Source organism: Streptomyces longisporoflavus (genome assembly GCF_014649775.1).
Classification (GTDB): domain Bacteria; phylum Actinomycetota; class Actinomycetes; order Streptomycetales; family Streptomycetaceae; genus Streptomyces; species Streptomyces longisporoflavus.
Genome location: NZ_BMTR01000007.1, coordinates 288,358 through 395,054, shown reverse-complemented (window position 1 = coordinate 395,054; position 106,697 = coordinate 288,358). Strand labels below are relative to the sequence as shown.

Sequence of the window (106,697 nt, the reverse complement as noted above, 5' to 3'; positions counted from 1 at the left end):
CTGCTCGCTCTGCATGATGTTGCCGCACGAGACGACCGGATTGAGGCTGCAGCCCGGCGTGAAATCCGGGTCCTCGAGGAGCTTGAACTTGTCCAGCGTGATGACCCACGCCGCGAGCAGACCAGCCGCACCCGTGATCACCAGGAGCAGCGCGAACGCACGGCTCCCGCCGACACCTTGCGGGGCGTCCGTGCCGCCGCCGGACGCCGGGGCCACGCGGCCCGAAGGCGCCTCGGGTTTGCGGGCCTCGGGCAGAAGCGTCTTGGTGTTGGTGTGCATCGCTGCGGTCCTCACCGGGTGTCACGGGCGGCGGGCCCGACACCCTTTTGCAGTAGTCGTGCATCTCTCGGCAGGACAGGGTCTGGGGGGCTGATTAGCGTCGGTCGCGTCCCCGATGGATCGAGGAGATCCCCCATGAAAGTCACACTCAGTCGTGTCGCAGCGGCGGCCATACTCACCCTGGCCGTGTCGGCTCCGCTGGCAACCACCGCTCAGGCGGCGGAAGTAAGCACTCAGCGGGCGGCGGCCTCCGACCCGTGCCGTTACGGCGGCTGCTGGGACGGTCACCACCACGGTCACCACCACGGCCATGGTCACGGCCACGACGACCACCACCTGCTGGACTTGGACGCCACCCTGCTCTGAAGCGGTGCGCCGGACCCACGCTGGATCACTGCGTCACGCGTACTCGGGCCCGCCGGTCCGTCCCGACCGGCGGGCCCCAGTCGTCCGTGGGCCCTGTGGCGACTCCTAGCCGCGCAGGCTCTTCGCGGTGAGCATGCAGTGCGCGGAGTTGGCCATGGTCTCCTCGGATCCCACGAAGGCCGCCAGGGCCTCCTCGGTGAGGGGGACCCCGGGCTTGGCCTCGGGCCAGGGGCGCGTGGTGAACATGAAGTAGGCGTGCCCCCGCTCGGCCACCGCGGCGAGCCACTCCGGCGGCGGGGTGCACTTGGCGTTGAGGTGCGGCATGTTCAGTACGGCCTGGCCTGCCTCGACGAGGAGGGTGACGGGCAGGCCGGGGTTGCGGGAACTCTCGACGACGGGACCGCCGAGGGGAAGTCCGGTGTTCCGCAGCAGGAGCTCGATGGCTTCGGTCGCGGACTCGGGGCCGTCTTCTCCGTCACCCAGCGAATAGGCGAGCAGGAAAGGCATGTCCGCTTCGTCATCGGGGTGTTCACCGCTCCAGGCGACCACGGTGAGGGTGCCCATATCGGCGGCTCGGAAAGTGCGGTTGTCGCTCGATGTCGAGGTCATCCCGAAACCGTATCGATGCGTTACGACGGCATGAGCCGGTCTGTCACTTGACTGGGTGAGTTCCGGCGAGCGATCACACGATCGGGGCACGCGCCGGTCGAATTCCGGGACGCCTCACTCGAACTGCGTTGCCTGCGTGCGGCCTTGAGGACGTGCTCCGAAAACACCCGAGGGCCGATTCCGCAGAACGCGTCTGCGTAATCGGCCCTCGATGCCGTGTGCCGTGTGCACGTGGCAGTACTCCTGCGGGGTAAGAGAAGAAAGTTCTACTGCGAGACGGGAAGTCCGCCGAGCAGCTTGCCGGCGCCGCCGCCCGCGTGCAGGTCCTTCGCGACGTTGGAAACGGCGTTGACGACCGAGTCCTTGTTCTTGGTGTCGAGGGCGTTCGTGGCCAGCGGCGCCGCGTCGAGGTTGGCCGTCTGGCCGGCGATCGTGTCCAGTGCACCGTTCAGGCTGGTGGGCGTGAGGTCGGAGGCAAAGGCGGGTGCGGCGGCACCAGCGATGACCATGGACCCGGCGACGACGGCGGCAGCCTTCAGGGGCTTCATCGTGTTCCTTTCTTCGGCGACGGACGGTCGCCTGGGGGGTTTTCACTTCGCCATGGGTAACGAGCGCTCTGTACGCCGGAAACTCTGTGCGGAGGAAATTCCCGGAACCCACCCGAACGAAGGCGGTGTCTCATTCTCGTATGAGATGGACGCGGCTTCTCGTATGAAACGGCCGGTGCTGCGGATGTGCGAAACCCGCCGGGCCGGTCCCGGTGGACCGGCGCGACGGGTCCCGCCCGTAACTCGGGATCGGGCTCGGGATCGGGCCCGGCTTCGGGTTCGGCTTCGGGTTCAGGTCAGCGCGGGCGTCTGCTGCGCCGGGCTCCCGGCCGCCGGCTGGGCGGCCGGGGCCGCGCCGCCGAGCAGCCCGGTGACGACGCCGAGGAGGCTGCCGAGCACGGGCTTCACCGCGCCGAGCAGCGAGTCCTGCTCGCCGCCTCCTTCGGCTGACTTCAGAAGGTCGTCGACCGAGGTCTGCAGCCCCTCCACGTCGTTGTCCGGGTCCTCGAGCGTCTTGGCCTCGGGGGCCGCCGGGGTCTTCGGGGCGGTCGAGTTCGCGGGCATCTGGGTCGCGGCCTCGGCGATGGCGTCCTTCGCGGGGTCGGCGAGCTTCATGGCGTCTTCGGCGGGCAGCTCCCCCTTCTCGACCTTCAGTACAGCGGAGAGCAGGTCGGTGACGGGGGCGAGCACCCCGGATTCGCCGATGGAGTTGACCTGGGCCAGCAGTTCGTCCGCTCCGGGGTCCGGCGCGCGGGTCGCCTCCCCGGTGTCGCCGCGCGAAGTGTCGCTCTCGGCTGCGACGACGGGACCGGCCGTCCCGATGAGGAGCGAGACACAGAGGACGGATGTCGCGATACGCCGTACGGGCAGGGCGCGCATGAGTGTTCCCTTCGGTAATACGTCGGATCTTGTGTTCACCGTGAAAGCGGGCGACACCGACCGCAACCGAGCGACTGCCATTCGGGCGCACGACGGCGTTCAGGGGTGCGCGCGGGAACGCACGACGGCGTTCAGGGGTACGCGCGGGAACGCACGACGGCCGTCCTCCCCCCGGGGAGAACGGCCGTCGCGGGATGCGTGCTGCCGGAGCGTCAGGCGTTGACGCAGGTGTTGCCGAACGCCGGGTTCAGCAGACCGATGACGTTGACGGTGTTGCCGCAGGCGTTGACCGGGATGTGGATCGGGACCTGGACGGCGTTGCCCGAGATGACGCCGGGGGAGTTGGTGGCGGCCCCCTGGGCACCGGCGTCGGCGGTGGCGATGCCGGCGCTGCCGGCCATGGCGGCCACGGCAACGGTGGAGAGGGCGAGTGCCTTCGCGGTACGCGACATGGAGAGTTGCTCCTTGGTCAGTTGATGCATCTACAGGGCGGTGTGCCCGGCCCATGGATCAACGGAGTTCGCCCACAAGGGTTGTGGGCCCATACGGGTGATCTGCTGGCGCGGGGTTTACCCGATGGCCCCACGGCCGTGCTCCCGGAGGGCGTCGGGCGTTACGCACTTCACGTTTCCGACACACTTGTCAGCCTTCCTGGAAAAATACAGAAAGCGGCTAGTGTTGCTTACCTCTTGAAGACATTTGAAAGAACAAGTGCGAGGAAGTTACGAGCTGAGTGTGACTGTCGCATTTCAATTCTCCCTCCTGGTGCGGAACCTTTCCTGAAAGGGCAACGCCGGCCATGCGTCATTCCCCGGGCCCTGAGCAAGGCGCCGTCCATGCAACTGTCATCAACTGACCGTCCGCCGAGCGTCCTCCACGTCGCCCAGCCCGTCGACGGCGGAGTGGCCCGGGTGGTCACCGACCTGGTGAAGTCCCAGCTGGCCGCCGGGATGCGCGTCGACGTGGCATGTCCGGACCGCGGCAGCCTGCCGGACGCCGTGCGCGGCACGGGCCTCGGCATCCGTCCGTGGGCGGCGACCCGTTCGCCCGGGCCGGGGCTGCCTGACGAGGTGCGGCGCCTGGCCCGTATCGTCGCCGGGCTGCGGCCCGACATCGTGCACGCGCACAGCGCCAAGGCCGGGCTCGCCGCCCGGCTGGCCCTGCGCGGCAGGGTCCCCACGGTGTTCCAGCCGCACGCGTGGTCCTTCGAGGCCGTCGGCGGCGTGACCGCGGGGCTCGCCCTGCGCTGGGAGCGCTTCGGGGCGCGCTGGGCCACCCACGTGGTCTGCGTCAGCGAGGCCGAGCGGCGCACCGGGCAGCGGGCCGGCATCGACGCGCGCTGGTCCGTGATCCCCAACGGGGTGGACGTCGGGCGCTTCCGGCCCGGGGACGTACGGGACGCGCAGGACGCGCAGGACACGCAGGCCATGCGGACCGCGCGGACCGCCCTCGGGCTGCCCGCGCAGGCACCTCTGGTGGTGTGCGTCGGGCGGCTGTGCCGGCAGAAGGGGCAGGACGTCCTGCTGCGGGCCTGGGCCGAGGTCGCCGCGCGGATGCCGCTCGCCCGTCTCGTACTCGTCGGCGACGGGCCCGACGCCGCCGGGCTCCGCGAGCGGGCGCCCGACTCCGTGCTGTTCGCCGGTGACGTCCGGGACGCCACGCCCTGGTACCGGGCCGCCGATCTCGTGGTCCTGCCGTCCCGCTGGGAGGGCATGGCGCTCGTACCCCTGGAGGCGATGGCGTGCGCGCGTCCGGTGGTCGTCACCGATGTGGACGGCGCGCGGGAGAGCCTGCCGCCGGAGCTCGTGCCGCACGGCCTCGTGCCCGCCGAGGACCCGCGCGCACTGGCGCGGGCCGTCACCGGCCTCCTCGGCGATCCGCCGCTGAGCCGGGCCCTCGGCCGAGCGGCGCACCGCCACGTTCTGAACACCCACGATGTGCGGCACACCGCGGACGCAGTCGCGGCCGTGTACCGCGAGCTACTGGGCGTGGGGCCCATCAAGTGCAGGGAGTCCAGCAACCCGTGAGTGCGGAACGAACCGTCGCCACCCCTGCCGCGCAGCCGCGGGCGACCGACCATGCCAGGGCCGCCGCCTCGGTCATCCCTCCACGCAGGGCCGGGCGAGGGCGCAGAACGAGCCTCGGCCGGGGGGCTTCGGTACGCCGCTCACCGGCGGCCCTCCCCCTGTTCGCCGTCGACTGCGGCGCCGCCCTGCTCGGCACCGTGCTGCTCACCGACGCGCAGCGCCACCCCCTCCTGATGGTCCTGCTGCTCGCCGGCGTGAGCGTCCTGAACGTGCGCGCCGGCCTCTACCGCCCGATCGCCGTGCCCTGCGCCCTCGACGAACTCCCCTCGCTCGCCTGGCAGGCCATGCTCGGCTGGTGCGCCGTCGGGCTCCTGGCCGCGAGCCTCTCCGCCCTGACCCCGCTCTCCCTGTCCACCGTATGCGCGGCGGCGGCGCTCCAGAGCGTCCTCTGCTGCACGGGCCGCGGCGCCCTGTACCGGTGGGCGCGCAGGGCGACGCTGCGGCAGCCGCGCCCCGCCCTGGTCGTCGGCCCCGGCGACGTCGCGCGGCGCGTGGCGGAGGCCGTCCTGCGCCATCCGCAGGCCGGGGTGCGGCCCGTCGGCATCGTGGGGGACGCGCCCGCCGAGCGCGCGGAGACGGACGGGGCCGAACTGCCCGTGCTCTCCACCGTCGAGGAACTGCGCCGCGCGGTCATCCAGAACTCCGTGCGCACCGTCCTGGTCGTCGGGCCCACGCCGGAGCCGGAGCAGATCGGGTGGCTGCGGACGCTGAGCGGCTCGGGCCTCGACGTATGGGCGATCGACGCGACGCGACCGCCGGGCTACGACGTGCCGGGGCGCCAGGCCAGGTCCGGGCACCTCGCCGGGTTCCCCTGCCGCCAGCTCGTGCCCGCGCGGCGCAGGCACTTCAGCGTCAGCAAGCGCGCCCTGGACCTCGTGGCCTCGGGGGTCCTGCTGCTGCTCATCAGCCCCGTGCTCCTCGCGTGCGCGGCCGTCCTGCGGGTCACCGAGGGTCCGGGGACGATCTTCCGGCAGGAGCGCATCGGCAGGGACGGCAGGCCGTTCACGCTGCTGAAGTTCCGCACGCACCGTCCCGCGGACCCGCACGAGTCGGCGACCCGGTGGACCGTCGCGGGCGAGCAGCGCATGAGCCGGTTCTGCCAGTTCCTGCGGCGTACGTCGCTCGACGAGCTTCCCCAGCTGTGGAACGTCTTCCGCGGCGACATGAGCCTGGTCGGCCCGCGCCCCGAACGCCCGTACTTCGTGGGCCAGTTCAGCCAGAAGTACGACGGATACGGGGAGCGCCACCGGATGCCGACCGGCATCACCGGGCTCGCCCAGATCCAGGGGCTGCGGGGCGACACGTCGATCGAGGACCGGTGCCGGTTCGACAACGCCTACATCGACAGCTGGTCGATCTGGCAGGACCTCTGCATCCTGCTGCGCACCGCCGCGTCGCTCGTACGTCCGACGGGGAGCTGACGCCGGTGAACGGTGCCCCGACCCCGATCACGCTCGTTCCGCCCGGCTCCCCGGCCGCCGCACTGGCGTCGGCGCTCCGCGGCGCCGGACCCGTACTGCCGCTCATGGCTCTGGTGGCCCTGCTCGCGCTGCCCGCGCCGCCGGGCGAGAACGGTTCCGCGGGCGGCACGGCCGCGGACGCGGTATCCGCCCTGGTGGTGCTCTGGTGCGTGGTCCGCGCCGTGCGCGGGGCACACCGGCCGCTGACGCGGACCGCCGCCGTCGTGCTCGGGCTGCCGGTCATCGGTATCGCGGTCGCGGCGGTCGGCGCGAGCACCGCGTCCGCAGGGGTCACCGGCCTGGTGCGCTATCTGCAGATCTTCGTCCTCGTACCGGCGGCGGTCCTGCTCCTTGTCCGCGACCGCCGCGACTTCCGCCTGGTGGCCTGGTCCCTCGTCGGCCTCGCCCTCTTCCAGGGCGCGCTCGGCGTCCATCAGTACGTCACCGGGACCGGCGCCAGCTACATGGGCTCGGACGTCCGGGCCGTCGGAACCTTCGGCCCCACGGACGTCATGGGGATGGCGACCGTGGTGTCGTACGGAGTGGTGTGCGCGCTCGCGCTGGCGCTCGGCCCGGCTTCCGCGAGGCAGCGTCAGGCGGCTGTGGTGTGCGCGCTGCTTCTGGTCGTCCCGCTCGCGCTCTCCTTCAGCCGGGGCGCGTGGATCGCGACCGTCGTGGCCTGCGGCGCGCAGCTGGGGCTCGCGGGGGTGCGGCGCGCGCTGCGGGCGCTTGCGGCCGTGACCGCCGCCGCCGTGGTCCTCGTGGGCGGCTTCGGGATCGGCACGCAGCTGCTCCAGGACCGGATCAGCAGCATCACGCAGGTGACCGACGCCCCCGACCAGTCGGTCACCGACCGGTACACCATGTGGGCCGCCGCCGTGGACATGTGGAAGGACGAGCCGGTCTCGGGCGTGGGACTCAAGGCCTTCCCCGACCACCGCGACAGCCACGCCTCGCTGGCCCTCTCGTCGGCCAGTGACACCGCGGGCGCGGGCGTGGGGTTCAGCCGCCAGCCGCTGCTCTCCCCGCACAACATGTATCTGCTCGTCCTCGGTGAGCAGGGGCTGCTCGGCCTGTGCACGCTGGTGGGCAGCTGGGCGGCGTTCCTGCTGCTCGGGCTGCGGCGCCTCGCGCGGGTGCGCGGGCGCTCCGGCGCCGACTGCGCGCTCGTCGCGTGCGGGCTGATGCTGTGGCAGCTCGTGGACTTCTCGTACGCCGACATCGGCGGGCCTTCGACGGTACTGACGGCAGTGGCTCTCGGACTCGTGGCCTGGTGGTCGCTGTCGGGCAGGGCTCTTGCCGCGCCGGTACCGGTGCCGACGCCGGTGCCGGGGCCCGGGGAGGTTTCGCGATGACGGCTACTGCTCATGCGGCGGGGGCTGGTGTGGTGGGGCAGGCGGGCGGGCCCGTTGCCGCCGGGGCCGTCAGGAGTTCCGATCCCTCCAACGGGTTTCTCGCCAAGGCCGCTCTCGTCACCGCGCTCCTCACGGTGGCCGGATCGGTGCTCGGGCTCGTGCGTGACCAGGCGCTCGCCCGCTTCTTCGGTGCGGGCTCCGAGACCGATGCCTTCCTCGTCGCGTGGACCGTGCCCGAGCTCGCCACCACGCTGCTCATCGAGGACGGCCTCGCGTTCGCTCTCGTCCCCGCCTTCAGCATGGCCCTCGCCCGCCGCGCGGAGGGCGCGGGCCGCGACCCGGTCCGCGCCCTGGTGGCCGCCTCGCTGCCGCGCCTGATGCTCGGCACCGCGGCCCTCGCGCTGATCCTGATGGCCGGGGCGCCGGTGGTGGTCGACGCCCTCGCGCCGGGCCTGCCCGACCCGCGGCTCGCCGTCGACTGCACGCTGCTGACCGCCACCTGCGTCTTCACGTTCGGCCTCGCGGGGTACTGCAGCGCCGCGCTCCGCGCCCACCGCCGGTTCGTGGCGCCCGCCGCCATCTACGTCTTCTACAACATCGGCATCATCACCGCGGTGTTCGTCCTCGCCCCCCGCTACGGCGTCCGGGCGGCGGCCATGGGCGTCGCCGTCGGCGGCGTACTCATGGTGCTGGTCCAGGCTCCCTCGCTCTGGCGGCAGCTCACCCGGGACACGGCGGCCGACGTGCCGCGAGACGCGGAGAAGGGTGGCTCCGGCCCGGCCCCGGCGCTGATGAGCAGCGCCCTCATCGCCACCGTGCTGCTCTTCGCGCTGTGCCGGCAGTCGCAGGTGCTCATCGAACGCTTCCTGGCGTCCTCGCTGCCCTCCGGCGCCATCTCGCACCTCAACTACGCACAGAAGGTCGCGCAGGTGCCGATGGTCCTCTCCCTGATGCTGTGCACGGTCACGCTCCCCGTCGTCGCGCGGGCCCTGGCCGAAGGGGACGTCAAGCGGGCCAGGTCACGCGTCGAGCGGGACCTCGGCCTGGCCGGCTGCATGGTCCTCCTCGGCACCGCCGTGGTGATCGCCTGCGCGCCCCAGCTCGTCCAACTCCTTTTCCAGCGCGGTGCGTTCACGGCACGGGACACCGAAGCCACCGCGGCCGTGATGCGCGTGTACGCCCTCGGGCTCCTGGGCCACACGCTGGTGGGCGCGCTCGTCCGCTCCTACTTCTCCGCCGGGCGCCCCACCTGGTTCCCGCCGGCCGCGATGGCGGCCGGAATCGCCGCGACCGCCGGGATCGGCAGCTGGACGGTGGACCTGTGGGGCGTGCGCGGCATCGCCCTCGCCAACGCGGCCGGGATCAGCGTCACGGCCTGCGTACTGCTGCGCGGGATGGGCCCGCGCAACGTGCCGATCCGGGTCCGCGAGGTGGTGGGCGAGCTCGCCAAGCCGGTGGCCGCGGCGGCGTGCGCCACCGCGGCGGGCTGGGCCCTCGCGGGCCTCGTCGGCTCGCCGCTCGTCGCCCTCGCCGTCGGTTCTCCGGCCGTCGTGGTCGTCTTCGGCTTCGTGCTCTGGGTCCTGAAGGCGCAGTCCTTCGAGCCCGTCCGCCGCACCGTCATGCCCAAAGTCGGCTCCGCCGTCACTACCGCCGTCTCATCCGCCACACGAAAGCGCACGCATGTCCGTTGACACAGCACTCGGCGAGACCTCCCGTTCACGGCACACGCGGCGCACGCGGCGGCCATGGCTGCCACAGGCGCCGATGTGGGTGGCGATGTACCACTCCGTGGGCGACTGCGCGGACGACCCGTACAAGATCACCGTCACGCCCGAACGCCTCGCGGCCCAGCTGCGCTTCCTGCGCCGGCAAGGTCTGCGAGGCGTCAGCATGTCCCGGCTCCTGGCGGCGCGCGCCCGCGGCGAGGGGCACGGTCTGGTCGGCCTGACCTTCGACGACGGGTACGCCGACTTCGTCGACCACGCCCTGCCGCTCCTGCACCGCTACGACTTCGACGCCACCGTCTTCGTGCTGCCCGGCCGCCTCGCGGGCGACAACGCGTGGGACCCGCTGGGCCCGCGCAAACCGCTGCTCTCCGCGGAGGGCATCCGCCACGCCGCCGCCGAGGGGATGGAGGTCGCCTCGCACGGCCTGACGCACGTCGACCTCACCCGGGCGGACGACCGGCTCCTGTGGCAGGAGACCAGCGGCAGCCGGGTCGCGCTCTCCGACCTCATCGGCCGCGAGGTCGAGGGGTTCTGCTATCCGTACGGCACCGTGGACCAGCGCGTGGTCGACACCGTACGAGCGGCCGGCTACCGCTACGCGTGCGCGATCTCCCCCGGCCCGCTGACCGGCGTCCACGCCCTGCCCCGCGTCCACGTCGGGCAGCGGGACACCGCCCTGCGGCTCCGCCTCAAGCTGCGGCTGAACCGGCTGCGCCGCCGCGCGGTCCGCGAACCGGCGGTGGACGAATGAGAGCCCTGCACATCATCACCGGCCTCGGGGTCGGCGGAGCCGAGCAGCAACTGCGGCTTCTCCTTCGGCACTTGCCCGCCGTCTGCGACGTCGTGACCCTCACCAACCCCGGCCCGGTCGCCGAAGGGCTGACGGCGGACGGAGTGCGCGTCATCCACCTCGGCATGTCCGGCAACCGCGACGCGGGCGCCCTGCCCCGCCTCGCGAAGGTCATCCGAGCCGGGCGGTACGACCTCGTGCACACCCATCTGTTCCGGGCCTGCCTCTACGGGCGCATCGCCGCCCGCATGGCAGGGACGCGCGCCGTCGTGGCCACCGAACACTCCCTCGGCGACACACAGATGGAGGGACGGCCGCTGACCCCGGGCGTCCGCGCGCTGTACCTGACCGGGGAGCGCCTCGGCCGGGCCACGGTCGCGGTGTCCCCGTCCGTCGCCGAGCGGCTCAGCCGGTGGGGAGTGCCCCGGCAGCGTATTCACGTCGTACCGAACGGCATCGACGTGGAGCGCTTCCGCTTCGACCTGCGGGCCCGGATCAGCGCCCGGCGCCGGCTTGGGCTGCCGGACGGGGCATTCGTCGTGGGGGGAGTCGGCAGGCTCGCCCCCGGCAAACGCTTCGACGTCCTGCTGCACGCGCTGGCCGCGCTGCCCGGTGACGTACGCCTGCTGCTGGTCGGCGGCGGGCCCGAGGAGGCCGGGCTGCGCTCGACGGCCGCGCGACTCGGCGTGGCGGACCGGGTGGTCTTCGCCGGGGAGCAGCCGTATCCGGGGGCCGATCCGGGCTCCGATCCGGGGCCCCGTCCGGGGGAGCGGGCCCAGCCCTCCGAGGGCGGGAGCGGCCTTCCGGCGCTCCTCGCCGCCATGGACGTCCTCGCGTCGCCGTCGCCCGAGGAAGCCTTCGGGCTCGCGGTGGTGGAAGGACTCGCCGCCGGTCTGCCGGTCCTCTATGTCCGGTGCCCCGCCGTCGAGGATCTCCCGCCGGACGCGACCGGCGGCGCCGAGCGCGTCACGGGCGACCCGGATTCCTTCGTGCGGGCGCTGCTGCGGGTCCGGGCCGCGGGGGTACGACCGCGGCCCGCCCACGAGGCCGCGCACCGCTACAGCATCACCCGCAGCGCGGCACAGCTGATGCACGTGTACGAGGCGGCAGCCTTCGGCCCGGCCCCGCCTTCGGCCCGACCCCGAGAGTGAGTTCCTGATGACCGAAACCCTCAGCAGGCGGCTGCGCCCGACCGGTCTCCCGGCCCCGGTGCTTGCCCGCGTCAAGCGACTGCCCGTCCGGTGGATCCTGCCGGCGGGCGCCGCAGTCGGCGCCCTGGCCGGCGGTCTGTACGGCGCGGTGCAGACACCCGAGTACACCGCGACCAGTTACGTGATCGCCGTCCCGCAGAAGGACGCCGACCCCACCGCGGCCCTCGGCTTCGCCACGGCGTACGGCCGGGTCGCCACGCAGCTCGCGGTGCTCGGCGACGCCCAGGTCGAGTCGGGCGTCTCGCCGCAGACGCTGCGCGAGAGCGTGCGTGCGGCCACCTCGCCCGACGCCCCGATGATCTCCATCTCGGCGTCCGCGGCCGAGCCGGGCAAGGCGGCCGACATCGCCAACGCGGTGTCACGCTCCCTGACGAGCAACGCCAACCACACGAAGGAGAGCACGCAGGTACGCCTCCTCCAGCTGTCGCGCGCGGTCAAGCCGGCGGAACCCGCGTCGGCGTCGGCAGGCATGACCAGCCTGGTCGGCGCCTGTGCGGGCGGCCTGCTCGGCGGGCTCGCGCTCCTCGTGCGGCCCCGACGCGGCGAGGGCGACGACACCGCGCCGGCCACGGTGCCGGGTCCCGCGCAGTCCGCCGACGTCGACCGGGAGAGGTGACGAGCGTGACCGCCTGCTCCCTGACCACGGAACTCTGCACGGAAGAGGCCGAGTTCGCGGGCCTCGCCGAGGCGTGGGCCCGGCTGCACCGCAGGTGCCGTACGGCGACGCCGTTCCAGAGTCATGCGTGGCTGCACTCGTGGTGGCTCTCCTACGGCACGCGCGGGCGGCTGCGCGTGGTCCTCGTACGCCGGGACGGCGAACTCGTCGCGGCGGCGCCGCTGATGCGGGTCCGCCTCCCGCTCCCCGCGCTCGTGCCGCTCGGGGGCGCGATCTCCGACTTCACCGACGTACTCCTCGACGACGCGTTCGCCGACCAGGCCGCGGACGCGCTGGCCGAGGGCCTGTCGAGGCTGGCCCGCGGCGCGCTGATCGACTTCCGCGAGGTCCGGTCCGGAGCGGCGGTGGAGCGCATCTACGAACGCTGGCGCGGGCCCCGGCTCCGCCTCGCGGACTCGCTCTGTCTGGAGCTGCCCGCGGCGTCCATGGAGGAGCTGCTCGGCCGGCTGCCCGCACCGCGGGCCCAGCGGGCGCGCGCCAAGATCCGCAAGTTGGACGCCCTCGGCGTGCAGCGGCGGGTCGTGGGGCACGACGAGGTGGACGCGTCGGTGCGCACGCTCCTGCACCTGCACCAACTCCAGTGGCAGGGGCGGAAGGTGACGTCCGAGCATCTGCGGCCGCGGTTCTCCGAGCACCTGATCAGATCGGTGGGGCTCATGGTCCGGTCGGGCGACGCGGTGGTCACGGAGTTCCGGCTCGACGACGCCGTGGTGGCCGCCGATCTGACCCTGCTCTCGCCCCACCTCGTCGGCGGCTATCTGTACGGGGCGCATCCGCGGTTGCGCGAGCGGAAGGTGGACGTGGCGACGATGCTCCTGAACTCGTGCGCGGAGCACGCCGAGGGCGACCGGAGCCGGGTCCTCAGCCTGCTGCGCGGCAACGAACCGTACAAACACCACTGGCGCCCCGAACCGGTCACCAACCACCGGCTGCTCCTCGCCCGCAGGCGCACCGCCCCCGTGCTGCGGGCCGCGGCGTGGGACGCGGAAGCCCGCAGCCGGGGCAAGGAGTTCCTGCGCAAGCGCAGGGAGCGCAAGGAGCGCAGGGAGCGCCGGGAGCAAACCTGAGCGGAGCTACTTGTACCGGTGCCAGCCGACACGCATGCACAGCTTGCGGCCCAGCCAGTGCTCGGCCCACTCGCCCAGGTTCAGCGGGGAGCAGCCCGGCGGTGTCGGGGGCGTGGTCGGCTCCGGAGCGGGTTCGGTGCCCGTACGGCCGTAGAGCATTGTCCGGTAGGCCTTGGAGGACTTGGGATTGTCCTCGCACTGCCACACGCCGTGCGGGCAGTAGTCGGTGACGGTGTTGTAGAGCGGTTTGTGCTCGTCCATCCAGGCGAGCATTTTCCGCATGTACTCCTCGTTGTCGCCGTTCCGGAAGAGGCCCCACTCCGGATAGGAGATTTCCTTGCCGTGGGCCTTCGCGAATTCCACATGCTCCTTGAGGCCGTACGGTTCGCCGACCTGCCGGTCGAAATCCGTGCCCTCCGGCTGGTCGTACGAGTCCATGCCGACGATGTCCACGAAATCATCGCCCGGATAACACTGCGTCCAGGGAATGGCGTCCCGGCCTCTGTTCGGCGTGAAGTCGAACTTGAACTTCTGGCCCGGCACCGAACGCATCGTCGTGACGATGCGCTGCCAGTATTTCTTCCAGGCCTCCGGATCGGGGCCGCACCGGTGGGTGTACGTGGTGCCGTTCATTTCCCAGCCGAGTACCAGGACGGTGTCGGGAACGTCGAGTTTCACGAGCCGTTCGGCGAGCGCGCGGTAGTGCTCGTCGAATTCGCCCGCCGCGCCCCGGCCGAGCAGCGCGCGGACCTCGGAGTCGCCGACGTGGTTCTCGTTGCGCTCCATCATGGGGACGTTGAGCACGAAAAGCCGGTCGTCCTGCGCGCGCCGCCACTGGGCCCAGCTCTTGAGGAAGCCCGGCGCCCCCTCGATGTTGCTCCACTGGTCGCCCGGCAGATAGGTGTGGCCCACGCGCAGCTCCGCGCCGCCCAGCCACTCGCTGAGCTCGGCCATGCGCCGCACGCCGTCGGGCCCGTAGGTGAGGTAGGCGCCGAACGCGGGCTTCCCGGCCGCGGGGGGCGCGGGTGTCGCAGGGGCCGCAGGCGTCGGCGGGGCCGTAGGTGTCGGAGGGGTCGGTGGGGCCGTAGGGGTCGCAGAGGCCGTCGGGGCGGCCGGGGCCGTCGTGCCGTCCGGCGGCGCGGGGTCCTGACCGGCCCCCCACGCGTAACCGGGCCCCACGGCGAGCGCCGCCGACACGACGATTCCGGTGGCGGCGGATGCCAGCCGTCTATTGCCGATCCGGTGTCTTGGCAAAGCCATGGCCGCTCCTCGTGCTGATCCTCGTGCTGGTCCTCATGCCGGGCTCCGTCTACTGACACTCAGTCATATATATGCGCAATGCGCCAATGGAGCCGCTAATCCTCCGGGCGTGCCCATCGCCCGCATGGGGGATCGAATTGAGAGAATTCGGCAGTGCTAACTCTCGATACCCGGGTCCCCGCGGTTCTGCTGCGGATCGACCGGAATCCCTTTCATCACGGCACACTCGGAGCCGTTCGGTCACTTGGCCGTGCGGGAGTGGAGGTACATGTAGCGGCAGCCGATTCCGCGAGAAGTCCGGTCCGCAGCTCCCGCTATCTGCACCAGACGCACCCGCCGCCGCCGCCCGGTGCCTCGCTCCGGGAAATCGCCGCCGTATTGCGCCGCATCTCCCACCGTGTCGCCCGGCCGTCCGTACTCATCCCCATGGACGACGCGGGAGCCCTCGCGATCGGGCGCCTGCAGAAAGAACTGGCCGCCACCTATCTCCTGCCGGACCAGGCGAGCGGACTCGCGGAACGGGTGGCCGACAAGGCGACCCTGGCCCGCGTGTGCGCCTCCTCCGGCATTCCGCACCCGCTGACCCTCCTGCCGGAATCCACGGCCCAAGCCGCCGACGCCGTACGCAGGTTGGGGCTCCCCGTGGTCGCGAAGTGGAGCCGCCCGTGGCTGGTGCCCGCTGGGACGGGCCTGCGCAGCACGATCCTGGTGCGCTCGGAGCGGGAGGCCCTGGAGCTCTACGGCCGGAGCGAGGAGGCGGGCAGCCGCCTCCTGCTCCAGGCGTATCTGCCCGGCGGCCCCGGCCGCGACTGGTTCGTCCACGGATACGTCGACCGCAAGGGCGTCGTGCGCAGCGGCGGCTCCGGCCGCAAGCACCGCTCCTGGCCGCGCGGCGCGGGCCTCACCGCGGTGGGCGAGTGGACGCCCGACCCGGGCCTGCGGGCCGGCGTGGACAGACTGGTCGACACGCTGGGCTACCGCGGCATCTTCGACCTCGACTTCCGGGTGGACGCCGCGACCGGCGAGCACTGCCTGCTCGACTTCAACCCCCGCCCCGGCGCCCAGTTCCGCCTCTTCGCCGACGGCGCCGATCTGGACGTGGTGCGCGCCCAGCACCTGGACATGACACACCGGCCGCTGCCCGCAGGGGCCGTCCTGCCGGGCCGCGCGTTCGTCGTGGAGAACTACTCCCCGCTGACGGCGGTGCGCGTCCTGATGGCGGCGGGCCCCGCCCCCGCCGCGCCGCAGCGCCGCGAGCTGGCCTGGCACGCCCGCGACGACATGGCACCCGCGCTCGCCATGTGGGTGCTGTGGTGCCGCCACGTGACGCGGCGGCTCCTCGGCCGGTTTCCCGGCCGGTTCCCGGGCCGGCTCCTCGGCCGGCTGCGACGGAAGGTGCGCCCGACGGCCCCGCCCGCGCCGGCGGCGCCCGTAACGACGACGAGAGAGCGAGCAGTTGCTGATGTATGACCTGTTGGTTGTCGGAGCCGGGCCCTACGGCCTGTCCATCGCCTCGCACGCCGCCGGCGCCGGACTCGACGTACGGGTCTTCGGCAGGCCCATGGAGTCCTGGCGCGACCACATGCCGCAGGGCATGTTCCTGAAGTCGGAGCCCTGGGCGTCGAACCTCTCCGACCCTCGCCGCCGCTACGGCCTGGCCGACTACTGCAAGCGCAACGGCATGGAGGCCAGGCACGGCGAACCGATCTCCGTGGAGACGTTCGCCTCGTACGGCCTGTGGTTCGCGCAGCACGCCGTGCCGGACGTCGACGAACGGATGCTGTCGTCCGTCACCGCCTGCCCCGGCGGGTTCGAGGTGATCACGGAGGACGGCCAGGCCATCCACGGCCGCAAGGTGGCGCTGGCCGTCGGCGTGCTCCCCTTCGTCGAGATCCCCTCGGCGCTGCACGGGCTCGGCAGGGAGCACGTATCGCACAGCAGCCACCACCGGACCCTGGACCGCTTCCGGGACAAGGACGTCACCGTGATCGGCGCGGGCCAGGCGGCCCTGGAGACCGCCGCGCTGCTCGCCGAACAGGGGACGCGGGTGCGGGTGCTCGCCCGGTCGCACCGGCTGAACTGGAACACCGTGCCCCCGGCCCTGGAGCGGCCGTGGCGTGAGTCCCTCCGCGCTCCGCACAGCGGACTCGGCTGCGGCTGGCGCAACTGGTTCTACGCGGAGGTGCCCGGCGGCTTCCGGCGGCTCCCCGAGGCCACCCGGGCCCGCATCTCGGCATCGGCGCTGGGCCCCGCGGGGGCCTGGTGGGTGCGCGAGAGGGTCGAGTCACGCGTGGAGGTGCTGCTCGGCCACGAGGTCGTCACGGCGTCGGCCGCCGAGGGCCGGGTGCGGCTCGCGACCCTCGGCGACGCGAGCGGCGGCCCGGACTTTGAAACCGACCACGTCATCGCGGCCACCGGCTTCCGGGCCACCGGCGCGCGCCTGGGGATGCTGGGCCCGGACCTGCGCGGCGCCCTCGCGGTGAACGCGGCCGACGAGCCCCGCGTCTCGGCGGAGTTCGAGTCCTCGTATCCCGGTCTGTTCCTCGCGGGGCTGGTGACGGCTTCCAGCTTCGGTCCGGCCATGCGCTTCGTGCACGGCGCCTCGTACACGGCGGGCAGGCTGGTGCGCGGGGTCCGGCGGAGCCTGCGGCGCGGGCCCGGGGCCGCCGCTTTCCCGGCGCCGGTTCCCGAGCGGAACCGCCGCGCGCTCATGGGTTCCGTCAAGCGCTGAGCGGGAGTCCGTTTCGTCGGAGACTCGATCAGGTGATGCCTCCGGCGAACGGGTGAATCGGTTCTTCGTATGCGGCGACGAGGTGGTGGACTCTGTGTCATGGGACGGGCCTGGTTGCCCTCCGCCAGCCGTCGGCGTCTTCGCCGTAGGTCGGCAACACCCCCTCCGCGGGCCGGCCCTCCTGCCGCTGGCGGGGAAGAGACCCTCGGGTGTCTCTTCCCCGCCAGCGGCATTTCCGGCGTACTAGAGGCCGGATGAGGCGCGCCCGCGGCGGTAGAGGATCCCACCGCCGACCAGCAGAGCGGCACTCGCCGCGGCCGCGGCGAGAAGGCCCTCGTCGCTTCCGGTCTCGGCGAGCCGGTCCAGGGCGTACGGCGCCGGGGAATCGGCCGACGGCGCCCGCCCGGAGGTCGAGGACGCGACCTGGTGGGGCGACTTGGCGGAGTGCGCGGGCCCGGTGACGGAGCGGTCGGCGGGCGGCTCGGCGGCGGCCCGTGGCGGCGTCTCGTGCTCACGCGGCGGTGCCTCGTGCCCCGACGGCGGCTCCTCGGGCCCGGGGAACGCCGGCGCGGACGTCCCCTCGGCGCAGCCGTTGCCCATGGCCGGGTTGAGCAGGCCGATCACGTCCACGGTGTTGCCGCAGGCGTTGACCGGCACGTCCACGGGTGCCTTCGCGTTGTTGCCCGTACCGACACCGGGCGACCCCACCGTGTCGCCCTCGGCCACCGACTGGGTGCCGGCGTGCGGGTCCGAGTGGGCGCTCGGGTGCGTGCCCGAGTTCGTGTGCCTGTCCGGGGCCGGAGCCGGAGCCGGGGCCGGCGCAGAGGCGTGGCTCGGCCGGTCCTCCGTCCTGCCGGACGTCCGCCCCTGCGTCGGTACCGGTGCCGGTGCACTCGCGTGCTCCCGCACGGAGTCCCCGTGGTTCGCGCAGTTGTTGCCGAACGAGGGGTTGGCCGCGCCGACCACGTCCGCGGTGTTGCCGCAGGCGTTCACCGGGACGCCCACGGGGGCCTGCACGCTGTTGCCCGACAAGACGCCGGGCGAACCCGCCGCCACCGCGTTCCCGTCCGTTGCGAGCGCGTTCGAGCCGGACAGGGAGAGGATGCTGGTCGCGGCGGCCGCAGTCGCGAGCATCCCTTTACCAATTACCTGTCGCAATCTAGTTGTCTTCCTCTGAGCAGTGGAAAGCCGGCCTTGGAGTCGAAGTGACGGTCCAAGGCCGGCCATGAACAGCCTGGTGGCTGAGCGCTATCAGGTGTTGGCGCAGGTGTTGCCGAACGCCGGGTTCAGCAGACCGATGACGTCCACGGTGTTGCCGCACACGTTGAGCGGGATGTGGACCGGGATCTGGGCCTGGTTGCCGGACAGCACGCCGGGGGACCCGACGGCCGCGCCCTCGGCGCCGGCGTCGGCGAACGCGGGGGCCGCCATGCCCATGGTCATCACGACACCAGCGACGATCGTTGCGCTCTTCTTGTGCTTCACAGATGTTCCCTTCTCTGTGGTCATGCCGATCTGGCAGTCGAAACCGAGCGAGAACTTCTGTTGACGTCTCGCACCATGACCTGCAATCTGCAAACGAGTTAAAGATGCGGAAGAAACCACCGGCTTCTCCCGTTCGGGAAATTCACCCGAATTACCGCGTCCGAAAATGGAGCAGCCCGGGCTGCCGGGCCTCGGGGAGAGGCGGGCAGCCCGAGCGATCTCACACCGGCAGATCAGCTGTTGGACTGACCGTTGCCCGACAGGAGCGGGATGTCGTTCAGGATGTGCGACAGCGGCTCGTCGCCCTTGGCCTGCGTCGAGTTCTCGGTGCACTGCTGGTTCTGCGGCGCCGAGAGGATCGGGATGTCCTGGACGGCGATCGGCACGAGGCCGACGAGGGAGCCGATGTTCGCCTTGGCCGGGAGGCCGATGCAGGGCTTGTTCAGCGAGCCCTGGACGAGCGAGAGCTGGGGGCTCATGTCGCCGTGCGTCGCCGAGTTGCCGTACGCCTGCTCGGCGCCGTTGCCGCTCAGGGAGGTGGTGCCGTGGTCGTCACCGATGGCGAGGGCCGACGGGGCCGCGGCAGCGGACATACCGACAACGGAAACGGCAACTGCCGCCGAGGCCATAGCCTTCTTCATCATTTTGCGTGTTCCTTTTCTGGCAGACGCTCGAGTCACTGCCCCCTGACCAACTCGCGGGTGCGATGCGGGGTTTCGGGTCTTCACTCGGTTGGGCGTTCATCGGGCCTTCGTTGGGCCATAAGAGTGAAGCGGAGCAACTATGCGATGGGCGTGGAGTTAATCAGAGCGCTCCGGCGAACGGGGTTTCTCCAGAAGGGAATTAGTTGTGATCAAGAAGGGTATGGCTGCAGCCGCGGTTGCCGTCTCCGTCGTCGGCATGTCGGCCGCCGCAGCTCCGTCGGCGCTCGCCATCGGCGACGACCACGGCACCACGTCGCTCAGCGGTAACGGCGCCAAGCAGGCGTACGGAAACTCCGCCACGTACGGCAACATGAGCCCGCAGATGGCACTGATCCAGGGCTCGCTGAACAAGCCCTGCATCGGCCTCCCGGCCAAGGCGAACATCGGCTCCCTCGTCGGCCTCGTGCCGATCGCCGTCCAGGACATCCCGATCCTCTCGGCGCCGCAGAACCAGCAGTGCGTGGAGAACTCCACGCAGGCCAAGGGCGACGAGCCGCTGTCGCACATCCTCTCCGACATCCCGGTCCTGTCGGGCAACGGCACGAACAACGACTGATCTCCCGTACAGCGCTCAGCGGGCCGCCGTTCACCGGCGGCCCGCTGTCGTGCGCAACCGCGCCCGGCCGTCAGCCCCGTGGCCAGGGGTCGCGCGCCACAAGGGCCTGCCATTCCTGGTCGGGCCGGCCCGGAACTGTCTTTCCCTGCCTTTCCCAGGAATCCTGCAACGACGTGTAGATGGGATCCTCGACGCGGCGTTCCGGAGAAGTTCTGCTCAATGGGATGAGGCCCTGACGCCTCCATTGCTGCTTGAAGTCAGCCATATTCCCTCGCCATCGACGGGCGTGTGTCGAGCGATCTGTTCCAATTGCGAAAACCAGCGAAACCGAACGGCTCGGAGCGAAACCGAACGGCTTAGGTCGAACGAGTTGTTGTTCGTGCGCGCCACGAAGATCCCGCACCCGCGCCCCGTAGAGCGATTTACGGTTTCTCCGTACCGGTTCCCCCGCAGCGGAGATCAGCTTGCTCACTCACCTCTTCTCACCCACCGGGTCGCGGCGGGCGCGCCGGCTGCGTCTCGCCGTTCCGGGGGTTCTTCTCGTCGCGGCCGCCGCTGGAATGGGAAGCGCCACCGCGCTGCCTTCTCCCGTCCAACGCGTCGACGTATTCGGCGACATGAAGAACCGACCGGAAGAGGGAAGAGGTATGAATATCCTGCTGATGGGGACGGACGGCCGCGACACCATCACGCGCCAGGAGAAGCGGAAGTTCCACGCGGGCGGTGTCGCCTGCGACTGCACGGACACGCTCATGCTGGTCCACGTGTCCTGGGCGCGGGACCGCGTCAGCGTCGTCAGCATCCCCCGCGACTCGTACGCCGAGATCCCCGCGCACCGCGACGAAGCCACGGGAGCGATGCGCGCGGCACATCCGGGAAAGATCAACGGCGCCTACGCGCAAGGCGGCCCCACGCTGTCCGTGCGTACGGTCGAGGGGATGACCGGCGTCCGCGTCGACCGGTACCTGCAACTCGACTTCCGGCGTTTCATGGACAGCGTGGAGACGGTCGGAGGCGTGGAGGTCTGTACGCCCCGCCCGCTCAGGGACAAGACGACGAAGCTGGACCTCGCGCCCGGCACCCACCGGCTCGGCGGCGGCCGGGCACTTCAGTACGTCCGCTCCCGCCACGTGGACGACAGCGCCGACTTCGGGCGGATCCAGCGCCAGCAGCGCTTCCTGATCGGGGCGCTGCGCGGCGTACGTGCCCAGAACGTCCTCGCCGATCCGCTCAGGGCGGCCCGGCTGAGCCGGTCGCTGGTCGGCGCGGCGCGGACCGACCGGGGGTTCAGCGCCCGGCAACTCCTGTCGCTCGCCCGCGTGGTGGAGCGTATTCCGCCGTCGTCCATGGAGTTCACCACGGTGCCGGTCAGCGGCTTCAGCACGTCGCTGAACGGCGCTCTCGAATGGGACCGGGCGAAGGCCACCAAGGTATTCAGGGCGCTCGGCGGCGATCGCCCCCTGACCCGCCCCGACTCCACGGCCAGGCTGAGCGATCCGCCGAGGTTCGGCAGCCCGGCAACCGTCCGCGGTCACACCCTGGCGTGCCGTTGACGGCCGTCCGATTACTAGGCCGACCGGGTCATAGGTCGAAACCATCCCCCGATCAGACAGTTGATCATCACGACGGCTCTGCCAACGGAGCCCGCTCTTGAAGGGAATCAAAATGAAGAAGCTCCTGGCATCCGCGGCCATCGCCGCCTCTGTCGCCGGTATCTCCGCCGGCATGGCGCCCCAGGCCCTGGCCATCGGTGACGACCAGGGCACCACGTCCCTGAGTGGCAACGGCGCCGAGACGGCGTTCGGCAACTCCGCGACCAAGGGCAGCCAGAGCCCCCAGCTCACCCTCGTCCAGGGCACGCTGAACAAGCCCTGCATCGGCCTGCCGGTCAAGGCGAACATCGGCGCCCTCGTGGGCCTGGTGCCGATCGCCGTCCAGGACATCCCGATCCTGTCGGCGCCGCAGAACCAGCAGTGCACCGAGAACTCGACGCAGGCCAAGGGCGACGAGCCGCTGTCGCACATCCTCTCCGACATCCCGGCGCTGTCGGGCAACGGCACGAACAACAGCTGAGACCCCGACAGGGGCCGGCCGTCGTCGTGCCGGCCGGCCCCTTCGGCCCTCCCCGGGTCGCCTCCGCAGTGTGGGGGCGACCCGCCGGGGGTAGAGGCCCGGCGTGATTGAACTCGCCGACATGATCGCGCAGTTACGCGGAGAACTCGCCGCCGCCATGGCCGCGGCGCAGGACGCCGAGGACGCTGGTGGCCCCGGGGGCGCAGCACTGCGCTTTGAACTGGGTCCCGTACAGCTTGAGGCCGAGTTCGCCGTGCAGCGGTCCGATTCGGCCGACGGCAAAATCCGCTTCTGGGTCGTCGAGGCAGGTGCCTCCGGCCAGCGGGCGACCAGCACCACCCATCGCGTCACCCTCAGCCTGGAACCCCGCGTACGCGGCTCCGACCGGCGGCCACAGGTCAGCGGCGACCAGGCCGAGAACGAGCGCTGAGCGCCCGGGCGATGTCGGTACCAGGGGGACTTGAGGCGGCGCGGGTCGCCGAAATACTGGTCGAGAGGCCGGGCGGACATCGCGGGCGGCGCGGGTCCGGCTACCGCGTGGGGGACAGGCACGTGCTGACCGCCGCCCATGTGGTCGAGGACCCGGTGGCGTCGGTGCGGGTGCGCTTCGACGCCGATCTGCCGGGGGAGTGGAGCGCCGGCGTACGCGTCGTGCTGTTCGCCGAGGCGGTGGACGTAGCCCTCCTGGAGATCACGGAGCTGCCGGCCGGCGTCGCCCCTGTCGAGAGCCCTCGCTACGCCGCCGTACCCGAAAGCGACGTCGTGCTCCCCGTCAGCGCGATGGGCTTTCCCCGTTTCAAGCTGCGGGACAGCAGCATGCGCCTCCTCGACGACGGGGCTCCGGGCCAGTACCGCGACTCCTGCCATGCCTCGGGGACGGTCTCCGTCCTGTCCAACCGTCGCGAGGGCACACTCGAACTGGCCGTTCTCGCGCCGCGCGCGGACCCCGAACCGGAGCGTTCTCCCTGGGAGGGGATGTCCGGCGCGGTGGTCTGGTCAGGCGGTGCCGTCATCGGTGTGATCAGCGCTCACCACCGCTCGGACGGCCTCGGCCGGCTCGCGGCCGGCAGGGTGGAGCACTGGTACGACGCGCTGACCCCTGCCGAGTTGGAGCGCCTCCACCTGGACGCGGGCCTGCCGCTGCGTGGAGGCCTCGCTTCCGCAGGGGATCCGCAGGGCCCCGAGGCCGCCGTGAGCCTGGTCGATCTCCCCGCTGACCTGCCGTTGCGTGAACTCCTCGGGCTCGTGGACGCGTTGGTGGACGTGCCCGTGCTCGGCGATCCGAACGGCCTGGGCACGGTGCTCTCCAGCATCGACGCGGTGATCGCCGCGAACCGCCCCAGGGACGCCCGGCTGAGGATGGACATCTACGGCATCGTGCGCACCTGTCTGCGTTACCGGGGCACGCTCGATCAGCTCCTGGAGACCGTACGGCTCCTGGAGGGGAAGTCGGCGGAAGTGGACCGCGTCGACCGGGAAGCGGCTCAACTGGCCAAGCGGCACAGCTGACTTGATGTCGGGCACGGCTCGGATGCGGGGTTTCGCAGCGTGCCGTGCTGGGTCATGATGAGGGAGAAAGGGACTGCGCATGCACGGAATCACGGGAGGGGACTTGGCAGCCGTGGAGCGATCGATGCCTGCCGTCGAGTCCGATCTCGTAGATCTCTCGGGGGTTTCTCTTGAAGCGCTGCTTTCCTTGGACGGCAGTGCGATCGAGGGGGCGCTCGGGCCCCTGCTTGATCACATCGATGACGCCCAGGCCATCACGAATACGTACGGAGGGCCGTCCCGCTTTGACTGACGGGACCGCCCCGGCGCCGTGGCAGGCAGCCCATGTCGGTTAGGCCCACGGGCCCGGTGGCACTGCCGCTGCACCGCCTTTCGGTCGCCGGGTTCCATGACCTCGCGCGGGGTGAGGGCGGCCGGGCCGTGGTGGAGGAGCTCCTCGCCGCCGAGCGCAGCCGCCGCATGCTGTTGCTGCGGGCGCTGCACGACGGCCTCGCCGGGAACGGAGCGCTGCCCCCGGCCGGAGCAGCCCTCTCGTACGGCGACGCCTGGTCCCTCCTGAAGCGCGCCCAGCGGACGGACCCGGATGTCTTCGACGACGTACTGATGTCACCGAGCACGGGGATGTGGCTCTCCCTCGCGCTGCGCCGGCTCCGGGGCGCCCCCGCGGAGGACACGCCTCTGTGGGTGGTGACGGGCCACTTGTCCGCGCTCGCCGCGTCGGCGGGGGCGCGGGCCGGTCTCGACTTCTCCATCGCCGTGCCGGTGAGCCGGGGCATCGCGTTCCTGCCGACGCTGGGCTGTGCGGAGCTGGGCTGTGCGGAGACCGGGGCGACGGAGCCGTGGAGCACCGCGCGCGTCGAGGCGCGGGACGGACAGGTGCGGATCAACGGCGAACAGGGCACGGTCCTTGTGGGTTCCGGCGCAGGAGCCCCCGGGGCACGGAACGGCGCGCGCGGATGGCGTGCTGTGCGGCGGGTCGCCCCGGGAAAGCCGGGGCAGCAGCTGCGGATCGCGCTCGATGAGTTGGACCCCTACCGCACGTTCCCGCGCCCGAGCGAACCCCTCCTCCTCACCCCCGCGGACGCGCGGGCATGGCAGACCATGCTCACCGAAGCGTGGGAGATCCTGCTGCGCGACGAACCGCAGAGCGCCGAGGCGATGCGCGCCGGGCTGATGTCGGTGACCCCCACCCCGGCGAGAGAAAGGTTTCGGCCGCACAGCGTGACTGCGGGCGACGCCTTCGGCGGGGTCATGGCCTCGCGGCCGGACGACGCCCCGCAGCTCGCCGCCACCCTGGTGCACGAGTTCCAGCACATCAAACTGGGCGGCCTGATGCGGCTGCGCCCGCTGAACGCGAGCCACTCCGCCCACGGTCCCGAAGAGCTCTTCTACGCTCCGTGGCGCGACGATCCACGCCCGCTCGGCGGCCTGCTGCAAGGGATCTACGCCTTCGCGGGGGTCGCCAGGTTCTGGCGCGCCCACCGGCACTCAGCCGACGCCGCGCACGCTTCCCTGGCGCACTTCGAGTTCGCGCTGTGGCGCACGCAGGTGTGGTCGACGGTGAACTTGGTGCGCACGCACGAGCGGCTGACGCCCCTGGGGCGGCGCCTCCTCGACACCCTGCACGAGAGCTGCGCCGCGTGGCTGGACGAGGCGGTGCCGGAGACGGAGCTGCGCCTCGCCCGGGAAGTGGCGGCCGGGCACCGGGCACGCTGGCGCGCCCACCATCTGCGGCCGCCCGCCGCAGCGGTGGACGACGCCGTACGGGCCTGGCAGCGCGGGGACGAGCGTCCCCCGCCCGCTCTCGCCGGCGAGCCCGTCCTCGTACCGGACTCCGAGGCCCAGTTCCTGGACACCGAGGCCGTCCTCGCCCGCTACGTCCTCACCGGCGCCGGTGAGGACGCGGGGGACGCCCGGGGTGCCGATGACGCCGATGTCCTCCTCGCGCGCGGTGACCGTGCCGGGGCGCGGGACGCCTTCGCCGCGCGGCTTGCCGCCAAGGGGGCGCCGCCCGGTGCCTGGGCCGGGCTGGGGCGTGCCCTCGCCGGTGAGAAGGCACATCAGAGCGCCGCACGGCTGTTGCGGAGCTTCCCGGAGCGGACGTGGGCCGTGCAGAGTGCGCTGGAGAAGGCGACGGGTCAGGGGGCCGATCCGGTGCTGCTCGCGGAGTGGGTGGCACGGGGCGCACGGGGTCCGCGGGAGCACGGCGGCTGACGCAGGCTTGGTCGGCCGGTCGAACTCGGTCGGGCAGGCGAAAGGGGCGGGTGTGTGCCACCCGCCCCTTCGCCCTCGCTCACAGCCTGGTTGCCGGCCTGGTTACAGCGGCACCGGGTCGATGTCGCAGTTGGCCCGCTGGCCCGCCTTGGCCTGGAGTGTGGCCGGGTGCGGGGTGCCGGGCTCCACGAGGAGCCGGGGAGCGTCGAGTACGCGTTCCATGCGGGCCAGGGTGTCGGCGCGCAGGGCGGCGCCCTCGGCCTCCTCGCCCAGCTCGATCAGGTCCATCGCGAGGTTCCCCGCGCACGCCAGCGTGGTGGGGTGGTCGTCGCCGAAGGTGACGCGGCAGTGCTCCAGCGTCCGCCGCCCGAGCTCGCGGGCCGCGTGGTGGTCGCCGAGCGCCGCCAGGTCACTCGCCAGGTTGATGGCGGTGGCCAGGACGATGGGGTGGGCCTCGCCCAGGCGTTCGGTCAGCGAGGCGAGCGCGGCCTCGTCGAGACGCTTCGCCTCACCGGGCTGGCCGAGAAGGCGCAGGGTGACGGCGAGGTCGACGTCCGCCGACAGGACATGCGGATGCTGCGGGGAGAAGATGTTGCGGTACTCCTGGCAGGCCTTGATGCCGCGTTCGCGGGCCGCGTTCAGGTCGCCGTTCTGGCGCAGGGCCACCGACAGGGTCAGGGCGGCGGACAGCGACGAGGGGTGGGTGTCGCCGTACCGGCGGGTGAACTTGGAGTACGCCTCCGTGGCGAGCTCCAGGGACTGCGCGTGGTCGCCGGCCTTGCGGGCGGCCTCGCTGAGCTGGCGCATGGTGTGGATGGTCGAGGGGTTGCCACGGCCGAACACGTCGCGGTAGGCGTCGAGGACGGCCTGCTGGCGGGCCCTTGCACCTACATAGTCACCCCTCTCGCGTACGTCGATGGCGACGTTGTTCTCCGTCATCAGGGTCCGCGAGTGATCCTGGCCAAGGACGCGCAGACGCAGCGCGAGGGTGCTCTCGTCGAGTTCGAGGGCCTGGCGGAAGTCTCCGACCAGACGCAGGCTCGTGCCGAGGTTGTGGGCGGCGTCGAGCGTCGTGGGGTCCTCCTCGCCGAAGGCCCTGCGCGCCCGCTCGTAGACCGTCGCGTCCAGCTGGGCGCCGAGGGCGAACTCGCCCTCGACGCGGCGCACCGCGGCCTCCAGACCGATCGCGGCGAGCGCGTCCTCGCGGACGTCCTCGCGGCCCGGGGGCGCCGTGCGCTCGTAGATCTCCTTGAGCTTGGCCACCAGTTCGACGGCTTCGCCGTGCCGGCCGAGGACCCAGTAGATGTAGCAGAGCCACTGCCCCATGAGCAGCGTCTGCTGGTCCTCCTCGCCGAAGACGCTCTGCCACGTCTCCCAGGCCTGCTCGGAGAAGTCGAGCGACACCTCGTGGTCGCCCCAGTGGTAGAGGTACCGGGCGACGTTCATGACGAGCTGACGCACCCAGGGCTGGTCCGACTTGATGGCGTCGGAGGCGATGACGTGGCCGTAGAGCTCGGCGTAGCGAGGCCAGTTCGCCGCCGTGGTGGGCGCCTTCGGGTCGGCTGCGGCCAGCAGGGTGTGGGCGCCGTGGCGCATGCGGGTCTGTTCCTCGGGGGTCATGCGGTTGTTCAGGACGAGCTGTACGAGGCGGTGCATCTCGATGGAGTTCGTACGGTGGTCGATGCGGGCGAGGGAGTAGCGGTTCACTTCCCTTATGGCGCGCGCGAGCCGCATCGGGTCGTTCAGGGTCGCGTCGAGCTCGGGGAAGATGCTGCTGTTCCCGAGGCCGGAGAAGATGGACCGCGAGATCGGGTCGGGGGCGAAGTACGAGCAGAGCTGAAGCAGGCGCAGGGCCGAGGGGCTGCGGGTCTCCAGGTGGTCCAGGGAGACGTTCCAGGCGGCGGCGACCGGGAGTTGGTAGTCCGGGGGCGGGGACGTCTCCAGGAGCTCGGTGCGCTTGTTCTCGAAGAGGCGCAGATACTCCGAGGCGGGCATGCCCGTCTCCGCACGCCACGCGGCGGCCTGTTCGAGGGCGAGCGGCAGGTCTCCGAGCGCCTCGGCGAGCCGGTCGGCCTCCTCCTCCTGGAGGGGCGGCCCGGAGTGGCGCAGGAGCTGCTTGCTCTCCTCGCGGGTGAAGACGTCCACCTCGAGCGAGCCGCCGACAAGGCCCCACCGCCGGTTGCGGGAGGTGACCAGGATCGTGCCGTTTCCCCCGGTGGGGAAGTAGTGGCGGACCTGCTCGGGGTTGTCGGCGTTGTCGAAGATCAGCAGCCAGCGCGAGAAGGGACGGCCCTCGCGCAGCGCCTCACGCACCGCGGGCCCCGCGATGTTCGCCTCGGTGCTGGTCTCGAGGCCCAGGCGCCCGGCCAGTTCCACCAGGGCCTGACCGATCTGGCCGGGCCGCTCGGAGGGGATCCACCAGACGATGTCGTACTCGCCCTGGTGGCGGTACGCGTACTCGATGGCCAGCTGGGTCTTGCCCACGCCGCCCATGCCGTGGATCGCCTCGGGCAGGACCGTGGTCGTGCCTTCGCGCAGGCGCTCGCCGAGGAGTTCGAGGAGCTCTGTACGGCCGGTGAAATTGGGGTTCCTCGGCGGTAGGTTTCCCCAGACGCGCGGCTGTGATGTGCGGTCCCCCTCCACTGTTTGCTGGGGCGTAGTCGACATCACCGATGCTCCTTCAGGATCGGGCCGGGAGAGGGGGATTTCACCGCTTTTCTCCAGGCTTACTGCGTATCGACGATCGTGCCAGCCAAGTACCCCTGCCAGCAGGGCGGCGCGCTGCATGAAACGTCCGGAGAGTGCCCTCAGCGCGGCGAGCTCCACGCGGAGGAAGCCGATATTGCGACTGTTCACCCGGGGCATGGCCAGGGTGTCCAGGGGTTCCGAGGGGGAGGGCAGCAGCGCGGCGGCCTCGGTGCCGTCGCTTGCCAGCAGCGCGCGTACGTCGTGCAGGATGCGTGCCGTGTCGCTGCGGCGGCCGAGCGCCAGGAGCTCCTCGCGGATGTCGGGGGCGAAGGAGAACGCCACGTCCGCGATGTCCTCTCCCCGCGCGCCGCTGGGCCGGACGAGGCCGCTCATCAGGAGCTCCGACGCGTGCACCGGGCCCGCCCCCGGTGTGGTCGCGAGGACCTTGCGGATCAGCGGGAGGCTCAGGGGGACCGCGGCCAGGCGTGTCGCCAGGGTGAAAGCCGTGGGTGAGGCGCCGGCGCGGAAGTCCGACACGCGCTCCGCGGCGGGCACCGTGCTCAGGGGGTCGGGCACGTCGTCCGTCCAGGGCAGGGCGCGCGCCGCGTCGGGGCGGCGTTTCCACTCCCGCGCCCGGATGGCGGACATCTCCAGCCACCGCGGTTCGGGCCCCGTGACGAGCTGGGTCCAGACCTCGGCCCAGCGGTTGGTCAGCGCCAGGACCGGTACGAGTACGGCGTCCGCCTCCGGCTCGGGTTCCTGCGGGTCGTGGGTCTCCACCGGGGCCTCGCGCAGCTCCCAGTCGAGCTCCTTGTTGGCCGCCCAGGCACGGGCGGCGCGCAGCCTGACCCGGCAGACGTCAAGGCCCGTACGGAACCACAGCTGCTGGGGGAGCACATGCACCACGGCGACCGGGCCGCCCCGCCCCCAGGCGCGCAGCAGCGGCATGACCGCACCGGAGCGCCAGCCGGCGGCCAGGCCGTCGGTCAGCACGAGGATCACGCGCCGCACGTCCCCGGCGCTGCCGAGCGGTTCCTCGGGGCCGAGGCGCGCGGGATCGGTCTCGTCGGTGCCGCGCAGGCGCAGTACGCGTACGCGCGCGAAGTCCCCCTGGCGGTTCAGCTCGTCGACAAGGTCGCCGACCGCCTGGTCCCACACCTTCATCGTCAGGTGGTCGTCGATGACGAGGACCGCTTCGGCGCGGTCCTGTCTGCCCGACGGGCCGGGCCTCGCATGGCCGAGCCGGCCGAGAACGGACGCGGCCTCACGCCGTGCCCGCGTGGCCGGTCCTTGCCGCTGTCCTGAGTCGTCATGCATATGCGCCCTCAAGGCGTCGTGGCGGCCTGGACAGTTGTGCGGAGTCCCGCAGAGCGCGGGCGTGCGTGACATCCACAGGCGCAGCGTGACAGTGCGCCCGCACTGCAAGCAAGGGGGTACGGCGGCATGGGCCTAAGAGCGCGTAAATCGTGCTAGAAGTCGCGCCCCCGGCAGGGAAAGCCGTGGCCGCGGGGGAAACCCGGGTGCCTCCGCCGGGAAGCCGGGTGCCTCCGGAGGGAAGCGCGATGTCCCCGGCGGGGAGCGCGGCGTCCCCGGCGGGACACCTCGCACGCCCGGCGGGTGGCAGCCGCACGGCAGCGGAGGCCGGCTGGTTCATGGCGCGGCACCCCCTGTCGCCGTGTGCGGAAGGTTCACTGCCATGGTCGGGCGGCCGGCGGGCCCGTTCAACTCGTCACCGTCGCACGGTCGGGCCCGGGCGGGCCGGGTCTGCGTTCCGGGTCGTCGACCAGGATCGCCAGATGGCGCCCCACGTGGTTGTCCCAGCCCTCGGGGCCCAGCGCCAGAGCCTCCTTGCGCCAGTTTCCGGCGCGCGAGACGAGACTGGCGAGGCCCCGGTCCTGGACCATCTCGGCGACCGCTTCCTTGAAGGCGGGGTCGCCGCAGTCACCCCGGTGCCAGATCATCGCGGGCACCCCCGCGCGCAGGCCGGCCATGAACTCCTGCTGGCCGGTCGGCGAGTCGGTGCCGGGCGGCTGGCTCAGCACCAGGCAGACCGCGTGGTCGTCCTCCTTCAGCTCGCGCTCCAGGTGGAAATGCGACTGGCCGGGAGGGTTGAAGTACGAGTGGCTGTCGGCGGGCTGCTCCTTGAGCTGCCGCCACTTCTTGTGCCAGGGCCGGTGCCAGGCGGCTTTGCGCAGGCGCTCGAAACTGCGGATCAGCACCGCGTAGTCCATCACCAGGGGGGTCGGCGACGGGGAGGAGGACTCCTTGTGCCACCACTCCACCGGCTCGCCCAGCAATTCCCACGGGAGGATGAATTCCAGTACGACCGGTTGCCGCAGGTCCGCCCAGCGCTCCTCGGTCTGCTCGATGAGTCCCTCGACCTCGGCGGGCAGTTCGTCGCGGTGCAGGTGCACGGTCTCGCCCGGCACGGGATGCCAGCCGTCGGCGTCCGACTGCCGCCAGTGGGAGAGGAAATAGCGGTCGGGCTCCACTCCGTCGGGCTCGAACTGGATCATCAGATAGGCGGGCACCATGGGCGGCGGGGCCTGCTGGGTCAGTCCGCTGCGCTGCCAGTCGATGATCTGTTCCTCGAGGCCCCATGCCCTGGCCTGTTGACGGTTCCAGCGACGCAGGGTCTCCGCTGCCTCCATCAGTCCGTCCTCCACGAGACGTTCGGCGGCCAGGGCCAGGAACGCCATGCTCACGGGGAGTTCCCTCGCGGCGGTGTTGTCGCCGGCCAGTCGTAGGAAGACTGCCCACCCCGTGTCGCACCACGCGGGCAATTCCTGGGTGCGCGACCGGCTCGCGCGCCGGGCGAGTGTGGCGAGCATGGCCGACGAGCGCATGTCCCGCAGGATCGGCTGGAGGGGGTACAGGTCGGCGCCGTCGAAGAACTCCACGGCCTCCCATTCGTCCACGAGCCGCATCAGCGCCAGAACGGCGGACGACTGCTGCTCCAGGTACTTCAGGCAGCGCACCAGGCACGGCAGCCCGTCAGAGACCTCCGTGCAGCGTTCCACCAGGTCGAGGAGCCAGGGCCGCAGCGCGGCGCCGCGCAGCGGCTGCACGGGGCACTCCAGCTCGTCGCTCAGCATGCGCACCCATATGTCGGCGCTGTTCTCCTGTCGTACCGTGCCCGATTCCTGCAAGACGTCGACGATGTCGGCGACCAATTCGTGTCGAACCCTCGCCGGGCTGCGCCCTTCCACCCCCGTGACCTCCCCGATCGCCACCAGCAGTTCAGCAGTCAGCACTCGCGTATCGATGGTGCCGACAAGCGTACGGCCACAGACCCGCCCGAGGCAGGTCTCCGGCCATTCGGGGCGCGGAGCTTGAACTTTGGTGGTGCACCGTCAACTTGCTTGTGTCGAGCGTCAGTTCGTGGCCAGGCCGGACTTCAGGCCCGCCCCGCAGAGCGGCACCACGGCCGTGCGGTCGCCGAGGGCGCCGTCCCGTACCGCCGCCCAGCAGGCGGCGGCGGTCGTCTCGACGTACAACCCGCGGCCCGCGAGGTCCGTCTGGGCGTGCCGGATCTGGTCCTCCGTCACCGTCAGGAAGCCGCCGCCGGAACCGCGGACCGAACGGAGGATCTGCCGGGCGCGAGGCGGGCGCGCGATGGCGATGCCCTCCGCGAGCGTGGCTGACACCGGGGTCGTGCCCGGCGGCTCGTCGGCGCCCGTGCGCCACGCTTCGGCGAGCGGGGCGACCGCCCCGGCCTGCACGGCGTACAGCGCGGGCGCCTTCGCGATCAGGCCCGCCGCGTGCAGCTCCCGCACCGCGAGGGCCGCGCCGAGCAGCAGGGTGCCGTTGCCCACGGGGATGACGAGCGCGTCCGGCAGTCGGCCGCCCAGGTCCTCCCAGAGCTCGTGTACGTACGTCTTGGTGCCCTGGAGGAAGTAGGGATTGTGGACGTGCGAGGCGTAGAAGACGCCGGGTCCGTCGGCCGCCGCCCGGGCCGCCGCCGCCGTCCGTTCGCGGTCCCCGGGCACGACGTCGAGCCGGGCTCCGTGCGCGCCGATCTGCTCCAGCTTCTTCGGTGACGTGCCCTCGGGGACGTACACCGTGCAGGGGAGTCCCGCCCGCGCGCAGTAGGCGGCGACCGCCGTGCCCGCGTTCCCGCTGCTGTCCGCGATCACCCGCTCCGGGGCGAGCCGCAGCGCGAGGGCGGCGAGCATGACGGCGCCGCGGTCCTTGAAGGAGAGCGTCGGCATCAGGAAGTCGAGCTTGGCCGAGATCGCGCCATCCAGCGGCACGAGCGGTGTGCGGCCCTCGCCGAGCGAGAACGCGGGGGCGGGCAGTGGCAGGGACTCCGCGTACCGCCACAGGGAATTGACCCTTCCGCCGAGGGACTTCAGCGGTGCGGGATTGGGGGAGAAGTCCAGGTCGAGCGGGCCGCGGCAGACGGGGCAGCACCAGGCGAGGGTGCCCGCGGGGACCCGGGTACCGTCGCTGGGGCAGAAGCAATCCGGCAAGGCTGTCATGTCCGCAGGCTAGTTGGGGCAGTTGGGGCGGATGTGTCATGACGGGTGCGTGGCGGTCATGTTGCGTCCGGTCCTGACCCTTGTGGGATTCCTATGGATCCGCCAATCTTTCGTCGCGACGGAGGCAAGAAAGGGCATGTTGCTTGACATGCACCTGGTAATTGCCCGGGTTCCGCCGGCGCTGTACGCGGGCACCACCAGCATGTGTGCGGTGGCCGCCGGTACAGCGTGCGAGCACCACCCAGCACCCCACAGCACTCCCAGCACTTCCAGCACCACCCCCCACCAACGCACCATCTATTGAGGAGGACCCCTCAGATGGCAGTGATGCGTCATGCCCGCCGAAGAATGGCCGGGATCAGCGCGACAGTGGTCGCGGCCCTGGCGCTCGGCGCCGTGTCCGCGCTCCCCGCGACCGCGCAGCCGCGACAGGCACAAGGCACGGTGGAGAACGCCGGAGTCCCCGGCGCGATACCGGGCAGCTACATAGTCAGCCTCGACGAGGACGAGGCGAAGGCGGGCTCCAAGGCGGGCAAGGCCCTCGCCGAGGAGTACGGCGCCGAGATCAAGCGCACGTACAAGAAGGCCCTCAACGGCTACGCGGTCGAGCTCTCCGCGGCCGAGGCCAGGAAGTTCGCCGCCGACCCGGCGGTCGAGTCCGTCGTACAGAACCGGACGTTCACGATCGACGCCACCCAGCCGAATCCGCCGTCCTGGGGCCTCGACCGCATCGACCAGAAGACGCTCCCGCTGAACAACTCCTACACCTACCCGGACTCCGCCGGCGAGGGCGTCACGGCCTACGTCATCGACACCGGCGTCCGCATCACCCACAGCGACTTCGGCGGACGCGCCTCCTACGGCTACGACGCCATCGACAACGACAACACCGCGCAGGACGGCCACGGCCACGGCACGCACGTCGCGGGCACCGTCGGCGGAACCCTGCACGGCGTCGCCAAGAAGGCGAAGATCGTCGGCGTGCGCGTCCTGAACAACCAGGGCTCCGGCACCACCGCGCAGGTCGTCGCCGGCATCGACTGGGTCACCCAGAACGCGGTCAAGCCCGCCGTCGCGAACATGTCGCTCGGCGGCGGCGCCGACAGCGCCCTGGACACGGCCGTACGCAACGCCGTCGCCTCCGGCATCACCTTCGCGGTCGCGGCAGGCAACGAATCCGTCAACGCCTCCACGCGCTCTCCCGCGCGCGTGACCGAGGCCATCACGGTCGGTGCCACCACGAGCACCGACGCCAAGGCGAGCTACTCCAACTTCGGCAGCGTCCTCGACCTGTTCGCGCCGGGTTCGTCCATCACCTCGGCCTGGAACAGCGGCGACACCGCGACGAACACCATCTCCGGTACGTCGATGGCGTCCCCGCACACCGCGGGCGCCGCGGCCCTCTACCTCGCCGACAACCGCTCGGCGACCCCGGCGCAGGTGTCCGCGGCCCTGGTCGGCGCGGCCTCCACGGGCGTCGTCACCAGCCCCGGAACGGGCTCGCCCAACCGGCTCCTGAACGTGGGCACCGGCTCGACGAATCCGCCGGGCAGCAAGTTCGAGAACACGACCGACTACGCGATCAGCGACAACGCCACGGTCGACTCGCCGATCACCGTCAGCGGAGTCCCCGGCTCCGCCCCCGCCGCGCTGAGCGTGCCGGTCGCCGTCAAGCACACGTACGTGGGTGACCTCCGGGTGCAGCTGATCGCGCCCGACGGCACCGCGTACACGCTGAAGGGCTATGGCACCGGCGGCAGTTCGGACGACATCAACACCACGTACACGGTGAACGCGTCGTCCGAGACGGCCAACGGAACGTGGAATCTGCGGGTGAGCGACAACGCGGCGCAGGACGTCGGGAAGATCGACTCCTGGGGACTGCAGTTCTGAGTGACCCTTACTGTTCCTCCTCTTCCTCGTCCTCGCGGAAAGGCTCCGGGTCGGTGACCCAGCCCGCCGCGAGGACGAGGCGTGAGGTGCGGTGGACGGCGAGGAATCCGAAGGGGCGGTCGAAGACGGCGCCGATCTCGGTGGTGAGGTAGCGCTCGTGCGGGATGCCCGTGGCGTACGCATCGAATGCCGTGACCGCCGCGGCCCGGAAACCGAGGGGTCCGAAGGTGGCGGTGGCCGCCTGCGCCCCCTTCTTGACCGCCAGGGGGAGCGGGCTGATGCCGGAGAAGTGGCCGTCAGCCCGGTCGGTCGTGGCCGTGGCCAGTCCGAACAGCGGGCGGTGGGCCAGCAGGTCGTGCCGCGCCGACAGCGTGAACGCCACGGTGGTGACGTCCAGTGCCGGAGGCACGGGGCGCGTGCTGCGCACCTTGCGCACGCTCAGTCCGGGGCCGACATCGCCGTACGGCAGTCGAGGGCCCGGGATCACCGCACGCGTACGCGCGAGGATGTCGACGCCCGCGCCGAGGACCTGGCCGGGGCTCATCGACGCCTCACCGAGGAGGAGATGGACGTCGACTCCGGTGTCGCCGATGACCTTCAGCTCCGTGACGGAACCGGCCGGGGTCTCGGCGACGCCGACGCGGTCGAGGAGTGACGTGGTGCGATAGAGGGCCGCGAGCGTGCGGTCCGCCCACGGGCCGCCCTCGGGCGACAAGGCACCCTCGGCGAAGGGCTGGAACCACTCCGTACGCAGGGCAAGCGCGCTCGCCAGGACGAACTCCGTGTCCTTGGCGGGGTGGAGCGGCATGCGGTCGATCTGACCGTCGGTGCGCTTCGACGCCCACGCGTCCAGTGCCGCCGTGTCCACCGCGGGATCTCCGGTGAATACGCCGAGTGCCCCCGGGGGTAGGCCTGTCCGCCACTGCTCCCGCAGCTCCAGCGTGCGCTTGGTCCATATGCCGATGGCCGCGTCCACGCCACGCATCGCGCCGACCGATTCCAGCATGTGCCGCGCCGCGCCCCCCGCGTGGTCCGCGGGGAGGCCGATCGCCTCGGCCAGCTCGGACCGGGCCTTGCCGTGCGCTCCGGCCGCCAGGAAGGCCAGCAGGGGCCACACACCCGCAGCGGAGAAGACGGTGCTGCTGTGCGGGGGCGCCGTGTCGGCCCAGTGCGCGGTCAGTCCGTTGACGGCTCTCACCGTGACGGCGGATATGCCCATGTGTCCCCCCGCTCGTGCGCCGCGCGCGATGCGTACTCCCCCGCATCGACCGACCCGTTCGAATCAGGAGCACCGTACTCGCGGGCATACCCCACCACTCAGCGGGTCACCTTAAGGGCCTTTTGTCCGCTTCTGTGATAGTTCTTCGGCGTGACGACTGTCATGACGCCGACCGTCGCGGCCCAGCGCACACCGGGACCCGTGCCGTCGGACCCTCCCCGAAGGGGCAGCCGCAACGGCGGGAAACGGCCCGGTGTTTCGTGCCTCGCGCACCTCTCCCGCGGGCTTCTCGTGGTCGTCGCTCTCCTGAACGCCTCCCTCGTCGTGCTCGTCGCCTCTCCGCTGCCCCGCATCCCGCTCCTGGTGCTCGTCGCCGCGGCGGTCACCTCCTGGGGGCTCGTGCTCGTGCCGTCCGCGGTCATCGGCCTGGTGGCGGGCGCGCTGGCGGGGCGGCGGCACCCCTGGTGCGGCGGGCTCGCCGTCCTTACGGCGTTCGTCGCACTCGTGTACGGCGTCATGCCGTACGCCGTCGCGTACCGCACCGCCGAGGCCCACGGGCAATCCCTCGCCCCCACCGCCTATTTCGACGGCGTCAACTACGCCAAGGCCCCCGACGGCGAGCGCACGCGCCGCTACGCCCGCATCGGCGAGCGGCGCGGCAAGCTGGACCTCTGGACCCTGCCGAAGCGGGAGGGCGTGCGGCACCCGGCCGTGGTGTGGGTGCACGGCGGCGGCTGGAACAAGGGGCACCGGAGCCAGAGCCCCGCCTGGAACCGCTGGTTCAACGCGCGCGGCTGGTCGGTCTTCGACATCGACTACCGCCTCGCGCCCCGCGTGACCCAGCTCGACCAGATCGGCGACGTGAAGTGCGCCGTGGGCTGGGTGCGGCGGCACGCGCGCGCGTACGGCATCGACCCCGACCGCCTGGTCCTCGCCGGTAGTTCGGCGGGCGGCAATCTCGCGCTCTCCGCCGCCTATACGGAGGGTGATGACCGGGTCCCGGCGTCCTGTGCGGTGCGTGACAGCTCGGTCGCCGGGGTGATCTCCCTCTACGGACCGACCGACATGGGGCGCCTCATCGCGGGGACGGCGCTGCGCGGCGACCCCATGATCCCCCGGCTGATGGGAGGTTCGGCGAAGGCCGTGCCCGCCCGCTACCTGCTCGGATCGCCCGCGAAGCTCGTACGGACCGACGTTCCGCCCACGCTCCTGCTGCACGGCAGCGCGGACCGGGCGGTGCCGGTGGCGCAGGCGCGGGAGCTGGCGCGGCGGCTCGACGCGGCGGGGGCACCCGCGACGTACGTCGAACTGCCCTGGGCCGACCACTGTTTCGACGTGAACTGGGGTGGATGGGGGAGCCAGATCGCGCGAGCGGCCATCTCCCGATTCCTCGACATCCGTGGTACGAGTATCTGATCATCGGCGTTCGGGCCGTGCGGCGAATGTGATCGCCATAGCCGCGGAAAGCTCCTGCGTAAAGCCCTGCGTACCCAGAAATCATCACTTCGGGTGATTCCTTGGCCTTGGGTTGCGGTCAACAACCGACGGTTGCCAGGCTGTTGCTGTCTGTCAACCTGATGGGAGTGGCCAGTGACTTTCGGTGAGCAGCCGGCGTATCTGCGCGTCGCGGGTGATCTCCGCAAGAAGATCGTCGACGGTTCGCTGCCCCCGCACACCCGACTCCCCTCACAGGCCAGGATCCGTGAAGAGTACGGGGTTTCGGACACGGTCGCCCTGGAGGCGCGCAAAGTCCTGATGGCAGAAGGCCTGGTCGAAGGGCGTTCCGGCTCCGGCACCTATGTGCGCGAGCGACCGGTGCCCCGCCGCGTGGCGCGCACGGGCTATCGGGCCTCCGGCGGCTCGACGCCCTTCCGCCAGGAGCAGGCGGAGGACGGCGCGCGCGGCACCTGGGAGTCCCGCAGCGAACAGGCGGAGGCGAACAGCGTGATCGCGGAGCGTCTCGGCATCCGCACCGGCGACCGCGTGATGTGCACGAAGTACGTCTACCGCGACGCGGGCGAGGCGATGATGCTCTCCACGTCCTGGGAGCCCCTCGCCGTCACCGGACGGACCCCGGTGATGCTCCCCGAGGAGGGGCCGCTCGGCGGCTGCGGAGTGGTCGAGCGCATGGCGGCCATCGACGTGGTCGTGGACAACGTCGCGGAGGAGGTCGGCGCGCGCCCGGGGCTCGCGGAGGAGCTCATGTCGCTCGGCGGCGTCCCCGGGCATGTGGTGATCGTCGTACAGCGGACGTACTACGCGTCGGGCAAGCCGGTCGAGACGGCCGACATCGTGGTGCCCGCCGACCGGTACCGCATCGCATACCACCTGCCGGTGAAGTGACCGGATGTCGCTGCGTGCGCCCGGATTCCGGACGGGCCCGTCCGCCCGCCGTGATCGCGAGTTAACGCCGGCCCCGCTTCCGTAACGCCGGAGCAATCACGCCCTGCGGCAACTTGTCATGTCCGGGTCCTAACTTCGTCGCCCGTACCCGCAATCCGGTCGGACGACAGGAACCCACATGACGGATACGGCCACCCGCGACACCAGCGCCGACGCAGGCCCGCCGCCCAAGCGCAGCTACGCGAAGATGGCGGCCGACGAGAGCCGCGAGGACTATTCGCTGCGGTACGCGCCGCACTCCTTCCGGCGCTGGTCGCCGACGATGGTGGCGTCGACCGCGCTCGGCGGCATCGCCTACCTCGCGGACTTCGCGATCGGCGCGTCCATCGTCTTCACCTACGGCTTCACCAGCGGGCTCGCCTCGATCCTGTGCGCCGCGACGATCATCTTCGTCACCGGCATCCCGATCGCGCGGGCCTGCGCCAAGTACGGCCTTGACATGGACCTGGTGACGCGGGGCGCGGGCTTCGGTTACTTCGGCTCGACGCTGACGTCGCTGATCTACGCCTCGTTCACGTTCATCTTCTTCGCGCTCGAAGGGTCGATCATGGCCCAGGCCATGCACCAGGCCGTCGGGCTCCCGGTGGAGATCGGCTACCTCGTCACGACGCTCATCGTGATCCCGATCGTCTTCCGGGGCATGGGCGCCCTGGCCAAGGTGCAGGCCTGGACGCAGCCGATCTGGCTCGTCGGCATGGTGCTGCCCTTCGTGGTGCTCGCCTTCGAGGCGCCGGACGCCTGGGGGGCCTTCACTTCCTTCGGGGGCACCGAGGGCGCCGGGAGCGGCTTCTCCTGGCTCGCCTTCGGGCTCGGCACGGGGGTCGCGCTCTCGCTCATCGCCCAGATCGGCGAGCAGGCGGACTACCTGCGCTTCATGCCGGCCAGGACGGAGCAGAACAAGCGGCGCTGGAACCTGGCCGTGCTCGCGGCGGGACCCGGCTGGGTCATCATCGGCGCGGCCAAGCAACTGGGCGGCGCGCTCCTGGCGTTCGTGGCCCTGGAGGCCGTCGGCAAGACGCACGCCCTGGAGCCGATCGCCCCGCAGATCGAGGCGCTCAAGCCCTGGCTCGGCTCCTTCGCGCTGCCCGCTGCGGCCCTCTTCGTGATCGTCTCCCAAATCAAGATCAACGTCACCAACGCCTACAGCGGCTCGCTGTCCTGGTCGAACTTCTTCTCCCGCGTCACACACAGGCATCCGGGCCGGGTCTGGTACATCTTCCTCAACCTCGCCATCGCGCTGACGCTGATGGAGATGAACATGTTCGCGGCCCTCAACAAGCTGCTCGGCTTCTACTCGAACGTCGGCATCGCGTGGATCGTGGCCGTCGCCGCCGACCTGGTCATCAACAAGAGGATGGGCTGGAGCCCCCCGTACATCGAGTTCAAGAGGGCCTACCTGTACGCGGTGAACCCGGCGGGCTTCGGCTCGATGGTGATCGCGTCCGTGGTGTCGATCCTGGCCTTCTTCGGCCTCTTCGGGCAGTACGCGGAAGCCTTCTCGACGTTCATCGCGGCCGGTCTCGCCGTCGTCCTGGGCCCGCTGATCGCATGGGCGACGAAGGGCAAGTACTACCTGGCGCGCCCGAACCCGGTGAACGGACCTGGCGTCGATGTCCCCGACGTGACGGCCACGCACGCGTGCGGCGTCTGCGAGACGGCGTACGAACTCCCGGACATCGCGGACTGCCCGGTCCAGTCGGGCCCGATCTGCTCCCTGTGCTGCTCGCTGGACGCGGAGTGCGGGGACGTCTGCCGTACGTCGCCGTCGTCCGTGCCGGTGCTCATGCCGGTGCCGACCGTGCCGACCGTGCAACCCGTGGCGAGTGCACGAGCGGACTGACGCGGGCGCGGTGTCAACAGGGGGCGTACTCGTCGGAGTGCGCCCCCTCAACCTTGGCCAATTGCGTACCTCTTTGTGCAAAGCCGTATCCGCTCCGTAAAGGTCGGGCGTAGGCTCGGGCATATGCGGATTGCGGTTTCCTTACCGATCGAGGCGTGGCGCGCGCCGGGAGCGCGAGCGGAGGGGTGCGATGAATGACGGGACGGTCATACTTCCCTGGCTCGTGATACGTCAGGACGACAACGGCAGCCGCTACCGGGTGGGCAGGTACGCCACGAAGGCCGAGGCCGAGAAGATCGCGAACAGCCTCGACGAGAACGGGCACAAGCGCCTCTACTGGGTCGAGAAGCTGAGCGAGAACAGCGGCGCGCGCTGACCGCATAGGCTCCGGCGCATGACGGAACGGATCGTGGTGGGCGCCGCCCTGTACGACGACGGGCGCCTGCTGGCCGCGCGGCGCAGCGCACCCCCCGAGCTCGCGGGCCGCTGGGAACTGCCCGGCGGAAAGGTCGAGCCCGGCGAGCGCCCCGAGGAAGCCCTGGTGCGGGAGCTGCGCGAAGAACTGGGCGTCGACGCCGAGCCGGTCGCGAGAGTGCCGGGACAGTGGCCGCTCAAGCCGGGGTACGTCATGTGGGTGTGGACGGCGAAGCTCCGCTCCGGAGCCCCCGAGCCCCTGGAAGACCACGACGAACTGCGCTGGCTCTCGCCGGACGAAATCTGGTCGGTGGAGTGGCTCGACGCGGACGTCCCCGCGGTGGCCGCCGCGACGGAGTGCCGATAGCCCCGTGTGGGGGAGCGTGCGAGGTCATGTCTCCCGGCGCTTGAGCCTCACCTACGCCGTCCGTGCCACAGTGCGCCCTGGTAAGCGGTAATTCCGCCGGGATATCGGGTATGTGCCCATTAACCCCGTGAAACCGGACAAGGGTCCGCTGCTGCTGGTCTGGATGTGATCGGCGTGATCGACACCGAAGGCGACTGTGCCGAGTGGGATTTTCCCGCTGAGCCGGGCGCCGTGCGCATGGCCCGTGCCGTCGTCCGCAAGCAGCTCGGCGCCTGGGGCCTCGGAGCCCTCGGTGACATCACCGTCCTCCTCGTGAGCGAGCTGGTGACCAACTCCCTGCGGCACGCCTCGGGCCCTATCGGTGTACGACTCGTACGCCCTGCCGAGTCCTTCGGTACCCCCGGCACCCTTCTCGTGGAGGTCTCCGATCCGCTTCCCGAACCGCCCCTGGAGCGCGATGCCGCCCCTGATGACGAGGGGGGCAGGGGCATCCAGCTGGTCGCCCGTGCGTCGCGGCGCTGGGGGACACGACAGGGCAGTGCGGGGAAGACGGGGAAGACGGTGTGGTTCGAGCTGGTGCTGCCGGGTTAGAAGACTGGCAGCGTAGGACGGACACAAGACAGTCACGGGCCAAAAAGGGTTGAGTCCGTGCTGTGATCGTGAACGCCGTGTGGCGTGGCTCCGTAGTGCTGGATACTGCGGGCAGCTGCATCCGGTGACCGGTGCCGGACGTGGTGAGCTGGAGGGGACGGTTCGCGTGAGCGAGATACCAGCGAAGGCGACGGAGCAGGACGGGCCGTCGGGTGACGCTAGGGGCGAAGCTGCGGATGACGTGATGTGGCAGAGCAGTCCACCCGGTTCGATCTATGACTACATCAGAGTGGCCTCGTTCTCGATCGGCCCCGACGGTCTCATCGACCAGTGGAGCCTGCGGGCCGAGCGGCTGTTCGGAGTGCCCGCGCGCGACGCCGTGGGCAGGGACCCGATCGAGGCCTTCGTCCCGCCCGAGCTGCGCAGCAGCGGGCACCGCAAGATGGCGGAGATCCTGGACGGCAGGGAGTGGACCGGGTCCGTCCCGTTCCGGGCGCCGGGGCGGCCCGACGGGGCCGCGGCGGGGCCGGCGCAGGACGAGGGGGACGAGGGGGACGCGGCCCCGGCGGGGTCCTTCAAGGGCTCTGAAGGCATCGCGGAGGTCTATGTGATGCCGACCGAGACGGAGGAAGGCGAACGGTCCGCCGTCTGCATCGTTGTCGACGTGCGGGCGCTCCGGCAGATCGAGACCGACCTCGCAGCGTCGCAGGCTATTTTCGGCCAATCTCCCTTCGGATTCCTGTTGTTCGGGACGGATCTGAAGGTGCAGCGGGCCAACCGCCGCTTCGCCGCCGTCTTCGGGGGCGGCGTCGACGAGCACCGCGGCCGCACCGTCCACGACTACCTGCCGCGGCACGAGGCCGACCGTATGGCGGCCGCCCTCAAGCGCGTCCTGGAGACCGGCGACTCCGTCACGGACATGCAGATCGTGGGCCCCGCCCCCGGCAGCAAGGACCGCCGCCACTGGTCCATCAACCTCTACCGCGTACACAGCGGTTCGGGCCGCCCCATCGGCATCGCGGGCCTCGGCACCGACGTCACCCAGCGGCACGCCGCCGCCCGCGAGGCCGCCCACGCCCGCCGCAACCTCGCCCTGCTCAATGAGGCCGGCGCCCGTATAGGCAACTCCCTCGACCTGGAGACGACCGCGCGCGAGCTGCTCGACGTCGCCGTACCCGGCTTCTGCGATCTCGCCTCCGTCGACCTCTACCAAGGGCTGCTCGACGGCGACGAAACCCCTCCGGGTCTCGCCGACGGAAGCGCCGAACTGCGCCGCGTGGCCTTCGCCAGCGCGGTCGCGGACGCGCCCTTCCCGGACGGCGGCCAGCCCATAGACGTCGGCGCCGTGCACCGCTTCCCCTTCACCTCGCCCTGCGCCGACGCCCTGCGCGCCGCGCGCCCCCGGATCGTCTCCGCCGCCGACGACGGGTCCGCGAGCAGGCTCACCGGCGGGCTCGTCCAGTCGACGCTCGCCGTGCCGATGGTCGCCCACGACACGGTCGTCGGCCTCGCCCAGTTCTCCCGTACGAAGGGGAGCGAGCCCTTCGGAGAGCGTGACCGCGCCCTCGCCGTCGAACTCGCCGCGCGCGCCGCGGTCTGTATCGACAACGCGCGCCTCTACCGCCGCGAACACGAACGCGCGCTGATACTGCAACGCTCCCTGCTGCCGCCCGACGACCCCGAGGCCTCCGGCCTCGACATCGCCTGCCGCTACCTCCCCGGCAACGCGGCCACCGAGGTCGGCGGCGACTGGTTCGACGTCATCGAGCTGCCGGGCCATCGCACCGCCCTCGTCGTCGGCGACGTCATGGGGCGCGGCCTGCGCGCCGCCGTCGCCATGGGCGAACTGCGCACCGCCGTACGCACCTTGGCGCTCCTGGACCTGGAACCCGCCGAGGTCCTCTCCGCGCTCGACGAGATCGCCCGCGGCCTCGGCGACCCCTCGGGCACCCAGCAGGCCACCAGAGCGGCCCGCCAGACGCGGTCCGCGAGCGAGACGGACCTCTCCGAGGTCTACCTCGCCACCTGCGTCTACGCCGTCTACGACGCCGTCACGCGCCGATGCACGTTCGCCAACGCCGGCCACCTGCCGCCCGTACTCGTCGAGCCCGGCGAGAGCCCGCTCATGCTCGACGTACCGCCCGGCATGCCCCTGGGAGTGGGCGGCGAGCCCTTCGAGGAGGTGGAGGTCGAGCTGCCCGACGGCGGCCTGCTCGCGCTCTACACCGACGGGCTCGTCGAATCCCGCGACCATCCGCTCGACGAGGGCCTGAACGCCTTCGTACGAGCCCTCGACGACCCCGCGCCCGCCCTGGAGGACGTCTGCGATCACGTCCTGAACACCCTCGACACCCACCATGGCGAGGACGACATCGCGCTGCTCATGGCGCGCATCCAGGGCCTGCCCGCCGAGGCCGTCGGCGACTGGACGCTGGAGCGCGATCCGAAGTCGGTGGGCCGGGCACGCGAGCTGGCCTGCGAGCAGCTGCGCACCTGGGACCTGGAACCCCTCTGCGACACGACCGAACTGCTGGTCAGCGAGCTGGTCACCAACGCCTTGCGGTACGGCGAGGGCGAGATCCGGCTGCGGCTCCTGCTCGACCGGACCCTGGTGTGCGAGGTGTGGGACGCGGGCCTCGTCCAGCCGCGCCGCCGCCGGGCGCGCGACACGGACGAAGGTGGGCGCGGGCTCCAGCTCGTCGGTCTGCTGAGCGCCGCGTGGGGCTCGCGCAGGACGCCGCGCGGGAAGACGGTGTGGTTCGAGATGCCGCTGCCGGACAGCGGGGTGGAGCCGATGGACGCGGCGGAGGCGCTGCTCAGCCTTTTCTGAGGGGTGCGTCTGAGCGCTGCTCGGGAGGGCTGTTGCTGGGGAGGGTTGCTCCGGAGGGTTGCTCTGGAGGGCTGTACTGACGGATTGCTCGGGAAGGCTGCTCCGGCCGGTCCTGTCGCGTGGCGGGCCGCTACGTGGTGGCCTTCAGGGCGGCGAGGCGGGCGGCGACCTCGGCCTCGTCGCCCATGGCGTCCAACTGCTCGAACTGCGCGTCCAGGGAGGACGCGGCGAGTTCCTGCTTGCCCAGTGCCCTGGCCTCCTCGCGGCGCACCTTGTCCTCGAAACGGTGCAACTCGCTGGTCGGGTCGAGGACATCGATGTTCCGGACGGCGTCCATCATCTGGTTCTGCGCCTGCGCTGTCTTGGCGCGGGCGAGCAGCTGATCCCGCTTCGACGTGAGCTGGGTCAGCTTGATCTTCATCTGGTCGAGCCCCGACTTCAGCTTGTCGACGACCTCCGTCTGCGAGGCGATCGTGGGCTCGGCGTCCTTCGCCTCCCGCTCGGACTGGAGCTGGCGCTGCAGTGCGATCTTGGCGAGGCCGTCGAACCTGTCGGCTTCCGAGGCGCTCCCCGCGGACCGCAGCTCGTCCGCCTTCTTGCTGGCGGCGACCGCCTTGGCGCCCCACCCGGCGGCGGCGTCCTGGTCCTCCTTGTGGTCCAGCTCCAGCATCCGCAGATTGCCGATGGTGGTCGCGACCGCCTCCTGGGCCTCCTGGATGTTGTTCGTGTAGTCGCGGATCAGCTGGTCGAGCATCTTCTGCGGGTCCTCGGCCTGATCGAGGAGGGAGTTGATGTTGGCCTTGGCGAGCTGGGCCACGCGTCCGAGGATCGTCTGCTTAGCCATGCCGGGCTCCTTCTCTGCGGGTTGGTGGGAGTACGGGGACGAGGAGAGGGCGGGACACGTACGGAGGGGCAGTAGGGGCGGGGGCGGGGGCATCGCGGGTGGTTCAGAACCTTCCGCCTCCGCCCATCCGTCCCCGGGTTCCGCCGCCCCCGAAGCTTCCGGGGCCGCCCCCGCCGAATCCACCGCCTCGGCCGCCCGCGCCACGGCCCATGCCTCCGATGAGCTCGCCGAGGATGATGCCGCCCAGTACCGCGCCGCCCATGCCGCCGCCGCGCCCGCCGCCCGCGTAGGGGTTGCCGTAGCCGCGTACGTCACGTTCGGCCAGCTGTTGCGCCTGCCGGGCCAGAAGGTCCGCCTGTTGTGCCTCCGCGAGCGCCGCCGCGGGATCGGTGTCGCCGGCGGCCTCCGCGCCCGAGAGGTGCCGCTGGGCCTCGGCGAGGCGGGTCCTGGCCTCGCTGCCCACCCCGCCCCGGTGCGTGCCGACGAAGTCCGCCGCCGCTCCCACGGCGCTGCGCGCGGTGAGCAGGGCCTGGCCGAGGAGGGAGGCGGCACGCCGGCGGCTCGCCTCGCCCTCGCGGGCCCCCGTCAGAGACTCGTCCAGGACCGTGTCGGCCTCCTCGACCCGGCGCAGGGCGTCGATCGGGTCGTGCGGGCCCGCCGCCATCGTCTTGCGGACCTCGTCGACCACCGCCTGCGCGCGAGCGATACGGCCGTGCAGGTCGGCCGTCGGGGCCCCCGCCGTGGTGCCCTTCAGGAGTCCGCGTGCCTCGGCGAGGTCGGTCTCCGTCTCGGTGAGAGCGGCGGGGAGCTTCTCCGCGGCAAGGGCAAGCTCCCCTGCGAGGCGGTCCACGGAGTCCACGAAGGTGCCCGCCTGGTCCACGGCGCCCTCGGCGGCCCGCAGATGGACGGCTGCCTTGCCGTTGTCGCCCGCGTCGACGGCCTTCCGCGCTTCGGCGAGATGCGCCGTGGCGAAGGCGAGCCGGTCCTTCGCCTGCTGCACATGGCCCACGAGGTGTGCGGACGCGGACGGCGCGTACCGCTCGCGGATCGTGCCGAGGGTGCTCTCCGCGGCGCTCGTACGCCCGGTGACCTGCCGGAATGCCGCTTCGGCATGCTCCAGGGCCTGTGCCGCGTCGCGTTCGAGGGCGCGCAACTGGTCGAAGCCCGCGGCCTCCGCGTCAAGCCGCCTGCCCGCGTCGGTGCACCGCGCGACGATCTCCTCCAGCATGGCGCGCCTGGTCGCGTCGTCCTCCGGAAAGGCGTCGTCGAGCTGCTGGCGCAGCTTGAAGGCCTTGGCCAGCTCGGAGCGTGCGTACGCGAGGGCGTCCGTGAACGGCCGCGCCGCATCGTCGCCGAACTGGGCTGTGGCGAAGCCGAGTTCCTCCGCGCTGGTGCGCACGGCGTCGTCGGTCTCCACGAGGAGCCGCCTGCTCTGCTTGTCGAGCTCGGGCAGCGCCGTCGGCTGCGCGCCCGCGGCCCCCTTGCCCCAGCCCCCGCTTCCGCCGCCTCCGCCGACTCCGCCGCCGGGTGTCGTACGCGTGGTGGTGCGCCTTTTGCGGCGGCTGTACGCGATCGCGGCGAGCGCGCCCGCGCCGCCGACCACCACGATGGGCAGGACCAAGTCGCCGGTGACCGCGTCGTCGTCGCTGCCGCCTCCCGGGTCGGGGTCACCCGGAGTGGGCGTCGGTGTGGGGACGGGGCGGCCGGAGAGGACCGCGCGGTAACCGTTCGCCGCGCCGATGGCCGCTCCCGCCCAGTCGTTCTGCCGCAGGGCGGGCTTGATGGCGGTGGTCGCGACCTCCTGGAGCTGGGTCTCGGTGAGGCGGGAGTCGGCGTCCACGGAGTAGGCGTACTGGCGGTCGTGCGTGGCGACGGCGAGCAGCGCGTCGTCCTGACCGAGTCCGTTGCGCTCGGCGGTGGCGTCCGCCCACTCGCGGGCGGAGCGGCCGGAGAAGTCACGTACGTAGACGACGAAGAGCTGTAGACCGCCGTCCTCGTAGAGCTGGTCGAGCGCGCGCTCCGTGGCGCCCTCGCGGTCGCCGAGTGCTCCCGGTCTGTCGGTGATCTGACCGTCACGGGAGAGCGTGACCGGATCGTCGGCCGGGGCGGCGAGTGCCGCGGGGGCGGACAGGAGCAGCAGGCACCACGTGAGCAGTGCGGTGGCTGCCGCTGTCGCCCGCACGGCCGGGTGCGGGGGCGGCGTCACATTTGGGAGCGTATGACCGGATCGGGGGGTGCGCGACCCGGCGGCTGGGGGTTCCCTGGCCGAAGGGCCTCGGGCGGGGGCCAGACGCCTGCCGGGTGCCGGGTGCAGCCTGCCGGGTGCCGAATCCCGAGTCTTCGGCCCGGGGGATTGCCCCCCGAGCCCCACAACCCCACCAACCTCACCAACCCCTGCCCCGGCAAGCGGCGCGAAGCTACCGCTCCCCCCGCCGCCGGATCTTGTTGCCGAGCCAGACCAGCGGGTCGTACTTCCGGTCGACCGCCCGTTCCTTCAGGGGGATCAGCGCGTTGTCCGTGATCTTGATGCCCTCCGGACACACCTCCGAGCAGCACTTCGTGATGTTGCAGTAGCCGAGCCCGTGTTCGTCCTGGGCGGTCTGCTTGCGGTCGAGGCCGCTCTCAGCCGCCGCGTCCAGCGGGTGCATGTCCAGCTCAGCGACCCGCATCAGGAAGCGCGGCCCCGCGAAGGCAGCCTTGTTCTCCTCGTGGTCGCGCACCACATGGCACGTGTCCTGGCACAGGAAGCACTCGATGCACTTGCGGAACTCCTGGGAGCGGTCCACGTCGGCCTGCTGCATGCGGTACTCGCCGGGCCCGAGGTCCGCAGGCGGTACGAAGGCCGGTACCTCCCTGGCCTTCGTGTAGTTGAAGCCGACGTCCGTCACCAGGTCCCGCACCACGGGGAAGGCGCGCAGCGGTGTCACCGTGATGACGTCCTCGCGGTCGAACACCGACATCCGCGTCATGCACATGAGGCGTGGCCGGCCGTTGATCTCCGCCGAGCACGAACCGCACTTGCCCGCCTTGCAGTTCCAGCGCACCGCCAGGTCGGGGGTCTGCGTGGCCTGCAGGCGGTGGATGATGTCGAGGACGACCTCGCCTTCGTTGACCTCGACCGTGAAGTCCTCCAGGTCGCCGCCCTTGACGTCCCCGCGCCAGACCCGGAACCGCGCGTCGTACGACGTCCCGGAAGCACCCGGTGAACTCGGCGTAGTGGTACTCACTCGTAAAGCTCCTCTTCGGCCAGGTACTTGACCAGCTCTTCCTTCTCGAAGAGAGCAAGCAGGTCGGGACGGATGGGCTCGGTGGTGACCCGCACCAGATCGATCTGGCCGCGCACGGGGTCCGTGGCCGCGAGGCCCCCCGACGGGTCCGTGAGCTGGCAGAGCAGATTCACGCGGCGCCAGTCGCGGTTCATGCCCGGATGGTCCTCGCGGGTGTGCCCGCCCCGGCTCTCCGTGCGCTCCAGGGCGGCCCGCGCCACGCATTCGCTGACCAGGAGCATGTTGCGCAGGTCGAGCGCGAGGTGCCAGCCGGGGTTGAACTGCCGGTGCCCCTCGACACCGGCCCGCCTGGCCCGCACCCGCAGTTCCGCCAGCTTCTCCAGGGCCCGTTCCATCTCGCCCTCGCGGCGGATGATGCCGACCAGGTCGTTCATCGTCTGCTGGAGTTCCTGGTGGAGGGTGTACGGATTCTCCGGCGTCGACCCGTCCTCGGGTCCCTCCGCGCTGAACGGCCGCAGCGCCTCGGCCGCCGCCGTGTCCACCTGGACGTCGTCGATCACCGGCCTGGCGCCCGCCCCGGTGAGCCCTGACGCGTACCGCGCCGCGTGCAGCCCCGCACGCCGGCCGAAGACGAGCAGGTCGGACAGCGAGTTGCCGCCGAGGCGGTTGGAGCCGTGCATGCCGCCCGCGACCTCGCCCGCGGCGTAGAGTCCCGGCACGCGTCGCGCGGCCGCCGTGTCCGACTCGACGGCGATGCCGCCCATCACGTAGTGGCAGGTCGGTCCCACCTCCATCGCCTCGGCCGTGATGTCGACGTCCGCCAGCTCCTTGAACTGGTGGTACATCGACGGGAGGCGGCGCCGGATGACCTCGGCGGGCATGCGCGTCGACACGTCGAGGAAGACTCCGCCGTGCGGCGAGCCGCGGCCCGCCTTCACCTCGGAGTTGATCGCGCGCGCCACTTCGTCGCGCGGCAGGAGTTCCGGAGGGCGCCGGTTGTTGTCCGGGTCCTCGTACCAGCGGTCGCCCTCGTCCTCCGACTGGGCGTACTTCTCCTTGAAGACGTCCGGTACGTAGTCGAACATGAACCGCTTGCCCTCGGAGTTGCGCAGCACCCCGCCGTCGCCCCGCACCGACTCGGTGACCAGGATGCCCTTTACCGACGGCGGCCAGACCATCCCCGTCGGGTGGAACTGCACGAACTCCATGTTCAGGAGCGGCGCTCCGGCGAGCAGCGCGAGCGCGTGCCCGTCACCCGTGTACTCCCACGAGTTGGACGTCACCTTGAAGGACTTGCCGATGCCGCCGGTCGCAAGGACGACGCCCGGGGCTTCGAGCACGAAGAAGCGGCCGGACTCGCGGTCGTAGCAGAACGTGCCGCTCACCCGCTCGCCGTCCTTGAGGACGCGGGTGACCGTGCACTCCTGGAAGACCTTCAGGCGCGCTTCGTAGTCGCCGAACTCGCGCTCGTCCTCCTGCTGGAGGGCGACGATCTTCTGCTGGAGCGTGCGGATCAGTTCGAGTCCGGTCCGGTCGCCGACGTGCGCGAGGCGGGGATATTCGTGCCCCCCGAAGTTGCGCTGCGAGATGCGGCCGTCCGCCGTGCGGTCGAACAGGGCGCCCCAGGTTTCCAGCTCCCAGACGCGATCGGGCGCCTCGCGCGCGTGCAGCTCCGCCATCCGCCACTGGTTGAGGAACTTGCCGCCCCGCAGGGTGTCGCGGAAGTGGACCTGCCAGTTGTCGCCGGAGTTCACGTTGCCCATCGAGGCCGCGATGCCGCCCTCTGCCATCACCGTATGGGCCTTGCCGAACAAGGACTTGCAGATCACGGCGGTACGGGCACCTTGCTCACGCGCCTCGATCGCGGCCCGGAGGCCCGCGCCGCCGGCTCCCACCACGACAACATCCCACTGCTGCCGCTCCACTTGAGACATCAGAACAACCTCGGATCGTCGAAGACGCCGGACGCGATCAGATACACGTAGAAGTCGGCGAGCGCCACGCTCACCAAGGAAGCCCAGGCGAGCAGCATGTGCCGGGCGTTGAGCTTTCCGACCCACTGCCACATGCGGTAGCGCACGGGATGCTTGGAGAAGTGCTTGAGCTTGCCGCCGACGATGTGCCGGCAGGAGTGACAGGAGAGGGTGTACGCCCAGATCAGCACGATGTTGACCAGGAACACGAGGGTGCCGAGGCCCATGTGGCCCCACTCGTAGTGCTCGTCACGGAACGACAGCACGGTGTCGTACGTGAGGATGCCCGCCACCGGAACCGCCGCGTAGAAGAAGTAGCGGTGGATGTTCTGCAGGATCAGCGGGAAACGGGTCTCTCCGGAGTACTTCTTGTGTGGCTCGGCCACCGCGCAGGCGGGCGGCGAGGCCCAGAAGCCGCGGTAGTAGGCCTTGCGGTAGTAGTAGCAGGTGAGGCGGAAGCCGAGCGGGAAGATCAGGATGAGCAGCGCGGGGGAGAGGCCCCACCAGCTGCCGAAGATCTCCCAGTTGGGGCCTGATCGCATCGGCTCGCAGTTCTCGGCGAGGCAGGGCGAGTAGAACGGCGAGACGTAGGGCGCCGCGTAGTAGTCGGCGTTCGCGAAGGCGCGCCACGTCGAGTAGACGATGAAGGCGAAGAGTCCGGCGGCGGTCGCGGCGGGCGCGAGCCACCAGCGGTCGGTCCGCAGATGGGCAGCGCTGATCGCGGCGCGCGTCGCCGCTCTCACGCCGCCGGAATCCTGCCCGCTTTTCAGATGAGGTTCCGTGCCAGTGGCCAACGAGGCTCGACTCCTTTGTCCTGCGGTGGGGGACGGCAGTGCTCAGGGCGGGGGTGCCTCAAGGGGCACGCCGGTCGTGCGCGCCGAGGCCCTCGTCGTCCGAGTCCGTCCACAGTGAGCTGTCGTACGGCGTATCGGGGATGGTGACCAGGTCGGGCCGCTTCGGCGGGGCGGCGGCCGGCGTGGAGACCGCGGCGCGGAGGAGCGCGACGCTCTCGCGCAGGTGGTCGGCGTCCGTACGGACGCGGCGGACGTCGAGCCCCGCCAGACCTCCGTGGGGACCCTCGCCGACCTGCTGTTCCAGCTTGCCGACGGTGCGGACCAGGTCGTCGACGCAGCGCTGAACAGCCGTCAGATCATCCTGCAGAGCCATGACTTGCCCTCACTTCAGGGGTGCGGCGGCAACGTTCATGCGCCTGCGAGTGTCGCGCGTCACATCCCGGCTTGTGAAGAGATCTGCCGGGATTACCGGCTCGCACGCACCGAAACACGCCGGGGTGCACGCCGGGGCCCGGACCGTGCTTCGGGGCGCGCGAGAGGCCGCCGTCACGCTCGGTCACGCCGGGTGCGGCCGGGTTGGGCCGCACGAGTGGCATCCGCCGCGCTCACGCCGTGTCGCTCCCGCGGGCCGCGCCCCGTCCCCTTCAGTGGATCGATAGATGTGATCAGCTCCATATACGCTCCATATACCGCCAAACGTGATCAAACCCGGCCCGGTCCTGGTAGCGGGCGGCCGGGCGAGCCCCGGAGGTTCCCGCCATGACCCCAGACCGCGCCAGACTGAGATCTGCCGTGTTCCTCGCCACGGGCGTGCTGGCTCTGCCCGCCCTCGCCGCCTGCAGCTCACAGGACGAGGCGGGCACCCCGACGGCCGGTCAGGACATCGCCGCGGCGGCCCGCGACCGCGTCGCCGACGGCGGAACCATGAACTGGGCGGTCGACGCGATGCCGCAGACCCTCAACTCCTTCCAGTCGGACGCGGACGCGGGCACGTCACGCATCGCCGGCGCGGTCCTGCCCTCGATGTTCCGGCTCGACGCGACGGGCAGGCCGCAGCGGAACGCCGACTACCTGGAGTCCGCGGAGATCGTCGAGCGCGAGCCCAAGCAGGTCGTGCTCTACAAGCTCAACCAGCAGGCGGTGTGGAGCGACGGCCGGGAGGTCGGCGCCGACGACTTCGCGGCGCAGCAACGCGCCCTGTCCGGCAAGGACAGCGCGTACTGGACGGCACGCAACGCGGGGTACGACCGCATCGAGAAGATCGAGCGCGGCGAGAACAATCTGGAGGTGCGCGTCACCTTCGACAAGCCGTACGCGGACTGGCGTTCGCTCTTCTCGCCGCTGTACCCGAAGGAGGTCATGGGCACCCCCGACTCCTTCAACGACGGCGCGCGGCGCAAGCTCAAGGTGAGCGCGGGGCCCTTCACGGTGCAGGAGTTCGGCAGCAAGGCGGAGCAGGTCACGTTGACCCGCAACCCGCGCTGGTGGGGCAGGCCCGCCAAGCTCGACAAGCTGGTCCTGCGCGAGGTGCCGCGCGGCACGCGGGCCGCGTCGCTCGCGGCGGGGAAGGTCGACCTGGCCGAGATCGACGCCCCGCAGGCGCAGCGCATCTCGAACGCGGCCCGTGACCAGGGCGCTCAGGGCCCGCTCGGTCACGGCCCCGAGGCGCGCCTCACGCCCGCCAAGGCGCTGCGTTCCTGGGCGATCGCCAAGGGCTCCGACGAGGAGGCGGCCGAGGCCGAGCAGCAGGTCCGCGCCAAGAACCACCGGGCGATCAAGAAGTACGCCACCGAGCAGACGGGCCTGAGCGGCTACACCGTCCGCAAGTCCCTCGAACCGGCCTACACCCAGCTCGCCCTCAACGGCACCGAGGGTCCGCTCGCCGACGACCGGGTGCGGCGCGCGGTGGCCCGCGCGCTCGACCGCGAGGAGCTCGCCAAGGCGGTTCTCGCGCCGCTCGGCCTGCCCGCCGAGCCGGTCGGCAGCCACCTGGCCCTCGCCGGGCAGCAGGCGTACGCGGACAACAGCGGGGCCCTGGGCGACCAGGACACCACCGAGGCGCGGGCGCTGCTCGCCGACGCGGGGTGGACGCCGGGGGGTCCGCTGAAGGAGCCGAAGGGGAAGACGGCCGGGGGAGAGGCGGACGCCGGGAAGGCGAAGGACTCCGAGGCCGAGGGCTCCGGGGGTTCCGAAGACTCCGGGGACGACTCGGGCGACGACGGGACGTACATCGTCGGCGAGGACGACCAGAAGCCGGGCGACAGCGGTACCTCGGTGCTCGCGCCGGCCCCGGCCGCCGCGTACCAGCAGGCGGCGCTGACCCGCCAGGCCGCGTCCCTCACGGCGCACCGCGAGGCGGACAAGGAGAAGAAGAAGGGCCCCGGGGAGCGCGCCGAGAAGCGGTCGGAGCGGTCGGAGAAGCGGGCCGAGAAGCGCGCGGAGAAGCGCGCCGAGAAGCGTTCGCAGAAGGACGCCGAGAAGCAGGACGAGGCCAAGGGCGGTGCGCCGGGCGCGTACGCGCCCAAGGGCACGGCGGCGCCCGCCGGGGACACCAGGGCGGTCGGCGGTCCCATGGCCAAGGACGGCAAGCCCCTCACCCTCCGCTTCGTCCTGCCCTCGGGCGAGGGCTCGGAGTCGCTGCGGACCGTGGCCGACCGGATCTCGCGGATGCTCCAGAAGATCGGGATCAGCACGGAGACGTCGAAGGTCGCCGACGACAGTTACTTCAAGGACCACATCGCGTCCGGTCAGTACGACCTCGCCCTCTACTCCTGGCCCGCGACGGCCTTCCCGGCCACGGACGCGCGCCCGATCTTCGCCAAGCCGGTGCCGGCCGCGGACGGCTCGCTGAACGTCGAGCAGAACTACACGCGGGTCGGCACGGACCACATCGATCAGCTGTTCGATCAGGCGATGGGGGAGCTCGACGAGGACGAGAGCCGGGCCCTGGTCAAGAAGGCGGACGCCCGCATCTGGGCCGAGGCGGGTTCCATTCCCCTCTATCAGCGCCCCCAGCTGATGGCGGCCCGCACGAATCTCGCCAACGCGGGCGCGTTCGGATTCCAGGCCCCGAACTACGAGGACATGGGCTTCCTGAAGCCGGGCGCGAAGCCCGCGGCGAAGTAGCCGCGTCGCAGGTCACACGGCACAGGTCACCCGCCACAGCCACCCGCCACAGGTCACACTCAGATCCAGCTCAACTCCCTTGCCCGCCGGCGCCCCCGGCGGGCAAGGTCGTTCCCGCCCCTTGACCCGTGCGTACCTTTCTGTGCCTGCCCGCGCCCGCCCCCATCCCGCCGACCCCGCCCGCAGCCCGCCCACGCCCGCCACCACCCCTCGGGCGAACAGCGAAAACCCAGGTCAGACCGCCCGTGAGGCCCCCGCGGAGGTCACCTCCGCGTAAGGGCCGTAGACTGGGGTGAGGCCGTGGCGTGTTGTCTGCCCGGCAGGGCACGCGTACCGGACCGTACGCGCCGCCGTCCACTCTTCCCGGGAGAAGCGCAGCTCGTATGCCCACGCGCCATGACATTCGTAATGTTGCCATCGTCGCCCACGTCGACCACGGCAAGACCACCCTGGTCGACGCCATGCTCAAGCAGGCCGGCTCCTTCGCCGCGCACGCTGCGGAGTCGCTCGACGACCGCATGATGGACTCGAACGACCTGGAGCGTGAGAAGGGCATCACGATCCTGGCCAAGAACACGGCCGTCAAGTACCACCCCAAGGATGGCGGCGACGTCATCACCATCAACATCATCGACACCCCCGGCCACGCCGACTTCGGTGGCGAGGTCGAGCGCGGCCTGTCGATGGTGGACGCGGTCGTCCTCCTCGTGGACGCCTCCGAAGGCCCGCTGCCGCAGACCCGCTTCGTGCTGCGCAAGGCGCTCGCCGCGAAGATGCCGGTCATCCTGTGCATCAACAAGACGGACCGTCCCGACTCGCGCATCGCCGAGGTCGTCGACGAGACGTACGACCTGTTCCTGGACCTGGACGCGGACGAGGACCAGATCGAGTTCCCGATCGTCTACGCCTGCGCCCGTGACGGCGTCGCCTCGCTGACCAAGCCGGAGGACGGCACCGTCCCGGCCGACAGCGAGAACCTGGAGCCGTTCTTCTCCACGATCCTGGAGACCGTCCCGGCCCCGGAGTACGACGAGGACGCGCCTCTCCAGGCCCACGTCACGAACCTGGACGCCGACAACTTCCTCGGCCGTATCGCGCTGTGCCGCGTCGAGCAGGGCGAGCTGCGCAAGGGCCAGACCGTTACCTGGATCAAGCGTGACGGCTCGCAGTCCAACGTCCGCATCACCGAGCTGATGATGACCGAGGCGCTCACCCGCAAGCCCGCCGAGAAGGCCGGCCCCGGTGACATCTGTGCCATCGCCGGTATCGCGGACATCATGATCGGCGAGACCCTCGCCGACCCCGAGAACCCGATCGCGCTGCCGCTGATCACGGTCGACGAGCCGGCGATCTCCATGACCATCGGCACCAACACCTCGCCGCTCGTCGGCAAGGGCGGCAAGGGCCACAAGGTCACCGCCCGCCAGGTGAAGGACCGTCTGGACAAGGAGCTCATCGGTAACGTCTCGCTCCGTGTCCTGGACACCGAGCGTCCCGACGCCTGGGAGGTCCAGGGCCGTGGTGAGCTCGCGCTCGCCATCCTGGTCGAGCAGATGCGCCGCGAGGGCTTCGAGCTGACCGTCGGCAAGCCCGAGGTCGTCACCAAGCAGATCGACGGCAAGACGTACGAGCCGATCGAGCGCATGACGATCGACTCGCCCGAGGAGCACCTCGGCGCCATCACGCAGCTGATGGCGACCCGCAAGGGCCGCATGGAGACGATGACCAACCACGGCTCCGGCTGGATCCGCATGGAGTGGATCGTTCCGTCGCGTGGCCTCATCGGCTTCCGCACGGAGTTCCTGACCCAGACCCGCGGCACCGGCATCGCGCACTCGATCTTCGAGGGTCACGAGCCGTGGTTCGGCGACCTGCGCACCCGTCACAACGGTTCGCTCGTCGCGGACCGCGCGGGTTCGGTCACGCCGTTCGCCATGGTCAACCTCCAGGAGCGCGGTGTCATCTTCACCGAGGCCGGCACCGAGGTGTACGAGGGCATGATCGTCGGCGAGAACTCGCGCGCCGACGACATGGACGTGAACATCACCAAGGAGAAGAAGCTCACCAACATGCGTGCGGCTTCCGCGGACACGACGGAGAACGTCGTGCCCGCCCGCAAGCTCTCGCTGGAGCAGTCCCTGGAGTTCTGCCGCGACGACGAGTGCATCGAGGTGACCCCGGAGACCGTGCGTATCCGCAAGGTCGTCCTGGACCAGAAGCAGCGCGGCCGCACCGCCTCGCGCGCCAAGCACGGCTAAGGACGGGGCAAAGCCCGGCCAAATCTTCCGGCCGGGCTCATCCGCGGCGCACAGGGCGCCGCAACTGCCGCCGACCCCGGCGGATTCGGCATCCGAGGCCGGTTTCCGACCCTCCCCACGGGAGAGGCGGGAACCGGCCTCTGGCGCGTCTGCGTCGGTTGCCCCCTTGCGCGGCCCTCAGGGGCACTACGCTGGCCCGGGCCCCGGGGGTGAGGGTTTCCCGCCGTCGCGACTCTCCGCGCATCTACGCGCGTCCACGGAGTCGCCTCCAAAAGCGCCGCGAGCCGTCTCCGGCGCGGTCCGCCGCAACCGGTTTTCCCGGGCCATCTGTCCGGAATGCGGACGGCGTTGACCGTTAGATGTGTAACACGTCCGTTTCGCAACCATCTATCTCGGATCGGTTTGTCCGGATTTTGGAAGTTGTACGCACCAGGTGTGATTGAACCGAGACCAAAAGAGTGTGGTCGGGCGGTACCTCATGGCTAATAGTTGACCGCGTATAGCTCGGGTCAATGGGTCACGCGCTGTGGGGAGCGCCGACTCACGAGCACACTGGGGTACTTCGATCAACGCGCCGTCAGGGGTGTCGGCGCGGATTCCTGTACCCCCTCTTGTAGTGAACCAGTGGACTCATGAGGAGGAACCCCATGCGTGGTGCCAAGAGCGCCAAGTGGGTCGCGATAGCGGGTGTCGTGGCGCTGACGGCAACGGCCTGTGGTGGCGGCGACAGCGACAGCGGCAACAGTGGCAAGGTCGACCCCAAGGGGATCGTCAGCTACGCCAACGGCGAGCCGCAGAACGCCCTGCAGCCTTCCAACACCATGGAGGCGTACGGCAGCGTCGTCATCGACTCGCTCTTCACGGGCCTGGTCCACTACGACAAGCAGGGCAACATCACCTACGAGAACGCCGAGTCGGTCACCCCCGACAAGGCGAACAAGGTGTGGACCGTCAAGCTGAAGCCGGGCTGGAAGTTCCACAACGGTGAGGCTGTCACCGCCAAGTCGTACGTCGACGCCTGGAACTGGGCGGCCGACCCGGCCAACGGCCAGCAGAACAGTGGCTGGTACCGCGACATCGTCGGTTACGACAAGGTCCACCCCGAGAAGGGCAAGGCCAAGTCGAAGGCGATGGAGGGCCTGAAGGTCGTCGACGACAACACCTTCACCATCACGCTGAACTCCGGCATCCCGTACTACGCGTACAAGCTCGTCTACGCGCCCTTCTACCCGATGCCCTCGGCAGCGCTGAAGGACCCGAAGAAGTACGGCGAGGCGCCGGTCGGCAACGGCCCCTACAAGTTCAAGAGCTGGGAGCACAAGAAGTCGGTCCAGGTGACCGCGTGGTCCGGTTACAAGGGCGACAACAAGCCGAAGAACGGCGGCATCAACTTCAAGGCGTACACGACGCCGCAGGCCGCCTACAACGACCTGCGCTCGGACAACGTCGACACGATGCCGCTGATCCCGGACAGCGAGCTCGCGAACTTCAAGCAGGACTTCGGCGACCGCGCCATCGAGCAGGACTTCTCGGCGATCAACACGGTCAACCCGGCGTTCTACAGCAAGACGTTCAAGGACATGGACGTCAAGGTCATCCAGGGTCTCTCGATGGCCATCGACCGCGACACCATCGCGAAGACCACCTTCGCCGGTACGCGTGAGTCCGCCACGGGCTGGGTCGCCAAGGGCGTCAAGGGCTACAAGGCCGGCGCCTGCGGTGAGTTCTGCAAGTTCGACCCGAAGAAGGCCAAGCAGTTCGTCAAGGACGGCGGCGGCGTTCCGGGCAACGCGATCACCATCCAGTACAACGCCGACCAGCCGCACAAGGGCTGGGTCACGGCGGTGTGCAACAGCATCACCAAGTCGACCGGCGTGAAGTGCACCGGCGACCCGAAGACCGACTTCCAGGCCGACACCGAGGTGCGGGACAAGAAGCAGGTCAAGGCGATGTACCGGTCGGGCTGGGTGCTCGACTACCCGTTCAACGGCAACTTCCTCGCCGACCTCTACGGGACCGGCGTCGACGGCAACAAGGGCGGCTTCTCGGACAAGAAGTTCGACGCGCTGACCAAGAAGGCCGACGCGGCCAAGACCATCGACGAGTCCGCGAAGCTGTACCAGGAAGCTGAGAAGCAGCTGGTCAACACCTTCCCGGGCATCCCGCTCTGGTACAACAAGACGCTTTCCGCTTCTTCGAAGAACGTGAAGGGCGTCGAGTTCGACCAGGCCGGAGACCCCGTCCTCACCGACATCGAGGTCTTCGAGAAGTAGGCGTCGGAGCCCAGTTCCCGAAGCGACGCCCGGCGATCCCGGGCGTCGCTTCGGGCGGCTCCGGATTGGACGGAGGCACCAATGGGGCGATACGTCGCGCGGCGACTGCTCCAGATGATCCCGGTCTTCATCGGGACAACCCTGTTGATCTTCATCATGGTCAACGTGCTCCCCGGCGACCCGGTAAGGGCGCTGTGGGGCGACAAGCCGCCGGACCCGGCGCAGGTGGCGCAGATTCGCCACGACCGCGGTCTGGATCTGCCGCTCTGGCAGCAGTACCTGCACTACATGGGCGGCCTGCTGCAAGGCGACTTCGGCAAGACGATCGCCGGCAACCGGCCCGTCCTGGACGAGATCACCCAGGCGTTCCCGGTCTCGATGCGCCTTGCCTCCATGGCCTGGACGTTCGAGCTCATCGTCGGCATCACGCTCGGCGTGCTCGCCGGCATCAAGCGCGGGCGCTTCGTGGACAACACGGTCACGCTCTTCACGCTCCTGGTGATCTCCGTTCCGATCTTCGTGGTCGGTCTGTTGTGCCAGCTGTTCTTCGGCAATGAGCTGGGGTGGATCACACCCACGGTCCAGGACTCCGAGAACATGAGCCAGCTGCTCGTCCCCGCCATCGTGCTCGGCATGGTCGGCCTCGCCTACGTGGCGAGACTGACCCGTACGTCGATCGCCGAGAACCGGCAGGCGGACTACATGCGCACCGCGGTGGCCAAGGGCCTGCCGCGCCAGCGCATCATCACCCGGCACCTGCTGCGCAACTCCCTGATCCCCGTGGTCACCTACCTCGGTACGGATGTCGGCACCCTGATGGGTGGCGCGGTCATCACCGAGGGCATCTTCAACGTGACGGGCGTCGGCAACCTCCTCTTCCAGGCTCTCGCCCGCCGTGAGGGCGCGGTCATCGTCGGTGTCGTCACCGTCCTGGTGATCGTCTACCTCATCGCCAGCCTGATCGTCGACCTGCTTTACGCGGTCCTGGACCCGAGGATCCGTTATGCCTGACCTCACCAAGACCACGGCCACGGCCACGGACGAGCAGTCCGTGACGCCGGACGCACCGGTCGACGCGATCGCCTCCGGGCCCGCACCGGGCAAGCCGCGCAGCCTGTGGAACGACGCGTGGCGGGAGCTGCGGAGCAACCCGCTCTTCGTCATATCCGCGTTCCTGATCGTGGTCCTGCTCGTGGTGGCGGCCTTCCCCGGCCTGTTCACCGACGCGAACCCGGACAGCGGCGACCAGGTCAACCACTTCCTGGGCAAGCCCGAGCTCACCCACTTCTTCCAGGCGGACTGGTTCGGGTACGACAGGGTCGGGCGCAGCATCTACTCCCGGGTCGTGCACGGCGCGCGCAACTCGATCCTCGTCGGCGTCGGCGTGACCATCCTGGTCACCCTCTTCGGCGGACTGTGCGGCATGCTCGCGGGCTACTTCGGCGGGTTCTGGGACAGCCTCATCTCCCGGCTCACCGATGTGTTCTTCGGCATCCCGTTCCTGCTCGGCGCCATGGTCGTCCTGAACGCCTTCACCGACCGCACCGTCTGGGTCGTGATGGGCGCGCTCGCCTTCCTGGGCTGGACGCAGATCGCCCGCGTGATGCGCGGCGCGGTGATCACCACCAAGCACGCCGACTACGTGGTGGCGGCGCGCGCGCTCGGTGCCGGGACGAAGCGGATCCTGTTCCGCCACATCCTGCCGAACGCGCTTGCTCCGGTGATCGTCGTGGCGACCATCTCGCTCGGCACGTACATCGTCGCCGAGTCGACGCTGTCGTACCTGGGCCTCGGTCTCGGTGACGGCGCCATCTCCTGGGGCGGCGACATCTCCGACGCGACGCAGGACATCCGGAACAACCCGCACACGCTGTTCTTCCCGGCAGGAATGCTGAGTATCACGGTGCTGGCGTTCATCATGATGGGTGACGCCGTACGCGAAGCCCTCGACCCGAAGCTGCGCTGAGGGAGGCGTAAATGACCAGCATCGACATCAAGGCAGACTCGGTTCCCGCCCCCCGCTCGGGCGAGGAAAGGAGCGGCAGGCTCCTGGACGTCAAGGACCTGCACGTCGAGTTCCACACCCGCGAAGGTGTGGTCAAGGCAGTCAACGGCGTCAACTACAGCGTGGACGCGGGCGAGACGCTCGCCGTCCTCGGTGAGTCGGGCTCCGGCAAGTCCGTGACCGCCCAGGCGATCATGGGCATCCTCGACATGCCGCCCGGCAAGATCCCGCAGGGCGAGATCCTCTTCCGCGGCCAGGACATGCTGAAGATGTCCAACGAGGAGCGCAGGAAGATCCGCGGTCGCAAGATCGCCATGATCTTCCAGGACGCGCTCTCGTCGCTCAACCCCGTGCTCTCGGTCGGCTATCAGCTCGGCGAGATGTTCCGGGTGCACGACGGGCTCAGCCGCAAGCAGGCCAAGGCCAAGGCCGTCGAGCTGATGGAGCGGGTGAAGATCCCGGCCGCCAAGGAGCGGGTGAACGACTACCCGCACCAGTTCTCCGGCGGTATGCGCCAGCGCATCATGATCGCGATGGCGCTCGCCCTGGAGCCGGACCTGATCATCGCCGACGAGCCCACCACGGCTCTCGACGTGACGGTCCAGGCGCAGGTCATGGACCTGCTCGCCGATCTGCAGCGCGAGTACAACATGGGCCTGATCCTGATCACCCACGACCTCGGCGTGGTCGCCGACGTCGCGGACAAGATCGCCGTGATGTACGCGGGCCGGATCGTCGAGACGGCCCCGGTCCACGAGCTCTACAAGCGCCCCGCGCACCCGTACACGCGCGGTCTGCTCGAGTCGATTCCCCGGCTCGACCAGAAGGGCCAGGAGCTCTACGCGATCAAGGGACTGCCGCCCAACCTGCTGCACATCCCGTCCGGCTGTGCCTTCAACCCGCGCTGCCCCAAGGCGCAGGACATCTGCCGTACGGACGTCCCGGCCCTGGTGCCGGTGACGGAGCGGGACGGTGCGGAGCTGCCGGGCCGCGGCAGCGCGTGCCACTTCTGGAAGGAGACGATCCATGGCTGAGCCGCTCAAGAAGACGGACGAGCCGAAGGACGCTATGCCGAACGTCTCCGAGGTGGAAACGGTCGACGCGGCCACCGCCGAGGAGGCCGTCGCGGCCATCGAGGCGCCGGTGGAGCGCGGCGAGCCGATCCTCCAGGTCCGCAATCTGGTGAAGCACTTCCCGCTGACCCAGGGCATCCTGATCAAGAAGCAGATCGGCGCGGTCAAGGCGGTCGACGGCATCTCCTTCGACCTCTACCAGGGCGAGACCCTGGGCATCGTGGGCGAGTCCGGCTGTGGCAAGTCCACGGTCGCCAAGCTCCTGATGACCCTGGAGCGCGCCACGGCCGGCGAGGTCTTCTACAAGGGCCAGGACATCACCAAGCTTTCGGGGCGCGCCCTGAAGGCGGTCCGCCGCAACATCCAGATGGTGTTCCAGGACCCGTACACGTCGCTCAACCCGCGTATGACGGTCGGCGACATCATCGGGGAGCCCTTCGAGATCCACCCCGAGGTGGCTCCCAAGGGCTCGCGCCGCCAGAAGGTCCAGGACCTCCTGGACGTGGTGGGCCTGAACCCGGAGTACATCAACCGCTACCCGCACCAGTTCTCGGGCGGTCAGCGCCAGCGCATCGGCATCGCGCGCGGTCTGGCCCTCAACCCCGAGATCATCATCTGCGACGAGCCGGTCTCGGCGCTCGATGTGTCGGTGCAGGCGCAGGTCATCAACCTGATGGAGAAGCTGCAGGACGAGTTCAACCTGTCCTACCTCTTCATCGCGCACGACCTGTCGATCGTCCGGCACATCTCGGACCGCGTCGGCGTGATGTACCTCGGCAAGATGGCGGAGATCGGCTCGGACGAGCAGATCTACGAGCACCCGACGCACCCGTACACGCAGGCGCTCCTGTCCGCTGTCCCGGTGCCGGACCCGGAGGCCCGTGAGGGCCGTGAGCGGATCATCCTCACCGGTGACGTCCCGTCCCCGGCGAACCCGCCCTCCGGCTGCCGCTTCCGCACCCGCTGCTGGAAGGCGGAGGCGAAGTGCGCGGAGGAGACCCCGCTGCTCGCGATCCCGCAGCGTTTCGCGGGCCAGGACACTCCGGCGGCGCATGAGTCGGCGTGTCACTTCGCGGAGGAGAAGAACGTCGTGCACGCGGCGTAGTCCCTGCCCCGGCTCGGCCGTACGTCATGGGGGCGCCCGGAACCAATCGGTTCCGGGCGCCCCCATTTTCGTGCGTAACGTCCGGGGGCCGCCGAGCGTGTTCAAGTCAGAAGCGGAACCTAGGGACGGACGGGGGACGATGACGAGACGGCCGAAAGACGCTTCGGCAGAGGCGGGTCGCGCCGCGGAGTTCGACGCGTTCTACGCCGCCACCGCCAAGAGGCTGGTCGCCACGGTCTATGCGATGACCGGTGATCTGGCGGAGGCGGAGGACGCGGTGCAGGAGGCGTATGTGCGGGCGTGGCAGCGCTGGGAGCGGCTGACGCGGGAGGGGGACCCGCTGCCGTGGGTCAGGACGGTGGCGTCCCGGCTCGCGATCAGTACGTGGCGCAGGACACGGAACCGGCTGCGGGCGCAACTGCGGCACGGCGTCGCGGCGGACGTGCCGGAGCTCTCCGCCGACCGGGTGGCGCTGGTGGAGGCGCTGCGGGAACTGGCGCCGCAGCAGCGGCAGGTGGTGGTCCTGCATCATCTGCTCGACCTGCCCGTGGAACAGGTGGCCCGGGAGACGGGTGCCTCCAACGGGGCGGTCCGCACCCGGCTGAGCCGGGCCCGCAAGGCGCTGGGGGAGCGCCTGACCGACACGACTGCTTTCACCGCGGAAGGGGCGGCCCGTCATGGCTGAGGTCGAGGAACTGCTGGACGATGTCGCGGTACGGATGCCGGGCGGGGCTGAGCTGCGGGCGCGGGGCGGGAGGCGGACGATGCGCAGGAGGGTGGCTGTGGCCGCGGCGGTCACGACGCTGGCGGCGGGGGCGGTGTGGGCGGTGCTGCCGGGGGGCGAGGGCGGCAGGGAGGTCCGCCCCGCGGTCACGCCGACCGAGAACCCCTTCATGGTGGGCGGCGTGGTGCGCCTGCTGACGCCGGAGCAGATGCCGCAGGCCGCGAAGTGGCACTGGAGGGGGGACGAGGAGGAGAACACGGCGGACATCCCACTGCCGGGGGTGGGCGGCGACAACAGCTGTCCGGGCTCGTACTCGTACGCCGGGCGGAAGGCGCCGGACCAGGTCCAGTACGGCACGGAGTACTACAGCGACAGGGGCGCGGGCGCGACGGCCAGGCAGCGTGTCACCGAGTACGACAGTGCGTCCGTCGCGGCGGACGAGGTGGCGCTCCTGCACGACGCCCTGACGGAGTGCGGACTGCGGGAGCATACGGAAGGGGCCGCCCCCTACTGGTCCGGCACCACCGAATCCTCCTCGCGGCTGCGCGTGAGCGTGGAGCGGTGGCGGGGCTGGGTGTCGGTGGTGGAGACGGAGGTGGAGGGACGTGGCTGACGGGGTCCTGCGCCTGCGCCCGTGGAGCGAACGGGACGCCGTCGCCGTGCTCGACGCGCTCTCCGCGCCGGAGATGTCCCGGCAGTCCGACCGGCCGGTCGACTCCCGTGAGAGCGCCTCCCGGTGGATCGTGCGCCGCGAGGAGGAGTGGCGGGCCGGCACCGCGTACTCCTTCGCGGTGGTCGACGGCGACGACGTTCCGCTGGGCAATGTCGCCGTGGGCGCGGTGAACCACGTCCACGCGACGGGCTGGGTGTCGTACTGGACGGCGCCTTCGGCGCGGGGGAGCGGCGTGGCGACGTACGGGTGCGACGCGCTGGCGCGCTGGGCCTTCGACGAGCTGGGGCTCTTCCGCCTCGAACTTGGCCACCGGGTCAACAACCCGGCGTCCTGCCGGGTGGCCCGAGGAGCCGGCTTCGCGCCCGAGGGACTCCAGCGGCAGAAGCTCGCGTACGACGGGGTCCGCTACGACGTGGAGCTGCACGCGCGACTGGCGTCCGACCCCGTGTGACGCCACGGGGCGCCGGGCAGGGGCGGGCCCCCCGCCCGGTCGTTCAGCGCTCGCCGCGCACCGGCTTCTCGTAGCGCCGGAACGCGGAGGTCTCCACTGTCCAGGGGCCGAACGGCACCTCGTCGCCGAAGATGTACGGCGCCTTGCTCCCGTACCGGCCGGCACACGGCTCGGAGTGCACCTCGATCGTGCCGGTCCGTGGGTCGACGATCATGTAGTGCTCGATCCCCATGGCGGGATACTCGGTCAGCTTCTCGCCGTAGTCGTTGTTCGGGTTGGACGGGGAGACGATCTCGGTGACGGCAAGGACCTGTGTGGCATCGACGGCGATGCCCTCCTCGTCGAGCACGGCCTCGGGGATCACGAGGGCGTCGGGGCGGCGCATGCGGCCGATCGAGGGGTGCTCGATCTCCGGGCCGTTCGCGCAGATGTAGCCGGGGTGGGTGACGAGAAGCTGCTTGTTCAGCTGCCGGCAGATGCGGTGGACCGTGCCCTCGTGGCGCTTCGAGGGGCACATCATGGCGAGTATCGGGCCTGAGGGGCCGATCTCGACATTCCAGGTTCCCTCAAGGCGCTCGGCGTAGGCGCCGAGTTCCTCGGCGATCGCGCGCATCTTCGCGTAGTCCATGCTCCGAGAGTAGCGAGCTGTGGGGAGCCTCCCCGCCCGTCGGCCTTCCCGTGATGCCATCCGGGGGTTTCCCGGTCCTACTAGCCACGGAAAGACCCCATAAAGATGCGCGACACCATGCATTGGGGTGTATTTAGGCCTAAGTCAGACACAGGACGTCGGATGCAGGCCTGAAAGGGAGGCTCTCCATGCGTGGAGCCACGCACGCCAAGTGGGCCGCATGTGCGGTGACCGTCGCGCTCGCGGCGACCGCATGCGGGGGAGGCGGGGACAGTGGCGGTGGCGGGGACGGCTCCGGGATCGTGGGGTCCTCGTGGGGTGATCCGCAGAACCCGCTGGAGCCCGCCAACACCAATGAGGTGCAGGGCGGCAAGGTGCTCGACATGATCTTCCGGGGTCTCATGCGGTACGACCCGAAGACCGGCGAGGCCAAGAACATGATCGCCGAGAAGATCGACACCAAGGACTCGCAGAACTTCACGGTGAAGATCAAGGACGGCTGGAAGTTCAGCAACGGCGAGAAGGTCACCGCCAAGTCCTTCGTCGACGCCTGGAATTACGGCGCGCACCTGAAGAACAACCAGAAGAACGCCTACTTCTTCGGTTACATCGAGGGGTACGAGGACGTCCACCCGGAGAAGGGGGACGCCAAGGCCGACAAGCTCTCCGGCCTGAAGGTCGTCGACGACACCAGCTTCACCGTAAAGCTCACGCAGAAGTTCTCCACCTGGCCCAAAACTCTCGGCTATCCGGCCTTCGCGCCGCTGCCCAAGGCGTTCTACGACGACCACGACGCCTGGCTCGCCAAGCCCGTCGGCAACGGTCCGTACACCGTGGACTCGTACGACAAGGGCTCCAAGATGTCCCTGCGCAAGTGGGACGGCTACAAGGGCGACGACAAGGCGGAGAACGGCGGTGTGGATCTCAAGGTCTACACCGACAACAACACCGCCTATACGGACCTCATGGCGGGCAATCTCGACCTCGTCGACGACGTTCCCGCGTCCCAGCTCAAGAACGCCAAGAGTGACCTGGGTGATCGTTACATCAACACCCCCGCGGGGATCATCCAGACGCTCGCCTTTCCGTTCTACGACAGCAAGTGGTCCAAGGACGGAATGGAGAAGGTCCGGCAAGGACTCTCCATGGCGATCAATCGCGAGCAGATCACCGAGACCATCTTCCAGAAGACCCGCACCCCCGCCACCGACTGGACGTCCCCGGTGCTCGGCGAGGCCGGCGGCTACAAGTCCGGGCTCTGCGGCGACCCCTGCAAGTACGACGCGGCCAAGGCGAAGAAGCTGGTCGCGGACGGCGGCGGCATCCCCGGCGGCACGCTGAAGATCACGTACAACGCGGACACCGGCTCGCACAAGGAATGGGTCGACGCGGTCTGCAACTCCATCAACAAGGCCCTCGGGAACGACAAGTCCTGTGTCGCGAGCCCGATCGGCACCTTCGCCGATTTCCGCAGCAAGGCCTCCCAGCAGAAGCTGGACGGCGCTTGGCGTGCGGGCTGGCAGATGGACTACCCGCTGATCCAGAACTTCCTCCAGCCGCTGTATTACACGGACGCCTCGTCCAATGACGGCAAGTGGTCCGACAAGAAATTCGACGACCTCATCGACAAGGCCAACGCCGAGACCGACACCAAGAAGGCCGTCTCCACCTTCCAGGACGCCGAGAAGGTGCTCGCCGACCAGATGGCGGTCATTCCGCTCTGGTACCAGAACGGCAGCGCCGGCTACTCGGACAAGGTCTCCGACGTGGCGCTGAATCAGTTCAGCGTCCCCGTCTACAACGAGATCAAGGTCAGCTGAGGCCCGGGGAGCGATCGTCCGGCGCGAGCGAATGCGCGCCGGACGATCGCTTCCCCTACTTACGGAGCCCTCATGGGACGTTATGTGATCCGGCGTCTGCTGCAGATGATCCCGGTCTTCTTCGGCGCCACACTGCTGATCTTCCTGATGGTGAACGTGATGGGCGACCCCATCGCGGGCCTCTGCGGAGACCGGAAGTGCGACCCCGCGACGGCCACCCAGCTGAAGAAGGAATTCGGCCTCGATAAGCCGGTCTGGCAGCAGTACGCGACGTACATGGGCAATGTCTTCACCGGCGACTTCGGTACCGCCTTCAACGGCCAGAAGGTCACCGAGCTGATGTCGACGGCATTCCCGCTCACGATCCGCCTGACGCTCGTCGCGATCGTCTTCGAGATCGTCATCGGGATCTCGCTCGGCGTGGTGACGGGACTGCGGCGCGGGCGTCCCGTCGACACCGTCGTGCTGCTTCTGACGCTCGTCGTCATCGCGATCCCGACCTTCGTCACCGGCCTGCTGCTCCAGCTCCTTCTCGGCGTCGAATGGGGCGTGATCAAGCCCTCCGTCTCCTCGGAGGCGCCGGTCAACGAACTCCTCATCCCGGGACTCGTGCTCGCCTCGGTCTCCCTGGCCTACGTCACCCGGCTCACCCGGACCTCCATCGCCGAGAACCGCCGCGCGGACTACGTCCGTACGGCCATCGCGAAGGGGCTCCCGCGGCGCCGCGTCATCACCCGGCACCTGCTGCGCAACTCACTCATCCCGGTGGTCACCTTCATCGGCACGGACATCGGCGCCCTGATGGGCGGCGCGATCGTCACCGAGCGGATCTTCAACATCCACGGCGTCGGCTTCCAGCTCTACCAGGGGATCCTGCGGCAGAGCACCCAGACCGTCGTCGGCTTCGTGACCGTACTCGTCCTGGTCTTCCTGGTGGCCAACCTCATCGTCGACCTCCTGTACGCCGTACTCGACCCGAGGATCCGCTATGCCTGACCCCCGAGAACCGGACGGAACGGCCGGCGCCATCGCCCCCACGGGCGCGGGCGGCGCGATGGACCTCGCGGCGACCGAGGGGTCGACCCTGGACAAGGCCCCCGGCGGCCCCGAAGGCAGCGGCCCCTCGACCCCGGCGCGCAGCCTGTGGTCCGACGCCTGGCGCGAGCTGCGGCGGAACCCGGTCTTCGTCATCTCGGGCCTCATCATTCTCTTTCTCGTCTTCATCTCGCTCTGGCCGTCCGCGATCGCCTCCGGCAATCCGCTCAGCTGCGACCTCGCCAACGCCCAGAAGAGCTCCGCCCCCGGCCACCCCTTCGGCTTCGACGGGCAGGGCTGCGACGTCTACACGAGGACCGTCTACGGGGCCCGCGCCTCGGTCACCGTCGGCGTCTGCGCCACCCTCGGCGTCGCGATCCTGGGCAGCGTGCTCGGCGGACTCGCGGGGTTCTTCGGCGGGTTCTGGGACGCGATCCTCTCCCGGATCACCGACGTCTTCTTCGCCATCCCCGTCGTGCTCGGCGGCCTGGTGCTCCTCTCGGTCGTCACCAGCAACACCGTCTGGCCGGTGATCGGCTTCATGGTGCTCCTGGGCTGGCCGCAGCTCTCGCGCATCGCCCGCGGCTCCGTGATCACCGCCAAACAGAACGACTACGTCCAGGCGGCACGGGCGCTCGGCGCCTCCAACTCGCGGATGCTCCTTCGCCACATCGCGCCGAACGCCGTCGCGCCGGTGATCGTGGTCGCCACCATCGCGCTCGGCACGTACATCGCCCTGGAGGCGACCCTCTCGTACCTCGGCGTCGGTCTGAAGCCGCCGACGGTGAGCTGGGGCATCGACATCTCGGCCGCGTCCCAGTACATCCGCAACGCCCCGCACATGCTGCTCTGGCCCGCCGGAGCGCTTGCGATCACCGTGCTCGCGTTCATCATGCTCGGCGACGCGGTGCGCGACGCCCTCGACCCCAAGCTGAGGTAGGCGCCCATGGCAACCGTGGCATCCGAGGCGTCCGCATCCGGTTCGCCCGGCACATCCAAGCTCCTCGAAGTCCGCGATCTGCACGTGGAGTTCCGGACCAGGGACGGCGTCGCCAAGGCCGTCAACGGCGTCGACTACAGCGTCGCCGAGGGCGAGACACTCGCCGTGCTCGGCGAATCCGGCTCCGGCAAGTCCGTGACCGCGCAGGCCATCATGGGCATCCTCGACATGCCGCCCGGAAAGATCACCGGCGGCGAGATCCTCTTCAAGGGCCGCGACCTCCTGAAGCTCAAGGGGGAGGAGCGGCGCAAGACGCGCGGCGCCGGCATGGCGATGATCTTCCAGGACGCCCTGTCGTCCCTGAACCCGGTGCTCAGCGTCGGCCAGCAGCTCGGCGAGATGTACGTCGTCCACCAGGGGATGTCCCGCAAGGACGCCAAGGCGAAGGCGATCGAGCTGATGGACCGGGTGCGCATCCCGGCCGCCAAGGAACGCGTCGGGCAGTACCCGCACCAGTTCAGCGGCGGCATGCGCCAGCGCATCATGATCGCCATGGCGATGGCCCTGGAACCTTCGCTGATCATCGCCGACGAACCGACCACGGCCCTGGACGTGACCGTCCAGGCCCAGGTCATGGACCTGCTCGCCGAGCTCCGGCGCGAGCTGAACATGGGCCTGATCCTCATCACCCACGACCTGGGCGTCGTCGCGGACGTCGCCGACAACATCGCCGTCATGTACGCGGGCCGCATCGTCGAGAAGGCCCCCGTCCACGAGATCTACCGGGCGCCCGCGCACCCGTACACGCGCGGCCTCCTGGAATCCATCCCCCGCCTCGACCAGAAGGGCCAGGAGCTCTACGCGATCAAGGGTCTGCCGCCCAACCTCATGCACATCCCGCCGGGCTGCGCCTTCAACCCCCGCTGCCCGATGGCCAGGGACGTCTGCAGGACCGATGTGCCGCCGCTCTACGAGGTGGCGTACGAGGGTCTGGCCGCCGAACGCCGGAGCGCCTGCCACTTCTGGAAGGAGACGCTCGATGCCTCATGGTGAGCACATCAGCAAGAAGCAGCTGGAGGCGGAGGGCGAGAGCGCGCGACAGCTGATGGACAAGGCGCGGGCGGAGCACGAGTTCGCCGCGCACGGCTCCGCGGGAGGCCGCGAGCCGATCCTCCAGGTGCGGGGCCTGGTCAAGCACTATCCGCTCACCCAAGGAATCGTCATCCGCAAGCAGGTCGGCGCGGTCAAGGCCGTCGACGGCGTCGACTTCGACCTCGGGCAGGGCGAGACGCTGGGCATCGTGGGGGAGTCCGGCTGCGGCAAATCGACGGTCGCGAAGATGCTGGTGAACCTGGAGCGGCCCACGGCGGGCGAGATCCGCTACAAGGGCGAGGACATCAGCAAGCTGTCCGGGCGCGCGCTGAAGGCCGTGCGCCGCAACATCCAGATGGTCTTCCAGGACCCGTACACGTCGCTGAATCCCCGGATGACGGTCGGCGACATCATCGGGGAGCCGTACGAGATCCATCCGGAGGTCGCGCCGAAGGGGTCGCGGCGGCAGCGGGTGCAGGAGCTGCTCGACGTGGTCGGCCTGAACCCCGAGTACATCAACCGCTACCCGCATCAGTTCTCCGGCGGGCAGCGGCAACGGATCGGGATCGCGCGGGGGCTGGCGCTGCGGCCGGAGATCATCGTGGCGGACGAGCCGGTCTCGGCGCTCGACGTCTCGGTCCAGGCCCAGGTGGTGAACCTCCTGGACCGTCTCCAGAACGAGTTCGATCTGTCGTACGTGTTCATCGCGCACGACCTGTCGATCGTGCGGCACATCTCCGACCGGGTGGGTGTGATGTACCTGGGGCGGATCGTCGAGATCGGCTCCGACGAGGAGATCTACGAGCATCCGACGCATCCCTACACGCAGGCGCTGCTCTCGGCTGTGCCGGTGCCTGATCCGGCGGCGCGGGAGCAGCGGGAGCGGATCATCCTGAGCGGGGATGTTCCCTCGCCGGCGAATCCGCCGTCGGGGTGCCGGTTTCGCACGCGGTGCTGGAAGGCGCGGGAGCGGTGCGCGCTCGAGGTGCCGGCGCTGGCCGTTCCGGCGGAGTTCCGTTACGAGGAGGGACCCGCGGCGCATGACTCCGCCTGTCACTTCGCGGAGGAGAAGCAGGTGGTTCCGTAGGGGCGGGGTTGGGTTCGGGGGGAAGAAACATGAGGGCAACCCCGCCGACCCCGCACTGCCACACGCACACGGCAGGCTTACAGACGTACGGCCGTGCGGGTGCCGTAGACCGGCCGGGGTTTTGCCATGTCCCCCCGGCCGGTCGCCGTGCGCGCGGGGTCTAGGACAGCCCCAGCGACCGCTTCAGGAACTCCACCTGCAACAGCAGCAAGTTCTCCGCCACCTGCTCCTGCGGGGTCATGTGCGTGACCCCGGAGAGCGGCAGAACCTCGTGCGGACGCCCCGCGGCCAGCAGCGCCGACGACAGGCGCAACGCATGCGCCACCACCACGTTGTCGTCCGCGAGGCCGTGCACGATCATCAGCGGGCGATGCGGCACCTCGGGCGAGACGAGGCCCTCCTCGGTGACCAGGGAGCTCAGGGCGTACGGCGCCGGGTCCTCGCCGGGATTTCCCAGGTACCGCTCCGTGTAGTGCGTGTCGTACAGCCGCCAGTCCGTCACCGGCGCCCCCGCCACCCCCGCGTGGAAGACGTCGGGGCGGCGCAGGACGGCGAGCCCGGCGAGGTAACCGCCGTAGGACCAGCCGCGGATGGCGACCCGGTCGAGATCCAGGGGGAAGGAGGCGGCGAGGCCCTGGAGCGCGTCCACCTGGTCGTCCAGGGTGAGCGTGAAGTCCCGCCGGATCTCCTTCTCCCACGCGGGGGAGCGGCCCGGCGTGCCCCGGCCGTCGGCGACGATCACCGCGAAGCCCTGGTCGGCGAACCACTGGGACGTGAGGTACGGATTGTGGGCGGCGACGACCCGCTGGCCGTGCGGGCCGCCGTACGGGTCCATCAGCACCGGCAGCGGGCCCGAGCCCTCCTCGTAGCCGGTGGGGAGCAGCACGGCGCACGGGATCTTGCGTGCGCCCCCCTCGGTGAGGGTCACGCGCGGCGTGAGCCCCGGATGCTGCGCGTGTGAGACGACAGTGGCCACCTGCTTGCCGTCGCGCAGCACCCGGACCCGGGCGCCCGGCTCGTCGAGGGTGGCCGACACGAGGACCGTGAGGCCGCCCGAGCGCACCGCGGAGTGCACCCCGGGCTCGGTGGAGACACGCTCGACGCCCAGTTCGTTGACCCGGTAGACGTGCACCTCGCCGGTCTCGGGGGCCGCGGCGGCCTCGCCCGCGGACGCCGAGATCAGGACATCGTCGTCCGCCACGTCCAGTACGGCGCGGACGTGCAATTGCGGCCCTGTGAGCGGGCGTTCCCCTACCGCGAGCACGCGCGCGCCGCCCTCGTCCACGATCCGCACGAGGCGCCCGCTGGGGGACCAGGAGGGGGCGCCGGGGAAGAGTTCGAGCCACTGCGGATCTTCCTCCGCGTGCACCATGCGGGTCGAACCGTCGTCCGGGTCGACGGCCAGGTAGAGCTGGCTGAGCTGGTCCCTGGACTGGACGAGGAGCAGCGGCGCCCCGGCCGACGACCAGTGCACCCGCGCCAGGTACGGATAGCGGGCGCGGTCCCACATCACCTCGGTGCGCTCGCCGTCGAGGGTGACGACGAAGAGGCGTACGTCCGCGTTGGCCGTGCCGGCCGCCGGGTACGCGACCCGTGTGGGCTCCGTCTCCGGGTGCGCGGGATCGGCGATCCACCAGCGCCGCACCAGGGCGTCGTCGGCACGTGCGACCAGGAGGCGGTCCGATTCGGGCGACCACCAGAAACCGCGCGAACGCGACATCTCCTCGGCCGCGATGAACTCCGCGAGGCCGTACGTCACGGTCTCCTTCTCGGCGGAGTCCGGCTCGGGTGCCGCCAGCGCCCGGTCGCCACCGCCGTCGGTGCCCGTCACCCGCAGGGCGCCCCCGGCGACGTACGCGATGTGGCGGCCGTCGGGCGAGGGGCGCGGGTCGATCACCGGGGCGGGTGCGGGCAGTTCGCGTGCGGTGCCCGCGCGCAGCTCCGCGGCGAAGAGCCGCCCGGAGAGAGTGAACGCGGCGAGTTCCACCGCCGCGTCCGTGGCATACCCCACAATCCCCGCGCCGCCCTCGCGGCTGCGCTCGCGGCGGGCGCGTTCTTCGGCAGAGAGGCGCTCGACGGCGCCCTTCAGGAGCGCTTGAGGATCGGCCGCGACGCGCTCGACGGCACCGTCCTCCAGGTCCAGGACCCAGAGTTGATTCGCCCGGTCCGTCCCGGACGACGAGCGCAGGAAGGTCACGCGTGATCCGTCGGGCGCCACCGTGAACGCACGGGGCGCACCGAGAGTGAAGCGTTGCGTGCGGGCGTGCAGGCGAGGGAAGGAGAGCCGCTGCGCCTGACTCTCGGTGTGCCCGGCGGTAGCGGGCGTCTCGATGGTCATCCTCCGAGCCTATGGGGCATGCGCCCCCTTGTGCTGCCGTGCTCCGACTCATGCGGACCCACGGATAGTTATGATCCGTAGCGCTTAGTGGGTATGTACCTGCTGGGCATCCGCACTGGTGCAGGTCTGCGACTTGGAGGTGAGCCGCCGTGGCACTCTCGATCTCGGTGGTGGTGCTGCTGGCGATCATTGTCTTCTTGCTGGTCAAGAAGTCGGGGTTGAAAGCGGGCCACATGATCGTCTGTGTCCTCCTCGGGTTCTATCTGGCGAGTTCCTCCATCGCCCCGACGATCAACGAGCTGACGACGAACGTGGCGGGGATGATCGGCGACATCAAGTTCTGAGCGGCGTGCGGGGTGCTCGTAGGGTGGTCCCATGACGGAACTGCCCGCCCGGCGTCTGCTGCTCGTGCACGCGCACCCCGACGACGAGTCGATCAACAATGGCGCGACCATGGCCAAGTACGCGGCCGACGGCGCCCATGTCACGTTGGTGACCTGCACGCTCGGCGAGGAGGGCGAGGTCATCCCGCCCGAGCTCGCCCACCTCGCGCCCGACCGCGAGGACGTGCTCGGGCCGCAGCGCATCGGCGAGCTCGCCGCCGCGATGAAGGAGCTGGGGGTCACCGACCACCGCTTCCTCGGCGGCACCGGGCGCTACCGCGACTCCGGGATGATGGGCATCGAGCAGAACCACCGGCCCGGCGCCTTCTGGTCCGCCGATCTCGATGCCGCCGCCGCGCACCTCGTCGAGGTGATCCGCGAGGTGCGTCCGCAGGTCCTCGTGACGTACGACCCGAACGGCGGATACGGCCACCCCGACCACATCCAGGCCCACCGGGTCGCGATGCGCGCCGCCGACCTCGCGGCCGAGAGCGCCTTCCGCACGGATCTCGGCGAACCGCACACCATCGACAAGGTCTACTGGAACCGCGCACCGCGTTCCGTCGTCGAAGAGCGGTTCCGGTGGATGGAGGGCGCCCTGCGGCACACGACGTTCACGACTCCCGGAGTGCCCGGGGACGTGCCCGGTGTGACGGACGACGAACGCGTCACGACCGAGATCGACGGGACAGCCTTCGCGCGGCGGAAGGCGGCGGCGATGCGCGCGCACGCCACGCAGATCGAGGTGCAGGGTCCGCTCTTCGTCCTGTCGAACGGGCTCGCGCAGCCGATCTTCGATGTGGAGTACTACGAGTTGGTGCGAGGGAAAGCCGGTGCGATGGACGGCGAGCGTGAGACGGATCTGTTCGCGGGGCTCGAAGAGGTGACGGGGCTGTGAGTACTCGTTCGCGTGCGACATCGGCTTCCGGCCGTCCCCCCGGCCGGCCCTCCGGCACGTCATCCGCTGCCGCTCCGCCGGGCGGCAGCGCACTCGCCCAGCCGCTCAATTTCGGGCGACTTGCCGCTTATGCGGGGCTTTTCGTCCTCGGCGCGGTCATCGGTACGGCCGGTGCGCTCGTCCAAGGGGGCTGGTTCCCCGGCGGGTTGCTGCTCGCGCTCCTCGGGGCCGCCGGGCTCTTCTACGGCGGAGTCCTCGCCATCGGCACCAGAGCGGGAGCGGTGGCGCCGGCGGCGGGCTGGCTCGTGGCCGTCATGCTGCTTACGGCCAGCCGGCCCGAGGGGGACTTCCTCTTCGGCGCGGGGCTCGGCTCGTACGCCTTCCTGCTCGGCGGGATGGCCGTCGCTGTGATGTGCGCCACCCTCGGCGGGCGGCCGCAACCAGGCGGACCCGCCGCCCGACTTGGCAAGTGACGTACCACTTCAACCCGTGTGCCGCACGGGTTTGAAGGCGGTCACAGGATGAGTGCCGACGGCGGCCAGTATGGTGGTGCGCGCCGCCGAGCCTCCCCCAGCCTCTCCGGCCGGGGGGACCCCCACCGCGCGGGGAGCACAAGCGGCGGAGCCAACCGGGAGAACCTGCCTTGAGTCGTGAAACTGACAGTTCGTCCTCCGGGCCCCAGGGGCGCGGTGGAGCCGCATACCCCTCGGGGACGCCGCCGTACGGCTCCCCGGCGCAGGGTGCCGCCTCGGACGGTGCCTCGGACGGCGCGCAGCGGCAGACCGCCGACGAGCGGCCCGACGAGCCCAAGACCGAGACCACGCTGACCACGCGCGTCCGGATCAACATCCCCGGTTCGCGGCCCATTCCGCCGGTCGTCATGCGTACGCCCGTCGCGGAGAGCGACGTGAACGCGCGCCCGCGGGGCGCGGGCCGCGCCGCGGACGGAACCGGCGCCGGGGACGGCGCGGGGCGTCCGGGGCCGGTGAACGGCGCGGGCGGTACCGCCAACGGCGCGGGTGGCCCCGGTTCCACCGGGATGTCCGCTCCGGGCTCCGCGCCCGGGCCCGCCGGATCTTCCGCCGCCGGGTCGTCGTCCGCGCCCGCGCCTTCCCCCGCTCCGGCCGAGGAGAAGGAGAAGACGAGCGACTGGTTCGCGCCGCGCAAGAGCCCCACGAGCAGCACTGGCCCCACCAGCTCCACGAGCACCAACGGCGGTAACAGCGCGAATGGAGCCGCCGGTTCGGGAACGGGCGGTTCCGGTACGGGCTCCTTCGACGTGTCCGGCGCCGTGGCGTCGGGCCCGCTCGGCAACGGCGCGCCGCAGGGCGGTGATCCGCAGCGCGGAGACCTGCCGTACTTCTCCGGGGGTGCGGGAGGCGCGGGAGGTGCCGGGGGCGACGGCGGCCGGGGTCCCTCGGGCCCGACCAGCGGTCCGGTGACCGGTGACGGCCCGATGGCGCCGAACCCGGCGGCAGGTCCCCGTACGTCCGACCCGTCCGACCCGGCGAACCAGGCCAACCCGGCGGGCCGGGCGAACCCGATGGCTCCGCCGACCCCGGGCGGTCCCGGCCACCCCGGCGCTCCCGGCAACCCCGGCGGCCCCGGCAACCGGCCCAACCCGGCCAACCCCGCCGCCGGTTCGGGCGCGGGAGCGGGCGCGGGCCCCGGTGGGCCCGTTATGAGTGACGACACCGCCATCCTCACGCCGCAGAAGGCGGGCCCGGTGCACGGCGGTCCGGGCTCCATCCCCGGCGGCCCGAGCGCGCCCAAGCCCGGCACGAACGTCTCCGGCGACACCCTGACCAGCGGCATCCCTGTCGTACCGCCCGCGCAGAACTCGCCGTTCACCGCGGGCCCGCAGGCCGAGGGACCGGTTCCGCACACCCCGCCCAAGCTCCCCGAGCCGGTGCAGCCGAACGTGCCCGTCGCCGCGGCGCCGGCCAAGAAGAAGGGGCGCAACAAGCTCGTTCTCGTGGCCGTCGCGGTGGTCGTCGTGGCCTGCGGGGCGTACGGCGCCGGTCTCTTGATGAACCACGCCGACGTGCCGAAGGGCACCACCGTGCTCGGCGTCGACATCGGCGGCGGCACACGCGACGAAGCCGTAAAGAAGCTCGACGCGGCGATCGGCGAAGACGTCGCCAAGCCCCTGAAGCTGTCGGTCGACGGCGAAACGGTCACGCTCAAGCCGGACCAGGCGGGACTGACCCTGGACAGCCAGGCGACCGTCCGCGAGGCGGCGGGCAGCGACTACAACCCCGTGTCGGTGATCGGATCGCTCTTCGGCGGCGCACGCGTCGCCGAGCCGGTCATGCCCGTGGACGAGGAGAAGCTGGCGGCCGCCCTGGAGCGCGCCGCGGGCGGCTCGGGCTCGGCCAGGGAGGGCTCGGTCAAGTTCGTGCCCGGCAAGGCCGTCGCCGTGTACGGCAAGGCGGGCAAGGGAATCGACGTCGGCGCATCGACCAAGGCCGTTTCGGAGGCGTACCGCAAGCAGGTCGAGACCGGCAGCGCGGGCACCGTGAACGTGCCCGTCACGACCCGCAAGCCGACCGTCTCGAACGCCGAGGTCGACAAGTTCATGACGCGCTTCGCCGAGCCCGCCATGTCCGCCAACGTCACCATCAAGGCGGGCAGCGCCTCGATCCCGTTCGGCCCGGCGAAGTCGCTGCCTAAGGTGCTTCAGACGAAGGTGCTCAAGAACGGCACGCTGCAGGTGCACTACAACACCGCGGAGCTCAAGAAGCTCTACGGCAACGTCTTCGACGGCATCCTGATCCAGCGCGGCAACGGCGACAAGACGCCCGTCCAGCCGACGGACGTGGCCGCCGCGATGAACAAGGCACTGATCGGCAAGACCCCGGCCGAGCGGGTCGGCGTGATCGAGACCAACGCCGGCTGATTTCGCCGCGTACGGAAAGACGGAGGCCGGACGGTTCGCGACACGACCGTCCGGCCTCCGCATGACATGACATGACGTGACATGACATCTGTCATCCCGGACCCGGCTGGGCCACCATGCGCGAGCAGGCGCAGCAGGGCCGTACGGTCCTGTTCGCCACGCACTACCTGGAGGCAGAAGCCGGCGGTACGCAACCGCGCCGAGGCGGTCAACGTCGCCCGGCACAAGGGGCGGCTCTGAACTGCCGCACCGCGAGGCTCAGTTCAGCATCGCCCGCGCGCCGTGCGCCTCCTGGCGCAGCAGCACCGCAGCCGCCTCGTCGGTGGCGGCCAGGGTGTCGGCGTACGTCTCGATTTCCAGGGCGCCGGTGAGGAAGTCGCCGCGCTGGACGAGGAGCTGGGCCCGGTCGTAGTGCAGCCGGTCGGAGTGGGCGGGGAGCAGCAGGGAAAGTTCGACCGCCCAGAGCGCGACGTCCGAGCGCTCGGGGCGGGCCGCGGCCCAGGCGCGGATGTTGTTGAGGATGCGCAGCACGATGTCGAGGGGCCCCGCGGGGTTCAGCATCGACGGCGCGAGCGGGGCGCCCGTGGCCCCCGCCACCATCAACTCCGCGTCCGCACGGGAGAGTACGGCCCCGCCCGCGAAGGGATTGGCGAGGACCTGCTCGTCCCGCGTGCCGAAGCCGACCACGAAGTGGCCGGGCAGGGCGACGCCGTGAACGGGCACACCCGCGCGGCGTGCCACTTCGATCCACACCACGGAGAGCAGGATGGGCAGGCCCCTGCGCCTGCGCAGCACCTCGTGCAGCAGCACGGAGCTCAGGTGCTGGTAGTCGCCGGGGCTGCCCTTGAAGCCGTAGCGCGTGCCGAGCAGGTCGGCGAGTGCGAGCGCCCGCGGCCGGGGCCCGGCGGGCCGGTCGGAGAGCAGCTCGGTCAGCTGGTCGGCAAGGCGGTCGAGGATGTGCCGCGCCGCACGCATGCCCACGTCGTCGAGAGCGGGATCCGCCTCCGCGCCGATCAGCAGGCACAGTTGCGCGAGATCGGGCCGCGCGGACCGTACCTGATCGGCGAAGAGGCGTCGCCGCTCGGGGGATTGGGGGTGCATAGGTCCTTCGTGCCCGGCCCGGTCGATCGATAGCGCTCCGATCTCGCTCCCCCGGAGTTCCCTCTGGCCCGGGGGACGCCCGGGGGACGCCCGGGGACTCGCTCAGGGATGCATCCGGGCCCCCTTGAGGACCTTGTCGACCGCGTTGCGCGGCCCGTGGACGAGCAGCCCCACCAGGTCGAGCTGATCCGTCGGCACGGCCCGCACCGCGGCACGGTTGTCCCGGTCGTTGCCGGTGCTGAACAGGTCCGACGTGAAGACCGCCCTCGGCAGCGAACGGGAGAGCGCGCGGCCGTGCGCGGTGGTCAGGGTCTCCTTCGAACCCTCGAAGACCAGGACGGGCTGGCGGATCATGGGCAGATAGGGGGTGCCGTCGGCGTCCTCGTACGGCTCGCCGATCACCTCGGGCGCCGTGGAGCCGAGCCCGCTGACCAGGAACGCCGTCACGTTGAGGCGCTGCCAGGTCTCCAGGTCGTCCCGGAGCAGGACGGCGATCTTGGTGTCGAAGCGGACGGGCGCCTCGCCCGTGATCCCGGCGCTCTGCGTCCCGGCGTTCCCGGCGTTCCCGGCACTCTGCGTCCCGGCGTTCCCGGCTGCGGCGGTGGCTGTCTCAGCGGTGGTTCTCATGCATCGAGACTGCCGAGCCACCTGTCCCCGGGTCTTGTACGTTTCTTGCATGGTGGCCCGGCAGGAGATCTGCGCATGGCGCCCGCCGGTCGCGGGGGTCGTGGAGGTCTTCCACGCCCACTTCACCGAGCACGCGTACCCCATGCACGTCCACGACGCCTGGACCCTCCTGATCGTGGACGACGGCGCCGTCCGCTACGACCTGGACCGCCACGAGCACGGCACTCCGGGCGACACCGTCTCGCTGCTCCCGCCGCAGGTCCCGCACAACGGCTCGCCCGCCACCCCCGGCGGCTTCCGCAAGCGCGTGCTCTACCTGGACATGACGCAGCTCGACGAGAGTTTCATCGGCCCCGCGGTGGACGGCCCCGACCTGGTCGACCCCCTCCTGCGCAACCGCGTGGGCCGGCTGCACGCGGCCCTCGCGCACCGGGGCGACGAGCTGGAGGCCGAGAGCCGCCTCGCGCTGATCGGCGAGCGGCTGCGCGGCCACCTGCGCCCCACTGCGGCCCCCGGGGCTCCCGGGACCCCCGCGGCCACCGGCGGCACGGGCCGCGGTGTCGCCCACGACCTACGCGACCTCCTCGACGAGCGTCTCGCCGACGGCGTGACCCTGGCCGAGGCCGCCCGCCTGGTCCACGCCCACCCCAGCCACCTCGTACGGGCCTTCAGCGGGGCCTTCGGCATCGCCCCGCACCAGTACGTGATGTCCCGCCGCGTCGACCGCGCCCGCCGGCTCCTCCTGGCGGGGCAGCCGCCGGGCGAGGTGGCGACCGCCACGGGGTTCTACGACCAGTCGCACCTCACCCGGCACTTCAAGCGCGTGGTGGGCATCGCGCCGGGACGCTACGCCCGCACATCGAGGGCGGTCAGTTGAGCATCGCCCGCGCGGCCCGCGCCTGGTCCCGCACGCGGTCCGCCGTGGTCGGCTCCACCGTCGTCACCACGTCGGCGTAGGTCTCCAGCTCCGCCGCGCCCGCGAGGAAATCGCCGCGCTGGACGAGGAGCTGGGCCCGCTCGTAACGCAGCCGGGCCGGGTGGGCGGGGAGCAGCAGGGAGAGTTCGACCGCCCAGAGCGCGACGTCCGAGCGCTCGGGGCGGGCCGCGGCCCAGGCGCGGATGTTGTTCAGGATGCGCAGCACGATGTTCAGCGGATCGGTGGGCGTCAGCATCGAGGGAGTCACCGTGCCGCCCGACGCCCCCGCGACGAGCTCCCGGGCGTCCTCGCCCGTGAGGATCCGCCCGCCGGCGAACGGATCGGTGAGCACCTGCTCCTCGCGGGCGCCGAAGCCGACCACGAAGTGGCCGGGCAGCGCGACGCCGTAGACGGGCGCGCCCGCCCTGCGTGCCACCTCGATCCACACCACCGAGAGCAGGATGGGCAGGCCGCGGCGGCGCCGCAGCACCTCGTGCAGGAGGGAGGACTCCAGCCGCTGGTAGTCCGCGGGAGTGCCCAGGAACCCGCACCGCGCGCCCAGGAGTTCGGCGAGCGCCGCCGCCCACTCCCGTGCGCCGCCGGGCCGGTAGGGCAGCTGTCCGGCGAGCCGGTCGAGTTCGATCTGCGCCGCGTCGATCTCGTCGTCGCCGAGCTCCGGATCAGCCTCCGCGCCCAGCAGGAGGCACAGCAGGGACAGGTCGGGCCGCTCGGACCTGGCTTCCTCGGCGAACCGCCGCCGGGACGCGGCCGTCCTTGACTCCTCGTGCATGCGTGCCTCGTGCCTTACTTACCGTGCCGGTCGGTAGAGCTACCGAGCCGACGGGTATCGATAGTGGTGGTACGTGTGGTGCGCGGCGAAGCCAAGACCGCCGTACAGCGCCCGCGCACCCTCGTTGCCGTCCTCGACCTGCAACCAGGCCGCCGAAGCTCCCTCGGTGAGCGCCTGCCGGGCAAGCGCCGCCATCACCGCGGTCGCCAGACCCCGCCTGCGGTGCGCCGGATCCACCTCGACCGCCATGAACCCCGCCCAGCGCCCGTCCACGACGCACCGCCCGATCGCCGCGGGCCCCGCGTCGGTAGAGGCCCCGGGCACGGAAGCGAACCACACCGAGGGGCCGCCCGCCAGCACCTGGAGCACATGAGGTCCCGGTACCCCGGATCGGTTGTACAACCGCAGCCACGCCTCGTCGAAGGAGCGTGCAAGGCGCACCTTTTCCGCGCCCGCTGCGGGCACGTCCCGATCGCCGAGCGGGGCGAGAGCACCGACGTGGATCTCCGAACTCACCTCGCGCCGCCAGCCCCGCTCATCGAGCTCCGCGCAGAGCAGCTCCTGAGTGCCTTCGGCGCCGGTCGCGGCCTGGATGTACGCGGGCAGCTCCCGCTCCCCGTACCAATGGCGTACGTACTTCAGAGCCTCGTCCAGCGGCCTTCCCGGATCGCCCGTCGGCAGCACCGAATTGGCCCGCCGGGTGAAGCCCCCCGAGGCCCGCAACCGCCAATCCCCGAGCGGCTCGCTCTCCACGGGCGGCCAGGCGCGCGCGGTGACCCGCGCAAGCTCCGCGTAGTTCGCCGCCGGGCCGCGCCTGCGGGCCGGAGCCGCGGGGACGACCTTGCCCGCCACCAGGGTGTTCTCCACGATGCGGAAACGCTCGCCGTCACGTCGTGTGATCAGTACCACACCGTCATTCCACGATGTGAGAACACCCACCGTGTCAGTGAACTTGCCATCCGTTCTCGACCCGTCGTCAAGGCGTCGTACAGACACTCGTTTGCCCACGTCAGCAGGGGTAATGCGGACCTCGAGCCGTCCGCCCGCAGTGAATTCCACAGCTCTGTACGCCCCTCCTGTTCGGATCATGCCCGGGAACGGAGATACTAGAGGCGGGCATCGACGACGCCGCGCTCCCGCGCGCCAGGCGAGCGGAGCCTGAAGACGGCCCGCCAACGCCCGTATCGAGGAGGAACGACAGCGTGACATACGTCATCGCGCAGCCTTGTGTCGACGTCAAGGACAAGGCGTGCATCGAGGAGTGCCCGGTCGACTGCATTTACGAGGGCTCCCGGTCCTTGTACATCCACCCGGACGAATGCGTCGACTGCGGAGCCTGCGAACCGGTCTGCCCGGTCGAGGCGATCTTCTACGAAGACGACACTCCGGAAGAGTGGAAGGACTACTACAAGGCGAACGTCGAGTTCTTCGACGAGCTCGGATCGCCCGGTGGTGCCAGCAAGCTCGGCCTGATCGAGCGCGACCACGCCTTCATCGCCGCATTGCCGCCGCAGAACCAGTAACGGCAGCTTGAAGCGCCGCCCCGGTCCCGTACGGCACATGTCGCCGTACGGGACCGAGGCATTTGTCCGCACGCATGCCATCCACGCAGTCCATACACGCAGTCCATACACGCAGTACGTACTCGCAGTACGGGAGTCAGCACGTGTCCGTAGTCTCCGGTCTTTCCGGCCGCCTTCCCGCCTTCCCCTGGGACAAGCTCGAGCCGTTCAAGGCGACGGCGGCCGCCCACCCCGGCGGCATCGTCGACCTGTCGGTGGGCACCCCGGTCGACCCGGTGCCGGAGCTGATCCAGAAAGCGCTGGTCGCGGCGGCGGACTCGCCGGGCTATCCGACGGTCTGGGGCACGCCCGAGCTGCGCGACGCGATCACCGGCTGGTGCGAGCGGCGCCTCGGCGCACGCGGCGTCACGCACCAAAACGTCCTGCCGATCGTGGGCTCCAAGGAACTGGTGGCCTGGCTCCCGACCCAGCTGGGCCTGGGCCCGGGCGACGTCGTCGCCTACCCGCGCCTGGCCTACCCGACGTACGAGGTGGGCGCGCGCCTTGCCCGCGCCGAGTACGTCGCGTACGACGACCCGACCGAGCTCGACCCCGCCGGCCTCAAGCTCCTCTGGCTCAACTCGCCCTCGAACCCCACGGGGCGGGTCCTGGCCAAGGACGAGCTCACGCGTGTGGTCGCCTGGGCGCGCGAGCACGGCGTGCTCCTCGTGAGCGACGAGTGCTACCTCGAACTCGGCTGGGAGGCCGAGCCGGTCTCGGTCCTGCACCCGGACGTGTGCGGCGGTTCGTACGAGGGCATCGTCGCCGTCCACTCGCTCTCCAAGCGGTCGAACCTCGCGGGCTACCGCGCCGCGTTCCTCGCCGGTGACGCGGGCATCCTGGGCGAGCTCCTGCAGATCCGCAAGCACGGCGGCATGATGACGTCCGCTCCGACACAGGCGGCGGTCGTCGCGGCGCTCGGCGACGACGCGCACGTGCGCGAGCAGCGCGAGCGGTACCTGGCCCGGCGCACCGCCCTGCGCGACGCCCTCCTGAGTCATGGCTTCCGCATCGAGCACAGCGAGGCGAGTCTCTACCTCTGGGCGACCCGCGACGAGTCCTGCTGGGACACGGTCGGGCACCTCGCGGACCTCGGCGTCCTCGTGGCCCCCGGCGACTTCTACGGCCCCGCGGGCGACCGCTTCGTCCGCGTCGCGCTGACCGCGACCGACGAGCGCGTGGCCGCGGCGGTCGAACGGCTCGCCTGAGCCGCTGACCGCAGCCCCGGCGCGAGGGCGAGCGTGACGGCGACGGACGCCGTGGCCATCGCGGCCATGGCGACCGGAGCCGACGTCAGCTGGGCCGTGCCGCCCGCGAGCGCCGCGCCCACGCCCTGCATCGTCAGCATCCCGGACGCGTGCAGACCGAGGGCGTGCCCGCTCAGCTCCTCCGGCGTCAGGGCCATCAGCTGCTCCTGGAGCAGCAGGCCCGCCGAGAACCCGACCGACGCGAGCGCGACCGCCACGAGGGCCAGGGGCAGCCCCGGCCGCAGCACGAAGACCAGGTACGGGACGGCGAGCAGCAGCCGCAGGGGCCCGGCGAGCCGCTCCCGCCACCGGCGCGGCAGCAGCCGCCCGGTCAGCACGTCCCCCACGAGCATGCCGAACGCGGCGAAGGCGAAGAGCGGCCCCGCGTGCCCGGGGTCGTAGGGCACGAAGAGTGATTCGCAGCCCACGATCAGGCCGTTGGGCACCCAGAGCGCGACGAACACCGTGCGGCGGTGCTTCGACGACCACAGGAGCCCGTTCGTGCGCCACGTCTCGGCGACCGAGGGGCGGCCCGTGGCGCGCGGCGCCCTGCGGACGAGCCCGCGGCGCGCGACGACCGCCGCCGCGAGATACAGCGCGGCGCCCGCGAGCAGCGTGCCGCGCGGCGAGAGCGTGGCGACCAGGACGCCGCCGAGCCCGAAGCCGCAGATCTGCATCGTCCCCGCGGACATGTTGAGCACGGAGCGGCCGAGCAGATAACCCTCCCTGGAGAGAATCTCGTTGAGCAGCCCGTAGCGCACACCGCCGCCGAGCGCGGCCAGCGTCCCGAGGCCGAAGAGCAGCGCGAAGGCGACCCACAGGGGGAGACCGGGCAGGGCCTGTACGGCGGTCGCGGCGCCGAAGACCAGCGCGAGGCCGGCCGTCGCGGCGCGCGGCGGCAGCCGGTCCGCCGCCGAGAGCAGGGCCGTCGCGCCCACGACCTGCGCCAGCGAAGGCCCGAACATGCCGAGCGCGGAGAGCAGCGGCGAGCCGGTCCTGTCGTAGATCAGTGTGCCGAGGGCCAGGCCGCTCACCGTCTGGCCCGCCACCTGGAAGGACGAGGTCAGGAAGAACGGCGTGAACTCGGGAGTGCCGAAGAGTTCGCGGTAGGTGCGCATGGCCGGAGTCTCGGGGCGCCGCGGACACGGGCGTTAACGTTTCGCACAGCGGCGAAAGTCCGGCCGCGGAACGGGGCGGGGCATGGGCTGGTGGCAGGTCAACGCGGACACCCTCGCGGGCAGCCGCTTCGTCGTCTCGCCGCTGGCCGAGGCGACCGCGAGTCTCTTCTCCCTGGAGCGGCGGACCGCCGGGCACCCGGGGGAGCGGGCCTGGCTCGACGCCCATCTGCCCGCCTACCGCGAGCGGCTGGCCGCCGACCCAGGACTCGCGGAACTGGTGCGGGCCGCGATGGGCGACCGCACCCGCTGGATCGCCGACTTCCTCACGCCGACGCCCACGGGTGAGGACGACGCCCCCTTCGCCGGGGAACTGGCGCGGATCCGCGAGACCCCCGACGCCGTCGCCCGCGCGCATCTGCGGGTGTCCTGCGGCGGCCCGCTCCCGGCCGGGCTGCTGCGTCCCGGCGGCCCCGGCCGCATGGCCGACCTCCTGGAGTGGGTGTGGACGCATACGGTGCTGCCGCGCTGGCCCCGCGTCCGTACGGTCATCGAGGCCGATGTCGTCGCGCGGACCGCCCAGTTGAGCCAGGGCGGCTGGGCCGAGGCGCTGAACGGCATGCGGCCGGGGATGCGCTGGCTGGGGGAGAGCAGGCTCCAGATCAACACCCATGAGTACCCGCCGCGCGAGATCTCCGGGGCCCGCCTGCTGTTCGTGCCGGTGACGCCCCGGCAGGGCTGGGTGTCGTGGAACACGGCGGACCGGTACGCGGTGGTGTACCCGTGCTCGGGGGTGCTCGCGGACGCGGGCCGGGCGGCGGCCGTGCCGGAGCCGCTCGGCAGGCTCCTCGGCCCGGCGCGGGCGGGCGTCCTCATGCTGCTCGCGGCGCCGAAGAGCACCTCGCAGCTGGTGACACTGACGGGGCAGGGACTCGGCTCGGTGGGCCGCCATCTGCGGGTGCTGCTCGACGCGGGACTCGTGCGCCGGCGGCGTACGGGGCGGGCGGTGCTGTACTTCCGTACGGCGGCGGGGGAAGTGCTCGTCGAGGCGCAGGGGGAGGGGTGAGGCGGCGAGGGGGCCGACACGTGGGGAGGGCCCGGAGCCAGTGGCTCCGGGCCCTCCCCACGGGGGTGCGTCGATCAGCCGAGCGGCAGGCTCTTGACCGGCAGCTGGTCGGTCGGCAGACCGCCCTTGGTGACGGCGTCGGTGGGCAGGCCGCCCTCGGTGGCCGTGCCCGCGGTGTCGCCGACCACGTCACCGGCGTTGCCCGCGAGGTCACCCGCGGCCTTCTGCGCCACGGGTGTGGTGGTCTTGGCGCTCGTGCCGACGACCTTGCCCGCGGTCGGAACGCCCTTCTTCACGGCCTTGCTGCCGGTCTCACCCGCGAGACCGGTGGCGTTCCGGGAGGCGCCGTCGACGGTGTTGCCCAGACCGGCGGTGTCCAGGGCGCTCACGCCGCCCAGGTCGGGGGTGGCCGGAAGCTCGGCGGCGTTTGCGGAGCCGGCCGCACCGACCGCGGGAGCCGCCCCCGCTGCGATGAGCAGCGCGGCGCGAGCGATCCGGCGGGTCAGGGGGAGGGACATGATGCTCCTTCAGACGGGAGAGGAAGTTGGGGTGTTCCGGGCCGGATGGGGTCCGGCGCTCGGACGCAGTGACTACCGCTCGAAGCCCTCGAAGGTTGCGGTGGGCGAACGTAAAGAATTGGCAATGCATCGCATAATCTGCTGTGGATAAAAACGGGCAAAAGGCTTGACTTTGGTGACCTTGCTGAATCGTCAATGCCCAGTGTTCGCAAGGGGTTTGGCATGTACGGGGTGGAGTGCGCGAAAGCCCGGGCAGCAGGCCGCCCCTGAGTGATCGTCGTTGCCCGATCGGGTGACGCTCCGTACTAATGCCCAACGACAATTCGGACCTGGTCGGCGCCGGTCGTGGCGTCCTCGCGCCGCCCCTCGGCGCGCGTTCCGTCTGTCTTGTCCGGCTTACCGGGCTTGTGCCACCCCTTGCCGGAGTCCGCGGCGCTCCACTCCCGGCCGTCGTACGAGACACGCTCGACGCCGAGCGAGGCCGCCCGGGCCACCGCCCAGTGCGCGAGCTCCCAACCCCGCTGACCGCCCCCGCCCTCGCCGCCTCCGGACGCGGCGTCCACCGGCACGGTGACCGTGCCGTCGGGGCCGTCGGGGCCGCTCCGCGGAGCCACGTCGCGGCCGAAGTCGCGGACCAGGGCGGCCCGCACCTTCGCCGGGTCGCCGGGCTCGTCGTCCGTGCGGCCCTCGCAGGTGAGGGTGGCGGCGGCGCGGCCGGTCAGCGCGGCGGCGAGCAGCGCGGCGTCCGGCTCGTGCTTCGCGTACGCCTGGGGGAAGCCGCTGCGCTGCACGCGCTGGGCGGCGACGGTCAGGGGGAGCCGTGAATAGCCGGGGATCTCGTCGAGATGGGCGTAGAAACGCGCCGCCGAGTACGCGGGGTCCATGATCTGGCGCGCGTTCCCCCAGCCCTGCGAGGGGCGCTGCTGGAAGAGGCCGAGCGAGTCCCGGTCGCCGTGGCTGATGTTGCGCAGGCCCGACTCCTGGAGGGCCGTCGCCAGGGCGATCGTGATGGCCCGCTCCGGCATGCCGCGGGACGTGCCGACGGCGGCGACCGTCGCCGCGTTCTCCGCCTGGTCGGCGCCCAGGTCGTACGACGCCCCGTCGCCGTTGCCCGAGACGACCTCGCAGCGCGGATCGGCCTTGCCCCCGAAGACGTACTGCACGACCACATAGCCCACGAGCGCGAGCAGGACCGCGACGGCGGCCCCGATGCGAAGGAGGCGGCCGCGCCGGACGAGGGTGGGGGGCTCAGGCACGCGACCAAGGTACTGGAGGCCACCGACAGGGCGGCGCGCCGAGGGGCGTTAGGGTCGCAGCCATGGCTCAGACCTCACACGACGCGTCGCTCGACCTCACGCTCGACGCCGCCGCGCTCACCGCCCAGCTGGTCGATTTCCCCTCGCCGAGCGGCGACGAGAAAGCCCTCGCGGACGCCATCGAGACGGCCCTGCGCCGCCTGCCGCACCTCACGGTCGACCGGTACGGCAACAACGTGGTGGCGCGCACGAACCTGGGCCGGGCCGAGCGCGTGATCCTCGCCGGGCACATCGACACGGTCCCGATCGCGGACAACGTGCCCTCCCGCCTGGACGAGGACGGCGTCCTGTGGGGCTGCGGGACCTGCGACATGAAGTCGGGCGTCGCCGTCCAACTGCGCATCGCGCAGACCGTGACCGAGCCGAACCGCGACCTCACCTTCGTCTTCTACGACAACGAAGAGGTCGCCGCCCACCTGAACGGCCTCGGCCATGTCGCAGAGGCCCACCCCGACTGGCTCGCGGGCGACTTCGCGATCCTCCTGGAGCCGACGGACAACCAGGTCGAAGGCGGCTGCCAGGGCACCCTGCGGGTCCTCCTGAAGACGAAGGGCACGCGCGCGCACTCCGCGCGCGCGTGGATGGGCTCGAACGCCGTCCACAAGGCCGCGCCGATCCTGGCCAAGCTCGCCGCCTACGAGCCGCGCACGCCGGTGGTCGACGGCCTGCGCTTCCACGAGGGCCTCAACGCCGTACGCGTCGAGGGCGGCGTCGCCACCAACGTCATCCCCGACGAGTGCACCGTCGTCGTCAACTTCCGCTACGCGCCGGACCGCACCGAGGACGAGGCGGTCGCCTTCGTACGCGACTACTTCGCCGACTGCGAGATCGACGAGTTCGTCATCGACGACCACACGGGCGCCGCGCGCCCCGGCCTGGACCACCCGGCCGCCGCGGCCTTCATGGCGGCCGTCGGCGGCGAGGCGAAGCCCAAGTTCGGCTGGACCGACGTCTCCCGCTTCAGCGCGCTCGGTGTGCCCGCCGTGAACTACAGCCCGGGCAACCCGCTGCTCGCCCACAAGGTGGACGAGCGCGTGAAGGCGTCGCTGATCCCGGAGGCCGAGAAGCGGCTCAGCGCCTGGCTGACATCCTGAGTTCTGTTGAGGATGCGACGCCTGTAACGCCCGTAGACCTACGCTGAAGTCGCACGTCGAGCAGGACCTCAGCGGAAGGGGATGTTCATGGGAAGTCCAGAAGGGCAGGGCCCGCGGGACGAGCAGCACTTGGGGCCCGTGGTGCGACGGCGTGAGCAGATCACCCCCGGCACCACCGACCAGCGGCTCCTCGACACCGACGCCGAGGGCGAGGCGGAGTGGGTGCACACAGACCCGTGGCGGGTCATGCGCATCCAGGGCGAGTTCGTGGAGGGCTTCGGGGCGCTCGCCGAGCTGCCCAGCGCCATCAGCGTCTTCGGCTCGGCGCGTACGCCGGTCGACTCGCTGGAGTACGAGGCGGGCGTTCGTATCGGCAGGGCGCTGGTCGACGCGGGCTTCGCCGTGATCACCGGGGGCGGGCCCGGCGCCATGGAGGCGGCCAACAAGGGCGCGCGGGAGGCCAAGGGCGTCTCCGTCGGCCTCGGCATCGAGCTGCCCTTCGAGCAGGGACTCAACGAACACGTCGACATCGGGGTGAACTTCCGCTACTTCTTCGTACGGAAGACGATGTTCGTGAAGTACGCCCAGGGCTTCGTGGTGCTTCCCGGCGGCCTCGGCACCCTGGACGAGCTCTTCGAGGCCCTCACCCTCGTCCAGACCCGCAAGGTGACGCGCTTCCCGATCGTCCTCTTCGGGTCGCAGTACTGGGGCGGTCTCGTCGACTGGCTGCGCGACACGGTGGTCGCGGGCGGCAAGGCATCGGAGCACGACCTGCACCTCTTCCACGTCACGGACGACGTGGACGAGGCGGTCGCCCTGGTCACCAAGGAAGTCGGCCGCTAGCCGGTCCGGCGTCCCGCCGGGCGGGCCACTTCGACCGCTCGCCCGGCGGACGTTCCCGTCGCTACGCCAGACCCCGCCGCGCCACGGCCGGGTCCCGGTGACCGGCGATGGTCGCGACCATGTCGACCACCTGCCGCGTCTCCGCGACCTCGTGCACGCGGTACACCTGCGCCCCCAGCCAGGCCGACACCGCGGTCGTGGCCAGCGTGCCCACGACGCGTTCCTTGACGGGCTTGTCGAGCGTCTCCCCGACGAAGTCCTTGTTCGAAAGGGAGACCAGGACCGGCCACCCGGTCCCGACCATCTCCCCGAGCCGCCGCGTCGCCTCGAGCGAGTGCCGCGTGTTCTTGCCGAAGTCGTGCCCCGGGTCGATCATCACGGACTCGCGCGGCACCCCGAGCGCGACCGCGCGCTCGGCCAGGCCGAGGGTGACCGAGAGGATGTCGTCCATGACGTCGTCGTACGTCACCCGGTGCGGACGGGTCCGCGGTTCGGCGCCGCCGGCGTGCGTGCACACCAGACCCACGCCGTACCGCGCGGCGACCTCGGCGAGCCGGGGGTCGACGCCGCCCCACGCGTCGTTGAGGAGGTCCGCGCCCGCCTCGCAGACCGCCTCGCCGACCTCGTGCCGCCAGGTGTCGACGCTGATCACCACGTCCGGGAACCGCTTGCGCACGTCGGCGACGAAGCCGACCGTCCGCCGCGCCTCCTCCTCGGCCGTGACTTCCTCACCGGGGCCCGCCTTGACACCGCCGATGTCGATGATGGCGGCGCCCTCCGACACCGCCTGCTCCACGCGGGCGAGCGCGGGCTCGTCGCGGAACGTGGCGCCCTGGTCGTAGAAGGAGTCAGGGGTCCGGTTCACGATCGCCATGATCACCGGCTCGTGCGCGTCGAATTCACGCCTGCCAAGCCTGAGCATCCCCTGTGCGCCTCCTCTGTCGGTGCCGTCTCCCGGCCGCCTGCGACCTTAACTGTCACAGGCACATGGCACGATCGGACCCTGACAGTTTGAACACGGCAGTACGAGCGTGGGGGCCTGAAGAGATGGTCTTGTTCTTGTTCCTGGTCATCGCCCTCGTCGTGGTGGTCGGCGCGGTGACGCTTGCCGTGATCGGCGGCGGTGAACGCGCCGCGCTGCCCGACGTGGAGCCCGAGCGGTTCACCGACCCGCTGCCCCCCGACCGCGCCCTGCGCCGCGCGGACGTGGATGCCCTGCGCTTCCCGCTGACCGTGCGGGGCTATCGCATGGCGGACGTGGACGACGCGCTCGGCCGCCTCGGCGCCGAACTCGCCGAGCGCGACGCCCATATCGCGGAGCTGGAGGCGGCCCTCGCCGGGGCCCAGGCCACCGCGGTCGGCGGCCCCGGCCTCCTCAAGACGCACGCGCCGGCGACTGCGGTGACTCCAGTGAACCCGCCGTCCCCGGCGCCCCCGACGACACCGCCCGGCGAGAAGGACACCCCGAAGGACGCGGCCGAAGAGGAGAACGACCGATGAGCGGCGACGCGCTCGCGGGCCCGGACGGCAGACTGCGCTGCCCCTGGGGCCTCTCGACCGAGGACTACGTGACGTACCACGACGAGGAGTGGGGCCGCCCGGTCCACGGGGACGACGCGCTGTACGAACGGCTCTGCCTGGAGGCCTTCCAGTCGGGCCTCTCCTGGATCACGATCCTGCGCCGCCGCGAGGGCTTCCGCGCCGCGTTCGCCGGGTTCAGGATCGACGAGGTCGCCCGGTTCACGGACGCCGACCGGGAGCGGCTCCTCGCCGACCCCGGCATCATCCGCAACCGCGCCAAGGTCGACGCCACCCTCGCCAACGCGCGCGTGCTCGCCGGCTGGGCGGAGGGTGAACTGGACGAGCTGATCTGGTCGCACGCCCCGGACCCGGCTTCCCGCAAGGCTCCGGCCGCCCTGGCCGACGTACCGGCGATCACGCCCGAGTCCACGGCCCTGTCCAAGGCGCTGAAGAAGCGCGGCATCCGGTTCGTCGGACCCACCACGGCGTACGCCCTGATGCAGGCCTGCGGCCTGGTCAACGACCACCTGGAGGACTGCGTGATCCGCGTCGCAGGGGGCCGCGCCTAGCGGCTCAGCGGCCCAGGTACTTCGGCTTCGCCTTGTCCAGGAAGGCCTGGACGGCGATCGCGTGGTCCTCGGAGGCGCCCGCCTTCGTCTGGAGCTCGTCCTCCTTCTCCAGGGTCTCCTCCAGGGTGTGGCCCGCCGCGTACGCGAGCGACTCCTTGAGGGCGCCGTACGCGAGGGTGGGGCCCTCGGCCAGGGTGCGGGCCAGCTGCTGTGCCTCGGCGGCCAAGTCGGCCTCGGGGACGACCCTGTTGGCGATGCCCAGGTCGTACGCCTCTTGCGCGCCGATGTTGCGCGGGAAGAGCAGGAGATCGGCGGCGCGGCCGGGCCCGATCAGGCGCGGCAGGGTCCAGGAGACGCCCGAGTCGGCGGTCAGCGCGACCCCGGCGAAGGACGTGTTGAAACGCGCGGTGTCCGCGACGATGCGGTAGTCGGCGGCGAGCGCGAAGCCGAGACCCGCACCGGCGGCGACGCCGTTGACGCCCGCGACGACCGGCTTGGCCATCCCGGTGAGCGCGCGCAGCACGGGGTTGTAGTGCTCGCGCACCGTGCTCATCGTCTGGCCGGTGCCCGCCTCGCGGTCCGCCATCAGGGTGCCGACGTGTTCCTTCAGGTCCTGGCCCACGCAGAAGGCGCGGCCGGTCGCGGTGAGCAGTACGGCACGGACCGCGGGGTCCGACCCGGCCGACTGCACCGCCTCCCGCAGGGCGACCTTGGCCTCGGTGTTCATCGCGTTCATCGCCTCGGGGCGGTTCAGCGTGATGGTCGCGAGCCCGTCGCTCACCTCGTAGAGCACGGTGTCGGCCATGGTGAATCCCCTCCAGTGGTCCTGCGGCGGTCATCTTTGTCCGAGCACAGCATGACGGAGATCATCGGACTCCGGCATGAGGGGAGATATGTGACCTGCGTCAAAGAATTTCTTGCCGGGGAGGCGTGAGGGGCGGCGAAGTATCGCAGCCACATCGCCGAATTGAGTGGTTTTGCGGGCGCGCGTTGCGCAAGCGATGCAGACCGATGTTGGTCATCGGGTCCTGCCATGCGGGATAATGACCTGGAAGCAATGTGTTCGATGCCGGTGACACCTGGGTTGTCGGCTGCGATGAGCTGGTTTCAGGAAGGGGAACGAGCATGGCGGCCATGAAGCCGCGGACGGGCGACGGCCCGCTCGAGGTGACCAAGGAGGGGCGGGGCATCATCATGCGCGTTCCGCTCGAAGGCGGCGGACGACTTGTCGTCGAACTGACTCCGGACGAGGCCGATGCACTCGGCGACGCCCTGAAGAAGGTCGTCGGCTGACGCGGAAGCGCCCATACTTTTTCACTGCCCCGGCATCGCGAGACGAGCCGGGGCAGTGCTATGTCCGGGTGGTGGAGGTCCCGAAAGGGCCCGGTCAGGGGCGCGGGGCTGTGACATGTGCGGCTCCGCCGCGTGGGCGCGCCCGGCCACGGCGCACCCGCAGACGAAACTCCACGGCCCCCCGGCGGAGGGTCAACGTTTGACGGCGCAGAGCAGCCCGTCGCCCACCGGGAGCAGCGCCGGCATCAGATCCTGGCTCTCCCGCACCGCGCGCAGCAGCTCACGGACGTGCAGCACCTCGGTGGGCTGCGGGCCCGAGTCCACGGTCCGGCCGTCGGAGAAGGCGCCCTCGAAGCAGACCAGCCCGCCGGGGCGAAGCAGGCGCAACGATTCAGCGAGGTAGTCGAGGTACTCCGTGCGGTCGCCGTCACAGAACACGAGGTCGTAGCCGCCGTCCGCGAGGCGCGGCAGTACGTCGAGTGCGCGGCCGGGGATGAATCGCGCGCGGTTGCCGGCGAACCCGGCGGCACGGAAGGCCTCCCGCGCGAACTGCTGGCGGTCGGGCTCGGGGTCGACGGTGGTCAGGACGCCGTCGGGCCGCATACCGTGCAGCAGGTGGAGCCCGGACACGCCCGTGCCCGTACCGATCTCGGCGACGGCCTTGGCGTCCGCGGTGGCGGCCAGCAGACGCAGCGCGGCGCCGGTACCGGGAGACACCGAGGGCAGCCCTGCGTCCCGGGCCCGGTCACGGGCCCAGCGTGCTGCTTCGTCCTCGGCGACAAAGGCGTCGGCGAACGCCCAGCTCGTCTGCCGGTTGCCGGTAATGGCCCTCTCCTGTCCCCGCGGGTGCCTGGCCGTGACTGTATCCGTAAGGGGCGGGAACCCGCAGATGGGACCGGGCGTTTAGTAGGAGTACGCGGACGCCGGGGGTAACGAATGGATCAAGACTCGCTGCGGGCCCTGCGACCAGGCAGGACACCTCGCAGGAAGCCCGTACCAAATTCCAGTAAAAACGCTTATCCGGAGCTAACGGGCGGGGTGGTTATGGTAGGGGCTCCACTGGACACCACCAGAGCCGACAGGGGAGGTGCGGCTGCGTCCGCGGATCGGGGAGGAGCGCTCAGGCGCTTTCTCGGGTTGGCGGGTGAGCCGAAATCCGTGACCGACACAGCTGACCGTTCCCACGCTGCCAACTCCGCTCAGACCGCGACCTTTGCCGCTGATGCGGAATCGCAGGCGTGGACTCCGCCCACCTGGGAGGAGATCGTCAGCACGCACAGCGGACGCGTCTATCGCCTCGCGTATCGCCTGACCGGCAATCAGCACGACGCCGAGGACCTCACACAAGAGGTCTTCGTCCGTGTCTTCCGGTCCCTGTCGACCTACACCCCCGGCACGTTCGAGGGCTGGCTGCACCGCATCACCACGAACCTCTTCCTGGACATGGTGCGCCGCAAGCAGCGCATCCGCTTCGACGCTCTCGGGGACGACGCGGCGGAGCGTCTTCCCAGCCGCGAGCCCTCGCCGCAGCAGGTCTTCAACGACACGCACTTCGACGCGGACGTGCAGCAGGCGCTCGACACCCTCGCCCCGGAGTTCCGCGCGGCAGTGGTCCTGTGCGACATCGAAGGCCTCTCGTACGAGGAGATCGCCGCGACCCTGGGCGTCAAGCTGGGCACGGTCCGCAGCCGTATCCACCGTGGCCGCTCGCAACTGCGCAAGGCCCTTCAGCACCGGTCGCCCGAAGCCCGCGCCGAGCGTCGCTCGCTCGCAGGAGCCGTGGCGCTGGGAGGAGGGGGCGCGACCGCGTGAGTGGATCACGGTCGAATCCTGTTGAGCGGCGGCTGGCCGAGCAGCATCTGGGGGACCGGCTCGCAGCCCTGGTGGACGGCGAGTTGGGTCATGACGCGCGCGAGCGGGTCCTCGCCCATCTCGCCACCTGTCCGAAGTGCAAGACCGAGGCCGACGCGCAGCGGCGGCTCAAGAGCGTCTTCGCCGAGGCGGCGCCGCCGCCTCCCTCCGAGAGTTTCCTCGCCCGCCTCCAGGGCCTTCCCGGCGGCGGCAGCGAGCCGCCCTCCGGTCCCAAGCCCCCCGGGAGCGGTGGCTTCGCCACGTCCGACACCGAGTCAGGGCTGCCCCCGACCGGAGTCTTCGGCGTGAGACCCGAGACCTTCGGTTATGCGCCGTCGGGCGCCCATGCCGCGGTGCTTCCCGGCACGGGGAGCGGTTTCCGCATCCATGACGTCGACCGGCATGACGTCGACCGGCACGACGCCGGTCGGCACGAGTCGGTCGAGCGGTCGCTGTGGCGCGGGCGGCGGTTCGCCTTCGCCGCCGCGGGCGCGGTGTCGCTGGCCGCGATCGCGCTGGGCGGCGTCACGACGGGCATCCCCTCCGACCCCGGTGACCCGCGGGCGGGCTCGGGCAGCAGCAACAGCTCGGGGAGCAATGGCTCGGGCGGCAACAGCAGCGCGTCCCCGCTGCGTTCGCAGGGCTCGGGTGTCACCACAGCGCCCGACTCCGTCCGCCGCCGGGGCAGCGGCCCGCTCACCGCGCAGGGTCCGCGTCCCGGTGTCCTGGCGGCGCCGGTCGCACCGACGCAGGCGGCCGGACCTCTGCTGCCCGGAGTGACCGCGCGGGGGCCTCGCGTGAACGAGCCCGAGGCCTGGTCCGAGCGGCACGAGGTCAGCGCGCCGATGCTGACGGGGGCGGCGATCATGTCCCCTTTCATACGGCCGGTCTCGCCCGACGGCTCCGCGTCGACCACGGGCGGGGTGACTTCGGACGCCGGGGCGGACCCCGCGCGCACCGCGGCGGCCTCGCCCATCGAGGGCACGCTGCAGGGCACTTCGCAGATCCGCTGACGTGCTCTGCGCTTCGGCGCGGGAACCTGGTTGAATCCTGGGTGGGCCGTGCCTGCCCGAGGCTTGTGGCGGGCGCGGAGTTGAGCACGTGAACGGCGTCCGCCGTAGGCCAGGTGTGGGGAGAGCATGGACGAGGGCAAGCCCACGAAGGCGAAGTGGTGGAGCCGCCCCAGGTCGGCAGACGCCGCCGGGCGAGCGGAAGACACGTCCGGCGACTTCACCCTGGCCGCGGCAAACCCCCCGGCACAGCCACCGGGCACGGCCCCTTCGCCTGACGCGGGGCCTGCGTCCGCGCCTGCGCCGGGCCCCGAGTCTGGCTCCGCGCTTGCGCCGGGGGCTGGGCCTGCGGGTGCGTCTGCGCCGGGGGCTGGACTTGCGGGTGTGTCTGTGCCGGGGGCGGGGCCTGTAGCGGGGTCTGCGTCTGTGCCGGGGGCTGGGCCTGCGTCCGCGCCTGCGCCGGGCGCCGAGTCTGGTTCCACGCTTGCGCCGGGGGCTGGGCCTGTGGCCGCGTCTGCGCAGGGTGCCGAGCCTGCGGGTGCGTCTGTGCCGGGTGCCGGGCCTGCGGGTGCGTCTGCGCCAGGGACCGAGCCTGCGGCTGCGTCTATGCCGGGGGCGGCCTCTGTGGCGGGTGCCGAGCCTGCGGCGGGGCATGTGTCCGTGCCGGGTGCCCAGCCTCTGCCGGACGGCGACTCCGAGCGCGGAGATGGGCTTGCGTCTGCGGCCGGTGCTGGTCCTGCGGCCGCTTCCGCGCAGGGGACTGGTCCCGGAGTCGGCTCCGCATCCGCGCCGGATGCCGGGCCTGTGCCGGGCGGTGCAGGAGCCACCGCGGCGACTTCGGGCATCGCGGCGCACGCCGACGTCATCCCGGCCGCCCCCGCGACAACCCCGGCCGACGCCTCCGCCGACCGGCCCCGCCCGCTGCACGACCCCGATCCGTACAGCACCCCTCCCTACGGCGAGCCCGGACCCTGGGCCCCCGCCCCGCCCGTACAGCACCCGGCGGCGACCCCTGCCCACGGCACCCAGCTCCCGCCAGCGGCCCACAGCGGCACCCCGCCCCACGGCACCCCGCAGCCGCAGACCCACCCCCACCCCCAGCCCGTACCGCAGCAACAGCCCCAGCCCCAGCCCGCACCACCCGCACCCGCACCCGCGCCCCCCGCCCCGCCCCGTCAGCCCTACGACCCCTGGAACGCGCCCCTCCAGCAGAGCGGGGCCGTTCCTGTTGATGAGGTGAAGCAGAAGAAGCGGGCCCGGCGGGGGATTCTGGTCGGGATTGCCGTGATCGCGCTTGTGGCCGGCGGGATCGGCGGAGCGCTCGGCGCTTATCTGGAGCGGAACGGCGGCGGTACGGACATCGAGCTGCCGCAGGCCAAGACGGAGGACAAGGCCAGGGCCAAGGACAGCGTCGCCGGGATCGCGGCGAGCTCCCTGCCCGGCGTCGTGACCCTGCACGTCAGCGGCGACGACGCGCAAGGCACCGGCACCGGCTTCGTGCTCGACGGCAAGGGCCACATCCTCACCAACAACCACGTCGTCGAGCCCGCGGGCACCGGCGGCGAGATATCGGTGACCTTCAGCGGCGGCGAGACCGCCAAGGCGGAGGTCATCGGACGCGACTCCGGGTACGACCTCGCCGTGGTCAAGGTCTCCGGGGTGCGCGGACTCAACCCGCTGCCCCTCGGCAACTCCGAGAACGTCCAGGTGGGCGACCCCGTCGTCGCCATCGGCGCCCCCTTCGACCTGGAGAACACCGTCACCTCCGGCATCATCAGCGCCAAGGAGCGCCCCATCACCGCGGGCGGGGAGAAGGGCGACGGCAGCGACATCAGCTATGTCGACGCGCTGCAGACCGACGCTCCCATCAACCCCGGCAACTCCGGCGGCCCCCTCGTCGACTCCGAGGCCCACGTCATCGGCATCAACAGCGCCATCCGCTCCGCCGACGACAGCTCGGAGCCCGGCGGCGGACAGTCCGGTTCGATAGGGCTCGGCTTCGCCATCCCCATCAACCAGGGCAAACGCGTCGCCGAAGAGCTGATCAACACCGGCAAGGCCACGCACCCTGTGATCGGTGTCACGCTCGACATGGAGTACACGGGCGACGGCGCCCGCGTCGGCGACAAGGGCCAGGACGGCGGCCCCGCCGTGAACAAGGGCGGCCCCGGCGACCGCGCCGGAATCAAGCCGGGCGACGTCATCACCGAGGTGGACGGCCGGCGAATCCACTCCGGCGACGAGCTCATCGTCAAGATCCGGGCCCATCGGCCGAAGGACAGCCTCGAATTGACGGTCCAGCGCGCGGGAAAGGACCGGAAAGTGACGCTCGTGCTCGGCGCTTCGGGCGGGAACTGATCCACGTCTGTCGCCCAGCGGCTACCGGACGGACAGGAACGCCGGGTACCGTGGACCCGGTCCGGATGGCAAGGAGCTCAAGGTGTTCTCAGACATTGGCCCGCTCGAGGTAGTGGCGCTGGTCATCCTCGCTGTGCTCGTTTTCGGCCCGGACAAGCTGCCCAAGCTGATTCAGGACGCCTCCCGCACCATCCGTAAGATCCGCGAATTCTCGGACAGCGCCAAGGCCGATATACGCAGCGAACTCGGCCCGGAATTCAAGGACTTCGAGTTCGAGGACCTGAATCCGAAGACCTTCATCCGCAAGCAGCTCGACAACGACGAGCTCGGTCTGAAGGAAATCCGGAACGGCTTCGATCTCAAGAAGGAGATGGCCGAGGTCACGGACGCCGTCCACGGGCGTGAGAGTGAATCCTCCGACGGCGCGACCGGCACGGACAGCGCGTCCGGCGCCTCCGGAAGCCGTGTCGACATGGCCAAGAAGGACGGCCGCGGGGACCGTATCGACATGGACAAGAAGCCGGGAAGCGCCGCCCCGGCCGACCACCCGCCGTACGACGCGGACGCCACCTGACCTCCTCCGCGGCACGCCCGGCCCGCCCCTGAACGCGCCCCCATGCACGTGATTCGAGACACTCGTACGCCTACCGGTGTCCCGGGTTCCGGAACGGGTGTGGCTATCCTGCCTTGTTGTCCGGCTGAGGACGCCCGAGGGGGGCGGGCCCTGCGGACCGATGAGAACGAGGAGGCGGCCGGGTACATGGAGACGACAAGTCGCGTAGGCGCACAGGCGCCGGCCGCGGGCGGCACCGCAGAAGCGATGCCCTCCGCCCGGCGCACGGTCGACAGCTATCTGCTGGCGCCCTTCCCCTGGTACGGCCTCGACGAGGCCTTCACGGGCGAGCGCTGGCTGATGCAGGTCGGAACCGCCGCGGACGGCACGGTGGAGCACGGCTCCATCGGGCACGGCGATGAGCCGTCGGTACGGAGTGACGGGCCCTTCGGGAACAGCGACAAGGAGCGCTTCGCGGCCGTGGTGACCGTCGCGGCCAACCCGGTGCGGCGCAGCCCGGACGGCACGGGCCTCCTGGAGGCGACGTCGGTGTCGTCCGCGGCCTGGCTCGCCGGAGTGGGGCTGCTGACCTTCACCTGGCCCAGCCAGATGGACCACACCCTGCGCGACGACTGGCTGGACCAGCAGACCGAGACGGCCTGGGTCCTCGCGGACGACCTCCAGGGCGAGGACTGGTCGACGCTCTCGCTCCCGGTGGACGGGGTGCCGACCTCGTTCCACTACCGCGAGTCCGAGTTCGGCTGGGTGCTTGCCGGTTCCACCGAGGAGGGCGTGCACCTGGGCGCCTACGGACGCGGCATGAGCGCGTACGGCCTCGGCTTCTCGGTGGTCAAGGACATCCACGAGTACGCCGGCTAGCGACTCCCGCACACGCGGGTACGCCGATGGGGGCGCCGCTCATGACGAGCGGCGCCCCCATCGGCGTACGGCAAAGGCCCGTGGAAGGCCTCAGAACTTGTTGCGCGGGGTGATCCCCAGGGTCATGCCCGCGAGGCCGCGCTGACGGCCGCCCAGCTTGCCCGCGATGGTGCGCAGCGCCGAGCCGGCCGGGGAGTCGGGGTCCGTCAGGACGACCGGCTTGCCCTCGTCGCCGCCCTCGCGCAGCCGGACGTCGATCGGGATGGAGCCGAGGACCGGGACGTTGGCGCCCGTCGTCTTCGTGAGGCCCTCGGCGACGCGCTGGCCGCCGCCCGTGCCGAAGACGTCGACCATCTCGCCGCAGTGCGGGCAGGGCAGACCGGCCATGTTCTCGACGACGCCGACGATCTTCTGGTGGGTCTGCACCGCGATGGAGCCCGCGCGCTCGGCGACCTCGGCCGCGGCCTGCTGGGGCGTCGTGACGACGAGGATCTCGGCGTTCGGGACCAGCTGGGCCACGGAGATCGCGATGTCGCCGGTGCCCGGCGGCAGGTCGAGGAGCAGGACGTCGAGGTCGCCCCAGAAGACGTCCGCGAGGAACTGCTGGAGGGCGCGGTGGAGCATCGGGCCGCGCCATACGACGGGGGCGTTGCCCGGCGTGAACATGCCGATCGAGATGACCTTCACGCCGTTCGCCGACGGCGGCATGATCATGTCCTCGACCTGGGTCGGCTTGCCGTCCGCGCCCAGCATCCGGGGGACGGAGTGGCCGTAGATGTCCGCGTCCACGACGCCGACCTTCAGGCCGTCCGCCGCCATCGCGGCCGCGAGGTTCACCGTCACCGAGGACTTGCCGACGCCGCCCTTGCCGGACGCGACGGCGTAGACACGGGTGAGCGAGCCGGGCTTGGCGAAGGGGACCTCGCGCTCGGCGGTGCCGCCGCGCAGCGCGCTCGCCAGCTCCTTGCGCTGCTCGTCGCTCATCACGTCGAGCGTGACGTCGACGCGCGTGACGCCTTCGACGGCGGCGACCGCGTCGGTCACGTTCTTCGTGATGGTCTCGCGCATCGGGCACCCGGAGACCGTGAGGTACACGGTGACCGCTACCACCCCATCAGGGGAGATATCTACCGATTTGACCATCCCCAACTCGGTGATGGGTCGATGGATCTCGGGGTCGTTCACCGTCGCCAGTGCTTCACGCACCGCGTCTTCCGTAGCCATACAACCGATAGTACGGCGCGGTAACCCCGCGTCGGAAAGAGCCGTCAACGGTCGCCTACATCACGCCCGCCGCTCTCCTCGGCGGGGAATACGACGCGGCTCCCCTTCCGCTGCTCCTCCAGCTCCCTGACCAGGTCCTGGAGTTCGGAACGGATCCAGTCGCGGGTGGCGACCTCGCCGAGCCCCATGCGCAGCGAGGCGATCTCGCGGCTCAGGTACTCGGTGTCCGCGATCGCGCGTTCGTTCTGCTTGCGGTCCTGTTCGAGGTTGACCCGGTCCCGGTCGTCCTGCCGGTTCTGCGCGAGCAGGATCAGGGGCGCCGCGTAGGACGCCTGCAAGGACAGCGCCAGGGTCAGGAACAGGAAGGGGAACGGGTCGAAGCGCAGGGGGTCGGGGACCGTGACGTTCCAGACGACCCAGACGGTGATGGTGACCGTCATCCAGACGATGAAGCGCCCGGTGCCCAGAAACCGCGCGATCCGCTCCGAGAGCCGCCCGAACGCCTCGGGGTCGTACTCCGGCAGGAGCCTGCGGCGCGGCGGCCGCGGCTGGTCGAGCCGGAAGCGGGGCGCGGGCCGCTGCTCGACGCGGGCGTCCCGCTCGCGGTCAGCCGGCGGCACGCGGAACCTCCTCGTGGAGGAATTCCGTCTCGCGCCAGTCGTCCGGCAGCATGTGGTCGAGCACGTCGTCGACCGTGACCGCGCCGAGCAGCGAGCCGCCCTCGTCGACGACGGGGGCCGCCACCATGTCGTACGTGGCGAAGAACCCGGCGACCTGCGGCAGCGCGGTCTCCGGGGCGAGGGGCTGCAGATCGTCGTCGAGGACCGAGCTGACCAGCGTGTACGGCGGATCGCGCAGGAGCCGCTGGAAGTGCACGGTGCCCAGATACTTGCCCGTCGGCGTCTCGTCCGGCGGACGGCACACGTAGACCTGCGCGGCGAGCGCGGGGGAGAGGTCCTGCTGGCGCACCCGCGCGAGCGCGTCCGCGATCGTCGCGTCGGGCCGCAGCACGATCGGCTCGGTCGTCATCAGACCGCCCGCGGTGCGCTCCTCGTACGCCATCAGGCGCCGTACGTCGGCGGCGTCGTCCGGCTGCATCAGGGTGAGCAGCCGTTCCTTGTCGTCCTCGGGCAGCTCGGCGAGCAGGTCGGCGGCGTCGTCCGGGTCCATCGCCTCCAGGACGTCCGCTGCGCGCTCCTCCTTGAGCTTGCCGAGGATCTCGATCTGGTCGTCCTCGGGGAGCTCTTCGAGCACGTCGGCGAGCCGGTCGTCGTCGAGCGCGGCAGCCACCTCGGCCCGCCGTTTCGGCGTGAGGTGGTGCAGGACGTTGGCGAGGTCGGCGGGGCGCAGCTGCTCGAAGGTGGCGAGCAGGCTCTCGGCGCCCTGACCGTGTTCCTCCACGGCGAATCCGTCGACGGCCGACCACTCGACGGTGAGCGTCTCCCCCTTGCGCCGGAAGGCACCCGGCTTCCCCTTGCGCACGAAGACCCGGTCGATCTCCCAGTCGCGCCGGGCCGGCAGCTGCTGCACCGCCACGTCCAGGACGGTCACCTCCTCGCCCGTCTCGACGAGCCTGACCCGCCGGTCGAGCATCTCGCCGAGCACGAGCCGCTCGGTGGGCCGCTGCTCGAAACGGCGCACGTTCAGTACGCCGGTGGTGATGACCTGGCCCGTCTCGATGCCGGTCACGCGGGTCATGGGCAGGAAGATGCGGCGCCGCGTGGACAGCTCGACGACCAGGCCGAGGAGCCGGGGCGGCCTGCGCTGCACCCGGAGCGTCGCGACCAGGTCGCGCACGCGGCCGACCTGGTCGCCGTTCGGGTCGAAGACCGCGGTACCTGCCAGATGCGAGACGAAGACCCGGGTGGCGCTCGCCGCCATCACACACGCCTCCCTTGCTCATAGCTTCTATGCCGCTCTGTCCCGTAATGCGGGCTTCAGGCTAGCCCGTCCCGGTCGGATACGCCCCGGCGGTGCGTCCGGCCGGACTGACGCCGAAGCAGCTAGTCAGCACGGGTACGCTGCCGTACTGCCGTAGCCGTAGCCGTCGTCCCCACGAGAGGCAGCGCCCCCTGTGTCAGCGATTTACCCGGTCCGCCGCATCCGCAGGACAGCACTCGTGAGCGCGATGTGCGCGGGTCTCGTGGTGGCGGTCACCGGTCTCACCGGGTGCAGCAGCGAGGAGGACCCGGACGCGGGCACGAACGGCATGGGCAAGCTCTCCGCCGCGAAGATCCAGAGCAAGACCCGCGCCGCCGCCGACGCCGCGTCCGCGGTGCGCCTCTCCGGCAATCTGGTCAGCAAGGGCCATACGTACAAGCTCGACATGCGCCTGAAGGACGAGGGCGGCACCGGGTCTGTCACCTCGAAGGGCGAGACCTTCCAGCTGCTTCGCGTCGGCAAGCACCTCTTCCTCAAGGCCGACTCCGCCTTCTGGACCCACGAGGAGGCCAAGGACGGCGAGAAGCCCGGCACGGCGGACGACCAGGCCGCGGCCAAGCTCGACGGCAAGTACGTGAAGGTCCCCGAGGAGGACGCGGCCTACCGGCAGCTGAGCGGCTTCACGGACAAGGACGACCTCCTGGCGGGCATGCTCGCCCTGCACGGCAAGCTCGCCGTCGGGGACCGCGGCACGACGGACGGCAAACCGAGCATCGAGATCAACGGCGACGAGGGCGCGGGCGGCACCCTGGACGTCTCCCTCAAGGGCAAGCCCTACCCGCTGCGCCTGGAGCGCGCGGGCGACGCGGGCACGCTCCGGCTCAGCGACTGGGGCAGGGACTTCACACTCAGTGAGCCGGAGAAGGACGAGATGGTGGACTACGGCGAACAGCTGCCCCAGTCCTGAGCTGCCCCAGTCCTGAGCTGCCCCGCTCCCGAGGGTCTGCGTGGCTGAGGGCCTGCGTGCCTGAGGACCCGGGGGCGCGCGGACGCGCTAGCCGCGCCGCTTCTTGCGCTTGAACAACAGCCGGGGCAGCCCTTCCGGCACCGGCTGCCGGGTGGTCGCCGGGGTCGGCAAAGGCGCAGCCGCGAGGGACCCGTCGGGCAGCTCGGTGCTGATGTCCTGCGGGGTGAGCCTGAGGACCCGGCACTCGTCGGCCCAGCGCTGCGGCATCCGCTCGCCGTCGGGTGCGTTCAGACGCTTGCCCTTGAGCTCGGCGACGGCCGCCTCCCACGCCTCGGAGCGCGGCGCGAGCTCCGTCACGCGCGCCGTCCAGGCGATGAGACGGCCGCCCTTGTCCTTGCTGCGTACGGTCACTTCGGCGGTGGCGCCGTCGACGAGACCCGGCAGCGGCTGCTCGCCGGGACCGTCGCCCACGAGGTGCGCCGCGCCCTCGTGCCATACGTGCCACAGCGCGCGCGCCGGTTCGTCGCCGCGCACCCAGATGAGGCCCGACTTCTTGGTGGCCTCCTCGACGAGGGCCCGGGCGAGCAGCGTTTCTGTCATGCGCGCAGCCTATCGAGCCGCCCGCACCGTACGCCTAGAGCCAGCCGTTGCGCTTCAGGGTGCGGTGGATGGTGTAGCAGGCTCCGGCGATGAGACCGAGCACCATCGGGTAGCCGAATCGCCAGTGCAGTTCCGGCATGTGGTCGAAGTTCATGCCGTAGACCCCGCAGACCGCCGTCGGCACGGCGATGATCGCCGCCCAGGAGGTGATCTTGCGCATGTCCTCGTTCTGCGCGACCGCGGCCTGCGCGAGGTTGGCCTGGAGGATCGAGTTGAGCAGTTCGTCGAAGCCGACGACCTGCTCCTGGACGCGGGCCAGGTGGTCGGCGACGTCACGGAAGTACTTCTGGATGTCCGGGTCGACCAGGCGCATCGGCCGCTCGCTCAGCAGCAGCATGGGCCGAAGCAGCGGCGAGACGGCCCGCTTGAACTCCAGGACCTCCCGCTTGAGCTGGTAGATCCGCCCGGCGTCGACACCGCGCGCGGAGCCCTTGCCCTTGCTCGGGGCGGAGAACACCTCGGTCTCGACCTCGTCGATGTCGTCCTGCATGGCGTCGGCCACCGCGAGATAACCGTCGACGACGTGGTCGGCGATGGTGTGCAGGACGGCGGACGGCCCCTTGGCGAGGAGCTCGGGCTCCTCCTGGAGCCGGCGCCGCAGGCCGCGCAGCGAGCCGTGGCCGCCGTGCCGCACCGTGATGAAGAAGTCCCGCCCGGTGAAGCACATCACCTCGCCGGTCTCGACGATCTCGCTGGTGGCGGTGAGTTCGGCGTGCTCGACGTAGTGGATGGTCTTGAAGACGGTGAAGAGCGTGTCGTCGTAGCGCTCCAGCTTGGGCCGCTGGTGCGCGTGCACCGCGTCCTCCACGGCCAGGGGGTGCAGCCCGAACTCGGCGGCGATACCGGAGAACTCGGCCTCGGTCGGCTCGTGCAGGCCGATCCAGGCGAAGCCGCCCTCGCGGCGCACCTGGAGCATCGCCTCGTGCGGCGTCAGCGTGTCGTCGCAGGCCGCGCGCCGCCCGTCGCGGTAGACCGCGCAGTCGACGACGGCGGAGGCGGCGGTGGGGTCACGGGTGGTGTCGTACGAGCTGTAGGCGCTGCCGTCCTTGCGGAGCGAGGGACGTACGGCGGCGCGAAGGTCACGGATCATCGACATGGGCAGGCTCCTTTGACGGAGGCCGCCGGCGACGGTTGGAACTACCCGGAATGGGGACGTCCTGCTGAGGATGTTTGGCACGTCCACAAAGCGGGGAGCACCGCACCATCGCGGTGGCAGCTTCGCTACTGACTCAGATTCAGAGAACTCAGAGAGATCAGGTGGAAACGAAGTGCTCTTCCGTCGCACGCAAGCACGGGGAGTACCGACGCACAGTGGCAGCTACAGGGCTGCGTGAGGTGTCAGACGGAAGAACGGGTGGTACTGCACGGTCGACTTCGATCCATGGCAGCCCCACCTCCTCCGGCCGGTCCCCCGTAGGGGAAGTCCCAAGCGCGTAGCGCGCGCGAAGTCATCTGCCCGGGCTTGAGAGCGCGCTCTGCGTGCTGCCCGGAACCAGCTGCCAACACTATCAGCCGACTGAAGTGTCAAGCCCCGTCTTTGCCCGCCACTGACGAGTTCTATGCTCGCGGGATGGCTGATGTTCTTGCTCTGGTCGAGGCCCGCCTCCGTAGCGGCCTCGGTGAACCGGACGCCCGCGCCGCGGTGACCTTCCTCGGCACCGACCGCGTCGAGGTGCTGCGCTTCACGGACGGGGACGTGGTCAGATACGCCACCCTCGGGATGTCGGCCAAGGCGATGGCCGACCCGACCGCGGTTTTGGCCGACCCGGTCAAGGGCC

The 106,697-nt window shown here is 70.9% G+C and carries 97 protein-coding genes (1 of these 97 running past the window's edge); 61 read left to right on the top strand and 36 right to left on the bottom strand.

The window, feature by feature from the left end; translation table 11 throughout:
* Positions 1-279, bottom strand: a 279-nt coding sequence (locus tag IE226_RS17550; protein WP_308429480.1) for a vitamin K epoxide reductase family protein, incomplete at its 3' end; no start/stop codon positions are given.
* Positions 280-414: 135 nt separating this feature from the next.
* On the opposite strand from IE226_RS17550, the gene IE226_RS17545 reads away from it, so the two are divergent.
* Positions 415-645 carry a hypothetical protein gene (locus tag IE226_RS17545; RefSeq protein ID WP_190082167.1) on the top strand — a complete coding sequence of 77 codons (231 nt, stop codon included), beginning with the start codon at positions 415-417 and terminating at the stop codon, positions 643-645.
* 105 nt (positions 646-750) lie between these two features.
* Here IE226_RS17545 and IE226_RS17540 read toward each other — a convergent pair whose 3' ends face one another.
* From IE226_RS17540 to IE226_RS17525, 4 genes are all read right to left on the bottom strand, one after another.
* Entirely contained in the window at positions 751-1,254 is a 504-nt protein-coding gene (locus IE226_RS17540) for a DUF5949 family protein (protein ID WP_190082166.1), read from the bottom strand.
* Positions 1,255-1,520: 266 nt separating this feature from the next.
* Entirely contained in the window at positions 1,521-1,802 is a 282-nt protein-coding gene (locus tag IE226_RS17535; protein WP_190082165.1) for a hypothetical protein, read from the bottom strand.
* A 291-nt stretch (positions 1,803-2,093) separates the two neighbouring features.
* On the bottom strand, positions 2,094-2,681 hold the full coding sequence (locus IE226_RS17530) for a hypothetical protein (protein ID WP_190082164.1): 588 nt from the start codon (positions 2,679-2,681) through the stop codon (positions 2,094-2,096).
* Between the two features lie 212 nt (positions 2,682-2,893).
* Positions 2,894-3,133 (bottom strand): chaplin, encoded by a 240-nt coding sequence (locus IE226_RS17525; RefSeq protein ID WP_190082163.1) that lies wholly within the window; start codon positions 3,131-3,133, stop codon positions 2,894-2,896.
* A 384-nt stretch (positions 3,134-3,517) separates the two neighbouring features.
* Here IE226_RS17525 and IE226_RS17520 point away from each other — a divergent pair, with 384 nt between their 5' ends.
* From IE226_RS17520 to IE226_RS17485, 8 genes are all read left to right on the top strand, one after another.
* On the top strand, positions 3,518-4,708 hold the full coding sequence (locus tag IE226_RS17520) for a glycosyltransferase family 4 protein (protein WP_190082162.1): 1,191 nt from the start codon (positions 3,518-3,520) through the stop codon (positions 4,706-4,708).
* Positions 4,705-6,189 carry a sugar transferase gene (locus IE226_RS17515; protein WP_190082161.1) on the top strand — a complete coding sequence of 495 codons (1,485 nt, stop codon included), beginning with the start codon at positions 4,705-4,707 and terminating at the stop codon, positions 6,187-6,189. Before IE226_RS17520 ends, IE226_RS17515 begins: the two co-directional genes overlap by 4 nt.
* 104 nt (positions 6,190-6,293) lie before the next feature.
* The gene (locus IE226_RS17510; protein ID WP_190082204.1) at positions 6,294-7,583 is read left to right on the top strand and encodes an O-antigen ligase family protein; all 1,290 of its coding nucleotides are present in this window, start codon (positions 6,294-6,296) and stop codon (positions 7,581-7,583) included.
* Entirely contained in the window at positions 7,580-9,274 is a 1,695-nt protein-coding gene (murJ, locus tag IE226_RS17505) for a murein biosynthesis integral membrane protein MurJ (protein ID WP_190082160.1), read from the top strand. Before IE226_RS17510 ends, murJ begins: the two co-directional genes overlap by 4 nt.
* The gene (locus IE226_RS17500; protein ID WP_373306975.1) at positions 9,264-10,061 is read left to right on the top strand and encodes a polysaccharide deacetylase family protein; all 798 of its coding nucleotides are present in this window, start codon (positions 9,264-9,266) and stop codon (positions 10,059-10,061) included. The genes murJ and IE226_RS17500 overlap by 11 nt, the downstream gene beginning before the upstream one ends.
* Entirely contained in the window at positions 10,058-11,251 is a 1,194-nt protein-coding gene (locus tag IE226_RS17495; protein WP_190082159.1) for a glycosyltransferase, read from the top strand. Before IE226_RS17500 ends, IE226_RS17495 begins: the two co-directional genes overlap by 4 nt.
* 7 nt (positions 11,252-11,258) lie before the next feature.
* Positions 11,259-11,927 carry a YveK family protein gene (locus IE226_RS17490; RefSeq protein WP_190082158.1) on the top strand — a complete coding sequence of 223 codons (669 nt, stop codon included), beginning with the start codon at positions 11,259-11,261 and terminating at the stop codon, positions 11,925-11,927.
* Entirely contained in the window at positions 11,924-13,054 is a 1,131-nt protein-coding gene (locus IE226_RS17485; protein WP_190082157.1) for a GNAT family N-acetyltransferase, read from the top strand. Before IE226_RS17490 ends, IE226_RS17485 begins: the two co-directional genes overlap by 4 nt.
* A 6-nt stretch (positions 13,055-13,060) precedes the next feature.
* Here the strand turns inward: IE226_RS17485 and IE226_RS17480 are convergent, their stop codons facing one another.
* Positions 13,061-14,314: a glycoside hydrolase family 26 protein gene (locus IE226_RS17480; RefSeq protein ID WP_190082156.1), complete on the bottom strand. Its 1,254-nt coding sequence runs from the start codon at positions 14,312-14,314 to the stop codon at positions 13,061-13,063.
* Between the two features lie 426 nt (positions 14,315-14,740).
* Between IE226_RS17480 and IE226_RS17475 the strand changes: the two genes are divergently transcribed.
* On the top strand, positions 14,741-15,784 hold the full coding sequence (locus IE226_RS17475) for an ATP-grasp domain-containing protein (protein ID WP_373306974.1): 1,044 nt from the start codon (positions 14,741-14,743) through the stop codon (positions 15,782-15,784).
* Positions 15,777-17,045: an FAD-dependent oxidoreductase gene (locus IE226_RS17470; RefSeq protein ID WP_190082155.1), complete on the top strand. Its 1,269-nt coding sequence runs from the start codon at positions 15,777-15,779 to the stop codon at positions 17,043-17,045. The genes IE226_RS17475 and IE226_RS17470 overlap by 8 nt, the downstream gene beginning before the upstream one ends.
* Before the next feature lie 243 nt (positions 17,046-17,288).
* Here the strand turns inward: IE226_RS17470 and IE226_RS45060 are convergent, their stop codons facing one another.
* From IE226_RS45060 to IE226_RS17455, 3 genes are all read right to left on the bottom strand, one after another.
* Positions 17,289-18,179, bottom strand: coding sequence for a chaplin (locus IE226_RS45060; protein WP_190082154.1), 891 nt, complete (start codon positions 18,177-18,179; stop codon positions 17,289-17,291).
* A gap of 117 nt (positions 18,180-18,296) precedes the next feature.
* Entirely contained in the window at positions 18,297-18,554 is a 258-nt protein-coding gene (locus tag IE226_RS17460) for a chaplin (RefSeq protein ID WP_190082153.1), read from the bottom strand.
* 209 nt (positions 18,555-18,763) lie between these two features.
* Complete coding sequence (locus tag IE226_RS17455; RefSeq protein WP_190082152.1) at positions 18,764-19,174, bottom strand: rodlin; 411 nt, start codon at positions 19,172-19,174, stop codon at positions 18,764-18,766.
* Positions 19,175-19,379: 205 nt separating this feature from the next.
* Between IE226_RS17455 and IE226_RS17450 the strand changes: the two genes are divergently transcribed.
* The 7 genes from IE226_RS17450 (at position 19,380) to IE226_RS17420 (ending at position 25,586) form a co-directional block, all read left to right on the top strand.
* Positions 19,380-19,790: a rodlin gene (locus tag IE226_RS17450; protein ID WP_190082151.1), complete on the top strand. Its 411-nt coding sequence runs from the start codon at positions 19,380-19,382 to the stop codon at positions 19,788-19,790.
* A 464-nt stretch (positions 19,791-20,254) separates the two neighbouring features.
* A complete protein-coding gene (locus IE226_RS17445; RefSeq protein ID WP_506417422.1) occupies positions 20,255-21,343 on the top strand; it encodes an LCP family protein in 1,089 nt (362 codons plus the stop codon).
* 112 nt (positions 21,344-21,455) lie between these two features.
* Complete coding sequence (locus IE226_RS17440) at positions 21,456-21,863, top strand: rodlin (protein WP_190082201.1); 408 nt, start codon at positions 21,456-21,458, stop codon at positions 21,861-21,863.
* A 103-nt stretch (positions 21,864-21,966) separates the two neighbouring features.
* Entirely contained in the window at positions 21,967-22,293 is a 327-nt protein-coding gene (locus IE226_RS17435; RefSeq protein WP_190082150.1) for a trypco2 family protein, read from the top strand.
* An 11-nt stretch (positions 22,294-22,304) separates the two neighbouring features.
* A complete protein-coding gene (locus IE226_RS17430; RefSeq protein ID WP_268251284.1) occupies positions 22,305-23,372 on the top strand; it encodes an effector-associated domain 2-containing protein in 1,068 nt (355 codons plus the stop codon).
* A 79-nt stretch (positions 23,373-23,451) separates the two neighbouring features.
* Positions 23,452-23,664, top strand: a complete 213-nt coding sequence (locus tag IE226_RS17425) for a hypothetical protein (protein ID WP_190082148.1) — start codon at positions 23,452-23,454, stop codon at positions 23,662-23,664.
* A 32-nt stretch (positions 23,665-23,696) separates the two neighbouring features.
* A complete protein-coding gene (locus IE226_RS17420; RefSeq protein WP_190082147.1) occupies positions 23,697-25,586 on the top strand; it encodes an HEXXH motif domain-containing protein in 1,890 nt (629 codons plus the stop codon).
* A gap of 102 nt (positions 25,587-25,688) precedes the next feature.
* Here the strand turns inward: IE226_RS17420 and fxsT are convergent, their stop codons facing one another.
* From fxsT to IE226_RS17405, 3 genes are all read right to left on the bottom strand, one after another.
* Positions 25,689-29,591, bottom strand: coding sequence for an FxSxx-COOH system tetratricopeptide repeat protein (gene fxsT, locus IE226_RS17415; RefSeq protein ID WP_190082146.1), 3,903 nt, complete (start codon positions 29,589-29,591; stop codon positions 25,689-25,691).
* Between the two features lie 404 nt (positions 29,592-29,995).
* Complete coding sequence (locus IE226_RS17410; RefSeq protein WP_190082145.1) at positions 29,996-31,528, bottom strand: VMAP-C domain-containing protein; 1,533 nt, start codon at positions 31,526-31,528, stop codon at positions 29,996-29,998.
* Positions 31,529-31,648: 120 nt separating this feature from the next.
* Positions 31,649-32,755: a threonine synthase gene (locus tag IE226_RS17405; protein WP_190082144.1), complete on the bottom strand. Its 1,107-nt coding sequence runs from the start codon at positions 32,753-32,755 to the stop codon at positions 31,649-31,651.
* 318 nt (positions 32,756-33,073) lie between these two features.
* On the opposite strand from IE226_RS17405, the gene IE226_RS17400 reads away from it, so the two are divergent.
* Positions 33,074-34,648: a S8 family peptidase gene (locus IE226_RS17400; RefSeq protein ID WP_190082143.1), complete on the top strand. Its 1,575-nt coding sequence runs from the start codon at positions 33,074-33,076 to the stop codon at positions 34,646-34,648.
* 7 nt (positions 34,649-34,655) lie between these two features.
* Here IE226_RS17400 and IE226_RS17395 read toward each other — a convergent pair whose 3' ends face one another.
* Positions 34,656-35,867 (bottom strand): serpin family protein, encoded by a 1,212-nt coding sequence (locus IE226_RS17395; protein ID WP_190082142.1) that lies wholly within the window; start codon positions 35,865-35,867, stop codon positions 34,656-34,658.
* A 150-nt stretch (positions 35,868-36,017) separates the two neighbouring features.
* Here IE226_RS17395 and IE226_RS17390 point away from each other — a divergent pair, with 150 nt between their 5' ends.
* The 7 genes from IE226_RS17390 to IE226_RS17360 all read left to right on the top strand — a co-directional run bounded on the left by IE226_RS17390 (position 36,018) and on the right by IE226_RS17360 (position 44,312).
* Positions 36,018-37,283 carry an alpha/beta hydrolase gene (locus IE226_RS17390; protein ID WP_190082141.1) on the top strand — a complete coding sequence of 422 codons (1,266 nt, stop codon included), beginning with the start codon at positions 36,018-36,020 and terminating at the stop codon, positions 37,281-37,283.
* A gap of 174 nt (positions 37,284-37,457) precedes the next feature.
* The gene (locus IE226_RS17385) at positions 37,458-38,210 is read left to right on the top strand and encodes a GntR family transcriptional regulator (protein WP_190082140.1); all 753 of its coding nucleotides are present in this window, start codon (positions 37,458-37,460) and stop codon (positions 38,208-38,210) included.
* 178 nt (positions 38,211-38,388) lie between these two features.
* The gene (locus tag IE226_RS17380; protein WP_190082139.1) at positions 38,389-40,110 is read left to right on the top strand and encodes a purine-cytosine permease family protein; all 1,722 of its coding nucleotides are present in this window, start codon (positions 38,389-38,391) and stop codon (positions 40,108-40,110) included.
* A gap of 190 nt (positions 40,111-40,300) precedes the next feature.
* Complete coding sequence (locus tag IE226_RS17375) at positions 40,301-40,486, top strand: SPOR domain-containing protein (protein WP_190082138.1); 186 nt, start codon at positions 40,301-40,303, stop codon at positions 40,484-40,486.
* An 18-nt stretch (positions 40,487-40,504) separates the two neighbouring features.
* Positions 40,505-40,891, top strand: coding sequence for a (deoxy)nucleoside triphosphate pyrophosphohydrolase (locus IE226_RS17370; protein ID WP_190082137.1), 387 nt, complete (start codon positions 40,505-40,507; stop codon positions 40,889-40,891).
* A gap of 165 nt (positions 40,892-41,056) precedes the next feature.
* Positions 41,057-41,482 (top strand): ATP-binding protein, encoded by a 426-nt coding sequence (locus IE226_RS17365; RefSeq protein ID WP_190082136.1) that lies wholly within the window; start codon positions 41,057-41,059, stop codon positions 41,480-41,482.
* A gap of 166 nt (positions 41,483-41,648) precedes the next feature.
* Positions 41,649-44,312: a SpoIIE family protein phosphatase gene (locus IE226_RS17360; RefSeq protein ID WP_190082135.1), complete on the top strand. Its 2,664-nt coding sequence runs from the start codon at positions 41,649-41,651 to the stop codon at positions 44,310-44,312.
* Positions 44,313-44,442: 130 nt separating this feature from the next.
* Here IE226_RS17360 and IE226_RS17355 read toward each other — a convergent pair whose 3' ends face one another.
* The 6 genes from IE226_RS17355 to IE226_RS17330 form a co-directional block, all read right to left on the bottom strand.
* Positions 44,443-45,156 carry a PspA/IM30 family protein gene (locus tag IE226_RS17355; protein ID WP_190082134.1) on the bottom strand — a complete coding sequence of 238 codons (714 nt, stop codon included), beginning with the start codon at positions 45,154-45,156 and terminating at the stop codon, positions 44,443-44,445.
* A gap of 103 nt (positions 45,157-45,259) precedes the next feature.
* On the bottom strand, positions 45,260-47,362 hold the full coding sequence (locus IE226_RS17350; protein ID WP_373306973.1) for a TPM domain-containing protein: 2,103 nt from the start codon (positions 47,360-47,362) through the stop codon (positions 45,260-45,262).
* Positions 47,363-47,573: 211 nt separating this feature from the next.
* Positions 47,574-48,383: a succinate dehydrogenase/fumarate reductase iron-sulfur subunit gene (locus IE226_RS17345; RefSeq protein WP_190082133.1), complete on the bottom strand. Its 810-nt coding sequence runs from the start codon at positions 48,381-48,383 to the stop codon at positions 47,574-47,576.
* Entirely contained in the window at positions 48,380-50,317 is a 1,938-nt protein-coding gene (locus IE226_RS17340; RefSeq protein ID WP_190082132.1) for a fumarate reductase/succinate dehydrogenase flavoprotein subunit, read from the bottom strand. The genes IE226_RS17345 and IE226_RS17340 overlap by 4 nt, the downstream gene beginning before the upstream one ends.
* On the bottom strand, positions 50,317-51,150 hold the full coding sequence (sdhC, locus tag IE226_RS17335; protein ID WP_190082131.1) for a succinate dehydrogenase subunit SdhC: 834 nt from the start codon (positions 51,148-51,150) through the stop codon (positions 50,317-50,319). The genes IE226_RS17340 and sdhC overlap by 1 nt, the downstream gene beginning before the upstream one ends.
* Before the next feature lie 58 nt (positions 51,151-51,208).
* Positions 51,209-51,523: an Rv0250c family protein gene (locus IE226_RS17330; RefSeq protein WP_190082130.1), complete on the bottom strand. Its 315-nt coding sequence runs from the start codon at positions 51,521-51,523 to the stop codon at positions 51,209-51,211.
* Between the two features lie 386 nt (positions 51,524-51,909).
* Between IE226_RS17330 and IE226_RS17325 the strand changes: the two genes are divergently transcribed.
* From IE226_RS17325 to IE226_RS17280, 10 genes are all read left to right on the top strand, one after another.
* Positions 51,910-54,276 carry an ABC transporter family substrate-binding protein gene (locus IE226_RS17325; protein ID WP_190082129.1) on the top strand — a complete coding sequence of 789 codons (2,367 nt, stop codon included), beginning with the start codon at positions 51,910-51,912 and terminating at the stop codon, positions 54,274-54,276.
* 383 nt (positions 54,277-54,659) lie between these two features.
* The gene (gene typA / locus IE226_RS17320; RefSeq protein WP_190082128.1) at positions 54,660-56,534 is read left to right on the top strand and encodes a translational GTPase TypA; all 1,875 of its coding nucleotides are present in this window, start codon (positions 54,660-54,662) and stop codon (positions 56,532-56,534) included.
* 647 nt (positions 56,535-57,181) lie between these two features.
* On the top strand, positions 57,182-58,807 hold the full coding sequence (locus IE226_RS17315; protein WP_190082127.1) for a peptide ABC transporter substrate-binding protein: 1,626 nt from the start codon (positions 57,182-57,184) through the stop codon (positions 58,805-58,807).
* 81 nt (positions 58,808-58,888) lie between these two features.
* Positions 58,889-59,818, top strand: coding sequence for an ABC transporter permease (locus IE226_RS17310; RefSeq protein ID WP_190082126.1), 930 nt, complete (start codon positions 58,889-58,891; stop codon positions 59,816-59,818).
* The gene (locus IE226_RS17305) at positions 59,811-60,773 is read left to right on the top strand and encodes an ABC transporter permease (protein ID WP_190082125.1); all 963 of its coding nucleotides are present in this window, start codon (positions 59,811-59,813) and stop codon (positions 60,771-60,773) included. The genes IE226_RS17310 and IE226_RS17305 overlap by 8 nt, the downstream gene beginning before the upstream one ends.
* Before the next feature lie 11 nt (positions 60,774-60,784).
* Positions 60,785-61,846 (top strand): ABC transporter ATP-binding protein, encoded by a 1,062-nt coding sequence (locus tag IE226_RS17300; protein WP_190082124.1) that lies wholly within the window; start codon positions 60,785-60,787, stop codon positions 61,844-61,846.
* Positions 61,839-62,990, top strand: coding sequence for an ABC transporter ATP-binding protein (locus IE226_RS17295; protein ID WP_190082123.1), 1,152 nt, complete (start codon positions 61,839-61,841; stop codon positions 62,988-62,990). Before IE226_RS17300 ends, IE226_RS17295 begins: the two co-directional genes overlap by 8 nt.
* Positions 62,991-63,129: 139 nt before the next feature.
* A complete protein-coding gene (locus tag IE226_RS17290) occupies positions 63,130-63,675 on the top strand; it encodes a SigE family RNA polymerase sigma factor (RefSeq protein ID WP_190082122.1) in 546 nt (181 codons plus the stop codon).
* Complete coding sequence (locus IE226_RS17285) at positions 63,668-64,327, top strand: hypothetical protein (protein WP_190082121.1); 660 nt, start codon at positions 63,668-63,670, stop codon at positions 64,325-64,327. Before IE226_RS17290 ends, IE226_RS17285 begins: the two co-directional genes overlap by 8 nt.
* Positions 64,320-64,838 carry a GNAT family N-acetyltransferase gene (locus IE226_RS17280; protein ID WP_190082120.1) on the top strand — a complete coding sequence of 173 codons (519 nt, stop codon included), beginning with the start codon at positions 64,320-64,322 and terminating at the stop codon, positions 64,836-64,838. Before IE226_RS17285 ends, IE226_RS17280 begins: the two co-directional genes overlap by 8 nt.
* Before the next feature lie 43 nt (positions 64,839-64,881).
* Here the strand turns inward: IE226_RS17280 and IE226_RS17275 are convergent, their stop codons facing one another.
* Positions 64,882-65,466, bottom strand: a complete 585-nt coding sequence (locus tag IE226_RS17275) for a Uma2 family endonuclease (RefSeq protein WP_190082119.1) — start codon at positions 65,464-65,466, stop codon at positions 64,882-64,884.
* A 188-nt stretch (positions 65,467-65,654) separates the two neighbouring features.
* Here IE226_RS17275 and IE226_RS17270 point away from each other — a divergent pair, with 188 nt between their 5' ends.
* The 5 genes from IE226_RS17270 to IE226_RS17250 all read left to right on the top strand — a co-directional run bounded on the left by IE226_RS17270 (position 65,655) and on the right by IE226_RS17250 (position 71,440).
* Entirely contained in the window at positions 65,655-67,286 is a 1,632-nt protein-coding gene (locus IE226_RS17270) for a peptide ABC transporter substrate-binding protein (protein WP_190082118.1), read from the top strand.
* Positions 67,287-67,358: 72 nt separating this feature from the next.
* Positions 67,359-68,282 (top strand): ABC transporter permease, encoded by a 924-nt coding sequence (locus tag IE226_RS17265; protein WP_190082117.1) that lies wholly within the window; start codon positions 67,359-67,361, stop codon positions 68,280-68,282.
* Positions 68,275-69,261: an ABC transporter permease gene (locus IE226_RS17260; RefSeq protein WP_190082116.1), complete on the top strand. Its 987-nt coding sequence runs from the start codon at positions 68,275-68,277 to the stop codon at positions 69,259-69,261. The genes IE226_RS17265 and IE226_RS17260 overlap by 8 nt, the downstream gene beginning before the upstream one ends.
* A gap of 6 nt (positions 69,262-69,267) precedes the next feature.
* Positions 69,268-70,314 (top strand): ABC transporter ATP-binding protein, encoded by a 1,047-nt coding sequence (locus tag IE226_RS17255; RefSeq protein ID WP_190082115.1) that lies wholly within the window; start codon positions 69,268-69,270, stop codon positions 70,312-70,314.
* Between the two features lie 52 nt (positions 70,315-70,366).
* The gene (locus IE226_RS17250) at positions 70,367-71,440 is read left to right on the top strand and encodes an ABC transporter ATP-binding protein (protein WP_190082199.1); all 1,074 of its coding nucleotides are present in this window, start codon (positions 70,367-70,369) and stop codon (positions 71,438-71,440) included.
* 160 nt (positions 71,441-71,600) lie between these two features.
* Here the strand turns inward: IE226_RS17250 and IE226_RS17245 are convergent, their stop codons facing one another.
* On the bottom strand, positions 71,601-73,778 hold the full coding sequence (locus IE226_RS17245) for a S9 family peptidase (RefSeq protein WP_190082114.1): 2,178 nt from the start codon (positions 73,776-73,778) through the stop codon (positions 71,601-71,603).
* A gap of 149 nt (positions 73,779-73,927) precedes the next feature.
* On the opposite strand from IE226_RS17245, the gene IE226_RS17240 reads away from it, so the two are divergent.
* The 4 genes from IE226_RS17240 (at position 73,928) to IE226_RS17225 (ending at position 77,958) form a co-directional block, all read left to right on the top strand.
* The gene (locus tag IE226_RS17240; RefSeq protein WP_190082113.1) at positions 73,928-74,122 is read left to right on the top strand and encodes a hypothetical protein; all 195 of its coding nucleotides are present in this window, start codon (positions 73,928-73,930) and stop codon (positions 74,120-74,122) included.
* 31 nt (positions 74,123-74,153) lie between these two features.
* Positions 74,154-75,059, top strand: a complete 906-nt coding sequence (gene mshB, locus IE226_RS17235) for an N-acetyl-1-D-myo-inositol-2-amino-2-deoxy-alpha-D-glucopyranoside deacetylase (RefSeq protein ID WP_190082112.1) — start codon at positions 74,154-74,156, stop codon at positions 75,057-75,059.
* Positions 75,056-75,532 carry a DUF6113 family protein gene (locus IE226_RS17230; protein ID WP_190082111.1) on the top strand — a complete coding sequence of 159 codons (477 nt, stop codon included), beginning with the start codon at positions 75,056-75,058 and terminating at the stop codon, positions 75,530-75,532. Before mshB ends, IE226_RS17230 begins: the two co-directional genes overlap by 4 nt.
* Before the next feature lie 170 nt (positions 75,533-75,702).
* A complete protein-coding gene (locus IE226_RS17225) occupies positions 75,703-77,958 on the top strand; it encodes a hypothetical protein (protein ID WP_190082110.1) in 2,256 nt (751 codons plus the stop codon).
* Positions 77,959-78,216: 258 nt separating this feature from the next.
* On the opposite strand, the gene IE226_RS17220 is transcribed toward IE226_RS17225, so the two are convergent.
* Positions 78,217-79,059 (bottom strand): transglutaminase family protein, encoded by an 843-nt coding sequence (locus IE226_RS17220; protein ID WP_190082109.1) that lies wholly within the window; start codon positions 79,057-79,059, stop codon positions 78,217-78,219.
* 102 nt (positions 79,060-79,161) lie between these two features.
* Positions 79,162-79,686 (bottom strand): DUF2000 domain-containing protein, encoded by a 525-nt coding sequence (locus IE226_RS17215; protein WP_373306969.1) that lies wholly within the window; start codon positions 79,684-79,686, stop codon positions 79,162-79,164.
* Positions 79,687-79,735: 49 nt separating this feature from the next.
* On the opposite strand from IE226_RS17215, the gene IE226_RS17210 reads away from it, so the two are divergent.
* Positions 79,736-80,563, top strand: coding sequence for a helix-turn-helix transcriptional regulator (locus tag IE226_RS17210; protein ID WP_190082108.1), 828 nt, complete (start codon positions 79,736-79,738; stop codon positions 80,561-80,563).
* Here IE226_RS17210 and IE226_RS17205 read toward each other — a convergent pair.
* Together IE226_RS17205 and IE226_RS17200 are read right to left on the bottom strand one after the other, a co-directional pair.
* Positions 80,556-81,392 carry a transglutaminase family protein gene (locus IE226_RS17205; RefSeq protein WP_190082107.1) on the bottom strand — a complete coding sequence of 279 codons (837 nt, stop codon included), beginning with the start codon at positions 81,390-81,392 and terminating at the stop codon, positions 80,556-80,558. The two genes, IE226_RS17210 and IE226_RS17205, sit on opposite strands and share 8 nt — an antisense overlap.
* Positions 81,393-81,431: 39 nt before the next feature.
* A complete protein-coding gene (locus tag IE226_RS17200) occupies positions 81,432-82,451 on the bottom strand; it encodes a GNAT family N-acetyltransferase (RefSeq protein WP_190082106.1) in 1,020 nt (339 codons plus the stop codon).
* Between the two features lie 143 nt (positions 82,452-82,594).
* Between IE226_RS17200 and fdxA the strand changes: the two genes are divergently transcribed.
* Positions 82,595-82,915, top strand: coding sequence for a ferredoxin (gene fdxA, locus IE226_RS17195; RefSeq protein ID WP_030573070.1), 321 nt, complete (start codon positions 82,595-82,597; stop codon positions 82,913-82,915).
* Positions 82,916-83,058: 143 nt separating this feature from the next.
* The gene (locus IE226_RS17190) at positions 83,059-84,162 is read left to right on the top strand and encodes a bifunctional succinyldiaminopimelate transaminase/glutamate-prephenate aminotransferase (RefSeq protein ID WP_190082105.1); all 1,104 of its coding nucleotides are present in this window, start codon (positions 83,059-83,061) and stop codon (positions 84,160-84,162) included.
* On the opposite strand, the gene IE226_RS17185 is transcribed toward IE226_RS17190, so the two are convergent.
* On the bottom strand, positions 84,075-85,319 hold the full coding sequence (locus IE226_RS17185; RefSeq protein ID WP_190082104.1) for an MFS transporter: 1,245 nt from the start codon (positions 85,317-85,319) through the stop codon (positions 84,075-84,077). The genes IE226_RS17190 and IE226_RS17185 overlap by 88 nt on opposite strands.
* An 82-nt stretch (positions 85,320-85,401) precedes the next feature.
* Between IE226_RS17185 and IE226_RS17180 the strand changes: the two genes are divergently transcribed.
* A complete protein-coding gene (locus tag IE226_RS17180) occupies positions 85,402-86,382 on the top strand; it encodes a winged helix-turn-helix domain-containing protein (RefSeq protein ID WP_190082103.1) in 981 nt (326 codons plus the stop codon).
* Positions 86,383-86,456: 74 nt separating this feature from the next.
* Here IE226_RS17180 and IE226_RS17175 read toward each other — a convergent pair whose 3' ends face one another.
* Together IE226_RS17175 and IE226_RS17170 are read right to left on the bottom strand one after the other, a co-directional pair.
* The gene (locus tag IE226_RS17175) at positions 86,457-86,900 is read right to left on the bottom strand and encodes an ATP-binding protein (RefSeq protein ID WP_190082102.1); all 444 of its coding nucleotides are present in this window, start codon (positions 86,898-86,900) and stop codon (positions 86,457-86,459) included.
* 305 nt (positions 86,901-87,205) lie between these two features.
* Positions 87,206-88,156 carry a VldE C-terminal domain-containing protein gene (locus IE226_RS17170; protein ID WP_229871101.1) on the bottom strand — a complete coding sequence of 317 codons (951 nt, stop codon included), beginning with the start codon at positions 88,154-88,156 and terminating at the stop codon, positions 87,206-87,208.
* A gap of 62 nt (positions 88,157-88,218) precedes the next feature.
* On the opposite strand from IE226_RS17170, the gene dapE reads away from it, so the two are divergent.
* Together dapE and IE226_RS17160 are read left to right on the top strand one after the other, a co-directional pair.
* The gene (dapE, locus tag IE226_RS17165; RefSeq protein ID WP_190082101.1) at positions 88,219-89,310 is read left to right on the top strand and encodes a succinyl-diaminopimelate desuccinylase; all 1,092 of its coding nucleotides are present in this window, start codon (positions 88,219-88,221) and stop codon (positions 89,308-89,310) included.
* A gap of 87 nt (positions 89,311-89,397) precedes the next feature.
* Positions 89,398-90,153: an LOG family protein gene (locus IE226_RS17160; protein WP_190082100.1), complete on the top strand. Its 756-nt coding sequence runs from the start codon at positions 89,398-89,400 to the stop codon at positions 90,151-90,153.
* A 61-nt stretch (positions 90,154-90,214) separates the two neighbouring features.
* On the opposite strand, the gene folP is transcribed toward IE226_RS17160, so the two are convergent.
* Positions 90,215-91,075, bottom strand: a complete 861-nt coding sequence (gene folP, locus IE226_RS17155; protein WP_190082099.1) for a dihydropteroate synthase — start codon at positions 91,073-91,075, stop codon at positions 90,215-90,217.
* A 125-nt stretch (positions 91,076-91,200) separates the two neighbouring features.
* Here folP and IE226_RS17150 point away from each other — a divergent pair, with 125 nt between their 5' ends.
* On the top strand, positions 91,201-91,653 hold the full coding sequence (locus tag IE226_RS17150) for a DivIVA domain-containing protein (RefSeq protein WP_190082098.1): 453 nt from the start codon (positions 91,201-91,203) through the stop codon (positions 91,651-91,653).
* Positions 91,650-92,243, top strand: a complete 594-nt coding sequence (locus tag IE226_RS17145; RefSeq protein ID WP_190082097.1) for a DNA-3-methyladenine glycosylase I — start codon at positions 91,650-91,652, stop codon at positions 92,241-92,243. The genes IE226_RS17150 and IE226_RS17145 overlap by 4 nt, the downstream gene beginning before the upstream one ends.
* A gap of 4 nt (positions 92,244-92,247) precedes the next feature.
* On the opposite strand, the gene chcB is transcribed toward IE226_RS17145, so the two are convergent.
* The gene (gene chcB / locus IE226_RS17140) at positions 92,248-93,048 is read right to left on the bottom strand and encodes a 2-cyclohexenylcarbonyl CoA isomerase (RefSeq protein WP_190082096.1); all 801 of its coding nucleotides are present in this window, start codon (positions 93,046-93,048) and stop codon (positions 92,248-92,250) included.
* A 320-nt stretch (positions 93,049-93,368) separates the two neighbouring features.
* Between chcB and IE226_RS17135 the strand changes: the two genes are divergently transcribed.
* Positions 93,369-93,536, top strand: a complete 168-nt coding sequence (locus IE226_RS17135) for a DUF3117 domain-containing protein (RefSeq protein WP_190082095.1) — start codon at positions 93,369-93,371, stop codon at positions 93,534-93,536.
* Between the two features lie 192 nt (positions 93,537-93,728).
* Here the strand turns inward: IE226_RS17135 and IE226_RS17130 are convergent, their stop codons facing one another.
* Positions 93,729-94,427, bottom strand: a complete 699-nt coding sequence (locus IE226_RS17130) for an O-methyltransferase (protein ID WP_190082196.1) — start codon at positions 94,425-94,427, stop codon at positions 93,729-93,731.
* A gap of 153 nt (positions 94,428-94,580) precedes the next feature.
* Between IE226_RS17130 and sigE the strand changes: the two genes are divergently transcribed.
* The 5 genes from sigE (at position 94,581) to IE226_RS17105 (ending at position 100,187) form a co-directional block, all read left to right on the top strand.
* Complete coding sequence (sigE, locus tag IE226_RS17125; protein WP_190082094.1) at positions 94,581-95,348, top strand: RNA polymerase sigma factor SigE; 768 nt, start codon at positions 94,581-94,583, stop codon at positions 95,346-95,348.
* A complete protein-coding gene (locus tag IE226_RS17120; RefSeq protein ID WP_190082093.1) occupies positions 95,345-96,400 on the top strand; it encodes an anti-sigma factor family protein in 1,056 nt (351 codons plus the stop codon). Before sigE ends, IE226_RS17120 begins: the two co-directional genes overlap by 4 nt.
* A gap of 603 nt (positions 96,401-97,003) precedes the next feature.
* On the top strand, positions 97,004-98,755 hold the full coding sequence (locus IE226_RS17115) for a S1C family serine protease (RefSeq protein ID WP_308429475.1): 1,752 nt from the start codon (positions 97,004-97,006) through the stop codon (positions 98,753-98,755).
* A gap of 82 nt (positions 98,756-98,837) precedes the next feature.
* Positions 98,838-99,329 carry a sec-independent translocase gene (locus IE226_RS17110; RefSeq protein WP_190082091.1) on the top strand — a complete coding sequence of 164 codons (492 nt, stop codon included), beginning with the start codon at positions 98,838-98,840 and terminating at the stop codon, positions 99,327-99,329.
* A gap of 186 nt (positions 99,330-99,515) precedes the next feature.
* Positions 99,516-100,187 (top strand): hypothetical protein, encoded by a 672-nt coding sequence (locus tag IE226_RS17105; RefSeq protein WP_190082090.1) that lies wholly within the window; start codon positions 99,516-99,518, stop codon positions 100,185-100,187.
* A 90-nt stretch (positions 100,188-100,277) separates the two neighbouring features.
* On the opposite strand, the gene IE226_RS17100 is transcribed toward IE226_RS17105, so the two are convergent.
* The 3 genes from IE226_RS17100 to IE226_RS17090 are packed head-to-tail and all read right to left on the bottom strand — an operon-like array spanning position 100,278 to position 103,292.
* Positions 100,278-101,411, bottom strand: coding sequence for an Mrp/NBP35 family ATP-binding protein (locus IE226_RS17100; protein ID WP_190082089.1), 1,134 nt, complete (start codon positions 101,409-101,411; stop codon positions 100,278-100,280).
* A 44-nt stretch (positions 101,412-101,455) separates the two neighbouring features.
* A complete protein-coding gene (locus IE226_RS17095) occupies positions 101,456-102,031 on the bottom strand; it encodes a DUF1003 domain-containing protein (RefSeq protein WP_190082088.1) in 576 nt (191 codons plus the stop codon).
* Positions 102,018-103,292: a magnesium transporter MgtE N-terminal domain-containing protein gene (locus tag IE226_RS17090; RefSeq protein WP_190082087.1), complete on the bottom strand. Its 1,275-nt coding sequence runs from the start codon at positions 103,290-103,292 to the stop codon at positions 102,018-102,020. Before IE226_RS17090 ends, IE226_RS17095 begins: the two co-directional genes overlap by 14 nt.
* A gap of 247 nt (positions 103,293-103,539) precedes the next feature.
* Between IE226_RS17090 and IE226_RS17085 the strand changes: the two genes are divergently transcribed.
* A complete protein-coding gene (locus IE226_RS17085; protein ID WP_190082195.1) occupies positions 103,540-104,259 on the top strand; it encodes a hypothetical protein in 720 nt (239 codons plus the stop codon).
* An 87-nt stretch (positions 104,260-104,346) separates the two neighbouring features.
* On the opposite strand, the gene IE226_RS17080 is transcribed toward IE226_RS17085, so the two are convergent.
* Both IE226_RS17080 and IE226_RS17075 read right to left on the bottom strand, forming a co-directional pair.
* Complete coding sequence (locus IE226_RS17080) at positions 104,347-104,859, bottom strand: hypothetical protein (protein WP_190082086.1); 513 nt, start codon at positions 104,857-104,859, stop codon at positions 104,347-104,349.
* A 34-nt stretch (positions 104,860-104,893) separates the two neighbouring features.
* Positions 104,894-106,015, bottom strand: a complete 1,122-nt coding sequence (locus tag IE226_RS17075; RefSeq protein ID WP_190082085.1) for a magnesium and cobalt transport protein CorA — start codon at positions 106,013-106,015, stop codon at positions 104,894-104,896.
* 474 nt (positions 106,016-106,489) lie between these two features.
* On the opposite strand from IE226_RS17075, the gene IE226_RS17070 reads away from it, so the two are divergent.
* On the top strand, positions 106,490-106,697 hold the 5' portion of the coding sequence (locus tag IE226_RS17070) for a suppressor of fused domain protein (RefSeq protein WP_190082084.1). Its footprint extends 377 nt past the window's final position; the window shows 208 of its 585 coding nt (coding positions 1-208); its start codon is at positions 106,490-106,492; the stop codon falls past the right edge of the window.

What these genes read in the sequence shown, in the direction of transcription:
- IE226_RS17545 (WP_190082167.1), top strand. Translation starts at nt 415, where the DNA reads ATGAAAGTCACACTCAGTCGTGTCGCAGCGGCGGCCATACTCACCCTG.
- IE226_RS17540 (WP_190082166.1), bottom strand. Translation starts at nt 1,254, where the DNA reads ATGACCTCGACATCGAGCGACAACCGCACTTTCCGAGCCGCCGATATG.
- IE226_RS17535 (WP_190082165.1), bottom strand. Translation starts at nt 1,802, where the DNA reads ATGAAGCCCCTGAAGGCTGCCGCCGTCGTCGCCGGGTCCATGGTCATC.
- IE226_RS17530 (WP_190082164.1), bottom strand. Translation starts at nt 2,681, where the DNA reads ATGCGCGCCCTGCCCGTACGGCGTATCGCGACATCCGTCCTCTGTGTC.
- IE226_RS17525 (WP_190082163.1), bottom strand. Translation starts at nt 3,133, where the DNA reads ATGTCGCGTACCGCGAAGGCACTCGCCCTCTCCACCGTTGCCGTGGCC.
- IE226_RS17520 (WP_190082162.1), top strand. Translation starts at nt 3,518, where the DNA reads ATGCAACTGTCATCAACTGACCGTCCGCCGAGCGTCCTCCACGTCGCC.
- IE226_RS17510 (WP_190082204.1), top strand. Translation starts at nt 6,294, where the DNA reads ATGGCTCTGGTGGCCCTGCTCGCGCTGCCCGCGCCGCCGGGCGAGAAC.
- murJ (WP_190082160.1), top strand. Translation starts at nt 7,580, where the DNA reads ATGACGGCTACTGCTCATGCGGCGGGGGCTGGTGTGGTGGGGCAGGCG.
- IE226_RS17500 (WP_373306975.1), top strand. Translation starts at nt 9,264, where the DNA reads ATGTCCGTTGACACAGCACTCGGCGAGACCTCCCGTTCACGGCACACG.
- IE226_RS17495 (WP_190082159.1), top strand. Translation starts at nt 10,058, where the DNA reads ATGAGAGCCCTGCACATCATCACCGGCCTCGGGGTCGGCGGAGCCGAG.
- IE226_RS17490 (WP_190082158.1), top strand. Translation starts at nt 11,259, where the DNA reads ATGACCGAAACCCTCAGCAGGCGGCTGCGCCCGACCGGTCTCCCGGCC.
- IE226_RS17480 (WP_190082156.1), bottom strand. Translation starts at nt 14,314, where the DNA reads ATGGCTTTGCCAAGACACCGGATCGGCAATAGACGGCTGGCATCCGCC.
- IE226_RS17475 (WP_373306974.1), top strand. Translation starts at nt 14,741, where the DNA reads ATGGACGACGCGGGAGCCCTCGCGATCGGGCGCCTGCAGAAAGAACTG.
- IE226_RS17470 (WP_190082155.1), top strand. Translation starts at nt 15,777, where the DNA reads ATGTATGACCTGTTGGTTGTCGGAGCCGGGCCCTACGGCCTGTCCATC.
- IE226_RS45060 (WP_190082154.1), bottom strand. Translation starts at nt 18,179, where the DNA reads ATGCTCGCGACTGCGGCCGCCGCGACCAGCATCCTCTCCCTGTCCGGC.
- IE226_RS17460 (WP_190082153.1), bottom strand. Translation starts at nt 18,554, where the DNA reads ATGACCACAGAGAAGGGAACATCTGTGAAGCACAAGAAGAGCGCAACG.
- IE226_RS17455 (WP_190082152.1), bottom strand. Translation starts at nt 19,174, where the DNA reads ATGATGAAGAAGGCTATGGCCTCGGCGGCAGTTGCCGTTTCCGTTGTC.
- IE226_RS17440 (WP_190082201.1), top strand. Translation starts at nt 21,456, where the DNA reads ATGAAGAAGCTCCTGGCATCCGCGGCCATCGCCGCCTCTGTCGCCGGT.
- IE226_RS17430 (WP_268251284.1), top strand. Translation starts at nt 22,305, where the DNA reads ATGTCGGTACCAGGGGGACTTGAGGCGGCGCGGGTCGCCGAAATACTG.
- IE226_RS17425 (WP_190082148.1), top strand. Translation starts at nt 23,452, where the DNA reads ATGCACGGAATCACGGGAGGGGACTTGGCAGCCGTGGAGCGATCGATG.
- IE226_RS17420 (WP_190082147.1), top strand. Translation starts at nt 23,697, where the DNA reads ATGTCGGTTAGGCCCACGGGCCCGGTGGCACTGCCGCTGCACCGCCTT.
- fxsT (WP_190082146.1), bottom strand. Translation starts at nt 29,591, where the DNA reads ATGCATGACGACTCAGGACAGCGGCAAGGACCGGCCACGCGGGCACGG.
- IE226_RS17405 (WP_190082144.1), bottom strand. Translation starts at nt 32,755, where the DNA reads ATGACAGCCTTGCCGGATTGCTTCTGCCCCAGCGACGGTACCCGGGTC.
- IE226_RS17400 (WP_190082143.1), top strand. Translation starts at nt 33,074, where the DNA reads ATGGCAGTGATGCGTCATGCCCGCCGAAGAATGGCCGGGATCAGCGCG.
- IE226_RS17395 (WP_190082142.1), bottom strand. Translation starts at nt 35,867, where the DNA reads ATGGGCATATCCGCCGTCACGGTGAGAGCCGTCAACGGACTGACCGCG.
- IE226_RS17380 (WP_190082139.1), top strand. Translation starts at nt 38,389, where the DNA reads ATGACGGATACGGCCACCCGCGACACCAGCGCCGACGCAGGCCCGCCG.
- IE226_RS17375 (WP_190082138.1), top strand. Translation starts at nt 40,301, where the DNA reads ATGAATGACGGGACGGTCATACTTCCCTGGCTCGTGATACGTCAGGAC.
- IE226_RS17370 (WP_190082137.1), top strand. Translation starts at nt 40,505, where the DNA reads ATGACGGAACGGATCGTGGTGGGCGCCGCCCTGTACGACGACGGGCGC.
- IE226_RS17355 (WP_190082134.1), bottom strand. Translation starts at nt 45,156, where the DNA reads ATGGCTAAGCAGACGATCCTCGGACGCGTGGCCCAGCTCGCCAAGGCC.
- IE226_RS17340 (WP_190082132.1), bottom strand. Translation starts at nt 50,317, where the DNA reads ATGTCTCAAGTGGAGCGGCAGCAGTGGGATGTTGTCGTGGTGGGAGCC.
- IE226_RS17330 (WP_190082130.1), bottom strand. Translation starts at nt 51,523, where the DNA reads ATGGCTCTGCAGGATGATCTGACGGCTGTTCAGCGCTGCGTCGACGAC.
- IE226_RS17325 (WP_190082129.1), top strand. Translation starts at nt 51,910, where the DNA reads ATGACCCCAGACCGCGCCAGACTGAGATCTGCCGTGTTCCTCGCCACG.
- typA (WP_190082128.1), top strand. Translation starts at nt 54,660, where the DNA reads ATGCCCACGCGCCATGACATTCGTAATGTTGCCATCGTCGCCCACGTC.
- IE226_RS17315 (WP_190082127.1), top strand. Translation starts at nt 57,182, where the DNA reads ATGCGTGGTGCCAAGAGCGCCAAGTGGGTCGCGATAGCGGGTGTCGTG.
- IE226_RS17310 (WP_190082126.1), top strand. Translation starts at nt 58,889, where the DNA reads ATGGGGCGATACGTCGCGCGGCGACTGCTCCAGATGATCCCGGTCTTC.
- IE226_RS17305 (WP_190082125.1), top strand. Translation starts at nt 59,811, where the DNA reads ATGCCTGACCTCACCAAGACCACGGCCACGGCCACGGACGAGCAGTCC.
- IE226_RS17300 (WP_190082124.1), top strand. Translation starts at nt 60,785, where the DNA reads ATGACCAGCATCGACATCAAGGCAGACTCGGTTCCCGCCCCCCGCTCG.
- IE226_RS17295 (WP_190082123.1), top strand. Translation starts at nt 61,839, where the DNA reads ATGGCTGAGCCGCTCAAGAAGACGGACGAGCCGAAGGACGCTATGCCG.
- IE226_RS17290 (WP_190082122.1), top strand. Translation starts at nt 63,130, where the DNA reads ATGACGAGACGGCCGAAAGACGCTTCGGCAGAGGCGGGTCGCGCCGCG.
- IE226_RS17285 (WP_190082121.1), top strand. Translation starts at nt 63,668, where the DNA reads ATGGCTGAGGTCGAGGAACTGCTGGACGATGTCGCGGTACGGATGCCG.
- IE226_RS17275 (WP_190082119.1), bottom strand. Translation starts at nt 65,466, where the DNA reads ATGGACTACGCGAAGATGCGCGCGATCGCCGAGGAACTCGGCGCCTAC.
- IE226_RS17270 (WP_190082118.1), top strand. Translation starts at nt 65,655, where the DNA reads ATGCGTGGAGCCACGCACGCCAAGTGGGCCGCATGTGCGGTGACCGTC.
- IE226_RS17265 (WP_190082117.1), top strand. Translation starts at nt 67,359, where the DNA reads ATGGGACGTTATGTGATCCGGCGTCTGCTGCAGATGATCCCGGTCTTC.
- IE226_RS17260 (WP_190082116.1), top strand. Translation starts at nt 68,275, where the DNA reads ATGCCTGACCCCCGAGAACCGGACGGAACGGCCGGCGCCATCGCCCCC.
- IE226_RS17255 (WP_190082115.1), top strand. Translation starts at nt 69,268, where the DNA reads ATGGCAACCGTGGCATCCGAGGCGTCCGCATCCGGTTCGCCCGGCACA.
- IE226_RS17250 (WP_190082199.1), top strand. Translation starts at nt 70,367, where the DNA reads ATGGACAAGGCGCGGGCGGAGCACGAGTTCGCCGCGCACGGCTCCGCG.
- IE226_RS17245 (WP_190082114.1), bottom strand. Translation starts at nt 73,778, where the DNA reads ATGACCATCGAGACGCCCGCTACCGCCGGGCACACCGAGAGTCAGGCG.
- mshB (WP_190082112.1), top strand. Translation starts at nt 74,154, where the DNA reads ATGACGGAACTGCCCGCCCGGCGTCTGCTGCTCGTGCACGCGCACCCC.
- IE226_RS17220 (WP_190082109.1), bottom strand. Translation starts at nt 79,059, where the DNA reads ATGCACCCCCAATCCCCCGAGCGGCGACGCCTCTTCGCCGATCAGGTA.
- IE226_RS17215 (WP_373306969.1), bottom strand. Translation starts at nt 79,686, where the DNA reads ATGAGAACCACCGCTGAGACAGCCACCGCCGCAGCCGGGAACGCCGGG.
- IE226_RS17210 (WP_190082108.1), top strand. Translation starts at nt 79,736, where the DNA reads ATGGTGGCCCGGCAGGAGATCTGCGCATGGCGCCCGCCGGTCGCGGGG.
- IE226_RS17205 (WP_190082107.1), bottom strand. Translation starts at nt 81,392, where the DNA reads ATGCACGAGGAGTCAAGGACGGCCGCGTCCCGGCGGCGGTTCGCCGAG.
- IE226_RS17185 (WP_190082104.1), bottom strand. Translation starts at nt 85,319, where the DNA reads ATGCGCACCTACCGCGAACTCTTCGGCACTCCCGAGTTCACGCCGTTC.
- IE226_RS17180 (WP_190082103.1), top strand. Translation starts at nt 85,402, where the DNA reads ATGGGCTGGTGGCAGGTCAACGCGGACACCCTCGCGGGCAGCCGCTTC.
- IE226_RS17175 (WP_190082102.1), bottom strand. Translation starts at nt 86,900, where the DNA reads ATGTCCCTCCCCCTGACCCGCCGGATCGCTCGCGCCGCGCTGCTCATC.
- dapE (WP_190082101.1), top strand. Translation starts at nt 88,219, where the DNA reads ATGGCTCAGACCTCACACGACGCGTCGCTCGACCTCACGCTCGACGCC.
- IE226_RS17160 (WP_190082100.1), top strand. Translation starts at nt 89,398, where the DNA reads ATGGGAAGTCCAGAAGGGCAGGGCCCGCGGGACGAGCAGCACTTGGGG.
- folP (WP_190082099.1), bottom strand. Translation starts at nt 91,075, where the DNA reads ATGCTCAGGCTTGGCAGGCGTGAATTCGACGCGCACGAGCCGGTGATC.
- IE226_RS17150 (WP_190082098.1), top strand. Translation starts at nt 91,201, where the DNA reads ATGGTCTTGTTCTTGTTCCTGGTCATCGCCCTCGTCGTGGTGGTCGGC.
- IE226_RS17145 (WP_190082097.1), top strand. Translation starts at nt 91,650, where the DNA reads ATGAGCGGCGACGCGCTCGCGGGCCCGGACGGCAGACTGCGCTGCCCC.
- chcB (WP_190082096.1), bottom strand. Translation starts at nt 93,048, where the DNA reads ATGGCCGACACCGTGCTCTACGAGGTGAGCGACGGGCTCGCGACCATC.
- IE226_RS17135 (WP_190082095.1), top strand. Translation starts at nt 93,369, where the DNA reads ATGGCGGCCATGAAGCCGCGGACGGGCGACGGCCCGCTCGAGGTGACC.
- sigE (WP_190082094.1), top strand. Translation starts at nt 94,581, where the DNA reads ATGGTAGGGGCTCCACTGGACACCACCAGAGCCGACAGGGGAGGTGCG.
- IE226_RS17115 (WP_308429475.1), top strand. Translation starts at nt 97,004, where the DNA reads ATGCCGGGGGCGGCCTCTGTGGCGGGTGCCGAGCCTGCGGCGGGGCAT.
- IE226_RS17105 (WP_190082090.1), top strand. Translation starts at nt 99,516, where the DNA reads ATGGAGACGACAAGTCGCGTAGGCGCACAGGCGCCGGCCGCGGGCGGC.
- IE226_RS17100 (WP_190082089.1), bottom strand. Translation starts at nt 101,411, where the DNA reads ATGGCTACGGAAGACGCGGTGCGTGAAGCACTGGCGACGGTGAACGAC.
- IE226_RS17090 (WP_190082087.1), bottom strand. Translation starts at nt 103,292, where the DNA reads ATGGCGGCGAGCGCCACCCGGGTCTTCGTCTCGCATCTGGCAGGTACC.
- IE226_RS17085 (WP_190082195.1), top strand. Translation starts at nt 103,540, where the DNA reads ATGTGCGCGGGTCTCGTGGTGGCGGTCACCGGTCTCACCGGGTGCAGC.
- IE226_RS17080 (WP_190082086.1), bottom strand. Translation starts at nt 104,859, where the DNA reads ATGACAGAAACGCTGCTCGCCCGGGCCCTCGTCGAGGAGGCCACCAAG.
- IE226_RS17075 (WP_190082085.1), bottom strand. Translation starts at nt 106,015, where the DNA reads ATGTCGATGATCCGTGACCTTCGCGCCGCCGTACGTCCCTCGCTCCGC.